The 115,343-nt window shown below is 72.1% G+C and carries 88 protein-coding genes, 1 tRNA gene and 1 pseudogene (2 of these 90 only partly in view); 39 read left to right on the forward strand and 51 right to left on the reverse strand.

Features of this window, described 5'->3' with window-relative positions; genetic code table 11:
* A protein-coding gene (locus OG462_RS16605) for an FHA domain-containing protein (RefSeq protein ID WP_406058305.1) crosses the window boundary here: on the forward strand, nt 1-1,054 show its 3' portion. The gene continues 383 nt to the left of window position 1, outside the view; 1,054 of the gene's 1,437 nt are visible here — the last part of the coding sequence; its start codon lies off the left edge, out of view; the stop codon is at nt 1,052-1,054.
* On the opposite strand, the gene OG462_RS16610 is transcribed toward OG462_RS16605, so the two are convergent.
* Entirely contained in the window at nt 1,055-2,059 is a 1,005-nt protein-coding gene (locus OG462_RS16610) for a methyltransferase domain-containing protein (protein WP_406058306.1), read from the reverse strand.
* Between the two features lie 85 nt (nt 2,060-2,144).
* Between OG462_RS16610 and OG462_RS16615 the strand changes: the two genes are divergently transcribed.
* From OG462_RS16615 to OG462_RS16635, 5 genes are all read left to right on the forward strand, one after another.
* Nucleotides 2,145-2,549, forward strand: coding sequence for a globin (locus OG462_RS16615; RefSeq protein WP_406058308.1), 405 nt, complete (start codon nt 2,145-2,147; stop codon nt 2,547-2,549).
* A 231-nt stretch (nt 2,550-2,780) separates the two neighbouring features.
* Nucleotides 2,781-6,137, forward strand: coding sequence for an FtsX-like permease family protein (locus OG462_RS16620; protein WP_406058309.1), 3,357 nt, complete (start codon nt 2,781-2,783; stop codon nt 6,135-6,137).
* Between the two features lie 41 nt (nt 6,138-6,178).
* A complete protein-coding gene (locus tag OG462_RS16625; RefSeq protein ID WP_406066576.1) occupies nt 6,179-8,986 on the forward strand; it encodes an FtsX-like permease family protein in 2,808 nt (935 codons plus the stop codon).
* Nucleotides 8,983-9,969: an ABC transporter ATP-binding protein gene (locus OG462_RS16630; RefSeq protein WP_406058311.1), complete on the forward strand. Its 987-nt coding sequence runs from the start codon at nt 8,983-8,985 to the stop codon at nt 9,967-9,969. Before OG462_RS16625 ends, OG462_RS16630 begins: the two co-directional genes overlap by 4 nt.
* A 48-nt stretch (nt 9,970-10,017) precedes the next feature.
* On the forward strand, nt 10,018-10,662 hold the full coding sequence (locus OG462_RS16635; protein WP_406058313.1) for a hypothetical protein: 645 nt from the start codon (nt 10,018-10,020) through the stop codon (nt 10,660-10,662).
* A 79-nt stretch (nt 10,663-10,741) separates the two neighbouring features.
* On the opposite strand, the gene OG462_RS16640 is transcribed toward OG462_RS16635, so the two are convergent.
* The 7 genes from OG462_RS16640 to OG462_RS16670 form a co-directional block, all read right to left on the reverse strand.
* Nucleotides 10,742-11,416, reverse strand: coding sequence for a hypothetical protein (locus tag OG462_RS16640; protein WP_406058314.1), 675 nt, complete (start codon nt 11,414-11,416; stop codon nt 10,742-10,744).
* Nucleotides 11,413-11,835: an acyl-CoA thioesterase gene (locus OG462_RS16645; protein WP_406058316.1), complete on the reverse strand. Its 423-nt coding sequence runs from the start codon at nt 11,833-11,835 to the stop codon at nt 11,413-11,415. Before OG462_RS16645 ends, OG462_RS16640 begins: the two co-directional genes overlap by 4 nt.
* A gap of 2 nt (nt 11,836-11,837) precedes the next feature.
* On the reverse strand, nt 11,838-13,502 hold the full coding sequence (gene ettA, locus OG462_RS16650) for an energy-dependent translational throttle protein EttA (RefSeq protein ID WP_406058318.1): 1,665 nt from the start codon (nt 13,500-13,502) through the stop codon (nt 11,838-11,840).
* A 303-nt stretch (nt 13,503-13,805) separates the two neighbouring features.
* On the reverse strand, nt 13,806-15,245 hold the full coding sequence (locus OG462_RS16655) for an LAETG motif-containing sortase-dependent surface protein (protein ID WP_406058320.1): 1,440 nt from the start codon (nt 15,243-15,245) through the stop codon (nt 13,806-13,808).
* Nucleotides 15,246-15,470: 225 nt separating this feature from the next.
* Nucleotides 15,471-15,941 (reverse strand): single-stranded DNA-binding protein, encoded by a 471-nt coding sequence (locus OG462_RS16660; RefSeq protein ID WP_406058322.1) that lies wholly within the window; start codon nt 15,939-15,941, stop codon nt 15,471-15,473.
* 212 nt (nt 15,942-16,153) lie between these two features.
* Entirely contained in the window at nt 16,154-17,983 is a 1,830-nt protein-coding gene (locus tag OG462_RS16665) for a GTPase (protein WP_406058324.1), read from the reverse strand.
* A 1-nt stretch (nt 17,984) separates the two neighbouring features.
* The gene (locus OG462_RS16670; protein WP_406058326.1) at nt 17,985-19,595 is read right to left on the reverse strand and encodes a dynamin family protein; all 1,611 of its coding nucleotides are present in this window, start codon (nt 19,593-19,595) and stop codon (nt 17,985-17,987) included.
* Between the two features lie 302 nt (nt 19,596-19,897).
* Here OG462_RS16670 and OG462_RS16675 point away from each other — a divergent pair.
* Nucleotides 19,898-19,970: transfer RNA gene (locus tag OG462_RS16675), tRNA-Arg, on the forward strand.
* 165 nt (nt 19,971-20,135) lie between these two features.
* Here OG462_RS16675 and OG462_RS16680 read toward each other — a convergent pair.
* The 4 genes from OG462_RS16680 to OG462_RS16695 form a co-directional block, all read right to left on the reverse strand.
* Nucleotides 20,136-20,915 (reverse strand): DUF1214 domain-containing protein, encoded by a 780-nt coding sequence (locus OG462_RS16680; RefSeq protein WP_406058327.1) that lies wholly within the window; start codon nt 20,913-20,915, stop codon nt 20,136-20,138.
* 87 nt (nt 20,916-21,002) lie between these two features.
* Nucleotides 21,003-22,340: an esterase-like activity of phytase family protein gene (locus OG462_RS16685; protein WP_406058329.1), complete on the reverse strand. Its 1,338-nt coding sequence runs from the start codon at nt 22,338-22,340 to the stop codon at nt 21,003-21,005.
* 135 nt (nt 22,341-22,475) lie between these two features.
* Nucleotides 22,476-23,378 (reverse strand): hypothetical protein, encoded by a 903-nt coding sequence (locus OG462_RS16690; protein WP_406058331.1) that lies wholly within the window; start codon nt 23,376-23,378, stop codon nt 22,476-22,478.
* Nucleotides 23,379-23,562: 184 nt separating this feature from the next.
* Nucleotides 23,563-25,245: a DUF2079 domain-containing protein gene (locus OG462_RS16695; protein WP_406058333.1), complete on the reverse strand. Its 1,683-nt coding sequence runs from the start codon at nt 25,243-25,245 to the stop codon at nt 23,563-23,565.
* Between the two features lie 188 nt (nt 25,246-25,433).
* On the opposite strand from OG462_RS16695, the gene OG462_RS16700 reads away from it, so the two are divergent.
* Complete coding sequence (locus OG462_RS16700; RefSeq protein WP_406058335.1) at nt 25,434-26,585, forward strand: winged helix DNA-binding domain-containing protein; 1,152 nt, start codon at nt 25,434-25,436, stop codon at nt 26,583-26,585.
* Between the two features lie 10 nt (nt 26,586-26,595).
* On the opposite strand, the gene OG462_RS16705 is transcribed toward OG462_RS16700, so the two are convergent.
* From OG462_RS16705 to OG462_RS16725, 5 genes are read right to left on the reverse strand one after another with little or no spacing between them, the layout of a single operon-like run.
* A complete protein-coding gene (locus OG462_RS16705) occupies nt 26,596-27,270 on the reverse strand; it encodes a potassium-transporting ATPase subunit C (protein ID WP_406058337.1) in 675 nt (224 codons plus the stop codon).
* A gap of 5 nt (nt 27,271-27,275) precedes the next feature.
* The gene (gene kdpB, locus OG462_RS16710; RefSeq protein WP_406058339.1) at nt 27,276-29,393 is read right to left on the reverse strand and encodes a potassium-transporting ATPase subunit KdpB; all 2,118 of its coding nucleotides are present in this window, start codon (nt 29,391-29,393) and stop codon (nt 27,276-27,278) included.
* Nucleotides 29,390-31,054 (reverse strand): potassium-transporting ATPase subunit KdpA, encoded by a 1,665-nt coding sequence (gene kdpA / locus OG462_RS16715; protein ID WP_406058341.1) that lies wholly within the window; start codon nt 31,052-31,054, stop codon nt 29,390-29,392. Before kdpA ends, kdpB begins: the two co-directional genes overlap by 4 nt.
* Before the next feature lie 8 nt (nt 31,055-31,062).
* Nucleotides 31,063-31,152, reverse strand: coding sequence for a K(+)-transporting ATPase subunit F (gene kdpF, locus OG462_RS16720; RefSeq protein WP_033204243.1), 90 nt, complete (start codon nt 31,150-31,152; stop codon nt 31,063-31,065).
* Nucleotides 31,149-31,400, reverse strand: coding sequence for a hypothetical protein (locus tag OG462_RS16725; RefSeq protein ID WP_406058343.1), 252 nt, complete (start codon nt 31,398-31,400; stop codon nt 31,149-31,151). Before OG462_RS16725 ends, kdpF begins: the two co-directional genes overlap by 4 nt.
* Nucleotides 31,401-31,585: 185 nt before the next feature.
* Between OG462_RS16725 and pucL the strand changes: the two genes are divergently transcribed.
* Complete coding sequence (pucL, locus tag OG462_RS16730; protein WP_406058345.1) at nt 31,586-32,503, forward strand: factor-independent urate hydroxylase; 918 nt, start codon at nt 31,586-31,588, stop codon at nt 32,501-32,503.
* Nucleotides 32,504-32,512: 9 nt separating this feature from the next.
* On the opposite strand, the gene crcB (OG462_RS16735) is transcribed toward pucL, so the two are convergent.
* Together crcB (OG462_RS16735) and crcB (OG462_RS16740) are read right to left on the reverse strand one after the other, a co-directional pair.
* Nucleotides 32,513-32,866 carry a fluoride efflux transporter CrcB gene (gene crcB / locus OG462_RS16735; protein ID WP_406058347.1) on the reverse strand — a complete coding sequence of 118 codons (354 nt, stop codon included), beginning with the start codon at nt 32,864-32,866 and terminating at the stop codon, nt 32,513-32,515.
* Complete coding sequence (crcB, locus tag OG462_RS16740) at nt 32,863-33,306, reverse strand: fluoride efflux transporter CrcB (protein ID WP_406058348.1); 444 nt, start codon at nt 33,304-33,306, stop codon at nt 32,863-32,865. Before crcB (OG462_RS16740) ends, crcB (OG462_RS16735) begins: the two co-directional genes overlap by 4 nt.
* Before the next feature lie 363 nt (nt 33,307-33,669).
* On the opposite strand from crcB (OG462_RS16740), the gene OG462_RS16745 reads away from it, so the two are divergent.
* Nucleotides 33,670-34,932, forward strand: coding sequence for an IS701 family transposase (locus tag OG462_RS16745; protein ID WP_406058350.1), 1,263 nt, complete (start codon nt 33,670-33,672; stop codon nt 34,930-34,932).
* A 94-nt stretch (nt 34,933-35,026) separates the two neighbouring features.
* Here OG462_RS16745 and OG462_RS16750 read toward each other — a convergent pair whose 3' ends face one another.
* The 4 genes from OG462_RS16750 to OG462_RS16765 form a co-directional block, all read right to left on the reverse strand.
* The gene (locus OG462_RS16750) at nt 35,027-37,090 is read right to left on the reverse strand and encodes a helix-turn-helix domain-containing protein (protein WP_406058351.1); all 2,064 of its coding nucleotides are present in this window, start codon (nt 37,088-37,090) and stop codon (nt 35,027-35,029) included.
* Between the two features lie 225 nt (nt 37,091-37,315).
* Complete coding sequence (locus tag OG462_RS16755; protein ID WP_406058353.1) at nt 37,316-38,197, reverse strand: BTAD domain-containing putative transcriptional regulator; 882 nt, start codon at nt 38,195-38,197, stop codon at nt 37,316-37,318.
* 318 nt (nt 38,198-38,515) lie between these two features.
* Nucleotides 38,516-38,983 (reverse strand): DUF1772 domain-containing protein, encoded by a 468-nt coding sequence (locus OG462_RS16760; protein ID WP_406058355.1) that lies wholly within the window; start codon nt 38,981-38,983, stop codon nt 38,516-38,518.
* Nucleotides 38,984-39,102: 119 nt separating this feature from the next.
* Entirely contained in the window at nt 39,103-40,728 is a 1,626-nt protein-coding gene (locus tag OG462_RS16765) for a vWA domain-containing protein (RefSeq protein ID WP_406058357.1), read from the reverse strand.
* Nucleotides 40,729-40,943: 215 nt separating this feature from the next.
* Here OG462_RS16765 and OG462_RS16770 point away from each other — a divergent pair, with 215 nt between their 5' ends.
* On the forward strand, nt 40,944-41,663 hold the full coding sequence (locus tag OG462_RS16770; protein ID WP_406058358.1) for a DNA-binding response regulator: 720 nt from the start codon (nt 40,944-40,946) through the stop codon (nt 41,661-41,663).
* A gap of 51 nt (nt 41,664-41,714) precedes the next feature.
* Here the strand turns inward: OG462_RS16770 and OG462_RS16775 are convergent, their stop codons facing one another.
* The 6 genes from OG462_RS16775 to iolC form a co-directional block, all read right to left on the reverse strand.
* The gene (locus OG462_RS16775; RefSeq protein ID WP_406058360.1) at nt 41,715-42,593 is read right to left on the reverse strand and encodes an ABC transporter permease; all 879 of its coding nucleotides are present in this window, start codon (nt 42,591-42,593) and stop codon (nt 41,715-41,717) included.
* Nucleotides 42,590-45,337: a CocE/NonD family hydrolase gene (locus OG462_RS16780; protein WP_406058362.1), complete on the reverse strand. Its 2,748-nt coding sequence runs from the start codon at nt 45,335-45,337 to the stop codon at nt 42,590-42,592. Before OG462_RS16780 ends, OG462_RS16775 begins: the two co-directional genes overlap by 4 nt.
* Before the next feature lie 231 nt (nt 45,338-45,568).
* On the reverse strand, nt 45,569-47,080 hold the full coding sequence (gene mmsA, locus OG462_RS16785) for a CoA-acylating methylmalonate-semialdehyde dehydrogenase (protein WP_406058364.1): 1,512 nt from the start codon (nt 47,078-47,080) through the stop codon (nt 45,569-45,571).
* Nucleotides 47,081-47,094: 14 nt separating this feature from the next.
* On the reverse strand, nt 47,095-48,972 hold the full coding sequence (gene iolD, locus OG462_RS16790; protein ID WP_406058366.1) for a 3D-(3,5/4)-trihydroxycyclohexane-1,2-dione acylhydrolase (decyclizing): 1,878 nt from the start codon (nt 48,970-48,972) through the stop codon (nt 47,095-47,097).
* Nucleotides 48,969-49,817 (reverse strand): 5-deoxy-glucuronate isomerase, encoded by an 849-nt coding sequence (iolB, locus tag OG462_RS16795; protein ID WP_406058368.1) that lies wholly within the window; start codon nt 49,815-49,817, stop codon nt 48,969-48,971. The genes iolD and iolB overlap by 4 nt, the downstream gene beginning before the upstream one ends.
* Nucleotides 49,818-49,826: 9 nt before the next feature.
* Nucleotides 49,827-50,813, reverse strand: a complete 987-nt coding sequence (gene iolC, locus OG462_RS16800; RefSeq protein WP_406058370.1) for a 5-dehydro-2-deoxygluconokinase — start codon at nt 50,811-50,813, stop codon at nt 49,827-49,829.
* A gap of 252 nt (nt 50,814-51,065) precedes the next feature.
* On the opposite strand from iolC, the gene OG462_RS16805 reads away from it, so the two are divergent.
* Together OG462_RS16805 and OG462_RS16810 are read left to right on the forward strand one after the other, a co-directional pair.
* On the forward strand, nt 51,066-52,001 hold the full coding sequence (locus OG462_RS16805; protein WP_406058371.1) for a sugar phosphate isomerase/epimerase family protein: 936 nt from the start codon (nt 51,066-51,068) through the stop codon (nt 51,999-52,001).
* 262 nt (nt 52,002-52,263) lie between these two features.
* Nucleotides 52,264-52,461: a helix-turn-helix transcriptional regulator gene (locus tag OG462_RS16810; protein ID WP_406058373.1), complete on the forward strand. Its 198-nt coding sequence runs from the start codon at nt 52,264-52,266 to the stop codon at nt 52,459-52,461.
* A 96-nt stretch (nt 52,462-52,557) separates the two neighbouring features.
* Here the strand turns inward: OG462_RS16810 and OG462_RS16815 are convergent, their stop codons facing one another.
* The 3 genes from OG462_RS16815 to OG462_RS16825 form a co-directional block, all read right to left on the reverse strand.
* Nucleotides 52,558-53,895 (reverse strand): hypothetical protein, encoded by a 1,338-nt coding sequence (locus OG462_RS16815; protein WP_406058375.1) that lies wholly within the window; start codon nt 53,893-53,895, stop codon nt 52,558-52,560.
* A 105-nt stretch (nt 53,896-54,000) separates the two neighbouring features.
* Entirely contained in the window at nt 54,001-55,341 is a 1,341-nt protein-coding gene (locus OG462_RS16820; protein ID WP_406058376.1) for a hypothetical protein, read from the reverse strand.
* 29 nt (nt 55,342-55,370) lie between these two features.
* The gene (locus OG462_RS16825; protein ID WP_406058378.1) at nt 55,371-57,659 is read right to left on the reverse strand and encodes an MMPL family transporter; all 2,289 of its coding nucleotides are present in this window, start codon (nt 57,657-57,659) and stop codon (nt 55,371-55,373) included.
* 163 nt (nt 57,660-57,822) lie between these two features.
* Here OG462_RS16825 and OG462_RS16830 point away from each other — a divergent pair, with 163 nt between their 5' ends.
* On the forward strand, nt 57,823-58,470 hold the full coding sequence (locus OG462_RS16830; protein ID WP_406058380.1) for a TetR/AcrR family transcriptional regulator: 648 nt from the start codon (nt 57,823-57,825) through the stop codon (nt 58,468-58,470).
* On the opposite strand, the gene OG462_RS16835 is transcribed toward OG462_RS16830, so the two are convergent.
* Nucleotides 58,448-59,656, reverse strand: a complete 1,209-nt coding sequence (locus OG462_RS16835) for a cation:proton antiporter (RefSeq protein ID WP_406058382.1) — start codon at nt 59,654-59,656, stop codon at nt 58,448-58,450. The genes OG462_RS16830 and OG462_RS16835 overlap by 23 nt on opposite strands.
* Nucleotides 59,657-59,886: 230 nt before the next feature.
* Here OG462_RS16835 and OG462_RS16840 point away from each other — a divergent pair.
* The 3 genes and pseudogenes from OG462_RS16840 to OG462_RS16850 all read left to right on the forward strand — a co-directional run.
* Nucleotides 59,887-60,390 (forward strand): annotated as a pseudogene (locus OG462_RS16840) (PrsW family glutamic-type intramembrane protease); the annotation flags it as partial.
* Nucleotides 60,391-60,457: 67 nt separating this feature from the next.
* Nucleotides 60,458-60,682: a heavy-metal-associated domain-containing protein gene (locus OG462_RS16845; RefSeq protein ID WP_406058384.1), complete on the forward strand. Its 225-nt coding sequence runs from the start codon at nt 60,458-60,460 to the stop codon at nt 60,680-60,682.
* Nucleotides 60,683-60,753: 71 nt separating this feature from the next.
* Entirely contained in the window at nt 60,754-63,003 is a 2,250-nt protein-coding gene (locus OG462_RS16850) for a heavy metal translocating P-type ATPase (RefSeq protein WP_406058386.1), read from the forward strand.
* Nucleotides 63,004-63,398: 395 nt separating this feature from the next.
* On the opposite strand, the gene OG462_RS16855 is transcribed toward OG462_RS16850, so the two are convergent.
* Nucleotides 63,399-64,688, reverse strand: coding sequence for a citrate synthase (locus OG462_RS16855; RefSeq protein WP_406058388.1), 1,290 nt, complete (start codon nt 64,686-64,688; stop codon nt 63,399-63,401).
* Between the two features lie 179 nt (nt 64,689-64,867).
* Nucleotides 64,868-67,099, reverse strand: a complete 2,232-nt coding sequence (locus OG462_RS16860; protein ID WP_406058389.1) for an ATP-dependent RecD-like DNA helicase — start codon at nt 67,097-67,099, stop codon at nt 64,868-64,870.
* 318 nt (nt 67,100-67,417) lie between these two features.
* On the opposite strand from OG462_RS16860, the gene OG462_RS16865 reads away from it, so the two are divergent.
* On the forward strand, nt 67,418-67,891 hold the full coding sequence (locus tag OG462_RS16865) for a DUF937 domain-containing protein (protein WP_406058391.1): 474 nt from the start codon (nt 67,418-67,420) through the stop codon (nt 67,889-67,891).
* A 123-nt stretch (nt 67,892-68,014) separates the two neighbouring features.
* On the opposite strand, the gene OG462_RS16870 is transcribed toward OG462_RS16865, so the two are convergent.
* From OG462_RS16870 to OG462_RS16880, 3 genes are read right to left on the reverse strand one after another with little or no spacing between them, the layout of a single operon-like run.
* A complete protein-coding gene (locus OG462_RS16870; RefSeq protein ID WP_406058393.1) occupies nt 68,015-68,818 on the reverse strand; it encodes a sugar phosphate isomerase/epimerase family protein in 804 nt (267 codons plus the stop codon).
* Nucleotides 68,815-69,984 (reverse strand): dihydrodipicolinate synthase family protein, encoded by a 1,170-nt coding sequence (locus tag OG462_RS16875; protein WP_406058395.1) that lies wholly within the window; start codon nt 69,982-69,984, stop codon nt 68,815-68,817. The genes OG462_RS16870 and OG462_RS16875 overlap by 4 nt, the downstream gene beginning before the upstream one ends.
* Nucleotides 69,981-71,132, reverse strand: a complete 1,152-nt coding sequence (locus OG462_RS16880; RefSeq protein WP_406058397.1) for a Gfo/Idh/MocA family protein — start codon at nt 71,130-71,132, stop codon at nt 69,981-69,983. The genes OG462_RS16875 and OG462_RS16880 overlap by 4 nt, the downstream gene beginning before the upstream one ends.
* A 111-nt stretch (nt 71,133-71,243) precedes the next feature.
* Between OG462_RS16880 and OG462_RS16885 the strand changes: the two genes are divergently transcribed.
* The 3 genes from OG462_RS16885 to OG462_RS16895 all read left to right on the forward strand — a co-directional run bounded on the left by OG462_RS16885 (nt 71,244) and on the right by OG462_RS16895 (nt 75,761).
* A complete protein-coding gene (locus tag OG462_RS16885; protein WP_406058399.1) occupies nt 71,244-72,290 on the forward strand; it encodes a LacI family DNA-binding transcriptional regulator in 1,047 nt (348 codons plus the stop codon).
* A gap of 448 nt (nt 72,291-72,738) precedes the next feature.
* Nucleotides 72,739-73,410: a DUF4097 family beta strand repeat-containing protein gene (locus OG462_RS16890; protein ID WP_406058401.1), complete on the forward strand. Its 672-nt coding sequence runs from the start codon at nt 72,739-72,741 to the stop codon at nt 73,408-73,410.
* 65 nt (nt 73,411-73,475) lie between these two features.
* Nucleotides 73,476-75,761 carry a DPP IV N-terminal domain-containing protein gene (locus OG462_RS16895; RefSeq protein WP_406058403.1) on the forward strand — a complete coding sequence of 762 codons (2,286 nt, stop codon included), beginning with the start codon at nt 73,476-73,478 and terminating at the stop codon, nt 75,759-75,761.
* Between the two features lie 59 nt (nt 75,762-75,820).
* On the opposite strand, the gene OG462_RS16900 is transcribed toward OG462_RS16895, so the two are convergent.
* Both OG462_RS16900 and OG462_RS16905 read right to left on the reverse strand, forming a co-directional pair.
* Complete coding sequence (locus tag OG462_RS16900) at nt 75,821-76,381, reverse strand: AAA family ATPase (RefSeq protein WP_406058405.1); 561 nt, start codon at nt 76,379-76,381, stop codon at nt 75,821-75,823.
* A complete protein-coding gene (locus OG462_RS16905) occupies nt 76,378-77,340 on the reverse strand; it encodes an EamA family transporter (protein WP_406066577.1) in 963 nt (320 codons plus the stop codon). Before OG462_RS16905 ends, OG462_RS16900 begins: the two co-directional genes overlap by 4 nt.
* Nucleotides 77,341-77,447: 107 nt before the next feature.
* Between OG462_RS16905 and OG462_RS16910 the strand changes: the two genes are divergently transcribed.
* Nucleotides 77,448-78,377: a LysR substrate-binding domain-containing protein gene (locus OG462_RS16910; RefSeq protein ID WP_406058407.1), complete on the forward strand. Its 930-nt coding sequence runs from the start codon at nt 77,448-77,450 to the stop codon at nt 78,375-78,377.
* 112 nt (nt 78,378-78,489) lie between these two features.
* Nucleotides 78,490-80,316, forward strand: a complete 1,827-nt coding sequence (locus tag OG462_RS16915; protein ID WP_406058409.1) for a glycoside hydrolase family 3 protein — start codon at nt 78,490-78,492, stop codon at nt 80,314-80,316.
* A gap of 66 nt (nt 80,317-80,382) precedes the next feature.
* Here OG462_RS16915 and OG462_RS16920 read toward each other — a convergent pair whose 3' ends face one another.
* The 7 genes from OG462_RS16920 to OG462_RS16950 all read right to left on the reverse strand — a co-directional run bounded on the left by OG462_RS16920 (nt 80,383) and on the right by OG462_RS16950 (nt 91,195).
* The gene (locus tag OG462_RS16920; protein WP_406058411.1) at nt 80,383-81,828 is read right to left on the reverse strand and encodes an aminopeptidase; all 1,446 of its coding nucleotides are present in this window, start codon (nt 81,826-81,828) and stop codon (nt 80,383-80,385) included.
* A 99-nt stretch (nt 81,829-81,927) separates the two neighbouring features.
* Complete coding sequence (locus tag OG462_RS16925; protein WP_406058413.1) at nt 81,928-82,353, reverse strand: hypothetical protein; 426 nt, start codon at nt 82,351-82,353, stop codon at nt 81,928-81,930.
* Between the two features lie 109 nt (nt 82,354-82,462).
* Nucleotides 82,463-82,816, reverse strand: coding sequence for a hypothetical protein (locus OG462_RS16930; protein ID WP_406058415.1), 354 nt, complete (start codon nt 82,814-82,816; stop codon nt 82,463-82,465).
* Between the two features lie 95 nt (nt 82,817-82,911).
* On the reverse strand, nt 82,912-86,655 hold the full coding sequence (locus OG462_RS16935) for an ABC transporter ATP-binding protein (protein WP_406058417.1): 3,744 nt from the start codon (nt 86,653-86,655) through the stop codon (nt 82,912-82,914).
* A gap of 203 nt (nt 86,656-86,858) precedes the next feature.
* Complete coding sequence (locus OG462_RS16940; protein ID WP_406058419.1) at nt 86,859-88,541, reverse strand: thiamine pyrophosphate-binding protein; 1,683 nt, start codon at nt 88,539-88,541, stop codon at nt 86,859-86,861.
* Between the two features lie 114 nt (nt 88,542-88,655).
* A complete protein-coding gene (gene speB / locus OG462_RS16945) occupies nt 88,656-89,639 on the reverse strand; it encodes an agmatinase (RefSeq protein WP_406058421.1) in 984 nt (327 codons plus the stop codon).
* A gap of 80 nt (nt 89,640-89,719) precedes the next feature.
* Nucleotides 89,720-91,195, reverse strand: coding sequence for a sodium:solute symporter (locus tag OG462_RS16950; RefSeq protein ID WP_406058423.1), 1,476 nt, complete (start codon nt 91,193-91,195; stop codon nt 89,720-89,722).
* 160 nt (nt 91,196-91,355) lie between these two features.
* Here OG462_RS16950 and OG462_RS16955 point away from each other — a divergent pair, with 160 nt between their 5' ends.
* A complete protein-coding gene (locus tag OG462_RS16955; protein ID WP_406058425.1) occupies nt 91,356-92,852 on the forward strand; it encodes a PucR family transcriptional regulator in 1,497 nt (498 codons plus the stop codon).
* 123 nt (nt 92,853-92,975) lie between these two features.
* Here OG462_RS16955 and OG462_RS16960 read toward each other — a convergent pair whose 3' ends face one another.
* Together OG462_RS16960 and OG462_RS16965 are read right to left on the reverse strand one after the other, a co-directional pair.
* Nucleotides 92,976-94,016: a hypothetical protein gene (locus tag OG462_RS16960; RefSeq protein WP_406058427.1), complete on the reverse strand. Its 1,041-nt coding sequence runs from the start codon at nt 94,014-94,016 to the stop codon at nt 92,976-92,978.
* A 196-nt stretch (nt 94,017-94,212) separates the two neighbouring features.
* Nucleotides 94,213-94,821: a hypothetical protein gene (locus OG462_RS16965; protein WP_406058429.1), complete on the reverse strand. Its 609-nt coding sequence runs from the start codon at nt 94,819-94,821 to the stop codon at nt 94,213-94,215.
* Between the two features lie 163 nt (nt 94,822-94,984).
* Between OG462_RS16965 and OG462_RS16970 the strand changes: the two genes are divergently transcribed.
* From OG462_RS16970 to OG462_RS16985, 4 genes are all read left to right on the forward strand, one after another.
* Complete coding sequence (locus tag OG462_RS16970; protein ID WP_406058430.1) at nt 94,985-96,103, forward strand: helix-turn-helix domain-containing protein; 1,119 nt, start codon at nt 94,985-94,987, stop codon at nt 96,101-96,103.
* A 76-nt stretch (nt 96,104-96,179) separates the two neighbouring features.
* Complete coding sequence (locus tag OG462_RS16975; RefSeq protein ID WP_406058431.1) at nt 96,180-97,337, forward strand: acyl-CoA dehydrogenase family protein; 1,158 nt, start codon at nt 96,180-96,182, stop codon at nt 97,335-97,337.
* A 6-nt stretch (nt 97,338-97,343) separates the two neighbouring features.
* Entirely contained in the window at nt 97,344-98,213 is an 870-nt protein-coding gene (tesB, locus tag OG462_RS16980) for an acyl-CoA thioesterase II (RefSeq protein ID WP_406058433.1), read from the forward strand.
* 23 nt (nt 98,214-98,236) lie between these two features.
* Nucleotides 98,237-99,181: a cation diffusion facilitator family transporter gene (locus OG462_RS16985; RefSeq protein WP_406058435.1), complete on the forward strand. Its 945-nt coding sequence runs from the start codon at nt 98,237-98,239 to the stop codon at nt 99,179-99,181.
* Between the two features lie 35 nt (nt 99,182-99,216).
* Here the strand turns inward: OG462_RS16985 and OG462_RS16990 are convergent, their stop codons facing one another.
* Nucleotides 99,217-99,990, reverse strand: coding sequence for a phosphatase (locus tag OG462_RS16990; protein WP_406058436.1), 774 nt, complete (start codon nt 99,988-99,990; stop codon nt 99,217-99,219).
* A 66-nt stretch (nt 99,991-100,056) separates the two neighbouring features.
* Nucleotides 100,057-100,653 (reverse strand): TetR/AcrR family transcriptional regulator, encoded by a 597-nt coding sequence (locus OG462_RS16995; RefSeq protein ID WP_406058438.1) that lies wholly within the window; start codon nt 100,651-100,653, stop codon nt 100,057-100,059.
* Between the two features lie 87 nt (nt 100,654-100,740).
* On the opposite strand from OG462_RS16995, the gene OG462_RS17000 reads away from it, so the two are divergent.
* The 11 genes from OG462_RS17000 to OG462_RS17050 all read left to right on the forward strand — a co-directional run.
* Nucleotides 100,741-102,348: a carboxyl transferase domain-containing protein gene (locus OG462_RS17000; protein WP_406058440.1), complete on the forward strand. Its 1,608-nt coding sequence runs from the start codon at nt 100,741-100,743 to the stop codon at nt 102,346-102,348.
* A gap of 16 nt (nt 102,349-102,364) precedes the next feature.
* Nucleotides 102,365-104,284: an acetyl/propionyl/methylcrotonyl-CoA carboxylase subunit alpha gene (locus OG462_RS17005; protein WP_406058442.1), complete on the forward strand. Its 1,920-nt coding sequence runs from the start codon at nt 102,365-102,367 to the stop codon at nt 104,282-104,284.
* Nucleotides 104,285-104,301: 17 nt separating this feature from the next.
* Entirely contained in the window at nt 104,302-105,219 is a 918-nt protein-coding gene (locus OG462_RS17010; protein WP_406066579.1) for a hydroxymethylglutaryl-CoA lyase, read from the forward strand.
* A gap of 8 nt (nt 105,220-105,227) precedes the next feature.
* Complete coding sequence (locus OG462_RS17015; protein ID WP_406058443.1) at nt 105,228-106,388, forward strand: acyl-CoA dehydrogenase family protein; 1,161 nt, start codon at nt 105,228-105,230, stop codon at nt 106,386-106,388.
* Nucleotides 106,389-106,519: 131 nt separating this feature from the next.
* Complete coding sequence (locus tag OG462_RS17020) at nt 106,520-107,371, forward strand: siderophore-interacting protein (RefSeq protein ID WP_406058444.1); 852 nt, start codon at nt 106,520-106,522, stop codon at nt 107,369-107,371.
* A 189-nt stretch (nt 107,372-107,560) separates the two neighbouring features.
* Nucleotides 107,561-109,033, forward strand: a complete 1,473-nt coding sequence (locus OG462_RS17025) for a pyridoxal phosphate-dependent decarboxylase family protein (RefSeq protein WP_406058446.1) — start codon at nt 107,561-107,563, stop codon at nt 109,031-109,033.
* Entirely contained in the window at nt 109,020-110,303 is a 1,284-nt protein-coding gene (locus tag OG462_RS17030) for a lysine N(6)-hydroxylase/L-ornithine N(5)-oxygenase family protein (protein WP_406058448.1), read from the forward strand. The genes OG462_RS17025 and OG462_RS17030 overlap by 14 nt, the downstream gene beginning before the upstream one ends.
* Nucleotides 110,300-110,830: a GNAT family N-acetyltransferase gene (locus tag OG462_RS17035; RefSeq protein ID WP_406058450.1), complete on the forward strand. Its 531-nt coding sequence runs from the start codon at nt 110,300-110,302 to the stop codon at nt 110,828-110,830. The genes OG462_RS17030 and OG462_RS17035 overlap by 4 nt, the downstream gene beginning before the upstream one ends.
* The gene (locus OG462_RS17040) at nt 110,827-112,617 is read left to right on the forward strand and encodes an IucA/IucC family protein (protein ID WP_406058452.1); all 1,791 of its coding nucleotides are present in this window, start codon (nt 110,827-110,829) and stop codon (nt 112,615-112,617) included. Before OG462_RS17035 ends, OG462_RS17040 begins: the two co-directional genes overlap by 4 nt.
* 190 nt (nt 112,618-112,807) lie before the next feature.
* Nucleotides 112,808-113,239, forward strand: a complete 432-nt coding sequence (locus OG462_RS17045) for a hypothetical protein (protein WP_406058454.1) — start codon at nt 112,808-112,810, stop codon at nt 113,237-113,239.
* Between the two features lie 15 nt (nt 113,240-113,254).
* A protein-coding gene (locus OG462_RS17050; protein WP_406058455.1) for a hypothetical protein crosses the window boundary here: on the forward strand, nt 113,255-115,343 show its 5' portion. Its footprint extends 209 nt past the window's final position; the window shows 2,089 of its 2,298 coding nt (coding positions 1-2,089); the start codon lies at nt 113,255-113,257; its stop codon lies off the right edge, out of view.

The following is a 115,343-nucleotide window of genomic DNA, read 5'->3' on the forward strand; positions in this document are numbered from 1 at the left end:
GTACACGCCGGTGGCCCCGCAGAACGTCCCGTCCGCGCAGCGCCAGCCGGGCCCGCCGCCCGGTCTGAACCTGCCGCCGGGCTTCCAGTCCACGCCGCCGCCCCCGCAGGGACAGCAGCCGCCGCAGGGACCGCACGGACAGCCGGGACCGCAGCCGGGGCAGGACCCGTTCGGTTACCAGGGTTCGCGGCCCTCGCAGGTGAACCGCCCTGCCGAGCCGCTGGGCGGCGACCCCACGCACCACCAGGCCCCGCCGCAGCGTCCGCCGGCGCAGCAGCCTCCCGGTCCGGCCGCTCCGGGCGACCCCTTCGGTCCTCCCGGTCAGCAGCCGCCCGCGCCCCCGGCGTACCTCCAGGCTCCGGCCGCTCCGCCGGTCGCGCCGGTCCAGGCCCCCGCGCCGCCGCAGCCGCGCGCGGACGACGACTGGGTGCTTTCGCCGCCGTCGCAGCACCAGGCACCGCCGCAGCCCCCGCTGCACCAGGCACCGCCGCAGCATCAGGCGCCCCCGCAGCCTCCGCAGCACCAGGGGCCCCCGCCGCACATGGCGCCGCCGCACCAGGGGCAGTACGAGGGGCAGCACCAGGCCCCGCCGTCGCCGCCCCAGCATCACGCGCCCCCGCAGCAGCAGTTCCAGCCGCCGCGGCAGCCGTTGTCCTGGACCGCGGTCATCGGCCCGGACCGCGACTACTTCATGGCGATGATGCAGCGCAGCGGCCCGGAGGCCGGCGGCCTGAACCTGCCCGCGTACTCGCCGGACAAGCACCTGCCGCTCCAGGGCAACCAGATCTCCATCGGCCGCCGCCGGCACTCCACCGGCGAGTCCCCGGACATCGACCTCGCGGTGCCGCCGGAGGACCCGGGCGTCTCGCACCAGCACGCCGTGCTCGTGCAGCAGCCGGACGGTTCGTGGGCGGTGGTGGACCAGAACTCCACCAACGGCACCACGATCAACGGCGGCGAGGAGCCGATCCAGCCCTACGTCCCCGTCCAGCTCCAGGACGGCGACCGGGTGCACGTCGGCGCCTGGACGACGATCACGATCCGCGTGGGCTGATCACGGCCCTGCCGAGGGCCGGGGCGGGAGCCGTCCCGGCCCGGCCTCTCGGCCGGCCCGGAGCAGGGGCCAGGCGTACGGCCCTCCGGGGTCGTCCAGCCAGGCCCACTGCCGCTCGCCGCTGACCGTCACACCGAAGCGCTCCCGTTCCGGCCGCCCCTCGCGCAGCCAGAGCGAGAGCGCTTCGTTCCTGTCCAGGGCCTGGTCGACCAGGCCCCAGAAGAAGCGGAAGCGCTCGTCCCCTGCGGGGCCGTGGCGCGGGATGCGGCCGGCGACGCCCCGGAGCGCCACGAAGTACGCCGAGGTGGCGAGGAACCGTCCCTCCGCGTGGGTGACGTCGTGCACCCGCAGCAGCAGGAGCCCGGTGGAGAGCGGGGCGAGCACGAGGGCGCCGGGCCTGCACTGGGCGAGCCAGGGGTACGGGACCGAGGGCATCGCGCAGGTCGCCACGATCCGGTCGAAGGGGGCGCGCTCGGGGCAGCCGCGGGCGCCGTCGGCGGCGACCACGGTGGGCCGGTACCCGGCGGCGGCCAGATGGGTCCGGGCGGACTCGGCGATCTCCTCGTCCAGGTCGACGGTGGTGACGTGCTCCGCGCCGAGGCGGTGGCAGAGCAGGGCGGCGTGGTAGCCGGTCCCGGCGCCGATCTCCAGGACGTCATCGCCTTCGCGTACGTCGAGGGCGTGCAGCATCAGGGCCATCAGGGAGGGCTGGCTGGCGGAGGAGAGCAGTTCCCCGTCCCGCACCCGGGTGGCGATCGCGGTGTCCGCGTAGGCCCCGCTCAGCCAGCGGTCGCGCCGGGCGGGCTCGGGGTCACCGGACCAGAGCCGCTCGTAGCCGCCGGTGCCGGGGACGTAGTAGTAGGGCACGAAGAGATGGCGCGGGACCTCGGCGAAGGCATCCCGCCAGCCGGCATCGGTCAGCGTGCCCTCGGCCTCGATCTCCCGCACGAGCGCCCGTCGCGCCCGCCCGCCGGCCTCGGCGAACTCGTCCCGCCGCTCACCCATGCCTCCACTCTCCCGCCGCCCGGGGGCCCCGGCGAGCGGTCCTGGACCTCAAGTCCTAGGGCGGGTCATCTGAGACGATGGAAAGGTGAACGAGATTCCCGGGGAAACAGTGCAGGAGCAGACCTTCTACGAGCAGGTCGGCGGCGAGGAGACGTTCCGCCGTCTGGTCCGCCGCTTCTACGAGGGCGTCGCGGGGGACCCGCTGCTCCGCCCGATGTACCCCGAGGAGGACCTCGGTCCGGCGGAGGAGCGCCTCGCGCTCTTCCTGATGCAGTACTGGGGCGGGCCCCGCACCTACAGCGACCACCGCGGCCACCCGCGGCTCCGTATGCGCCACGCTCCGTTCACCGTGGACCAGGCGGCCCACGACGCCTGGCTCCGTCATATGCGCGCGGCCCTGGACGACCTCGCCCTCGCCCCCGAGCACGAGGCCGAACTGTGGCGCTACCTGACATACGCGGCGGGGTCGATGGTGAACACGGCCGGCTGACGGCCCCTCAGCCACCCGCGCCCCGCCCTTCGCACCCCCACATCGCCCCGCCGGGGCACGGACGGACACATTCCGGAGTCGGAACGCCGAATAACGGTCACGATCGGATCAAGGTGGGGCCGCAAGCGGTTTCCAGCGGCACATGCACTCTGAAAGCATCCGAGAGAAGTTTCGGGAGCGTTCGGCACATGTTCGACGTGCGCACCGTGATCAGGGTGGCCAGGGGGATGGGTGACGGGGTTCGTATTTCTGCGTGTCAGGGCGCACCGGCTGCTGCTTGCCGCGGCACTGCTCGCCGTGCTCCTGACGACCTCGGTGCTCGCCACCCTCGCCTCGTTCTCCGGGGCGATCGGGGACGCCGCGCTCCAGGCGGGGCTGCGGGGGCGTTCCGCGGCGGCCGCCTCGCTCCTGGTGAGCGGGCAGGTGCCCGCCGCCAAGCGGGCAGGAGCCGAGGAGGCCGTCCAGGAGGGCATGCGGAAGACCTTCGACGGGCTGCCCGTGACCGTGCGGCGGCTCGAACGCTCGGGGCCGTACGCGCTGCCCCGGAGCCTCCAGCCGCCCGCCGCCCGTAAGGGCGACCCCGACCTCACCCACTTCGCCGCGCTCGACCGCTCGCGGCTCTCCCTCGTCAAGGGTGCCTGGCCCTCGGCGGCCCGGACGGCCGGTGTCGTCGAGACGGCGCTGCCCGAGGAGGCCGCGCGGCGGCTGCGGGTCGCTCCCGGGGCCGTACTCGACCTGACCGACCGGCTCGACGACCACCGGGTGAAGGCCCGGGTCACGGGCGTCTACCGGCCCGTCGACACCGCGGACCTGTACTGGCAGCTGGATCCGGCCGGGGGCCGCGGTGTGCGGACGGTCGCGTTCACGACATACGGACCGCTGCTCGTCGAACCCGCCGTCCTCGCCTCGGGGGCGCTGAGCTCCGGCGAGACGTCCTGGCTGGGCTCCGCCGACTTCACCGGCTTCACCACCGACCGCATCGACGCCCTGCGCGCCACCTCGGCCGAGGGCCCGAAGGCGCTGGCCGGTGCCACCGACCGGTTCGGTACGACGATCTCCGCGTCCACCGCGCTCCCGACCGTCCTGGAGCAGACCCAGCGGTCCCTGCTCGTCTCCCGCTCGACCCTGCTGATCGTCGCCGTCCAGCTGATCCTCCTCGCCGCGTACGCGCTGCTGCTCGTCGCCCGGCTGCTCAGCACCGAGCGCTCCGGTGAGACCGCGCTGCTGCGGGCCCGTGGCGGTTCGCGGCGCCGGATCGCCGGACTCGCTGCCGCCGAGGCGCTGCTGCTCGCCCTGCCGGCCGCGGTCGCCGCCCCGCTCCTGTCCGGACCGCTGACCCGGCTCTTCGCCGAGCGGTCCGCGCTCTCCTCCCTCGGCGTACAGCTCGACACGACCCCGTCGCTCCAGGTGTGGCTGGTCGCCGCCGCCGTCGCCCTGTGCTGCGCCGCGGCCGTCGTCGCACCCGCGCTCGCCGCCGGGGACGGCTCCGTCGTCTCGCTGCGCAAGGCCCGCTCGGCCTCCCTGCCCGGTCCCGTGCGGGCCGGCGCGGACCTCGGTCTGCTCGCCGTCGCCGCCGTCGCCTACTGGCAGCTGCAGCGGCCGGCCGCCGCGGGCGGCACCCTCGGCGCGGACGGGGACGGCGGAGGCTCCGTCGACCCGGTCCTGGTCGCCGCGCCCGCCCTCGCCCTGCTCGCCGGCACCGTCCTGACGCTGCGTCTGCTGCCGCCCGCCGCCAAGCTGGCCGAGCGGCGCGCGGCGGGCGGGCGCGGTCTCTCCGCCGCCCTCGCCGGCTGGCAGTTCAGCCGCCGGCCGCTGCGCGGCGCGGGCCCGGTCCTGCTTCTCGTCCTCGCCGTGGCGATGGGCATGCTGGCCATCGGACAGAGCGGCTCCTGGGAGCGCTCGCAGCGCGACCAGGCCGATTTCCGGGTCGGCGCGGCCGTCCGTGTCCTCAGTGCCGGGCCCGGCGAGCCCACCCAGACCGAGCAGCTGGGCGCCGTCCCCGGCGTCCGCGCCGTGGCCCCGGTGCACCGGGCCACCATGGACGTGGCCGGGAAGAACGCGACCGTCCTGGCCGTGGACACCCGCAACGCCGCCGGTGGTCTGCTGCTCCGCCCCGACCTCGCCGACGTCCCCGTCCGCTCGCTCCTCTCCCCGCTCGCCCCCAAGGCCACCACCCGCCCCGGCCTCCCACTGCCCGCCGGCACCCGGACGCTCACCGCCGACCTGCGGCTCGCCGAACCGAAGAGCACCGCCCGGGTCACTGCGGTCCTGGAGGACCCGAACGGCGTCCCGTACCGGCAGGCCATGGGGCCGCTGCCCGCGGACGGCCGGACGCACCGGCTGACCCTCGACATCGGCGCCCTGACCGCGGGCCCCGGCAGCACCGGGGCAGACCGTGGCTCCGCCGGGCTGCTCACCCTCATCGGCCTGGAGTTCGCCGGTGAGATCGCCGACGGCGCGAAGGGCGCGCAGACCCTCCACGTCGAGCGGTTCGGCGTCGTCGGCGCGGACGGCGGCGAGAAGGTCCACGCCCCCGGGAAGATCCTCGGCTCCTGGACGCACGCCTTCGAGCAGACCAAGCTGGGCGACGCCCAGAAGCCCGTCCCCACCTCCGGCGTGCCCGGCGCCGCGGGACCCGGCGGCCGCCCCTCCCCGTACGCCCTCACGTTCACCGTCGCCGGGCAGCCCGCCGGAGACCCGTTCTGGGGCATGGAGGAGTTCACGGTGCGAATGAACGCCCCCGGGCCCAAGGCGCCCAGCCGGCTGACCGCCGTGGCCACCCGGACCTTCATGTCGGCGGCCGGCGCCCGGCCCGGCGATCTGATCGAGGTCGACCTCGGCGGTCGCCGCGTCAACGTCGTCGTCGACAGTGTCGTCGAGGAACTGCCCACCACCGGCCCGGGCGCCCAGGTGGCCTCCGCGACCAGCCCGGTCACCGTCCCCGAGGACGGCGGAACGATCCTCCTCGACCTGGCCTCCGTCAACCAGTTCCTGTCCACCGGCGAGACCTCGACCGTGTCGGCCACCGAATGGTGGCTGACCGTCGCACCCGGCCGGGCCGACGAGGTCGCCGCGGCCCTGCGTGCCCGCCCCAACGCCGACCCCGCCCAGGTTCTCGTACGCGACGAGGTCGCCGCCGAACTGCTCGGCGACCCGCTCGGCGCCGGCCCCAACGCCGCGCTCATGGCCGTCGCGGCCGCCGCCGCGGCGCTCGCCGCCGTCGGCTTCGCGGTCGGCTCGGCCGGCGCCATGCGGGAACGGTCCGCCGAGTTCGGCGTCCTGCGGGCGCTCGGCGCACCACGCCGCCGCCTCGCCCGGCTGATCGCCGCCGAACAGGGGCTCCTCATCGGCATCGGCCTGCTCATCGGCATCGGACTCGGCACCGTGCTGGCCCGGGCCGTCGTCCCCCTCGTCGTCCTCACCGGCCAGGCCGCCCGGCCCGTGCCCCCGGTCCTGGTCGAACTGCCCCTCGGCCAGGTGGCCCTGCTGCTCGCCGGCGTCGCCGCGCTGCCGCTCGCCATGGTCGCCGCGATCGCCCTGCGCCGCACCGACCCGGCCGTGACGCTGCGCCACCAGGGGGAGAACTGATGCCGCCTACCGCCCCGTACAGCGACGACGACGGCACCGCCATGCGCGCCGCACGCAGGAAGGCCCCCGACATGCCCCGGTCCGACAAACCCGCCCGCGCGGTGGCGCCCTGGGTGCGGACCCGGCTGCGGACCGCGCCCGGGGCCGCCGCCTCCCTCGCCCTGCTGGTCCTGGTCACCGCGTACCTCGCGGCCGCGCTGCCGCGCGCCGTCGACCGGTACGAGACGGAGGGCCTGCGGCACGACATCCAGAACGCCGCGCCGCGCAACGCCGTCCTCGAACTGACCGCCCCGCTCGCCCGGTCGACGCCCGGGGCGAGTCTGGCCCCCGCCGCCCTCCAGGCGCAGCGCGACGACGTGCGGGACCTGCTGCCCGAGCCGCTGCTGACCGACCCCGGGCAGAGCGTCCACGGTGTCCGTACGGTCAAGCGCGTCCAGGGAACCGACCCGTGGCTGCCCCGGCCCGACGGGATCTCCCCCGAGTTCGTGCTGTCCTCCCCGTCCGCCCTCACCGAGCACGCCACGCTGCGGAAGGGCCGGCTCGCCGCGGGCACGGCCGACGCGCCGGAAGCGGTCGTCACCACGAAGACCGCAGAGTCCCTGCACCTGAAGCCCGGTTCCGTCGTGCACGTGCCGGCCGTCACCGTGGACCCGGTCGCCGTGACGATCACCGGGATCGTGGAGCCGCGCAGCCCCGAGTCCCCGTACTGGGTCGTGGAGCCGCTGCTGCGCACCCCCGCGCTCGCCCCGCTGGTCGGCGACGAGGTGAAGTACTACTGGCAGGCGGCGCTGCTCCTCTCCCCCGCCTCGGGGCCCGCCGTGCTCTCCACCACCGGTGAGCCGGAGGTCTTCTTCCGGTTCATGCCGACGGCCGGCCACCTCACCGGGCGGGACACCGACCGGCTCGACGCCGCACTGGACTCCGCGGCCGGTGGCCCCGACCTGGTGAAGCTGCGCAAGGCCGTGGGAGGCAATGCCGCCCTCACCACCGAGCTCGACGCGATCGTCGACTCGTACCGCTCGATGCGCGAGGCGATCAATCCGGTCGTGGCCGTCGCCGTCTTCGGCATCGGCGCTGTCGCAGCGGTCGTCCTCGCGATGACCGGCGGCCTCTTCGTCGCCCGCCGCGACAGCGAGCTCTCGCTGATCCGCTCCCGCGGCGCCTCGCTCACCGGCATCGGGCTGCGGCTGCTCGGTGAGACCTCGGCCGTCGCCGTCCCGGCCGCCGCGCTCGCCCTCGGCCTCGCGGTGGTGACCGTCCGGCCGCCCGACGGCGGGTCCGGCGGGATCCCCCTCGGCCCCTCCCTCCTCGCCGTCGTGTCCGTCGCCCTGATCTCGACACTCGTCCTGCCCGTGCGGGCGGTCGTCGCGCACCGGCGCCCGCGCTTGCACGGCGGACGCGACGACCTGCTCACCGCGCGCCCCTCCCGGCGCCGTACGGTCCTCGAACTCACCCTGCTCGTCCTGGCCGTGGGCGCGGTCGCCTCGCTGCGGCTCCGTGGCACCGGCGACTCCGGTGACCATCTGGTGAGCGCCGCCCCGGTGCTCGTCGGACTGATCGCCGCCATGCTCCTCGTACGGATCTATCCGCTGCCGCTGCGGTGGGCGGCCCGCCCGGCCCGCCGGCTGCGCGGAGCCGTCGGCCCGCTGGCCCTGGCCCGCGCCGGACGCTCCTCGTCGGCGGGCACCCTTCCCCTGCTGGCGCTCGTCCTCGCGCTGACCACCGCGGCCTTCGGCGGCTCGGTCCTGGCCGGCGTCGCCGACGCCCGCGACCGGGCCGCGCTCCTGGCGACCGGCGCGGACGCCCGGATCGACGGCTCGGTCGAGTGGACCCCGCTGCCGGCCGGCCTCACCGAGGCGGTGCGGGGTACGGCGGGGGTGCGGGACGTGGCCTCGGCACAGATCGAGTACGGGGTGTCGCTGCCGTCCTACCAGGGCACCTCCGCCCCGCCGATGAGCTCGGTGCTCGTGGGCGTCGAACCGGGCTCGTACACCCGGCTCGCGCAGCGGACCGGCTTCGGCCCGTTCCCGGCGGCGCTGCTCGCGTCGACGGGGAAGGGCGGCGAGGAGGTCACGGCGGACACGGAGCGGGTGCTGCCCGCCATCGCGTCGCCGTCGGTCGCCGCGCGGCTCGGCACCGCGCCGCAGGAGGTCGTGTCGGCGGCCGGGGTCTTCCGGGTGAAGGTCGTCGCGGTCCGGCCGACCACCCCCGCCCTGCAGGGCGCCGACTTCCTCCTCGTCAACGCCGCCGACCTCACCCACCGGGCGCCCACGACGCTGCTCGTCACGGGACCGACGGACGGCACCGCGCTGCGGGCCATGGTGAAGGCGAAGTCCCAGGCCCTCCTGGTCTCGCTGCGGACCGAGAAGCGGACCGGCTATGTGGACTCGCCGCTCCAGTCGGGCGCCGAGCGGATGTACCTGGGCGCGATCGGCGCGGGCGCCGGATTCGCCGTGGTGGCCGTGCTGCTCTCCCTGATGCAGAACGCCCCGGAGCGGACCACGCTCCTCGCGCGACTGCGGACGATGGGCCTGACCCGCAAGCAGGGTCGGCGGCTGCTCGGGCTGGAAGCGCTGCCGCAGGCGGTCCTCGCGGCGCTCGGCGGCACGCTGGTCGGCTGGGCGACGGTGCCGCTGCTGGCCCCGGGCATCGACCTGTTCCGGCTCGCGCTCGCGACGACACCGGGGTTCGCCCCGCTGGACAGCGCGCCGCTGCGGGCGGACCCGTGGTCGCTGGTGGTACCCGCGGTCGCGGTCGTCCTGATCACGGCGGTGGCGGCGGCCGGACAGGCATGGTGGGCGGGACGCAGGGGCTCGATCAAGGAACTCAGGGCAGGAGACGCACGATGACGAAGACCGACACGTCGAGCCGGGCCGGTGCGGCCGGGTCCGCTGCGGACACCACCACCCTGGAGGAGCTGGAGCGGAAGGCGACCGCGCGGCGCGACCGGCCCTCGTACGGTCATGACGCACTCATCGCCTGCGACCGTCTCGTCCGGATCTTCACCACGGACGGGGTGGAGGTACAGGCCCTCCAGGGACTCGATCTCCTCGTGAAGGAGGGCGAGTTGATGGCCCTGGTCGGCGCCTCGGGCTCCGGCAAGTCGACGCTCATGAACATCCTGGCCGGCCTGGACGTGCCGACCGCCGGCGCGGCCCGGGTCGCCGGGGCCGACCTGCTCGCGATGGACGGCAAGGCGCGGCTGCGCTACCGCCGCGAGGTCGTCGGCTTCGTCTGGCAGCAGACCGCCCGCAACCTGCTCCCGTACCTGACGGCAGCTCAGAACGTGGTGCTCCCGATGCAGTTGAAGGGCCGCGCCAAGCACAAGGCGGAACGGGCCGAGGAACTCCTCGCCATGCTGGGCATCGCGGACGTCCGCGACCGGCGGCCGAACCAGCTCTCCGGCGGCCAGCAGCAGCGGGTGGCCATCGCCGTCGCCCTGGCCAACAACCCGGCCGTACTCCTCGCCGACGAGCCGACGGGCGAGCTGGACTCGGCCACCGGCGAGCAGGTCTTCGCGGCCTTCCGCCGCGCCAACGAGGAACTGGGCACGACGATCGTGATCGTCACCCACGACCAGGCGGTCGCCTCCGAGGTCCGCCGCACGGTCGCCATCCGCGACGGCCGCACCTCCTCGGAGGTACTGCGCCGCACGGAGGTCGACGAACAGGGCAAGGAGTCCCTGGTGGCACGGGAGTACGCGATGCTCGACCGCGCGGGCCGGCTCCAGCTCCCGGCGGAGTACACGCACGCGCTGGGCATGGAGCACCGGGTGGCCCTGGAGCTGGAGCAGGACCACATCGGGGTGTGGCCGGACGACGCGGAGGGCTGAGCAACCGGGAGGCGCGTCGGGACGTCCCACCCTGAGGGGGTGATGTCCATGTCATCTAGGGCTACGGGAAGCACGGGGAGTCCCGCGGGTACGGGGAGTCCCGCGGGCGCGGGGAGCTGGACGGCCACGGTCCTGCCCGCGTTCTGCGCGGTGGCCGTCTACGCCTGGTCGGCCTGGTCCTTCGGGGCCGCGTCGGCGCCGTCCACCACGGTCGCCGTCTCCGTCGGCGGGGCGGCGATCCTCGCCTCGGCGGTGGCGTACTACCTGCTCGTCGACGGGATCATGGGCCTCTGGGGCGCGCTGGCGCTGGTCGGCGCCCTGCTCCTCACGGTGGCCACCGCCGATCAGTGGGCCTCGCGCGGGGCGGTCGCGGACTGTGTCGTCGTGAAGGTCCACGAGGAACGGGACGTCTCGGTCGGCGAGGGCGGCGGCGAGAGGACCGTGTACCGCCACACCCTGCGCTGCCCGGGCGGCTACCCCTCGGCCCTGTCGGAGGACCGCCGGGTCGCCCCGGACGGCGGGGAGGTCCGGATCGCCTACGACCCGCGGCAGCGGGTGGCACCGGCGCTGGAGGGCTCCGCCCCGCCCTGGGGCCAGGCGTTCCTCGCCGTACTGCTGCTCGCGGCCGCGACGGCGGGCGCGCGGCGGTTCAGCCGAGCGGGTCGACGAGGCCGAGAGGACCGACCAGGCTGATCGGCCCGACCGGGCCGAGAAGGCCGACCGGGCCGAGGGGCTCGCTAAGGGACATGAGTCCGGCGGCCGCCGGGTACGGTCACCCGGAGATCCCGGGGGTCACGGTCAGCGACATGGAGCCCGTGCGGAGGGCGATCGAGCCGTACGGGGTACGGAGCCGCAGCCAGGGCCCGGAGGCGAACAGGGCGACCGGGGCATCCGGGTCCGCCGGCGGCAGGAAACCCAGCGACTGCGCGGCGTGCACGCCCCGCAGCGGCAGTCCGGTGGACCCGAGGGTCCGGGACCAGATCACGCGGCCGATCCGGTCGCGCTCGGCCCTGGTGCGCCGCTCCTCGGGCAACTCCTCGTCCCGCGCCCGGAATTCGGCGACGGCCGCGGCGACCGCGCCCCGCATCTCGGCGGCGCCCGGCAGTCCGGCGACCGGCTGCCAGCCGGCGCGCGGCGGGAGGACGCCGGTCCACGGGGGCCCGGTCACGGAGTCCGGGACGACCGCCTTGCCCGCCGACTCCTCGATGCCTTCGAGGAGTTCACCGGCGGAGACGGTGACGTCGAGCTCGACGGCGTCGACGAGCCGGGCCGTACGGATCGCGAGCACCTCGAAGGACGGCGGCCGGCCGAAGACGGCCAGCGCCCCGCCGCCCCCCTGGAGGCGGACGGCGGCGGCCCGGTCGTAGTGGACCAACCGGGTCAGGAAGGCGGCGAGGGCAGCCGCCTCCCTGGCGTCGGCGAAGTGCAGCGGCGCGAGCACGGTCATGCTGCGGACGTCATCCCGTCGTCGACGTACACCTGGAGGAACTCGCGCTCCTCGGCGGTGATCCGGCGCGGCCGCTGCGCCTCCAGGTTGAAGGGCACGACGACCGTGGACGCCCGTACGTACGTGACGTCGGGGTCCTTGATCTCGTACGCGATCGTCAGCGACGCCGCGCCTATCTTCGTCACCCAGGACTCGATGGTCACCGGCTCGTGCCGGTGGACCAGCGGTCGCACGTAGTCGATCTCGTGCCGGGCCACGACGGACCCGCCGGAGAACGAGGGGGAACCGTCCCCCGGCGCGAGCCGGAACATGAAGTCGATCCGCGCCTCTTCCAGGTACCGCAGGAAGACGACGTTGTTGACGTGCCCGAAGGCATCCATGTCCGACCAGCGCAGGGGACAGCTGTAGATGTGGCGCACGCTCAGCCTCGGGTCAGCTTCTTGTACGTGGCACGGTGCGGGCGGGCCGCGTCCGGGCCGAGACGCTCGACCTTGTTCTTCTCGTACGACTCGAAGTTGCCCTCGAACCAGTACCACTTCGACTCGCCCTCGTACGCGAGGATGTGCGTCGCCACCCGGTCCAGGAACCAGCGGTCGTGGGAGATGACCACGGCCGCACCGGGGAACTCGAGCAGCGCGTTCTCGAGCGAGGAGAGGGTCTCGACGTCGAGGTCGTTGGTGGGCTCGTCGAGGAGCAGCAGGTTGCCGCCCTCCTTGAGCGTGAGCGCCAGGTTCAGGCGGTTGCGCTCACCACCGGAGAGGACACCGGCGGGCTTCTGCTGGTCCGGGCCCTTGAAGCCGAAGGCGCTGACGTACGCGCGCGACGGCATCTCGACGTGGCCGACGTTGATGTAGTCCAGCTCGTCCGACACGACGGCCCAGAGGGTCTTCTTGGGGTCGATGTTGGAACGGGTCTGGTCGACGTAGCTGATCTTGACCGTGTCGCCGATCTTGACCGAGCCCGAGTCCGGGGCCTCAAGGCCCTGGATCATCTTGAACAGCGTGGTCTTGCCGGCGCCGTTCGGGCCGATGATGCCGACGATGCCGTTACGGGGCAGGGTGAAGGACAGGTCGTCGACGAGGACCTTGTCGCCGAACGCCTTCGAGAGGTTGTTGACCTCGACGACGATGGAGCCCAGACGCGGGCCCGGCGGGATCTGGATCTCCTCGAAGTCCAGCTTCCGCATCTTGTCGGCCTCGGCAGCCATCTCCTCGTAGCGGGCGAGGCGCGCCTTGGACTTGGTCTGCCGGCCCTTGGCGTTGGAGCGGACCCACTCCAGCTCTTCCTTGAGGCGCTTGGCGCGCTTCTCGTCCTTGCGGCCCTCGACCTTGAGACGGGTGGCCTTCTTCTCCAGGTACGTGGAGTAGTTGCCCTCGTACGGGATCGCGCGGCCGCGGTCGAGCTCGAGGATCCACTCGGCGACGTTGTTCAGGAAGTACCGGTCGTGCGTGACGGCGACGACGGCGCCCGCGTACTTCGAGAGGTGCTGCTCCAGCCAGTTCACCGACTCGGCGTCGAGGTGGTTGGTGGGCTCGTCGAGGAGGAGCAGGTCCGGGGCCTCGATCAGCAGCTTGCAGAGCGCCACGCGGCGCTTCTCGCCACCGGAGAGGTTGGTGACCGGCCAGTCGCCGGGCGGGCAGCCCAGCGCGTCCATGGCCTGCTCCAGCTGCGCGTCGAGGTCCCAGGCGTTGGCGTGGTCCAGGTCCTCCTGGAGCTTGCCCATCTCGTCCATCAGCGCGTCCGAGTAGTCGGTCGCCATGAGCTCGGCGACCTCGTTGAAGCGCTTGAGCTTCCCCATGATCTCGGCGGCGCCGTCCTGGACGTTCTCCAGAACCGTCTTGGCCTCGTCCAGCTTCGGCTCCTGCATGAGGATGCCGACGCTGAAGCCCGGCGACAGGAACGCGTCACCGTTGGACGGCTGCTCAAGGCCGGCCATGATCTTGAGAACGGTGGACTTACCGGCACCGTTCGGGCCGACCACACCGATCTTCGCACCCGGCAGGAAGCTCAGCGTCACGTCATCGAGGATGACCTTGTCGCCGTGCGCCTTGCGCGTCTTGCGCATCGTGTAGATGTACTCAGCCAAGAGAAACCGTCCGGCTAGGAGTGAGTGGGCAGATACACCCCATCTTGCCTGACCGCCACCCCCCGGGGCGAACCAGTAGAGGGGGGCGGCGGGCCCGGAGGGGCTCGTACCGGGGCCTCGGTGGAGCCGTACCGGGCGGTAGGGGGCGGAAACGGAGCCCGGACGTGCGACGACCCCGGGCGCTGGAGCGCTCCGGGGTCGTGCGGGGGTCACAAGGCGATCCCGATGTGACGCGGATCACTTCATGAGGTCAGGCGCCTTCCCGGTGCCGGCGGGGCCGGCACCGGGGGCCTGGGCCTGGGATCAGGCGCCGGCGGCCTTCTTCTTGCGGAGGAAGAACACCGCGCCGCCGCCGACCACGACGAGCGCGGCAGCGATGCCGGCGATCATCGGAGTGGCGCTGGAGCCACCGGTCTCGGCGAGGTCGCCGCCACCGGTCGTGGTGCCGGTCGTACCCGTGGTGCCGCCCGTGGTGTCACCGGTCGAGGGAGCGGTGGTCGACGGGGAGGGCTCGGTCGAGGGCTCCGTGGTGGGGGTCTCGGACGGCTTCGGGCCGGGGGTGGCCGTCTTGCAGTCCAGGACGCCCTCGAAGGTCTCCTCGAAGCCGTTCGGGCCGGTGATCGTGAACTTGTACGCCTCGTCCTCGGCGAGCGGGACCGGGATGGTCTTCGTCTCACCGGCGGCGACCGTGTACGAGGTGCCCTTCAGGTCGAAGGTCCAGGGCTCGTCGCCCTTGTTGGAGGCGATGACCTCCAGGCCGCCCTTGGCGCAGTCCTTGGCGACCGTGACGGCCGGGACAGCACCCTTCTTCGCCCACGTGGCCGAGGCCGCCGCGGTGACGGTCGACTCGCTGGAGCCGGCCAGGATCAGGGTCTGCGAGGGGCCGTCGATGGAGACGAAGGCGCGGCCCAGGGAGACCTTGGTGGAGGCCTCGGCGGTCAGACCGGCCGTGCCGTCGGCGGTGCCGGCGGGAACGTCGAAGAAGACCTCGTCGCCGTTCTTGGCCTCGGTGACGGGCTTGCCGTCCTTGTCCACGACCTTGACGCCGTCCGGGGTCCCCGGGGCGGTCGCCAGCTTGGCGATCTGGGCGTTGGTGGAGACGGTGATCGGGCCGAGCCGGTCACCGGCCTTGCCCGCGACCGAGGACGGGGAGAGCGAGAGGGAGGCCTTCGGCTCCTCGAGCTTGACCGCGTCCTTCAGGAGCTGCTCGGTGAGCTTGCGGGCGTCGGGGCTCTTCGGGGTCGCCGTCACGTCGTCGGACAGCGTCCAGATGGCGGCCTGCGTCGCCGCGGCGGCCTCGTCCTTCGACAGGTCGACGTCGAGCTTCGCACCGAGGGTCTCGGCGGAGAGCTTCGGGTAGCCGTTCTCCAGGATCCAGAGGATCTTTCCGGCGTTCTCGTTGTTGTGCAGGGAGGACTGGTCCCAGCCGACTTCCTTGTAGTCGAAGTCGTGCTTGGCCGGCGTCCGGAGGTCGATGCAGTAGGTCTGGAGAGTTCCCCCACCCTCGACCTGCATCTTGAAGAGGCCGCCCTTGACGCCCCACTTCGAACCGTCCTTCTCGGCGATCACGACGTCGTCCCGGTCGGTCATCCCGCCGAGCTTCGCCGTCACGCCTCCGGTGCCCGGGGCACCGTCGTCGGCCAGTGCCGGACCGGCGGCCGCTATCGCTCCGGCCATGACAAGGCCGGAGACGAGGGCGGCGGCGGCGAGGCGGGCAGCGCCTCGGCCACGTACTGAATACATTGCTTTCCCCTCCGGGCGAGCCGCTCCGCGAACAATGGTTGATTCGCGTGGGGGGAGCGCACGCCAGCAGATCACAGACCCGATGAGCTCATGTGCCACATGAGTACCCGGGAATCCTAGGGATGCGGAACCCCCCGGTGCCCGGCCATACGGTCAGATAACCATTCCGAATCGGAATCGTTATCGCGCAGGGCGAGTTGGTCGACAAATCCCCACAACTCAAGGTCAGGGGACGGTCACCAAGCGAGTTGCCGACTCCGCCGCGGCGTCCGCCGCCGCCTCCGCCCACGGGTCCCGCTCCGGCGCCGGCACCATTTCGGGCCCGGGCTTCGGTTCCGTCCGCGCCGCACGCCGGAAGGCCGCCGTCCCCCGGCTCAGATCGTGCCCCACGGCCAGCGCCGCCACGTCCACGAAGGTCTTGCGCTGCCCGTCCCGCTCATCCTCACGCACCCTCAGCCGGCCGTGCACCACGAGTGGTTCCCCGACGGATACGGAGGCCGCCAGATTGGCCCCGAGCGAGCGCCAGGCCGACACCGTGTAGAAGCTGGTGGGGCCGTCGGACCAGAGTCCCTTCTCGCGGTCCCAGCGACGCGCGGTCACCGCGAAACGGAACCTGGCGATCCCGCCCGTCGCCGTCTCCCGGTACTCCACCGCCGTCGCCACGTTGCCGACGAGCGTCACGGTCGTGTCGTTCATGCTCCGGTCCCCCACCCTGCGTTCACGCTGCTGTCTCTTCTCCGGTCGGCACCCATCGTGGGGCCGCGGAGAGGATCCCGCCGGGTGCTGTGCACAGTCACAGGAATGTGGACAACTCCCCCACCCGGGAGGGTGAACCGGGGGATTCCGGGCTCCCAGGGGTCCGTCACCGGGGGCGGCCCAGGCGCCCGAGGTCGGTCACCCGGAGGCTCCTACCTCCCCCGTACCCCCGCCCGTGTGGCCCCGAGCCGGCCCGTACCGCCGCGGATTCCGCCCACGATCCGTGCCGACGGACGCGTCCCCACCACCGTCGCGTACTGCTCGCGCACCTCCCGGTAGCGCATCAGCTCCGCCGCCACCGGGTCGAGCACCCGGGCCCGGCCGCAGGCCGCGGCCGCCTCGCGCAGGCGGCGTTCGGCCTCCTGCCCGTACCGCCGGGCCGGGCCCTTGACGGCCCCCTCGCAGGCCCATTCGACGAGCGGTCCGCCGACGATGCCACCGAGCATCACGAGGACCGGCGGGAGCAACCCCGGTTCCACGACGCCGACGATCTGCCCCACCAGCCACAGCGCGCCGAAGATCTGCAGGAGCGTCATCACGGCCTGGGCGAGGACGGCGGCGGGCCACCAGGCGGGGCGGGGCGGCCGGGCCGCCGCGTCGCCGATGGTGACGGTCAGTTCGTCCAGGGCCTCGGGCAGCCCCTCGGCTCCGCGCGCCGCCGCCTCGCGTACCGCCTGCGCCCAGGGTGTCGGGAGCCCGCGCGAGGCCTCGTCGGCGACGATCCGTACCGCCTGCTCCACGCGTTGGCGTGCCGTCAGTTCGTCCTCGACCGGGGTGGCGAGGTGCGGGTCGGTGGAGCCGTGCTCGCGGATCCGCTCGTACCAGCGGTAGAGGCGCAGCCAGGGGGTGCCGCAGGCGCGGATGGCGCCTCGGCGCCAGACCCGTTCGGCGGCCTCGCCCGCGGCCTGGGCGCCGACGGCGACGCCGAGCCGGTCGGTGAAGGCGTCGCGGGCCCGCTCGTCGAGGCCGGGCCTGCCGTCGCCGAGATAGGCGGGGCGCAGCCGGGCGGCGGCGGCGTCGACGTCGGCGGCGAGCCGGCGTTCGGGGGCGGTACGTTCCTGGACGAATCCGGCGACCATGTCCCGCAGTTCGGGGACGCCCTCGCCGGTCAGGGCGGAGACGGCGAGGACGGTGGCGCCGGGTTCGCCGTGCTCGCCGAGCGCGACTCCGTCCTCGTCGAGGAGGCGGCGCAGGTCGTCGAGGACGAGGTCGGCGGCCTCCGTACCGAGCCGGTCGATCTGGTTGAGGACGACGAAGGTGACCTCGGCGTGCCCGGCGAGCGGCCGGAGGTAGCGCTCGTGGAGGGCGGCATCGGCGTACTTCTCGGGGTCGACGACCCAGATGACGCCGTCGACGAGGCCGAGGACCCGGTCGACCTGGTCGCGGTGGGCGGTGACCGCCGAGTCGTGGTCGGGCAGGTCGATGAGGACGAGCCCCTGGAGCCCGGTGTCGGCGGCGCCGCCCGCGAGGGGCCGGCGGCGCAGCCGGCTGGGGACGGCGAGCCGGTCGAGCAGCCCGGCGGCGCCCTCGGACCAGCTGAGGGCGATGGGCGCGGAGGTGGTGGGTCGGCGCAGGCCGGTCTCGGAGACGGGAACGCCGGCGAGGGCGTTGAAGAGCGTGGACTTGCCGCTGCCGGTGGCGCCGGCGATCGCGATCACGGTGTGCCGGGAGGAGAGCCGCTGCCGGGCGGCGGCCTCGTCGAGCACCCGCCCGGCCTCGGCGAGGGCCTCGCTCTCGACCCGCGTACGGGAGAGCCCGACGAGTTCGTGGAGGGCGTCGAGCCGGCTGCGGAGGAGCCCGCCGTAGTTCCCGCCGAGGGGCGGCAGGGTGTCCGGCCCCTCCGGGTCCTCGTCGCCGGTCGGCGCGTCGGCGACGGCGGCGACGCCCCGCTCGGCCGCGCGGCGCGCGATCAGCCCGTCGTCCCAGCGGGTCCGGCCCTGCTCGCGTCCACCCTCATCGGCTCGGAACTCGTCGTCCACCACGTCACTTCTCCTTCTGCAGTACGGAGAGCGCGGCGATCAGCTCCGCCTGCGGCTCGGGGGTCACGTCGAGCGCTTCGAGGGGCGCGAGGCGCCGGTCGCGTTCGGCGTGCAGGACTCGGTCGACGTACGAGAGGACGAGTGCGCCGCCCTTGTCGCGCAGGCGGAGGGCGGCCTGGGCGCCGAGGAGTTCGGCGAGGCGTTCGCCCGCGGCGCGGGTGCGGCGGCCGCCGAGGAGGGAGGCGGCGAGGAGGGCGGCGACGGTGTCGGCCTCGGGGGTGGCCGTACGGGAGGTGGAGGGGCGTTCCACGGTCCGCACCTCGTCCTCGGCGACTTCTTCGAGGACGCGGCGCCAGCGTCGTACCTCCACGCCGATCCGCTCGGCCGTGTCGCGGTCGCCGCCGGTCCGGACGGGGCCGAGGGCGTCGGCGGCGGGTTCGCGGCGCCAGGCGTCGCGGACGCGTTCCTCGGCGGCGGAGACCGCGCAGTGGAGGAGGGCGGCGAGTGACTCGGCGAGGGCGTCGAGCAGCTCGTCGGCGGTGCTGTCGCGGGGGTAGGCGCGCCAGCGGGTGCGGGCGTCGCCGGCGAGGACGGCGCCGCGGCCGAGCTGTTCCCGTACCCGCTTGGCCTGTTCGCCGTACGCGGTCCCGACGGCGCCGCCGAGGCGGACGGCGGCGGCGTACTGCGCGGCGACCGCGCCGGCCAGCTCGGGGAGCCGGGCGTCGAGGGAGTCGATGACGCCGGTGGCGGTCCGGTCGGCGGCCTGCTGGCGGGCGGCGGGGTCCTCGGCACGGTGGGCGAGCCAGCCGCGCAGGGCGGCGACGGCGGAGTCGGGGAGCAGCCCGCTGCCGCCGTCGGCGGACTCGGGGAGCTCGGGGATGGTGAAGCGGGGCACGTCGCCGAGACCGGCCTTGTCGAGCAGGGCCTCGTACTGGCGGGAGACCTCGCCGATGACCTGGTGGGGGACGCGGTCGAGGACGGTGACGAGGGTGGCGTCGTACTCCTTGGCGGTACGGAGCAGATGCCAGGGGACGGCATCGGCGTACCGCGAGGCGGTGGTGACCATCACCCAGATGTCGGCGGCGCAGATCAACTCGGCGGCGAGGAGCCGGTTCTCGACGACGAGGGAGTCGATGTCGGGCGCGTCGAGGAGGGCGAGGCCGCGGGGCATGGAGGCGGCCGTCTCGACGCGGAGGGCGTTCTCCTCGGGGGGTGCGTCGTCGGCGGGGTGGTCCTCGTCGGCCTGGGGCAGCCAGACGCGGGTGAGCTGCGGGAGGACGCGCATGCCGGCGAACCAGTGGTGGTCCTCCGGGTGGCACACGAGCACGGGCGTGCGGGTCGTGGGCCTGAGGACACCCGACTCGCTGACGCGCCGCCCGACAAGGGAGTTGACGAGCGTGGACTTGCCGGCCCCGGTGGATCCGCCGACGACGGCGAGAAGCGGGGCGTCGGGGTCCTTGAGCCGGGGCACCAGATAGTCGTCGAGCTGAGCGAGCAACTCGGCCCGGGTCTGCCGGGCTCGTGGTGTGTCGGGGAGGGGGAGGGGGAGACGCACGGCGGCGACACGGTCGCGCAGGGCGGAGAGTGCGTCGATCAGCTGAGGCCGTTCGTCCAAGGTCACCACATGCGAAGAATGCCCAATTTATGAGTGTTTTTGAAGCCTATTGCGGCCCTGCGCGCCGAAGAGAAGAGTGGCGACCGGAAGCTCAGGCATAACGAGTGCACAACACCCGCCCCGAGTGGCGCGAAAAGCGCTGCGCGAATCGCACCTGCCTGCGATTATCGTTCCGCTTCACCGAACCTCCACATCGTGCCACGCAGGTGAAGCAACCGGGCCAAGGTGATCGGAGCCCTATCCTTGTCCCGGCAGGCCACACCCCACCCACAAGGGGCTCCTGGCCACACGGCCACCACCCGGCCCCCGTAGCTCAGTGGATAGAGCAGGTGCCTTCTAAGCACTTGGCCGCAGGTTCGAGTCCTGCCGGGGGCGCTCCGCGATCGACCCTCCTTCGGGAGGGTCTTTTTGCTGGTCGGGGCGGTTCAGTGATGGCCGCAGTGCCGATGTTTCGTTCCGTGGCCACGGTCCTCCGTTTCACACCCGCGAACGGGCCGCGTGTTCACGGATCGCCCGAATGCCGCGCTGCGGCGGGGAGGCTCAGTCGGCCGGGTTGATGGGCGGCACCGTGAAGGTGCCGTCGAAGACCCCGGCGCGGGGTTCGTACATGCGCAGGATGGGGCGGAAGGGTCCGGGTGGGGTGGGGAGCCAGTTGGCGCGGTGGGCCGGATCGGCGGGCGCCTGGGGCTGGAGGTAGAGGGTCAGGGAGCCGTCGTCGGCGTAGACGAGGCCGGGTGTGCGGTCGCCGATCGAATAGCGGTCGATCGAGTTGGCGACCAGGTAGTAGTCCGGCAGCGAGTACATCGTGATGGACCAGAACGCGTCGACGGGCGGCATGGCCTCGAAGCGCAGGGCGTACGCACGCGTGCCGTCCAGCTGCTCTCCGTCGCCGTCGACCCAGGTCATGGCGTACGCGGCCTCGTACCCGTGATTGCCCCACAGGCCGGCCCGGGCCGCCCCGGCACGTGCCGTCCGGGCCTCGGAGCGGTCCGCCAGGACCCAGCGCGGGTCCCGCTCGGTGCCGATGCCGAAGAAGTCGAGGTTGTAGTCGAAGGCGTGGTACGTCAGGCGCCAGCCGTTCTGCTCGGGCGAACCGCCGTGCGTGGTGAACCGCTCGACCTCGCTCCCATCGAAGACGCCCCGCTCACCGAGTGGGCCGTCATCCTGCGCGACGTCGGACCCGCCCCGCACGGACGGGCGTTCGTCGAGACCGCACGCGAGCTCGGGGCGCGCCGGGTCGACGGTGGAGCAGGCGACGGTGGAGCAACCGATGCCGGATCGGGTGACGGTGAAGCAACCGACGCTGGAGCGGGCTCGCACGGAACGTGAGGGCCTGCCTCAGCAGAGGAATCCCCTCGGCGGACCCATTGGGCGCCGAGGGGACGAGGTCGTGCGGGGGAGGGGAGGTCAGCGGACCGGTCGGGTGAGCCTCACGCGGACCAGAGTGGTGTCCACGTCGCTGTCGACCAGGCGGCCGTTCGCGTCGAAGGCTTCGGGCCCGTCCGTCATGCCGAAGTCGTTGTCGTTGAGGAGGACCAGGGTCGAGGAGCCCTCCACCGCGATGCCCTCGATCTTGCCGGGGACGCCCTCGACCGTGTTCAGGTCGACCACCAGGCGCTTGGCGAGGAACGGGGCGTCGGCCGCCGCCTCGTCGTCGAGCTGCTCCAGGGTCGGGGCGGCCGTCGTGTCCCAGGCGGAGCCGAGGATGTCGGCGCTGCGGCGGAGGCGTACCTCGTAGACGCGGGACGACTTGTCGGTGCGCTCCTGGACGAGGACGCGGTCGCCGCCCAGCGCCACGATGGAGGAGATCTTCAGCTCCGCCGTCTTCGTCTGGCCCGGCTCGACGACGCCGACCGGGTCGAAGCGGTACGCGTACTCCGCCGTGACGCGGTTCTTACGGGTCGAGAAGCGCAGCAGCCGGGTGTTGCGGGAGTCCTCGCCCGACGCCTTGTCGGGGTTGAGCAGCGGGCTCTGCAGCGCCATGACCAGGTCGCCGTCGGGCAGAAGCGCGAGGCCCTCGAAGCCGCGGTTGATCTTGCGCTTGAGGAAGATCGACGGGAGCGACTCGATCACCGGGTAGTCGGCGCCGGTCAGGCCGAGGCCCTTGGGGACGTGGCGGGCGAGGACCCGGCCCTTGGCGGAGACGTGCACGAGCGACGGGCCGTACTCGTCCACCAGCCAGAAGCTGCCGTCCCGGTCCCGTACGAGACCCTCGGTGTCGAGGCCGTTCGCGTTGTACGGGAGCGGGGTCGTGGCGTTGTAGTTGTACGGGGCCTCGTCGCGGCCCGGCTGGTTGGGCAGGCCCGTGACGGGCGCGCCGGAGGCCGTGATGAGCGGGATGGACTTCAGGACCTGGATCCTGCCGCCGACCGCGCGGACCTTCACGATCGCCGGGTCGAAGCCGGGCACGGGGAACGTGCGCCGCTTGTCCTTGCCGACCGCTATCTGGCCGTTGGGGCCCCGGTCGGTGACCGTCCAGTATTCGCCGCGCCGCTCGGCCGGGTACAGGTCGCTGCCGATGCCGCCCAGGTTCACGTCCCGGTCGTCGTCGACGCTGCCGGGCAGCAGGCCGTTGCTGAAGTCGGCCAGCGGGATGTCCGGCAGGGTCGAGGTGGAGACGACCCGGGCGGCGGAGCCGTGCCGCGCCGGCTCCGCCTCGGCCGTACCCATGACCACCGAGAGCGCGAGCACGGTGGACAGGGGCAGGACCACGACGGCAGGCCGGCGCAGGAGGCGCGGATTCATCTGAACTCCCTTTGAACACGTGGATGTCGCCCGTGGAGGCGCCTCATGGTCCAATTCCGGCCACAACGGCGAGCGTCGAGTGCGCGACATCGGGGCGAGTCCTGGGTGAACGCGCGGCTCCGGCCCGCACCGGGCTCAGTAGCGGTCGAGGATCAGCTGCGTCTTGAGGATGTCCCCGTGGAACAGCCAGCCGTTGGCCTCGGCGACGGCGATGGCGTCGTCGTGCAGGTCGGCCGCGTCGGCGTAGGAGTCGGTCTTGAACGACAGCTCGACCACGTACTCCGTGCCCGTCCCGCCGGCCCCGACGACCGGCAGCACCTCGATGCTCGCGTCGTCCGAGGCGCCCCACGCGCCGCCGTACACCTTCGCCGTCACCGGGCCGTGCGCGCGGGAGGCCTGAACGGTGGTCTTGCCCCAGGCGGCGCTGCGCCAGTCCTCCAGCTTGCCGGGGATGTCGTTGACCAGCCAGGTGCGGCCGGTCGTGCTCGTCGGCATCGCCGTGCCCGAGTAGCCCGAGGCGCTGTGGCTCTTCTCGGTGCTGAAGCTGAGCGTCTGCTTCGCGTAGCCCCAGTCGACCTCGGCGTCGTAGTTGGTGTCGCCGCTGTCGAAGCCGGCGGCGTCGGCCGTGGTGAGCGCGGCGTCGATGTCGCCGTTCGCGACGGGGAACCGCTTCTTGTACGTCTCCTCGAACGAGGACCCGGACTTGTGACGGAGCCGGACGCTCCACCCCTCGGCGTCGAGCTCCAGGGCGTCGGTGTCGTAGTAGCTGTACGAACGGGCCTTGGCCGAACCGGTGATCCCGAAGGCCGACTTGACCGCCGAGGTCGGGGCGTGGGACGCGTCGAGCGCCGCCACGGTGAGGTTGATCTTCACCTCGTACGTCGGTACGGCGTTGCTCGCGGCGTACGCCGGGGAGGTCGGGGCGAGGAGCGCGACGGCGACGGCGAGAGCGACGGCGGAACCGGCGGCGGCCGGACGCGCGGCCCGGGCGGTGACCGTGCGGGGGGACGTACGGCGGAACGTGCGGGTGAAGGTCATGCGGCGATGGTCACGAGGGAGAGTGAGGACCGGGTGTCCCCCGGGCGTGAGTTCGGTGAACCGACGCCATCCAGAGCCCCCTCCGCCCATCCGGCCGTCCGTCCGTCCGCCCGTCCCCCGCCCATCCGGCCGGCCGTCCGTTCGTCCGCCTGTCCGCCGTCCGCCGTTCCGCACGCGCGCGTCGCTAACGCAGGAACAGATTCGTGCCCACGTCCGCCGGTACGGCCTCCCGGATCGGGGTGCTGTCCGGGCCCGGGCGGTGCATGCCGGGGATGGGGAGGGCGGTGGTGCGGTGGAGGAGAACCGTTCCGTCGTGGCTCCAGACCTCCGTGTAGCCGTGGGCCAGGAGGAGTTCGACCCGCTGTCGCTGTTCCTCGGTGGAGGCGAAGGGGAAGGTCCGGTCCTTCACGCGGAGGAGGACCCAGTCGGCGCCGCGTGGGGTCCCGTCGGCGATGACCACGTGCATACGGGTGGTCAGGCGGGGCGCGATGGTGTTGTCCGCCTCCACCGTCGCGCCGTCCGGAATGAGTGCGGCCGCCGTGGCGAGGGGGCGTTTGTCCGGGGACGGCCGCCAGAAGTCCGGGCGGACGAGGAGGCCGAGGCCGAGGATGACGGCGGCCGCCGAGGAGAGGGCGATCGCGGTGATCGCCCAGCGGCGGGCGAGTACCCGCCGCTCGCGCAGCCGCCCCAGTGTCTCCAGTGCCGCCGTGAGCAGGATCGGCCACAGGAAGGCGTCGTAGTGGTTGATCACCGGCCAGTGGTTCGGGTTGTCCGAGAGGACCCGTTCGGCGAGGAGCGGTAAGGCCAGGAGGAAGGTCGGTGAGCCCAGCGGGAGCAGGGCCAGGGTGCCCAGGATCCAGGCCACCATGCCGACCTTCACCGCCGGGGTGGCGGCGACCTGGAGCAGCACCCACGGCTCGGTGAGGACACGGTCCAGGGCGGCGCCCGGGTCGGCGCCGAGGCTGCCGTACGACCAGTAGTAGCCCTCGGGGCCGCCCATCGCCGGCAGGAACCAGCCGATCACGACGGCACACACCAGCAGCCCGGCCAGCGCCAGCGCGACCCCGGTGGTCCTGCCGCCGCGGTGGCCCGCGCGATGGGCCCGTACCGCCAGGACCAGGCCGAAGGCGCCGACGACGAGGCCCATGTCCTCCTTCGCCGTGCACAGCAGCGCCGCCCAGCAGGCCGCCGCGCCGTACCGGTGGGCGAGGCCCCGTTCCAGCATGAGGAGGGTGAACGGGACGGCGAACGCCACCTCGTGGAAGCCGTTGCACGCGGAGTTCAGGAGCGGCCACCCGAGCGCGTACACCAGCCCGCCGAGGTCCGCAGCCCTCCGTACGGTGAGCGGGGCGGCGCCCGCGAAGCTGTGCCGGGCGATCCGCCGGACCACCGGCACGCCCACCGCGAACAGCGCGGCCTGCGCGAGGACCAGGACCCGTGGGTCGTCCCACACCCAGTACAGGGGCGCGAGGAGCGCGAGCGCCGGCGTGAAGTGGTCGCCGAGGAGCGAGAAGCCGGGCGGGAACTCGTGGTGCACGTTCTTGATCGGCGACCTCGGCAGCTCGAAGTGCGCGTACGCGCGGACCGCCTGGTCGAAGATGCCGAGGTCGAAGCCGGTCAGCTTCATCGCCGTCCAGGACTGCAGCCCGAGGCCGCAGCAGACGAGGAAGCAGAGTGCGGTGAGGGCGATCCCGCGCCGGCGTGACGCGGCGCCCGTACCGCCTCCCCCGCCGCCTCTGCTACCCGCGGCACCTCGTAGGACGACCGGTATCGCCCCGGCGACCGCAGCACGCGCGCGTGGCAGCGCCCTTGTGCCCGTCTCCTCCGCCTGCGGCCGTGCGGATGTGAACGTCGACGTCTCCCCCATGGCCACGACCCTACGGTGCGTATCCATCACCCACCCCGGGAAGCCCGTGCGCCCCGGGAAGCCCATGAGTCCTGCGAAGCCTGTGAGCCCTGCGAAGCCCATGAGCCCATGAGCCCGGGAACCCGTGAGGCCCAGAGAGCCGAAGCCCCAGGAAGCCCCCACGGGCCGCCGGCAGGCAGAATCGCGCCATGGCCATCACCGCGCGCGCCCTCAACCGCTCCACCCTCGCCCGGCAGTTGCTGCTCGAACGGGTGTCGATCGGCGTCGAGGACGCCGTACGGCAGGTGGTGGCGCTGCAGGCGCAGCAACCGGGTTCGCCCTACGTCGCGTTGTGGAACCGCGTCGCCGGCTTCGACCCCGCGCGGCTCGACAAGGCCGTGGAGGGTTTCGAGCTGGTCAGGTCGACCCTGATGCGGCTCACGCTGCACCTGGTGCACGCCGGGGACTACCGGGCCTTCCGGGAGGGCATGGAGCCGACGCTGCGCGGCTCGCGGCTCCACGACCCCCGGTTCAAGGCGGCGGGGTTCACGGCCGCCGACGCGGACGCCCTGCTGCCCGCTCTCCTCGAGTACGCCGGGGAGGCGCGTACCGGGGCCGAGATGCGGGAGCGCCTGGAGGCGGCGCGGGGCGGGCCGGTGGAGGCCGTGGTGTGGCGGATGATGCGGCAGTACGCGCCGCTGTGGCACGCGCCGACGGGTCCGCCGTGGTCGTTCGGGGCGGCGCAGTCGTTCGTGACGGCGAGCGCGCCGCTGCCGGTGCTCGGTGATCCGGAGGCGGCGACGGCGGGGCTCGCCGTCCTGATCCGGCGCTACCTGGAGGGCTTCGGGCCGGCGTCCGTACCCGACATGGCGCAGTTCACGCTGGCGCCGCGGGGGAAGGTGCGCGAGGCGGTACGGCTGCTCGAAGGCGAGCTCGAGCAGGTGGAGGGGCCCGGCGGGGCGGTGCTCCACGACGTACCCGGGGCGCCTCGGCCCGACGAGGACGTCCCGGCGCCGCCCCGGCTGATGGCGATGTGGGACAGCATCCTGCTGGCCTACGCGGACCGCAGCCGCGTGATCCCGGCCGAGTACCGCAAGCACGTGATCCGCGTGAACGGCGACACGCTGCCGACGCTGCTCGTCGACGGGTACGTGGCCGGGGTCTGGCGCCCCGTCGAGCGAGGCATCGAGGCCTCGGCCTTCCACCCGCTGCCCGCCCGGGTCTGGGCGGAACTCGCGAAGGAGGCCGAGGCGCTCGACGGCTTCCTGGCCGCCCGTGACCGCCGGGTCTACAGCCGCTACGACCATTGGTGGGTCAAGGGACTTCCCATGGTCGAGACCCGGGTGCTGCCGGGCGCCTGACGGGCGCGGCTCAGCCCCGGGCCGCCACCAGCGCCTTCAGCGCGATGTTGAGCTGGAGGACGTTGACGCGGGGCTCGCCGATGAATCCGAGGATGCGGTCGTCGGTGTGGTCGGCGACGAGCCTGTCGACCGCCGCGACGTCGAGGTTGTTCTTCTCGGCGATGCGGTGGACCTGGAGCGTCGCGTACTCCGGGGAGATGTGCGGGTCCAGGCCGGAGCCGGAGGAGGTGACCGCGTCGGCGGGGACGTCCGACGCCTTCACCGTGTACGAAGCGGTGGAGTTGTCCTTGATGACGGCAGCCTTGGCGTCCTTGACCCACTGGATCAGGTCCTCGTTGTCGCCGGAGCGGTTGGTGGCGCCGGAGAGGATGATCGAGTACTGGGTGTTGACGCTGTTGGAGCCGAGGCCGTTCGACGGGCGCGGCTGGAACCAGCGCAGGTCCGGGGCCGCCGTCTCCTCGCCCTCCTTGAGCGGCAGGTTGTAGGTCTGGCCGATCAGTTCCGAGCCGACGGCCTTGCCGCTCACGTCGGTGACCTCGGATCCGTTCGCCTTGCCGGGGAAGGCCACTTGGGCGATACCGGTGACGGCGAGCGGGTAGAGGACGCCGGTGATCACGGTCAGGACGAGGAGGGCGCGGAGGCCCGCCCAGAGCAGACGTCCTGTGCTTCCTACGGAAGTGTTCATGTCGATCAGCCGATTCCGGGGATGAGAGAAAGAAGGACGTCGATGATCTTGATGCCGATGAACGGGGCGATCAGGCCACCCAGGCCGTAGATCCCCAGATTCCGCCGCAGCATGGAGTCGGCGCTGCTCGGCCGGTAGCGGACGCCCTTGAGGGCGAGCGGTACGAGCGCCACGATGATCAGCGCGTTGAAGATGACCGCGGAGAGGATCGCGGACTCGGGCGAGGCCAGGCCCATGATGTTGAGCTTGTCGAGCGACGGGTAGGCGACCGCGAACATCGCGGGGATGATCGCGAAGTACTTCGCCACGTCGTTGGCGATCGAGAAGGTCGTCAACGCGCCTCGGGTGATGAGGAGTTGCTTGCCGATCTCGACGATCTCGATGAGCTTGGTCGGGTTGGAGTCGAGGTCGACCATGTTGCCGGCCTCCTTCGCGGCCGACGTGCCCGTGTTCATCGCCACGCCGACGTCCGCCTGCGCGAGCGCGGGTGCGTCGTTCGTACCGTCACCGGTCATCGCGACCAGCTTCCCGCCCGCCTGCTCCCGCTTGATCAGCGCCATCTTGTCCTCGGGCGTCGCCTCGGCGAGGAAGTCGTCGACGCCCGCCTCCTCGGCGATCGCCTTCGCGGTCAGCGGGTTGTCGCCCGTGATCATGACCGTACGGATGCCCATCCGGCGCAGCTCGTCGAACCGCTCCCGCATGCCCTCCTTCACGACGTCCTTCAGGTGGATGACACCCAGGACCCGCGCGCCCTTGCCGTCCTCCAGAGCCACCAGCAGCGGCGTGCCACCAGCCTGGGAAATCCGGTCCGTGAGCGCCTGCGCGTCCTCGGAGACACTGCCGCCCCGCTCCTTCACCCATGCCACGACCGAACCGGTCGCGCCCTTACGCACCTTCCGCCCGGCCCCGTTCTCGACGAGGTCCACACCCGACATCCGGGTCTGGGCGGTGAACTCGATCCACTCGGCGCCGGCGAGCTCGCCCTGGTGGCGCTCCCGCAGCCCGTACTTCTCCTTCGCCAGGACCACGATCGAGCGGCCCTCGGGCGTCTCGTCCGCGAGCGACGACAGCTGGGCCGCGTCGGCGAGTTCGGCCTCCGTCGTCCCGGCGACCGGGGCGAACTCCGATGCCTGGCGGTTGCCGAGCGTGATCGTGCCCGTCTTGTCGAGCAGCAGCGTCGACACGTCACCCGCGGCCTCGACCGCACGCCCCGACATCGCGAGGACGTTGCGCTGCACGAGCCGGTCCATGCCGGCGATGCCGATCGCCGAGAGCAGCGCGCCGATCGTCGTCGGGATCAGGCAGACAAGGAGTGCCGTGAGGACGATGAGCGAGGTCTGCTTGTCGGCGCCCGCGTAGATCGCGAACGGCTTCAGCGTCACGACCGCGAGCAGGAAGACGATGGTCAGCGAGGCGAGCAGGATGTTGAGCGCGATCTCGTTGGGGGTCTTCTGCCGCGCGGCGCCCTCGACCAGGGCGATCATCCGGTCGATGAAGGTCTCGCCGGGCTTCGTCGTGATCTTGACGACGATCCGGTCGGAGAGGACCTTCGTACCGCCCGTGACGGCGCAGCGGTCGCCGCCGGACTCGCGGATGACCGGAGCCGACTCGCCGGTGATGGCGGACTCGTCGACGCTGGCCACGCCCTCGACGACGTCACCGTCCCCGGGGATGATGTCGCCGGCCTCGCAGACCACCAGGTCACCGATGCGGAGCTCCGTTCCCGGGACCCGCTCCTCGCTCTTGCCGATGATCCGGCGGGCGACCGTGTCCGTCTTGGCCTTCCGCAGGGTGTCGGCCTGCGCCTTGCCCCGTCCCTCGGCCACCGCCTCCGCCAGGTTGGCGAAGATCGTGGTCAGCCACAGCCAGGCCGTGATCGCCCAGCCGAACCAGTCCCCCGGGTTCTTGACCGCGAGCGCGGTGGTCACGACCGAACCGATCAACACCACGAACATGACCGGGGACTTGACCATGACCCGCGGGTCGAGCTTCCTGATCGCGTCCGGGAAGGACGTGACCAGCTGCTTGGGGTCGAACAGTCCGCTGCCGACGCGTCCGGCCTCGGCCGGCCGGCCGCTGGGCGCCCCCGACTGCGGGGGCCGGGTAGGAGTGATGGTGCTCATGCTGCGAGCCCTTCGGCGAGCGGTCCCAGCGCGAGGGCGGGGAAGTAGGTGAGACCGGTGATGATGAGGATCGTGCCGACGAGGAGGCCGGTGAACAGCGGCTTCTCGGTCCGCAGGGTGCCCGCCGTCTCCGGTACGGGCGTCTGCTCGGCCAGCGAGCCGGCCAGCGCGAGGACGAACACCATGGGCAGGAACCGGCCGAGCAGCATCGCGATGCCGATCGTCGAGTTGAACCACTGCGTGTCCGCGTTCAGACCGGCGAAGGCGGAGCCGTTGTTGTTGGCGCCCGAGGTGTAGGCGTAGAGGATCTCGGAGAATCCGTGCGCGCCGGAGTTCGTCATCGAGTTCGACGGCGTGTCCAGCGCCATGGCGACGGCGGTGAAGCCGAGGACGAGCGCCGGGGTGACGAGGATGTAGCAGGCCGCGAACTTGATCTCGCGGGTGCCGATCTTCTTGCCCAGGTACTCCGGGGTCCGGCCGACCATCAGCCCGGCGATGAACACCGCGATGATCGCCATGATGAGCATGCCGTAGAGGCCGGAGCCGACGCCGCCGGGCGCGATCTCGCCGAGCTGCATGCCCAGGAGGTTGATCCCGCCGCCGAAGCCGGTGTTCGAGGAATGGAAGGAGTTCACCGCGCCGGTCGAGGTCAGTGTGGTGGCGACCGAGAAGATCGCCGACGCGCTGATGCCGAAGCGGGTCTCCTTGCCCTCCATCGCACCGCCGGCCAGTTCGAACGCCGGGCCCTTGCCGGCGAACTCGGTCCACAGCATCAGACCGGTGAAGACGAGCCAGATCGTCGCCATCGTGCCGAGGATCGCGTACCCCTGCTTGAGCGAGCCGACCATGCGGCCGAAGGTGCGGGTGAGCGCGAAGGGGATGACGAGGATCAGGTAGATCTCGAAGAGGTTGGAGAGCCCGTTGGGGTTCTCGAAGGGGTGGGCCGAGTTGGCGTTGAAGTAACCGCCGCCGTTCGTGCCCAGCTCCTTGATGACCTCCTGCGAGGCCACCGCCCCGCCGTTCCACTGCTGGCTGCCCCCCATGAACTGGCCGACCTCGTGGATGCCGGCGAAGTTCTGGATCGCGCCACAGGCGACGAGCACCAGGGCGCCGATCACCGAGATCGGGAGCAGGATGCGGACCGTGCCGCGGACCAGGTCGGACCAGAAGTTGCCCAGCTCACCGGTACGGGACCGGGCGAAGCCGCGGACGAGGGCGACCGCGACCGCGATGCCCACCGCCGCCGAGACGAAGTTCTGCACCGCCAGGCCGCCGGTCTGCACGACGTGGCCCATGGCCTGCTCGCCGTAGTACGACTGCCAGTTGGTGTTCGCCACGAACGAGGCGGCCGTGTTGAACGCCTGATCCGGGTCGATCGACACGAAGCCCAGCGAGCCGGGCAGCGAACCCTGCACCCGCTGGAGCAGGTAGAGGAAGAGGACGCTCACGGCGGAGAAGGCGAGGACACCGCGCAGATAGGCGGGCCAGCGCATCTCCACCGACGGGTTGGCGCCGATGCCCTTGTAGATCCACTTCTCCACCCGCAGGTGCTTGTCGGAGGAGTAGACCCGCGCCATGTAGTCACCCAGCGGCCGGTACGACAGACCGAGCGCGACGATCAGCGCGAGGAGCTGGAGAACCCCAGCAAGAACAGGACTCATATCCGTACTCAGAACCTCTCGGGCTTGACGAGGGCGAGGACGAGATAGCCCAGCAGGGCGGCCGCGACGAGCAGACCGACGATGTTCTCGGCACTCACAGCTTGGCCACCCCCTTGGCGATGAAGGCCACCAGCGCGAAGATCGCGACCGTGGTGACGACGAAGGCCACGTCGGCCATCGTGAGCTCCCGGATGCAGGAAGAAGGAAGAACGGATTCTCGGACGAGAAGCGGATTCTCGGACGAGATGAGGAAACCTCTCCTCAGGCCGCTCGCCGCCTCCGTTGACGTGCCCCTAACGCCGCTAATGCCCGTCTTGACGCTTCCCCTACGCGAAGCCCTCCCCATTGCCAGTGGCCGGAAGGGGCCATATCTTCGAGCGAAACCTACGGACCGGGATGCTCGTCAGTCCCGGGGCGGCCCGCCGTTCACGGGTCGGACGGCGGGGAGCGGGACCCTCAGGGACGACGGGGGGCGCTGGACGCCGGGCGTACGGGATATCCGTATCCACGTACCCGCAGGAGCTGAGCAGCATGAGCAAGCACGTCCTGGCGCAGAACCAGTACGGCAAGGCCGAGAACCGCATCGTCACGGTCACCCGCAAGGGCAACGACGGCGCCTGGCACGAGATCCGCGACCTGAACGTGTCGGTGGCGCTGCGCGGCGAGTACCGCGACGTCCATCTGACCGGCGACAACGGCAACTGCCTGCCGACCGACACCACCAAGAACACGGTCTACGCCTTCGCCAAGGAGCACGGCGTGGCCTCCCCCGAGGCCTTCGGCATCCTCCTGGCCAAGCACTTCGTGAGCTCGCAGCCGGTGATCCACGGGGCGCAGATCCGGGTGGAGGAGTACGCCTGGGAGCGGATCTCCGTCCCCACCCGCAAGGAGCAGCACTCCTTCGTCCGCCAGGGTCAGGAGGTCCGCACCGCGCAGATCACCTACTCGGAGAACACCGGTCTCCAGGTCCTCTCGGGCCTCAAGGACCTCACGGTCATGAACTCCACCAACTCCGAGTTCCACGGCTTCATCAAGGACAGGTACACGACGCTCCAGGAGGCGTACGACCGGATCCTCGCCACCAAGGTCACCGCCCGCTGGGCGAACTCGGCCCCGGCGGCGGCGGACGAGGAGCACGACTGGGACCGCTCGTACCAGAAGGTGCGCCGTCACATGCTGGAGGCGTTCGCGGAGACGTACAGCTACTCGCTCCAGCAGACGCTGCACGCGATGGCCGACCGGGTCCTGGACAACGTCTCCACGGTCAACGAGGTCCGGCTCAACCTGCCGAACAAGCACCACTTCCTGGTGGACCTGGAGCCCTTCGGCCTGAAGAACGACAACGAGGTGTACTTCGCGGCGGACCGGATGTACGGCCTCATCGAGGGCACCATCCACCGTGACGGAGTCCAGCCGGTGATCGCGACCAGCGACTGGATCACCGCCTGAGGCCCCTGCCTAGACCAGCCCGGCCGTCCGGACTCCCAGCCATACGGCTCCGAGTCCGGCGGCCAGGCTCCCGGCCACGTTGAGCACCGCGTGCGCCTTCGCCCCGTCCTCGTACAGCTTCAGCGTCTCGTACGAGAAGGTCGAGTACGTCGTCAACGCCCCGCACAGACCCGTGCCGAGCAGCAGATGGACGTGGGTCGACGCCACCCCGGTGAGCAGCCCGAGCACGAACGAGCCGACGGTGTTCACCGTGAACGTGCCCCAGGGGAAGCCGGGGCCGAACCGGGCCCGCGCCGCGCGGTCCGCGAGGTAGCGCAGGGGCGCGCCGACGGCGGCTCCGGCGACGACGAGCAGCCAGTTCACGCGCGCCCCACCCGTCCCCGCCCCGCCCTCCTGCGTACGGCCCTGGTGCCGGCGACCCCGGCCCAGACGGCGGCGAGCGCGGTGACCAGGGTCCCGGCCAGGTAGAGCAGACCGCGCGCCGGATCGCCGGCGCTCAGCAGCCGCTCCGTCTGGAGGCTGTACGTCGAGAAGGTGGTGAACCCGCCGCAGAATCCGGTGCCGAGGAAGGGGCGGAGGAGCGGGTGCGGGGCCTCGGTCGACCACTCGGCCGACCGCTCCGTGAGCAGGACCATCAGCACGCCGAGCACACCGCAGCCGATCACGTTGACCGTGAACGTCGTCCAGGGGAAGGCGCCTTCGGGCGTCGGCCGGAGCAGCTCCGCGCCGTAGCGGGCGGATGCGCCGAGGGCGCCACCGGCGGCCACCACTCCGACGACCGGCAGTTCTGCGCGCAGTCCCATGGCCGCAAGCGTACGAGGGACGGATCAAGGCGAGGCGCACAGGCACGGCCCCCGGCCTGGGGCATTAACCGGGGTCCGGCCCGTGCAGCCTCGCTCTGCGATGGTCCGGCCACGCCGTGCGACGGGTCAAAGCCGGTTCGGCGAGTCTGTCAGATCCCCCGCGGGGTATTCCGGAGGAGCGTGACGAGGGCCCGTAGAAGATGCGTGGAGACGGCTGTGACCTGCGACGACACGTCGGGAGGTGGTCCGGCCACCATCCGGCGGCCGATTCGGGTGCCGGGTACACCTCGTCCCCGGGGGCGGTGACGGGCGACGGTGGTGGTGCAGCGGGAGGGAGCTGCGCAACCTTCGGGCAGGAGTGTCGTGAGTACATCCGTCGCAATCAAGCGCAAGGCCGTCACCGGGGCTGTTCCTCCGGCCGCTCCCCTGGGCGTCGTCAGGTCCGTCGGTGCGGCCGACTCGCGCGAGGACGTCTACGCCGAGCTGTGTGCCGCGCTGTTCTCCGGCTTCCCGCGCCGTGACCAGCGTCTGAAGGCCGAGCAGTATCTGCACGGCCTGCTCACCGCGCAGGGCCGCAAGTCCATCCGTAACATCGCCGCACAGATAGGCGGTCCCGCAGCCGAGCAGAGCCTGCACCACTTCGTGTCCAGCTCCACCTGGGACTGGCAGCCGATGCGGGCGGCGCTCGCCCGGTACCTGGAGCGGAACAGCTGCCCGCAGGCCTGGGTGGTGCGTCCGATGCCGATCCCGAAGGCCGGCGAGCACTCGGTGGGCGTGGACCGGCGCTTCGACCCGGAGCGCGGGCAGGTCTTCCACGGCCAGCAGGCGTTCGGGGTGTGGTTCGCGAGCGACGAGCTGAGCGTCCCCGTCAACTGGCGTCTGTTCCTGCCGGACCCCTGGGTGAACGACCGCACGCGGCGCGACCGCGCGGAGGTTCCCCAGGAGGCCGGCGAGGAGACCCTGGAGGAGTGCGCGGTGGCGGCGGCGCTCGACACCGCCCGCTGGTCCGACGTGACCCGCAAGCCGGTGCTGCTCGACATCCGGGGCGGCGCGGGACGGGCGGCCCTCACCCGGCTCGCCGGGGCCGGGGTGCCGGTCGTGGCCCGGATCGGTCCGGGTTCCCGGCTCGCGATCGCCGACCGTTCGCTGCCCGGATTCGGGGCCGGACCGCTGTCCGCCATGCAGATCCTGGAGTCGCTCAAGGGCCTGCGCAGGCCGGTGAGCTGGGTGGACACGGTGGCCGGCGCGCGGACCTCGCGTACCTCCCTTGCCACGGCGGTCCGGGTGGCGCTGCCCACGCCGGGCGGTGAGCGGATGCGTCCGCTGGTGCTGCTCGGCGAGTGGGACGACCCGCGCCGGGCTCCGGCCCGGGTGTGGATCAGCGATCTGACCGGTTCGCCGGTCGGCTCGCTGCTGCGACTGACGAAGCTGGCCCGCCGGGTGGAGCGGGACTTCGTGGAGGTCGGCGAGGGGGCGGGGCTGCGGGACTTCGTGGGCCGCTCGTTCCGCGGCTGGCACCGGCACATCACGCTGGCGTCGGCGGCCCACGCGGCGACGGTCATGGCGTCCACCGACTGGGAGGCGTCCTACGGCTCCGGCTACGGCTCGGGCCGTACGGCGAGCTGACCCACGCGGCGATCAGCCGGGGCGCACGGCGATCGGCCGGTGCGCTCCGGCGATCAGTGTGTGCGGCTCGGCGATCAGCGTGTGCGCACGGCGATCAGCCGGTGCGCTCCGGCGGACCCGGCAGCTGTCGGCCCGGGTCCGTCGTGGCACGGGCCCTGGCCAGGACCTCCCGGGTGCGCTGGAGGCGCAGCGCCAGCTGGACCTCCAGGACCTGGCCCGGCTTCTGCCACTCGGGGCCGAGGAGTTCACCGATCCGTTCCAGGCGGCGCGAGACCGTGTTGGGGTGGACGTGGAGCGCCTCGGCCGCGTTCGTCGGGCTGCCCCCGGAGGCGAAGTACGCCTCCAGGGTGTGGGTGAGGTCGGTGAACCGCTCGGCGTCGTAGTCGAGTACGGGTCCGATCGCCGCCTCGACGAAGCCGTCGACGTCGTTGTCGTCGGAGAGCAGCAGCCCGAGGAAGCCCAGGTCCTGCACGGACGCCGCCGAGCCGGTGCCGCCGAGCGCGCTCATCGCGTCCAGGCAGCGGCCGGCCTCCTGGTGCAGCCGGGCGACGCCGTCCGGGCTCCAGCCGGGTCCGGCGGCGGCGACGGAGACGGGGTGGCCGAGCAGCGGGGACAGTTCCGCGGCGACGGCCCTGGCGGCGGCCGAGGCGTCGATGCCCGGGAGCAGCAGCACGATGCAGCCGCCCTGCACGGTCTTCAGACCACTGAGGCGGTACGCGTACGAGGACGCCCACACCACGGCCCTGCCCTGTTCGCCGCCCTCCGGCCGGGCGAGCACGAGGACGTGCGGTTTGCGCAGGTCGACGCCGAGGCGGCGGGCGCGCTGGGCGATCTGCTGGGGTGCGTGCGGCGGGTCGGCGATGAGGTCGTCGAGGAGTTCGTCGCGTACGGGTCCTTCGGCGACGGCGGTGGAGCGCCGCATGAGGAGGAGGAAGGCGACGGACTGGGCGGCGAGTTCGAGGAGCCGCTCGTCCTCTCCGGTGAGGCCGCCGGCGGCGCGGATGACGAGGCCGCCGAGGTCCTCGGAGCCGGCGATGACGGGGGCGACCCAGGTGTCGTCGTCGGCGAGGACCGGGCGGCGGCGGGCGTGCGCGTCGAGCGAGGCCTTGGCGACGGCCTCCTCGTCGAGGCCGGGCAGGTCGCCGGCGATGGCGAGGGACTGGCCGCCCTGGTCGCGGATCATCACGGTCGCGTCGAGGGCGTCGGCGGCGGCTTTGGCCACGCTGCCCAGGTCGCCGCCCGCGAGGACGAGGTTCATGATGCGGCCGTGGGCCTCGCTGACGTGCCGCATCCGGGTGAGGCTGGTGCGGACCCGGGAGCTGTCCCGTTCGAGTTCGGACACCTCGGCCCGGGTGCGGTCGAGGAGTCCGGCCTTCTCGACCGCGAGCGCGGCGAGGTCGGCGAGCGCGGTGAGGAGTGCGATCTCCTCGGAGGTGTGGTCGCGGACCCGCCGGTCGGCGCCGTGCAGGGCGCCGATCACGGTGTCGCCGCTGCGCAGCGGCGCGGCCATGATCGCGTGCAGGTCCTCGGCGCGCAGGGCCGCTTCGGCGGCCTCGTCGAAGGCGGGTGCGTGGACGCCCGCGTCGAGGGAGCCGGAGGGGGCGAAGCGCTCGTCGGCGAGGTAGTCGGCGGTCCAGACGGCTTCGCCGTGCAGCTGGACGGCGCCGCCGAGTCCGTACCCCTCGGCGATCCTGAGCCCGGGGGCGAGTCGCGGTCCGCCGGCCTGTCCGGGGCGGGAGCCCTCGGTGGTGTGGACGTAGCAGGCTCCGTGCGGGCCGCGCAGCGTCACATACGCGAGGTCGAGGCCGAGGAGCCGGCGGGCGCGGCGGGTGATCACGCGCAGCAGGCTGTCGAGGTCGTACGAGAGGGTCAGGTCGCGGGCGGTGTCGATGAGCGTGGCGAGCCCGTCCTCGCGGCGCGCGTCCTGCTCGCGCTCGCGGCGCACGTCCTGCTCGCGTCCGGCGTGGACCTCACCGGCGAGTGCGACGGCCCGTTCGAGGCGGTCGAGTTCCGCTCCGGCGAGGCCGGTGAGACGGGCCTCGTCGAGGAGGGTGTCGAAGCGGGCGGGCGGGGCCTGCCGGGCGAGCAGTTCGAGGACCGTGAGCAGCGCGTCGGTGCCATCGGCTCCGTCCGCGCCGTCCGCGCCGTGCAAGGTCATGGCCCTGTCCCCCGTTGTCGAGCGAAATCGGGCACCTGGGAGGAAACCCGTACTGCTCGCCGAAATTAGTTCGGCTTCGGGAGTCGGTCAACGGTGAGTTGCCGCACTTCATTCCCGGTGAAGGCCCCTGGGAGGTGTCCGGCTGGTCGGGCCGGCCGCCCTGGGCCGCGTCGGACGGTCGGCCGGTCGCCCTCGGACGGGCGGGCCGGCGGCCGCGTCTGACGGTCAGCCGACGGAACCGGCCGGTACGAGCCGGGCCCGGGGCGGGCTGAACTGGGCCGGGATGCGGGGCGCGTACAGGGGGCGGACCGCGGTGTTCCGTACGGCGAGGACCGAGCGCTGGAGGCGGCGCAGGCGCGCAGAGGGCTCCATGCCGCTCTCTCCCTTGAGGGCCACGCGCAGCCGCTCGTACACGGTGAGGGCCTCGTCGTGCTGGCCGCAGCGCAGCAGGGCCACCATGTAGTGGGCGTGGAGGGGCTCGTTGGTGCGGTAGCGGGCGACGAGACCGGAGAGTTCGGAGACGAGTTCGGCGTGCCGGCCGAGGCCCAGCTGTGCTTCCACCCACTGGTCGAGGACGCTCAGCCGGGAGGTTTCGAGGCGCTCGACCTCTCTGCGGAGCCGGGGTCCCGCGGCGACGCCCGCATAGGGTTCGCCGCGCCAGAGGGCGAGTGCCTCGCCGAGGCGGAGGGCGGCGCGCGCGAGGTCGCCGGCCTCCATGGCGCGGTAGCCGGCGCCGGCCGCGCGCTCGAACTGCCGGACGTCGTTGGTGCCGCCGCCGGTGTCGAGCCGGTAGCCGCCGGGCTGGGAGACGAGGATCGCGTCGGCGGAGCGCCGGTCGGACCAGCCGGGCCCGGGTTCCGCCGGAGCGGCGCCGCGCAGCGCACCCGCGATGAGGGTGCGCAACTCGGTTATGTGGGCCTGGAGTTCGGTGCGGGCGCCACGAGGGGCGCCGGACGGCCACAGTTCCTCGGTGAGCACCGTCACGGGGACGACTTGGTCGGCGCTGGCGGTGAGCAGGGCGAGGAGCTGCCGAGGCGCGGCGGCTGTCGGCGTGATCGACACCCCGTGCTCACGTACCGACAGTCCCCCCAGAATCCGGACGTCCACCTTGCCCCCTCAGTGTCTGTGCGGTGTCAGCGCGTGGGATGACTCTCGATGATTAGAAAAGACCCCCGTAGGCATGTCAATAAGAAACCGGAGGGTACGGAAACCCAACCCGGGATATCGGGGTGATTCACCCCCTTTGCGGGGGTATAAGGCCGTAAGATTTTCGTCACTGGCGCAGACCAACGCATGCCGGAAGGCTGTTTCCGGACTCAGGGGTACGCTTTCGCAGGGCTCTTGCGGATCGCGAAGGGTCCGACACGCACGAGATCACGCCAGAAACCGTCCGCAGGGTACGGTTCCAGAGCGGTTCCGGCGGTTCTAGAGCACCGCCGCGGCCGTCAGCAGGCCGAACGCGACGACGATCAGCGGCGTGCGGACACGGTGGAAACCGTTCCAGCGCCTCTCGAAGGCGGCCCGGACGGCCGACGGCTCGTCACCCGTGGCCTCCGAGGCGGCCAGCGCGTTGTTGAGCGGGATGTTGCCGCCGACGGTGACCACGTGATTGAGGGCCGCGCACACGAGCCCCGCGAGGACGAGCCACTTCTGGGTGTCCGTCCGCCCGTCGACGGGGACGAAGAACGCGGCGGCAGGGAAGGCGACCACCCCGAGGAAGACGACCAGGAACACGCCCCTCGGGACGGCTTCGTTGATCCGGCGCATCGCCACGACGAACTCGGCGTCCGTCAGACGGGCGAGCGCGGGCATGATCCCGGTCTGGAAGATCAGCATGAAACCGGCGTACAGGCCGGTGCATCCGACGGCGAGGGCGAGCAACAGGGAGGCCATGCGGCCATTCTGGACCGCGAGCGGCCGTTGTGACCCGCAAGCGGCCGATCCGACCCGCTGCCCGCCGCGCGCCGTCGCTTGCCTGCCACCCGACCGCCGTCCCCTGCCCGCCGCGCCCGTCAGCTGTACGGGTCGCCCGACCGCAGCTCACCCTCGCGAGTGGCCCCACCCTCCGGCGTCCGGTCCGGCCCCACGGCCCGCCCGAACAGCACGTCGGCCTGGCGTACGGCGTCGGCCAGCTCCCGGACCACGGCCGAACCCGACCGTCCGGCGATCGCGTCGGCGCTGCCCGCGAGCGCCCGGAACCCCGGGGCGCCCGGCAGGCCCCCGCCCCGCAGGGCGTCCGCGAAGTAGGCGGTGATCGCCGTCAGCTGCAGACTGTCGTGGCCGCCGCCCCAGATGTCGGCGGTGAGGCCGGCCGTGCCGACCGAGCCGGAACGCTCGTGGGGCGCGCGCGTGGCCGGGTCGAGCCAGCGGACGGTGGCGGTGGCGACCGGGCCGGTCGCCCCGGCCCTGGTCCTGACCGCGTACAGCGCGGTGACGGTGTGACCGGCGCCGATCTCGCCGCCGTCGACGTGGTCGTTCCGGAAGTCCTCGTCGGCGACCTCCCGGTTCTCGTAGCCGATCAGCCGGAACTTCTCGACGGTCCGCCGGTCGAAGGAGACCTGTGCCTTGGCGTCACGCGCGCGCAGCTCGACATGGGCGGGCAGCTGGTCGACGAAGACCTTGCGGGCCTGCGCGGAGTTGGAGACGTACGTGGTCTGGCCGTCGCCCCGGTCGGCGAGCTGCTCCATGAACGCGTCGCCGTAGTCGCTGCCCACCCCGACGCCGAAGAGGGTGATCCCGTACTGCTTCCGCTCCTCCTCGATGCGCCCGAGGATCGTCCCCGCCTCGGTGGCACCGGTGTTGGCCAGCGCGTCGGAGAGCAGTACGACCCGGTTGGTGGCGCCCTTGCGGTGACCGTCGACGGCGACGTCGTAGCCGGCGCGGACGCCTGCCTCGACATTGGTGGAGGAGCTCGTGGTGAGGGAGTCCACCACCTCGCGGATCCGGCCGCGGGCATCGCCCACCCGGGTCATGGGCAACCGGGTCTCGGCCGCGTCGCTGAAGGTGACCAGACCGATCGAGTCGTCGTCGCGGAGCTCGTCGGCGAGCAGCCCGAGCGACTCCTTGACCAGGTCGAGCCGGCCCGGCTCGGCCATCGAGCCGGAGACGTCGACGACGAAGGTGAGGGCGGCGGGCGGGCGTTCGCCCCTCTTGTCCGCCGCGCGGGTGGCGAGTCCGACCCGGACCAGGGACCAGCCGTCCTGCCCGGCGCGGGCCCCGTCGAGGGTCACGCTGAAGCCGTTGTCCGAGGGGCGCGGGTAGTCGGGGCGGAAGCTGTTGACGAACTCCTCGGGGCGTACGGTCGCCGGGTCGGGCAGCCGGCCCTCGGCGAGGGTACGGCGGGCGTAGCCGTACGAGGCGGTGTCCACGTCCAGGGCGAAGGTGGACAGGTAGTCGGGGGCGGGCGCCGCGGAGGGCCGGCCGCCGTCCTCCCGCACGCCCTCCGGGTTCGCGGTGCCCGCTCCGTCGGGGGCCGCCGGGGCGGTGCGGCCGGCCTCGCGGTTCGACCGGTCGGCGCTGGTTCGTTCGCCGTTCGCGCCGCAGCCTCCGATCGCGAGTCCGGCCGCGAGCAGACCCGCGACCGTGGCCGAGAACCGGCCACGGCGACGCCCGGCCGCCGCCGTGATGTGTCGTTCCATGTCATCTCCCCCTCTTGGTAGGGCACTTGCGAATGTGACGAACGGGAGGCCCGCTGGGAGCAGTCGAAGGAGTTGCGGATGCATCTCGATGCGGCAACGGCGACCGGGGTGACCACGGGTGGCATGGATTCGCCATCCTTTTCAACAGGGGTTGTCACCGTGTGCAGTCGCGTGCGTACATGGAGTGGACATCGATCGGGCGGGGGTGGTCAGCGGTGGCAGAGAGCGCGGGCTCCGTGATGCTCGCCCGTTCGGCGATGAACCGGGCCGCGACCGAGGGACAGCGGCCCGCGGGGCGCCCGGTCCGGGGTGCGCGGCGCATCAGCGCGGCGCTCGCCGGGCTGGCCGCTTCCACGCGGTACGAGCTGCTGACCTTCGACGACCCGGTCGCGTCGGCGGGCTGCGCGATCCCCGAGCCGTTCCTGGAGCTGGCGGCGGCGTGCATGCGGGCGGCGGCGGAGCGGGCCGGCGAGGTCAGACGGATCGTGCCGCGGCATGCTCTGCCACGCCTTGAGAGCGGGCTCCGGATTCCGGGCCGGGCCCGCCTTGCGGAGGCCATCCCGTTCAAGATGATCGTGGTCGACCGGACGGTGGCCGCGGTCCCGCTCGACCTGGAACTGCTCTACAACGGGCTGCTGCTGATCCGCGACCCGGTGGTGGTGCAGGCCCTCGCCCGGGCCCATCACGCCTGCTGGGCGACGGCCGAGGAGCTCACGTTCGCGCCGCCGCCCCCGCGGCCGCCCAGCGATCTCCCGCCGCAGCTGCGTCCGGTGCTCGACGCCCTCCTGTCGGGGCTCACGGACGAGACGGCGGCGGCCCGCCTCGGCATGTCCGCGCGGACGTACAGCCGGCGGGTCGGCGAGCTGATGGCGGCCCTCGGCACGACGAGCCGCTTCCGCGCGGGTGCGGAAGCGGCTCGAAGGGGGTGGCTGTGAGAAGAAGACCGTAGGGCCCTGCGCAGGAATGCTGCTCAGGGCCCACGACACCTACGACACGATGTCCTTGCGGGCGAAGCCGCGGAAGGCGAGCGCGAAGAGGACGAGGGCGTACGTCAGGGAGATCGCCGTGCCCTTCACCATCCCGCCCCACTCCAGCTGCGGCTGGAGCGCGTCGATCCAGGCGAACTGCCAGTGCGCGGGCAGGTACTCGCGCCAGTCGCCGAGCGCCGTGACGGCGTCCAGGACGTTGCCGACGATGGTCAGGCCGACGGCTCCGCCGACCGCGCCGAGCGGGGCGTCGGTGCGGGTGGAGAGCCAGAAGGCGAGGCCCGCGGTGACCAGTTGGGAGGCGAAGACGAAGGCGACGGCGATACCGATGCGGAGCACCGCGTCCCCGGCGGGCACCGCACCGCCGGTGGGCAGCTGGAGTGGCCCCCAGCCGTAGGCGACCGTACCCACGGCCAGGGCCACGAGCGGCAGGAGGACCATCGCGGCCGCGCTGTAGGCGAGGGCGACCGTCAGCTTGGAGGCGAGGAGGCGGGACCGGGGCACGGGCGCGGCCAGGAGGTACCGCAGGGAGGACCAGCTCGCCTCGGAGGCGACGGTGTCCCCGCAGAACAGCGCCACCGGGATGACGAGGAGGAAGCCGGCCGAGACGAAGAGGCAGGTCGCGGCGAAGTTGGCGCCGGAGGCGGTCGCCGTGTCCATCAGGGTGATGCGGCCGTTGCCGCCGCCGTCCTGGTCGCCGCCGATCGCGAAGGCGATCAGCAGAACGAACGGCAGGGCGACCAGGATGCCGACCATGATCAGGGTGCGGCGGCGCTTCCACTGGCGCAGGGCCTCGACGCGCAGCGGCAGAGTGCGTCCGGCTCGGTAGCCGGGGGCGGAATCCACCGGAGCCGTGGGGGTGTCGAGCAGCGGGCTCATGCGGCTCCTCCTCCGATCAGGGTCAGGAACGCGTCTTCGAGGCGCCGGTGCGGTCCGATGCCGGTCAGCGGCACGTCGAGGCCGACGAGTTCGCCGATGAGGGCGGTCGGGGCGAGGGTGTCGAGGCGGACGAGGATCCCGCCGTCGGTCCGGGTCGCCGTGGCGACGCCCGGGAGGGCGTCGATCTTCTCCACGAGGGCGTCGGGGACGGGTGCCCCGAGCGTCACGAGCAGCGTGTCGCCGGAGCCGGTGATCTCCGCGACCGGCCCGGCCTGCACGAGCTGTCCCCGGTCCATGACGACGAGGTGGGTGCAGGACTGCTCGACCTCCGCGAGGAGGTGGCTGGAGACGATGACCGTACGGCCGCCGGCCGCGTACCGGATCATCACCTCGCGCATCTCGCGGATCTGCGGCGGGTCGAGTCCGTTGGTGGGCTCGTCCAGGATCAGCAGGTCCGGCAGGCCGAGCATGGCCTGGGCGAGGGCGAGGCGCTGCCGCATGCCCTGCGAGTAGGTGCGGACGGCGCGGTCGAGGGCGCTGCCCAGGTTCGCGATGCGCAGGGCCTCGTCGGCATGGGCGTCCTCGGCGGGCCGGCCGGTGGCCTTCCAGTACAGGTCCAGGTTCTCCCGGCCGTTGAGGTGCGGCAGGAAGCCGGCGCCCTCGACGAAGGACCCGACGCGGGAGAGGACCGGGGCGCCGGGCCGGATGGCCTGGCCGAAGACCCGGATCTCGCCCTCGTCGGGGGTGATCAGGCCCATCAGCATGCGCAGGGTGGTGGTCTTCCCGGCGCCGTTGGGCCCGAGGAGGCCGAGGACCTGGCCCTGCTCGACGCGGAAGGACAGGTCGCGGACGCTGTACCGGTCGCCGCCCTTGTACTTCTTGGAGAGCCCGGTGATCTGGAGCGGTACGGCGGCCAGTTCGGGGTCGGGCGCGGGAGCGGTCGTGCGGCGGCGGGCGGTGAGCAGCAGCGCGCCGGCGGCGGCGAGGCCGAGGAGCGGCAGGCCCCAGACCCACCAGGGCAGGGCGGCGGCCTGGGTGTCGAGGCCGGGCGCGGTGGGGACGGTGAGCGGGCTCTCGACGGCGACGGTGTAGTCGGCGGGGACGGTCGGGGAGGCGTAGCCGAGGTCGGTGGCGGCGACGACGAGCCGGAGCCGGTGCCCGGCCTCCACCCCGTGGTCGACGGCGGGCAGGGTGAGCGTGACGCTCTTCCCGGCCTCGGCGCCGTCGACGCGGACGGGGGCGACGAGTTGGGCGGGCAGCACCTGCTGCCGGCCGTCGGGCCCGACGTCGTACACCTTGGCGAAGAGGACGGCGGAACCGTCGGTGGCGGTGGAGGTGACCTTGACGCGGACGGTCGGCGTGCCGGTGATCCGGAGCGGCTCGGCCTGCGGCTTCGCGTCGAACCGGGCGTGCTGGCCGGGGAAGTCGAGGGAGAGGCCGACGCCGAGGGAGGAGAGTCCGGCGACTCCGCCGCCGAGGCCGGGGACGGCCGAGACGGCGGGCGGTGCGGCGCCGGCGGGGTTGGCGAAGGTCTGCGCCGGTCCGGCGAGCGGGACGCTCGTGGCGCCGGCGGTGAGTCCCGGGTAGCGGTCGGCGGTCGCGGCGCGCAGGGTGGCCCGGCCGTCGGTGGAGTCGACGCCGCCGGTACGGCTGACGCGGAACGCGGGGCCGGTGTCGACGGAGGTGTCGCGCTTCAGCCAGCGGTCGAACCAGGTGCTGATCCGCCGCTCGACGCGCTCGGTCTCGCGGTCGCCGCCGTCGTGGCCACCGGAGATCCAGTCGACGGCGACGGGGGCGCCGTTGGCGGTGAGGGTACGGGCCATGGCGTCGGACTGGGCGAGGGTGAAGAGGGAGTCGGACTGGCCCTGGACGAGCAGGGCGGGCACCTTGACCTTGGCCCCTACGGCGGAGGGGCTGCGGGCTTCGAGGAGTGCGCGGGCGGCGGCGTCGGGCTTGCCGGAGACGGCGACGCGCTCGTAGAGGGAGCAGAGTTCGGCGGTGAAACGCCCGCAGGCGACGGACTTCCCGGACGCGGTCTTCCCTGACGCGGACTTACCGGACGCGGGCTGCCCCGTCCCGGCCTGTCCCGTCCCCGTCCGGCCCGGCTCCGTCCGGCCCGTCCCCGCCCCGGTCGGGGCGCCCGGCTGGTTTCCTGCGGAGAAGAAGATCCCGGCCCAGAGCTTCTTGAAGACGTCGTCCGGGAAGAGCGCGTCGGCGAGGTTCCAGTAGGTGATCTGCGGGGCGATGGCGTCGACGCGCGGGTCGTGCCCGGCGGCGAGCAGGGAGATCGCGCCGCCGTACGAGGCGCCGGTGACGCCGACGCGCGGGTCGCCGGGCTTGTCGAGGAGGACCTCGGGCCGGGCGGCGAGCCAGTCGATCAGCTTCCGGGCGTCCTTGACCTCGCGGTCGGGGTCGTTGAGACCGATCTCCCCGGTGGAGGCGCCGAAGCCGCGCGCGGACCAGGTGAGAACGGCGTAGCCGTCACGGGCGAGTTGCTCGGCCTGGGCGCGGACGTCGTCCTTGGAGCCGCCGAAGCCGTGGCCGAGGAGGACGGCCGGCCGGCGGCCGTCTCCGTCGCCGGTGAAGTACGAGGTGTCGAGTCGGGCCCCGTCGAGGTCGAGCATCCGGTCCGCCCGGTGCACGGGCGGCGGATCGTCCGAGGCGACGGCGGTCCAGGTGCCGGCACCCGCGAGAACGGCGAGGACGGCGGTGACCGCGGCCCACCGGGGAAGTCGGAGTCGCATGATGTCGAGCCTAAGCGGGCTCGCCGCGGACCTCGGCTGTCCCGGGGCGGAGGTGCCCGCCCTCCTGGAGTCGTACGGCGCGGGCCGCTCGTACCACGGGCGCGGTATCCACCGGCCCTCCGTACCACCGGGCGCGGTATCCACCGCCCATGGCGACGGCCCCCGGGGTGCGGTGGGTCCGCACCCCGGGGGCCGTCATGCCCTACGGCGTGTCACGTGGCCTACGGCGTGTCAGTGGTTGCGCGGGAAGCCCAGGTCCACGCCCGCCGGGGCGTCGGACGGGTCCGGCCAGCGGGTGGTGACGACCTTGCCGCGGGTGTAGAAGTGCACGCCGTCGTTGCCGTAGATGTGGTGGTCGCCGAAGAGCGAGTCCTTCCAGCCACCGAAGGAGTGGTATCCGACCGGCACCGGGATCGGCACGTTCACGCCGACCATGCCGGCCTCGACCTCCATCTGGAAGCGGCGGGCCGCGCCGCCGTCGCGGGTGAAGATCGCGGTGCCGTTGCCGAAGCGCGAGCCGTTGATGAGGGCGAGGCCCTCCTCGTACGTCTCGGTGCGCAGCACGCAGAGCACCGGGCCGAAGATCTCGTCCTGGTACGCCTTGGCCGTGGTCGGCACGTGGTCCAGGAGGGAGAGGCCGATCCAGTGGCCGTTCTCGTGGCCCTCGACGGTGTAGCCGGTGCCGTCGAGGACGACCTCGCAGCCCTCGGCCGCCGCGCCGGTGACGTAGGAGGCGACCTTGTCGCGGTGGACGGCCGTGATGAGCGGGCCCATCTCGGAGGTGGGGTCGTTGCCGGGGCCGATCTTGATCTTCTCGGCGCGCTCGCGGATCTTGTCGACGAGCTGGTCGCCGATGGAGCCGACGGCCACGACCGCCGAGATGGCCATGCAGCGCTCGCCGGCGGAGCCGTACGCCGCCGAGACGGCCGCGTCGGCGGCCGCGTCGAGGTCGGCGTCCGGGAGGACCAGCATGTGGTTCTTCGCGCCGCCGAGCGCCTGGACGCGCTTGCCGTTGGCGGAGGCGGTGGTGTGGATGTGCCGGGCGATCGGCGTCGAGCCGACGAAGGAGATCGCGGAGACGTCCGGGTGCTCCAGGAGCCGGTCCACGGCCACCTTGTCACCGTGCAGGACGTTGAAGACACCGTCCGGGAGGCCCGCCTCGGCGAGCAGCTCGGCGATCTTCAGGGACGGCGACGGGTCCTTCTCGCTCGGCTTGAGGATGAAGGTGTTGCCGGTCGCGATGGCGATCGGGAACATCCACATCGGCACCATGGCCGGGAAGTTGAAGGGCGTGATGCCGGCGACGACGCCGACGGGCTGGCGGATCGACGCCACGTCCACGCGGTTCGACACCTGGGTGGAGAGCTCGCCCTTGAGCTGGACGGTGATGCCGCAGGCCAGGTCGACGATCTCCAGGCCGCGGGCGACCTCGCCGAGGGCGTCGGAGTGGACCTTGCCGTGCTCGGCGGTGATCAGTTCGGCGATGGCGTCGCGGTTGGCGTCGAGGAGCGCGCGGAACTTGAAGAGGATGGTGGTGCGCTGGGCGAGGGAGGAGGTCCCCCAGGTCGCGAAGGCGTCCTTGGCGGCGGCGACGGCGGCGTCCACCTCCTCGACGGAGGCGAGCGCGACCTGGGTGGTGACGGCGCCGGTGGCCGGGTCGGTGACCGGGCCCCAGTTGCCCGACGTGCCCTCGACGGTCTTGCCACCGATCCAGTGGCTGACAGTCTTGACGGTGTTCGTCATGACGAAATGCTCCTTCAGAGATGGCGGCGTCGGGCGGTGACGTGCCGGTCGTACTCCTCGCGGGCCTTGACCGCCGACGGGCGGGTCGAGGTCTCGGCCACGGGCACATCCCACCACGCCTGGGCCGGGGGCGGGCCCGACACAGTGTCTGCCGTTTCGGTCTCGACGTAGACACATGTGGGAACCGTCGCGGTCCGCGCGTCCGCGAGGGCTTCCCGCAGGTCACGCACGGTATGGGGGCGCAGCACCCGCATGCCGAGGGAGGCGGCGTTGGCGCCGAGGTCGACGGGGAGCGGCGGGCCGGTGAAGCCGCCGAAGGCGTCCCGGTGGCGGTAGTCGGTGCCGTACCGCTCGGCGCCGACCGCCTCCGAGAGGCCGCCGATCGAGGCGTAGCCGTGGTTCTGGAGGACGATCAGCCGGAGGGGGAGGCGTTCCTGCACGGCGGTGACGATTTCGGTGGGGTTCATCAGATACGTGCCGTCGCCGACGAGGGCCCAGACGGGCCGGTCGGGAGCGGCGAGCAGGACTCCGAGGGCGGCGGGGATCTCGTAGCCCATGCAGGAGTAGCCGTACTCGACGTGGTACTGGTCGGGCGAGCGGGTCCGCCACAGCTTGTGGAGGTCGCCGGGGAGCGATCCGGCGGCGTTGATCAGGATGTCGCTGTCGTCGACCAGAGTGTCGAGTACGCCGAGGACCTGGGCCTGGGTGGGGCGGGCGTCCTCGTCGGGGACGGCGTAGGCGGCGTCGACCTGCTCCTGCCAGTCCGCCTTGGAGAGCATCCATTCGGCCGTGGTTCCGTCGTGGTCGCCGAGCTCCTCGGTGAGCGCGGTCAGCCCCTCCCGGGCGTCGGCGACGAGCGGGAGCGCGCCCAGTTTGTGGGCGTCGAAGCCGGCGATGTTGAGGTTGACGAAGCGGACGCCCTCGGGGAAGAGGGTGCCGGATGCGGTGGTGAAGTCGGTGTAGCGGGTGCCGACGCCGAGGATCAGATCGCCGGTCGCGGCGAGGGCGTTCGCGGTGGAGCTGCCGGTGTGGCCGATGCCGCCGGTCTCGCAGGGATGGTCGTACGGCAGGGCGCCCTTGCCGGCCTGCGTGGTGGCGACGGGGATGCCGGTCCTCTCGGCGAAGGCCCGCAGGGCGTCCTCGGCGCCGCTGTACCTGACGCCGCCGCCCGCGACGATCAGCGGGCGCTTCGCCGCCCGGATCGCCCGTACGGCGGCGTCGAGTTCGGCCGTGTCGGGGCGGGGACGGCGGACCCGCCAGATCCGCTCGGCGAAGAACTCCTCCGGCCAGTCGTACGCCTCCGCCTGCACGTCCTGCGGCAGCGCGAGCGTCACCGCGCCGGTGTCCACGGGGTCGGCGAGGACCCGCATCGCGGCGAGCGCGGCCGGGATCAGCGCCTCGGGGCGCCCGACCCGGTCGAAGTACTTCGAGACGGGGCGCAGACAGTCGTTGACCGACACGTCGCCCGCGTACGGGACTTCGAGCTGCTGGAGTACGGGGTCGGCGGGGCGGCCCGCGAAGGTGTCGCCGGGCAGGAGCAGGACCGGCAGGTGGTTGACGGTGGCGAGGGCGGCGCCGGTGACGAGGTTGGTGGCGCCGGGGCCGATGGAGGTGGTGACGGCGTGCGCGGAGAGCCGGTGGGACTGGCGGGCGTAGCCGACGGCGGCGTGCACCATGGCCTGTTCGTTGCGGCCCTGGTGGAAGGGCATGAGTGCGGGGTCCTCGACGAGGGCCTGGCCGATTCCGGCGACGTTCCCGTGGCCGAAGATGCCCCAGGTGGCGGCGATCAGCCGCTGCCGGGCCCCGTCGCGCTCGGTGTACTGGGCGGCGAGGAAGCGGACGAGCGCCTGGGCGACGGTCAGCCGGATGCTCGTACGGCTCGTACCGCTCATGCGTATCCCTCCGTGTGGTCCGGGTGGAAACAGATCTTCCACTCCCGCTCGGGTCCGGGACCCGCCATGACGTTGAGGTAGTAGAGAGCGTGACCCGGCTGGGCGATCGACGGGCCGTGCCAGCCGTCGGGGACGAGGACGGCGTCGCCGTCCGCGACCTCGGCGAGGAGTTCCGCACCGCCGGGCCGGGAGGGCGAGATCCGCTGGTAGGCGAGGCCGTGCGGGCCCTCGATCTCGTAGTAGTAGATCTCCTCCAGGACGGACTCGGTGCCGGGGCGGTGCTCGTCGTGCTTGTGCGGCGGGTAGGAGGACCAGTTGCCGCCGGGTGTGACGACCTCGACGGCGATGAGCCGGTCGCAGTCGAAGCCGTATCGATCATCGCCTTCGGCGGTGGCGGCCGAGGCGAAGTTCCGTACCTGGCGGGCGCGGTTGCCGCTGCCCCTGATCTCGACGGGAACCTCCGGCGCGGGGCCGTAGCGGGCGGGGAGTCGTCGCTCGCACTTCGCTCCTGCCAAAGCGAAGCGGCCTCCCGCACCGGAGGCGATCTGGGCGTGGGCGTCGCGCGGTACATAGGCGAAGTCGGTCACTCCGTCGAACACGCTCGCGCGGCCCAGGAGTTCGAGGATCTCGCCGTCGACGCGCACGCTACAGGCACCGGAGAGGGGAAGCACGACCCATTCGGAATCCCCGCTCTCGAAGGAGTGGATCCCGCCCGGTCCGAGGGTGAGGATCCGGAGGGCGGAGTACGTCCAGCCGGCCCGCTCGGGGTCGATGTCGAGGGCGTACGGGCCACGCGCGGTGGTCCCGGCGGGCAGGTGGAGGGACGGGGGGTGATCGGTGCTCATGGCAGACCCCTACCCCTTTTCCGCCAGGGTTCCGCTGCCGCCGGCGAGCGCCTCTTCGATCTCGGCGGCGTACGGCATCGCGGACGAGCACGCGAGGCGGCCCGCGACGATCGCGCCGGCGGCGTTGGCCCTGCGCAGGGTCGTGTCGAGGTCGGCGCCGGCGAGCAGTCCGTGGACGAGTGCCCCGCCGAACGCGTCGCCCGCGCCGAGGCCGTTGACCACGTCCACCGGCAGCGGCGGCACCTCGGCGCTCGTCCCGTCGGCGGCGAGCGCGAGGACGCCCTCCGGGCCCTGCTTGACGACGACGAGCCGCAGCCCGCTGTCCCTTCCGGCGTCGAGGAGGGCGCGGGCGGCCGCGTACGGCTCGCGCTCCCCCGTGGCCACCTCGCACTCGTCGAGGTTGCCGACGGCGACGGTCGCGTGCCGCAGTGCCTCGGCGTAGTACGGGCGGGCCGCCGCCGGGTCCGCCCAGAACATCGGCCGCCAGTCCAGGTCGAGGACCGTCTCCCCCCGCCCGGACCTGGCCCGCAGCGCCTCCAGGGTCGCGGCGCGACTCGGCTCGGCGCACAGGCCGGTGCCGGTCGCCCAGAAGACCCGGGCGGCGCGGATCGCGTCGAGGTCCAGCTCGTGCGGGTGGATCTCCAGGTCGGGGGCCTTGGGGCGGCGGTAGAAGGTGAGCGGGAAGTCGTCGGGCGGGAAGAGGGCGCAGAACGTGACGGGGGTGAGGTACTCCTCGACCTCGGTCACCCAGCGGTCGTCCACCCCGAAGCCCTTCAGCTCGCGGCGCAGATAGGTCCCGAAGGGGTCGGCGCCGGTGCGGGAGACGAGTGCGGTGCGGCGGCCGAGCCGGGCGGCGGCGACGGCCACGTTCGCCGGGGAGCCGCCGAGGAACTTGGCGAAGGTGTCGACCCGGTCGAGCCCGACACCGGCCTGGAGCGGGTACAGGTCCACGCCGAGGCGCCCCATGGTGATCAGGTCGTACGGCTCCGACTCCACCCGCGCCACCTCTCGCGTCCGGCTTCCGCGCCCGGGTCCCGCCGCGCTCAGGTTCCGCCGCGCCCGGGTCCCTGCGCGCTCGGTCCCTCCGCACCCAGGTCTAGTCGTCCGCCCGGAGGCGTGTCAACGATATGTCCGGACATTCGGACGACCGGACCGGACCCGTCGGACATTCGGGCGACCGGACCGGACCCGGGCGGGCCGGAGCGGCGTCCTTGACGCTGCTCTCGCGCCCCGGTCAAGGTGGCAGGCATGACGAAGCCGTCAGCGCAGCCTCCCTCGCCCTCGTCTCCCTCCCCGTCACGGATCCGGATCGGCTCCGCCCCGGACTCCTGGGGGGTGTGGTTCCCCGACGATCCCCGGCAGGTGCCCTGGCAGCGCTTCCTCGACGAGGTGTCCGGCGCGGGATACGAGTGGATCGAGCTCGGCCCGTACGGCTATCTGCCCACCGATCCGGCCGTCCTGACGGAGGAGACCGCGCGGCGCGGCCTCCGCGTCTCGGCGGGGACGGTCTTCACCGGCCTCCACCACGGCCCGGACGTCTGGGACCGGACCTGGGCGCACGTCGCCGAGAACGCGGCCCTCGCGCAGGCCGTGGGCGCGGGCCATCTCGTCGTCATCCCGTCCTTCTGGCGGGACGACCGCACGGGCGAGGTGCTGGAGGACCGGACGCTCACCGCAGGGCAGTGGCGGGACCTGACGCGGCTCACCGAGCGGCTCGGACGGGAGGTGCGCGAGCGGTACGGGCTGCGGCTCGTCGTCCATCCGCATGCCGACACCCATCTGGACGGCGAGGAGAGCGTGACGCGGTTCCTCGACGCGACCGACCCGGAGGCGGTCTCGCTCTGTCTGGACACCGGGCACTACGCGTACGCCGGCGGGGACAGCGTCAAGCTGATCGAGACGTACGGCGAGCGGATCGGCTACCTGCACCTCAAGCAGGTCGACCCGGAGATCCTGGCCGGGGTGGTGGCCGATGAGGTGCCGTTCGGGCCGGCGGTGGCGCGGGGCGTGATGTGCGAGCCGCCGTCCGGGGTGCCCTCGCTCGAACCGGTGCTCGCCGCCGCGTCGGCCCTGGACGTGGACCTGTTCGCGATCGTCGAGCAGGACATGTACCCGTGCGAGCCCGACGTCCCGTACCCGATCGCGCTGCGCACCCGGCGCTTCCTCCGCTCCTGCGGCGTGTGACCGGCGCATATCTCTCTGACCAGGGGTGACGCACGCGGACACGCCGATGTCCCGATGCCTCACTTTCGTCACGCACGTCCCTTCGGCGTCACGCATATCTCCGTTACGCGGGTTTTCCGTCACAGGCGCTCGACAGGCCCTCTCCTCCTGTCTGGAGGGGGCGTTGCAGGGGGCAATGGCTCAGTGATCGCCATCGCACGCCCGCAGCGCCCCCGAACGGCACCCCCGCCGCCGCTGCGCGGCGCGCAGGGAGGTACCAGGCATGACGGACAGAAGGCTCTGGTCGTACAAGGACATCGCCGCACACATCCGGGTGCAGCCCGACACGGTCCGCTCCTACCGGAAGCACGGACTGCTGCCTGCCCCCGACCACGTGGAGTCGGGCAAGCCCTACTGGTACGCGGACACGATCCGCGTCTGGGTCGCCGGCCGCCCCGGCAACCGGGGCCGCCGCGACTGACCTGCCGCCGCACGCCTGACGAGGACGCCGGGCCCCGGAACACTCCGGGACCCGGCGTCCTGCCGTCTCAAGGGCTTGGCGGCGTTGGTGGAGCCGTCAGAAGACGAGGGTGTACGTGTCCCAGCCCCAGCCGACCTGGGTCCGGTTCGAGGCCGGCACCTCGCTGCCGTTCTTCGTGGCGGGCCCGTAGAGCCAGAGCTTGCCCGCCGTGTCACGGGCGAGGAGGTCGAGCTTCCCGTCGCCCGAGACGTCCACGGTGCTCACGAACGCGGAGTAGGTGTTCCACCCGGCACCCACCTTCACGCGCGGCGCGAACGGCTTCCAGTCCGGAGCGGCGGTGGCGCCGTCGTACTTCCACAGCACCCCGCTCGTGTCCCGGGCGACCGCTCCCCGGCCGTACCGCGTCACGGCGTTGTACGTGTTCCAGCCGCCGCCCACCTTGACGCGTCCCGCGAGCTTGTACGTGGACCCGGCCGCCCTGTTGTAGTTCCAGAGGACGCCGTCCCTGTCCCGGGCGACGATCTCGCCGTCGGCGGGACCGGCGGCGATCGAGGTGTAGATGTTCCAGCCGGCGCCGACGCGGAGTCGCGGGGCGAACGGCTTGGCGGGGTTGCCGGTTCCCTTGTGGTACCAGAGGACACCGTCCTTGTCCCGGGCCATGAGGCCGCCGTGCCCGCTCGCGCGGGTGTCCTCGACCTGGACGACGGCGGTGTAGACGCCCCAGCCGGCTTCGATCTCCCTGCGGGCCGACAGGGGGGCGCCGGGCTTGCCGGTGCCCTCGTAGCGGTAGAGCCACCCGTTCTTGCCGACCGCGTGCACCGCGCCCACGGCGTACGACTCCGACGTGCCCTGGACGACGTCGAGTCCGGCCGTGCCCTGGGCCACCAGGGCCCCGCTCGCGTCCTTCAGCTCGATGGGCGCGTCGAGGGAGCCGATCCAGGCGAGCTCGTACGGCAGGTCGATCGTGACGGCGTGGTCGATGGTCGCCGAGGCTTCCACGGCGGGCAGGTCGAGCACGATCCGGTACGGGCCGGGGTCGTCGGTGAAGCTCGTCCCCTGCCAGGCGCAGGCCTCGAACGCTCCGCCGCCGACCGAGCACGTGGACCCCATCCGGGCCGCCGTGCGGTGGTCGGTCCAGCCGCCGGGCGGCCAGTTGGTGATGGGAAGGGTGACGCGGGCCTTCACCGGACCGGTGACCCCGGCCGGCAGGGTCGCCTTGAACCGCAGCGTCACCGGACCTTCGGTGCCCGCCGGAACCGTCAGCCGGCCGCCCTCCTGGACGACCGTCCCCGGCTCCACCGTCGAGGCCGCCCCCACGGCCGGGACGGACTCGGCGCCGGGGGCGGCGACGGCCGCCGCTCCCCCGAGCACCACCGGCGCCACACCCGCGACGAGAGCCGTCGCCAGCACCAGAGCCGCACGCATACGTGCCACGATGTTCCCCCTGTGTGTCTGTTCATCAGCGCGGGAAGTGAACTCGCTTCACTTCCCTGACGCTTGTTCGACACCCGGGTCACGCCGATGGTTGTACGGCCGTCCTCAGAAGATCAAGTCGTACATGTTCCAGCCGGGGCCGACCGGCGTGCGGGTCGGTCCCGGCACCAGCCTGCCGTTCTTGATGACGCCCTGGTACAGCCAGAGCTGACCCGCCTTGTCCCGGGCGACGACGTCGGCGTAGTCGCGCCGGCCGAGGTCGCCGGTCCCCACGACGGCCGTGTAGGCGTTCCAGCCGGCGCCGACCCGCACGGGCCTGCGGAAGGGATAGCCCTCGGGGTCGCCCATGCTGCCGGTCTCCTCGTACCTCCACAGCACCCCGCCGGTGTCACGGGCCAGCGGCCCGCCGGCCCAGCCCACGAGGGTGTTGTAGATGTTCCAGCCGGCGCCGACCTTGATCCGCGGGATGAACGGGGCGGAGGTGCCGTAGTTCCGCTCGTAGTTCCACAGGACGCCGTTCTTGTCGCGGGCGACCAGGGTGCCGTTGGGGCGGCCGGCGAAGGCGGTGTAGATGTTCCAGCCGGCGCCGACCCTGGTGCGCGGCGCGAAGGGGGCGGCCGGGTTGCCGGTGCCCTTGTAGTACCAGAGGACACCGGCCTTGTCCCGGGCCACGAGGTCGCCGGTGCCGTTCGACATGGGGGTGGAGACCGGGACGACCGCGGTGTAGATGTTCCAGCCGCCGCCCACCTTCCTGCGCGGCTTGAGCGGCTTCTCGATCCGGCTCGTGCCCTCGTACCGCCAGAGCACCCCGTCCTTGTCGCGGGCGTGCACGGCGCCCAGGCGGTTCGGCTCGGACGTGCCGAGGACGAAGTCGAGTCCGGCCACGCCCTTCGCCACCACGGCGCCCGTGGAGTCGTTCAGCTCCACGGGCGCGTCGAGGGAGCCGACCCAGGCCTGGTCCGATGAGGTGTCGATGGTGACCGCGTAGGTGAGCGTGGTCGCGGCCTCCGTCACCGGCAGCTTGAGCCGTACCGGGTGCGGGTAGTCCTCGTCGTCGATCCACGGCGAGTCCCAGGCGCAGGCCGCGAGCGGCCCGCCGTTGACCGAACAGGTGGAGCCGAGCGCCGCGGCCAGCCGGAGCGGGCTGGGGCCGGCCGGCGGGAACGCCTCGACGGGGAGCCCGATGTGGGCCCGCACCGGGCCGGTGACCCCGGCCGGCAGGGTGACCTTGAGCCGCAGTGTCACCGGCGCGTCCGCGCCCGCCGGTACCGTCAGCCGGCCCCCCTCCTGGACGACCGTGCCCACCTCGGCCGCCGAGGCGGCCGAAGCGGTCCGGGCGGCCGGGCGGGACCCGGCCCCGGGGGCGGCGAAGGCCGCCGCTCCCCCGAGCGCCATCGGGGCGACACCTGCGACGAGAGCCGTCGCCATGACCAGAGCCGTACGCATGTGTGCCACGAATCCCCCAGGAATTCTTCTCAGCCGCGCAGTGAAGTGGTTTCTCGCCACTTCTGGGACATCTCTTCGACACCCGGGTCCGCCGAAAGGTTGTGCCCGTCCGACTCACTGATGCCGAACCGGTCGTGGAGACGGCGCAGGGGTCCCGGGGCCCACCAGGTGAGGCGGCCGGTCAGCTTCATCACGGAGGGGACGAGGAGGCTGCGGACCACCATGGCGTCCATGAGGACGGCGAGGGCGACGCCGAGGCCGAGCATCTTGGTGTTGGTGACGCGGGAGGTGCCGATGGCGACCATGACGACGGCGAGGATCACGGCGGCCGCGGTGATGAGTCCGCCGGTGTGGCGCAGGCCGAAGCGGACGGAGTGCTCGTGGTCGCCGGTGGCGTCGTACTCCTCCTTGATCCGGGAGAGCAGGAACACCCCGTAGTCCATGGAGAGTCCGAAGGCCACGCAGAACATGAGCACGGGCAGGGTGGTCTCGATGTCTCCGGTGGGGGTGAAGCCGAGGAGTCCCGCGAGGTGCCCGTCCTGGAAGACCCAGACCACCGCGCCGAACATCGCCGTGAGGCTGAGGGCGTTGAGGACGACGGCCTGGACGGGGATGAGGACGCTGCCGGTGAGCAGGAAGACCAGGAGCAGTGTGGTGAGGACGACGATGGCCGCCGCCCAGGGCAGCCGCTCGGCGAGGGCGTCCTTGGAGTCGACGAGGACGGCGGCCTGTCCGGTGACGGAGGTCTCGAACGGGGCGGGTGCGGCGCGCAGTTCGGCCACGGCCCGCTGGGCCTCGGCGCCGACGGTCTCGCCCTCGGGCACGACGGTGAAGTACGCGTGGCCGCCGGCTGCGGTCACCGGCCCGTCGGCCCGGACGACACCGTCGAGGGTGGCGATCCGCTCGCGGTAGTCCGCGTACTGCGCGGGGGTGGCCTCTCCTTCGGCGAGGACGGTGATCCCGCCGCCGGGGTCGCCGGGGAAGCCGTCCCGCAGCTCGTCCTGGACGACCCGGGAGGAGGCGGTGACGGGGAGCTGGCGGTCGTCGGCGGTGCCGAACTTCACGCCGAGGAAGGGGAGTCCGAGGAGGACGAGTCCGGCGGTGGTGAGGACGGCGAAGACCGGCGCCCTGCGCATCACGAGCGCGGCGGCGCGTGCCCAGCCCGCGCCGGCGCTGTCCTGGCCGGGCGCCCGGCCGCGCCGGAGGAGGCGCCGCATGTCGAGCGCGTTGACGCGGTCGCCGAGCAGCACGAGGGCCGCCGGGAGCAGGGTGAGGGCGGCGGTCGCGGCGAGCAGGACCACGGCGATTCCGGCGTACGCGAAGGAGCGCAGGAAGTACTGCGGGAAGACCAGCATCGCGGCGAGCGAGACGGCGACGGTCAGGGCGGAGAAGAGCACGGTCCGCCCGGCGGTGCGCAGGGTGGCGCGGACGGCGGTGTACGTGTCGGCCCCGGCGGCGAGCTCCTCGCGGTAGCGGCGGACGACGAACAGGGCGTAGTCGATGGCGAGTCCGAGCCCGAGGGCCGTCGTCAGGTTCTGTGCGAAGACGGAGACGTCGGTGAACTCGGTGATGCCGCGCAGGACGGCGTTGGTACCGAGGATGGCGACGATGCCGACGCCGAGCGGCAGCAGGGCGGCGACGGCGCTGCCGAAGACCATGACGAGCAGCACGAGGGTGAGGGGCAGGGCGATGAGCTCGGCCCGCAGCAGGTCCTCCTGGATGACCGTCTGCATCTCGTGGCGCACGGCGAGACCGCCGCCGAGGGAGACCTCGACGGGGCCGTGCGTGCCCCGGTACGTGGGGGCGATCCGGTCGAGGACGGCGGCGGCGTCCTTCTCCTCGCCGGCGATGCGGGCGGCGATCACGGCCTTCCGGCCGTCCTCGGAGCGGAGGGCGGGCGAGCCGGTGGACCAGTAGGAGCCGACGCCGTCGACGCCCGGCTCGGCGTCGAGCCGCTCGGCGAGCCGCCGCGCCTCGGCGGCGACCGCCGGCGCGTCGGTCCCGGCCGCTCCGGCGTCGACGAGCAGGAGGAGATTGGGCTGGGAGCCGGGGAACCGGTGCCCCAGGGCCTCGGTCGCGTACGTGGATTCGGCCGCCGGGTCCTCCCAGCCGCCGCTGCCCATCCGGTCGGCGACCCCGCCGCCGGCCAGGACGGCGAGGGCGGTGAGGACGAGGGCCACGAGCAGGGTGAGGCGCGGCCGGGCGGTCACGAACCGCGTCCAGCCGCCTGTCCGGTCCCCCTTCGGGGATCCGCCGCCGCTCTTCGGGGACCCACTGGATCCACCCCCGCCGGGCGCTGATTTCTTGACTTCGGCCATGACGAGGTGTCCCCTTCACCTGACCCCTGTGCTCGCTTCCCGGCAGGTCACATGGGTCGCCCGTTGCCATAGACTGGCAAACACGAGTGGTCACTCGCGTTTCTCAAGAATGCGAGCGACCTCTCGTGTTTGTCAAACGCGTTGAGGAGAGCTGGGGACAGTCATGTCCGAAGACAGGTCCGAAGAGCCGAAGCCGCCCCGCCGCCAGGCGCGCGGCGAGCGCCGTATCACGCAGCTGCTCCAGGCGGCCGCGAGCGTCTTCTGCGCGAACGGCTACACGGCGTCCAGCACCAACGCGATCGCCCGCGAGGCCCACGTCTCGCCGGGCACGCTCTACCAGTACTTCCCGAACAAGGAAGCCATCGCGATAGAGCTGGGTGAGCGCCTGATGCACGAGATGCGGGAGGCCCACGGCCAGGCGTTCGTCCCCGAGAACCTCGCCCTGCCGCTGCCCGAGCTGCTCGACGCCGTGGTCGACCCGATGATCGAGTTCAACTGCGAGAACCCCGTCTTCCTCGCCCTCATGCACGGCTCCGAGGTCCCCGGCCGGATCGCGGAGGAGCACGACGCCCTGCACGCCTCGCTCCTCGCGCGCGTGCAGGAGGTGATCGCCCACTTCGCCCCCGCGATGCCCGCCCCGGAGCGCGCCCGGGTGGCCGACATGACCTTCGCGACCTTCAAGGGCGGTCTGGCCCTCGTCCTTGCCGCACCCGAGGGACCCGAGCGGGACGCGACCATCAACGAGTTGAAGACGCTGCTCCTGCGCTACCTCACCCCGCTCACCGACGTCACCACGACTCCGAGCCACTGACCTGCTCGGACGGGAGGGCCTTCGCCCCCGACCGCGACTTCAGCGCGATCAGCGGGAAGACGAGCACGGAGACCATGCCGGCCCCGACGAGCGCCGCCGCCTCACCGGCCGTCATCGCCTTGTCGTCCACGCCGATGGTCGTGATCGCGACGACGAGCGGCAGCGCGGTGGAGCCGTACAGCACGAGCCCGCCCCGGTCCTTCCGGCCGAGGTCGCGCGGGGCGAGGAACCAGATCGGCCCGCCGCGCACCGCCAGGAACAGCAGCAGGAAGACCGGCAGCAGGAGCAGGGTGCGGCCGCCGTCGAGGAGCGAGGCCAGGTCGAACTCGATCCCGGTGACGACGAAGAAGACCGGGACGAGGAAGCCGAAGCCGACGCCCTCGATCTTCTCCAGGATCTGCGGCCCCGACTCGGGCGCCGCCCCGGTCAGCACCAGCCGGGTGATGAGTCCGGCCGCGAAGGCGCCGAGCAGGATGTCGAGCCCGAGGGCCTGCGAGGCGCCGAGCATCAGGGCGAGCAGCAGGAAGACGAACCGGACCGCGAACTGACCGCTGGTGTGCAGGGTCTTGACGACGATCCGGGAGAACCACGGCGGGCGCGGCCGCAGCGCCCAGAACACGGCCCCGGCGGTGAGCGCCGCGAAGACCGCGAGGAGCACGGTCGACTCGGCCGCGCCGCGCCCGCTGAGCAGCAGCGCCATCGCAATGATCGGGCCGAACTCGCCGACCGCGCCGAAGGCCATGACCACGGAGCCGAACCGCCCGTGGAGGTCACCCGCGTCCCGGAGCACGGGCAGGACGGTGCCGAGCGCGGTGCTGGTGAGCGCCACGCCGATGAAGACGCCCTTGGTGTATCCGCCGCCGAGGAGGACGCCGGTGGCGAGTCCGAGGGCGAGGGCGATCAGCCAGGCCCGGACGGAGCGGCGGAGGGTGTCGCCGCGGACCTTGCCGAACTCGATCTCGTACCCCGCGAGGAAGATCAGCATGGTGAGGCCGAGTTCCGAGAGTCCGTCGATCAGCGCGTCGGGGTGGGCCCAGCCCAGGACGTCGGGGCCGATGAGGATGCCGAGCAGGATCTCGAAGATGACGAGGGGCACGGGAAGCCTGCGTCCGACCGCGTAGGCGAGCAGCGGCGCCAGGACGGCGATCGTCATGATCAGGATGAGCGTGGTCCCCGAATGCGGCATATCGGGTGTTTACCATAGGCTCCGGCCAGATGCCGTCAGATCCCTTCGGGGGTCGGCTCCCGTCAGATGACCTGTCGGCAGAGGGACTTGGAGGTCTTCGCGTGCACGAGTACCCGCCCACCACCCGGACACCCTCACCGCCACCCTCGCCCGAGGCGGCCCCGCCGGACCCGCGCCCGCGCCCCGGCCTCTGGAAGCGCTGCCCGGGGGGGTCTCGCGCTGTGGGTACACGGCTGCGCGGGGTCCGCGCGGGACTGGTGCCCGGCGGCACGGTCGGCTTCGGCTTCGCCGCCTTCGAGAGCCCCGGGTACGCCTTCAACGCCGCCGTCACCATGGACGGCATCGACCTGCGCTCGCTCCTGGAGACCGAGACCCTGCGCGGCGTGCTCGCCCCCTTCGGGCACGGCCTGTGGACGGCGATCGCCGGCGCGGTCCTGCTCGCCTTCCGCCGCCCCGACGGCCGCTTCCGCTTCGCGGGACCCGTCATCGGCACGTACCTCGGGGTCGCGGTGCTGCACGCGCCCTGGGACTCGATGCACGGGATCGCGCTCTGGCTGGTGCTCCGGGTGACCTCGACCGGCCTGGACCGTTCACTCTTCACGCAGGGATACATCCCGCAGCCCACCTCCCAGCAGGAGCACCTCTTCACCCTCTTCTCGGTGGGCGGGCTCGTGCTGGTGACCGCCGCCGGGCTCCTCTGGCTGAGATCGCTGGCGCGGCGCGACCGCACCTGACTGGAATTCATACCCCCTAGGGGTATAATCTGGTGGTGTACGGCCCTGAACCCACGAGGAGAACGCCATGACCGCAGAGACGAAGACCGACCTCACCACCGTCTACCAGGTCAAGGGCATGACCTGCGGCCACTGCGAGGGTGCGGTCTCCAGCGAGATCTCCGAACTGCCGGGCGTCTCCTCGGTCACGGCCGTCGCCTCCACCGGCCGGGTGACCGTCGTCTCCGCCGCCCCGCTCGACGAGGAGGCCGTCCGCGCCGCCGTCGACGAGGCCGGCTACGAGCTGGTCTGACCGCTCCCCCGCACCGTGACGCAGGGCCGTACCGTTACCGGGTACGGCCCTGCTCCCCTTTGGAACCGCACATGACCTCCAGCACCACCGCACCCCCCGTCGATGTCGCGGTCACCGAGCTGACGATCGGCGGGATGACCTGCGCCTCCTGCGCGGCCCGCGTCGAGAAGAAGCTCAACCGCATGGACGGGGTGACCGCGACCGTCAACTACGCCACGGAGAAGGCGCGGATCGAGCACCCCCCGGAGGTCGGGGTCGACGCGCTGATCGCCACCGTCGTCAAGACCGGCTACACCGCCGAGGAACCCCCGCCGCCGGAGCCGGAGCCCTCGGCCGAGGCTCCGGAGCAGGGCAAGGACCGCGCACGGAACCCCTCGCAGGACCCCGAGCTCGCCTCCCTCCGGCAACGGCTCACCGTCTCCGCGCTGCTCGCCGCACCCGTCGTGCTGCTCGCCATGGTCCCGAGCCTCCAGTTCGACAACTGGCAGTGGCTCTCGCTCACCCTCGCCGCCCCCGTCGTCGTCTGGGGCGGGCTGCCCTTCCACCGGGCCGCCTGGACCAACCTCCGGCACGGCGCCGCCACCATGGACACCCTCGTCTCGGTCGGCACCCTCGCCGCCTTCGGCTGGTCGCTCTGGGCCCTCTTCCTCGGCGACGCGGGCATGCCCGGCATGCGGCACGGCTTCGACCTGACCGTGGACCGCTCCGAGGCCGCCTCCGCGATCTATCTGGAGGTCGCTGCCGGGGTCGTCACCTTCATCCTGCTCGGCCGCTACCTGGAGGCCCGCGCCAAGCGGAAGGCCGGCGCGGCGCTCCGCGCCCTGATGGAACTCGGCGCCAAGGACGTGGCCGTACTGCGCCGGGGAACGGAGGTACGGGTGCCGGTCTCCTCACTGCGGGCCGGCGACCTCTTCGTCGTACGGCCCGGCGAGAAGATCGCCAACGACGGCACCGTCACCGAGGGCACGTCGGCCGTCGACGCCTCGCTGCTCACCGGCGAGTCGCTGCCGCTCGACGTCACGGAGGGCAGCACGGTCACCGGCGGCTGCGTCAACGTCTCGGGCCGGCTCGTCGTCCGGGCCACCAGGGTCGGCGCCGACACCCAGCTCGCCCGGATGGCGAAGCTCGTCGAGGACGCCCAGAACGGCAAGGCCGAGGTGCAGCGGCTCGCCGACCGGATCTCCGCCGTCTTCGTGCCCGTGGTGCTGCTCATCGCGCTCGGCACCCTCGTCACCTGGCTGCTGACGACCGACGACCCGACGGCCTCCTTCACGGCCGCCGTCGCCGTCCTGATCATCGCCTGCCCCTGCGCCCTGGGCCTCGCGACCCCGACCTCGCTCATGGTCGGCACCGGCCGGGGCGCCCAGCTCGGCATCCTGATCAAGGGCCCCGAGGTCCTGGAGTCCACCCGCCGCATCGACACGATCGTCCTCGACAAGACGGGAACGGTCACCACGGGCCGGATGTCGCTGCGCACGGTGTCCCCGTACGAGGGTGTCGACGAGCTCCGGCTGCTGCGGCTCGCGGGGGCCCTGGAGCACAACTCCGAGCACCCGGTGGCCCGCGCGGTCGCGGCCGGCGCGGTCGAGCGCTGCGGGGAGCTCCCCGTACCGAAGACCTTCGAGAACGTCCCCGGGCTCGGCGTGCGCGGCTCGGTCGACGGCCATCTGGTCCTCGTCGGCCGCGCCGCCCTGCTCACGGCGGAGGGCGTCGAGGTCTCGGCGACGGCGGAGCCCGGCGCCGTCCACATCGCCTGGGACGGGCTCGCCCGGGGCACCCTGACCGTCGCGGACACCGTCAAGGACACCAGCGCCGAGGCGGTCGCCCGGCTGCGCGGCCTCGGGCTGCACCCGGTCCTCCTCACCGGGGACCACCGGGCGGCGGCGGAGGCCGTGGCGGCCGAGGTGGGCATCGACGAGGTGATCGCGGAGGTCCTGCCCGAGGAGAAGGCCGAGGTGGTCCGGCGGCTCCAGGCGGAGGGACGGACGGTCGCGATGGTGGGCGACGGGGTGAACGACGCGGCGGCACTCGCCACGGCGGACCTCGGTCTGGCGATGGGAACGGGCACGGACGCGGCGATCGAGGCGAGCGATCTGACCCTGGTCCGGGGCGACCTGCGGGTCGCGGCGGACGCGATCCGCCTCTCCCGCCGCACCCTGGCGACGATCAAGGGCAACCTCGGCTGGGCCTTCGGCTACAACGTGGCGGCCCTGCCGCTCGCGGCGGCCGGACTTCTGAACCCGATGATCGCGGGCCTCGCGATGGCGTTTTCGTCCGTATTCGTCGTATCCAACAGCCTGCGACTGCGTCGCTTCACGTGAATTCACCCACGTGTGACGCACAGGACCTTCACAAAGAGATCTAGATCACAGATATTGTGGGGTAACCATCTGGGCTGTTCGCGAGTCTAAATGGGCGATGCCGAGAACGTCTTGGGGGACGTTCATGGAATGTCTTGGGGGACGTTCCAGGCAAGCGTTGGCCGGGGCACGTGCACCGGGGAGCTTTGAGCGGCCCTCCCGTACGTTCCCCGGCAGACCGCGTCGCGCCCGACCCGCGTAGCTTCTGCTGACACCCGCAGACGCCCGGCCCGGATCCCGTGGGGGGAATCCGCACCGGGACATGGGAAGCGCCCCGTTCGTCGACCCGTGGGGGGATCGACGGCGCGGGGCGCTTCCTCTTTTTCAGGTGTTCCGGGCTCGGGTCCTGTGTAGGACTAGCGCCCCTCGACCGGGACGAAGTCGCGGAGGATCTCACCCGTGTAGATCTGGCGCGGGCGGCCGATGCGGGAGCCGGGCTCCTTGATCATCTCGTGCCACTGGGCGATCCAGCCGGGAAGGCGGCCGAGCGCGAAGAGCACGGTGAACATCTCGGTCGGGAAGCCCATCGCGCGGTAGATGAGGCCCGTGTAGAAGTCCACGTTGGGGTAGAGGTTGCGCGAGACGAAGTACTCGTCGGAGAGCGCGTGCTCCTCCAGCTTGAGCGCGATGTCCAGCAGCTCGTCGGACTTGCCGAGGGCCGAGAGGACGTCGTGCGCCGCCGCCTTGATGATCTTGGCGCGCGGGTCGAAGGACTTGTACACCCGGTGGCCGAAGCCCATCAGGCGGACGCCGTCCTCCTTGTTCTTCACCTTGCGGATGAAGGAGTCGACATCGCCACCGTTGGCCTTGATGCCTTCCAGCATCTCCAGGACCGACTGGTTGGCGCCACCGTGCAGGGGGCCCCACAGGGCCGAGATGCCGGCGGAGATCGAGGCGAACATGTTCGCCTGCGAGGAGCCGACCAGACGCACGGTGGAGGTCGAGCAGTTCTGCTCGTGGTCCGCGTGCAGGATCAGCAGCTTGTCGAGCGCGGAGACGACGACCGGGTCCAGGTCGTACTCCTGCGCCGGGACCGAGAAGGTCATGCGCAGGAAGTTCTCGACGTACCCGAGGTCGTTGCGCGGGTAGACGAAGGGGTGCCCGATCGACTTCTTGTACGCGTACGCCGCGATCGTCGGCAGCTTCGCGAGCAGCCGGATCGTGGAGAGGTGGCGCTGCTCCTCGTCGAACGGGTTGTGGCTGTCCTGGTAGAAGGTGGACAGCGCGGAGACCACCGAGGACAGCATCGCCATCGGGTGCGCGTCCCGCGGGAAGCCACGGAAGAAGTTCTTGACGTCCTCGTGGACCAGCGTGTGCTGCGTGATCTCGTTCTTGAAGGTCGACAGCTCGTCGACCTTGGGCAGCTCACCGTTGATCAGCAGGTACGCCACCTCAAGGAAGGTGGAGCGCTCGGCCAGCTGCTCGATGGGGTAACCGCGGTACCGCAGAATCCCCTGCTCACCGTCGAGGTAGGTGATCGCGGATTTATAGGCGGCGGTGTTGCCGTATCCGCTGTCCAGGGTGACCAGACCGGTCTGGGCTCGGAGTTTCCCGATGTCGAAGCCCTTGTCGCCGACGGTGCTCTCGACCACCGGGTAGGTGTATTCACCGTCCGCGTACCGCAGTACTACAGAGTTGTCGCTCACGTCATCCCTCACCGACGTAGTGCCTCTTCTTCGAGGTGCCCTGACTGTCTCTACCATCCCCCATTTGGCTCAGGAGAGTGCACTCGGGGTCGACCATTGGGCCAATCGGCGGCACTCAGTGCCGCCAACCTTCATATCCTGCCCCCTTCGCCCCGGTTCCGGTAGTCCTCCGTGATCTTTCACACGAGGGCGCCGCCTGTGAGCCGAAACGCGAGTGCGGTAAAGCGTCTGCCCGCGGAGACCGTACGGACCGCCTGGGCGATCGCCCGGCGGGAGCCGACGAGGACCACGAGCTTCTTGGCCCGGGTCACGGCCGTGTAGAGCAGGTTCCGCTGAAGCATCATCCAGGCGCTCATGGTGACCGGGATCACGACGGCCGGATACTCACTGCCCTGCGAACGGTGGATGGTGACCGCGTACGCGTGGGCTAGTTCGTCCAGCTCGTCGAAGTCGTACGGCACCTCCTCGTCCTCGTCGGTCCGTACGGTCAGCCGCTGTTCGACGGTGTCCAGCTGCGTCACGACGCCGACCGTGCCGTTGAAGACGCCGTTGGCTCCCTTGTCGTAGTTGTTTCTGATCTGGGTGACCTTGTCACCGACACGGAAGACCCGGCCGCCGAACCGCTTCTCCGGGAGATCGGGGCGGGCCGGGGTGATGACCTGCTGCAGCAGGCCGTTGAGCGAGCCCGCGCCGGCCGGGCCCCGGTGCATCGGGGCGAGGACCTGCACGTCGCGGCGCGGGTCGAGACCGAATTTGGCCGGAATCCGGCGGGCCGCGACGTCCACGGCGACCCGGGCGGCGTCCTCGGTCTCCTCCTCGACGAAGAGGAAGAAGTCCGGCAGGCCTTCGGTCCTGGGCGGGGTGCCGGCGTTGATCCGGTGCGCGTTGGTGACGACGCCGGACTCCTGGGCCTGCCGGAAGATCCGGGTCAGCCGGACCGCCGGTACGGGGCTTCCCGGGGCGAGCAGATCACCGAGGACCTCGCCCGCGCCGACCGACGGGAGCTGGTCCACATCGCCCACGAGCAGCAGATGGGCCCCGGGCGCCACCGCCTTCACCAGCTTGTTCGCCAGGAGCAGGTCGAGCATGGAGGCCTCGTCGACCACGACGAGGTCGGCGTCGAGGGGCCGGTCCCGGTCGTAGGCCGCGTCGCCGCCGGGCTTGAGTTCGAGGAGCCGGTGGACGGTGGAGGCCTCGGCGCCGGTCAGCTCGGCAAGCCGCTTGGCCGCCCGGCCCGTGGGGGCGGCGAGGACGACCTTGGCCTTCTTGGCGCGGGCCAGCTCCACGATGGAGCGGACCGTGAACGACTTGCCGCAGCCGGGCCCGCCGGTGAGCACGGCGACCTTCCGGGTGAGCGCGAGCCGTACGGCCTCCTCCTGCTCGGGCGCGAGCGAGGCCCCCGTCCGGTCCGCGAGCCAGGCGAGGGCCTTGTCCCAGGCGACGTCCCGGAAGGCGGGCATCCGGTCCTCGTCGGTCCTCAGGAGCCGCCGGAGCTGTCCGGCGAGCGACAGCTCGGCCCGGTGGAAGGGGATCAGGTACACGGCGGTGACGGGCGTCCCCTCGGGCCCGGGCACGGTCTCCCGTACGACCCCCTCGGGGTCCTCGGCCAGCTCGGCGAGGCACTCGATGACAAGCCCGGTGTCGACCTGGAGGAGCTTCACCGCGTCGGCGATCAGCCGCTCCTCGGGCAGGAAGCAGTGCCCCTGGTCGCTGGACTGCGACAGGGCGTACTGGAGGCCGGCCTTCACGCGGTCGGGGCTGTCGTGGGGTATCCCGACGGCCTGGGCGATCTTGTCGGCGGTGAGGAAGCCGATTCCCCAGACGTCGGTGGCGAGCCGGTAGGGCTGGTTCCGCACGACGGAGATCGAGGCGTCCCCGTACTTCTTGTAGATCCGGACCGCGATGGAGGTGGAGACGCCGACCCCCTGGAGGAAGACCATCACCTCCTTGATCGCCTTCTGTTCCTCCCAGGCGGCCATGATGTTCTTGGTGCGCTTGGGGCCGAGCCCCGGAACCTCGATCAGGCGCGCGGGGGCCTCGTCGAGGATGTCGAGGGTGTCCAGACCGAAGTGCTGGGTGATGCGGTCGGCGAAGACGGGGCCGATGCCCTTGACCAGGCCGGAGCCGAGATAGCGGCGGATGCCCTGGATCGTCGCGGGCAGCAGGGTCGTGTAGTTGTCGACGGTGAACTGCTTGCCGTACTGCGGATGGGATCCCCAACGGCCCTCCATCCGCAGCGACTCCCCCGGCTGCGCCCCGAGCAGCGACCCGACCACCGTGAGCAGGTCCCCGGCCCCGCGCCCGGTGTCGACCCGCGCGACCGTGTACCCACTCTCCTCGTTGGCATAGGTGATCCGCTCAAGGACCCCTTCGACCACGGCCGGACCCGGCCCACGACCCTCGTTGGACATGCCCCGACGGTAGCGAACCGGTCGGACACCCCGCCGGGCGCTGTGGACAACTCCCCTTTCGGGGCGCCGGGCTCAGCCTCCCGGTCCCCTTCCTTCTGTTCCACGCTGTGGTGCTCCACGGGCCGGTCCGTCCCCAGCCGCGCCCAGATCAGAAACCCGCCGACACCCAGCCCGATCATCCCGGCCGGGATCAAGACCACGAACAGCCAGTCCGGCACACCCGCCCCCCCCGTCCCAGGACGCCCCGCGCGGGCGGGAGGGTTCCCCCGCGGCGCTCTCGGCGTGCCGACGAAGGGGGCAGGTCGTAGCGTTTCCGGCATGAGTGAATCCTTCGAGGACGACGTCCTGAACGAGCTGGGCGACGACAGGCTCCAGGAGATCGCCGGACTGCTCGGCACGGACGCCGCAGGGGCGCAGGAGCTCGTGGGCAGCTCGGTGTCCGAGCTCTCCGGCGAGCTGCGCATGGCGGCGGCCGAACCGTCCAGCGCGGACGAGGTCCGCGCCGCCGTCGACGAGGTGACCACGGCCGAGCCCCCGCTGCAGGGCGTCGCCTCCTTCGGCGGCCTGGCGGCCGGCGGCCTCATGGCCGGTGTCCTCGGCAAGCTGGCCCGCCCGGCGGCGAACGCGATCGCGAAGAGGACCGGCATCCCGGCGGCCACGGTGACCCGGGCGGTCGACATCCTGGTCCCCGTGGTCCTCGCGGTCATGACGAAGCGCGCGGCGACGAAGAAGGGCGGGGGCGCCGCGGCCGGCGGACTGGGAGACATCCTGGGCGGCGGGCCCAGGAAGTAACCCGCGCCCGACCGGGGCGACTCGGCACCGCGGAAGCGGCCCGCGCCCCGCGACCTCCCACGCCCCGCTGACCTCCCGCGCCACGCTGACCTCCCGCGCCGCGCTCCCGCCCGCCCCCGTCGGTCACACCCCCAGGAACCGCTCCAGCGTCTCCTCCAGGACCTCCACGCCGTCCCTCGACCACAGGTCGTCGTTGAAGATCTCGACCTCCACCGGGCCCGTCCAGCCCGCCTTCTCGACCAGGTCGGCCCAGGCCCGGAGGTCGATCGCGCCGTCGCCCAGCTGACCCCGGCCGGTCAGGACGCCCGCCGGGAGCGGGGTGGTCCAGTCGGCGAGCTGGAAGGAGTGGATACGGCCGCCCGCACCCGCGCGTTCCACCGCCGCCGGGGCCCGGTCGTCCCACCAGAGGTGGTACGTGTCGACCACCACGCCCACCTGCTCGGCCGGGAAGTGCTCCGCGATGTCCAGCGCCTGGTCCAGGGTGGAGACCGCGCAACGGTCGGCGGCGTACATCGGGTGGAGGGGTTCGACGGCGAGGCGGATGCCGCGCTCCCCCGCGTACGGGGCGAGTTCGCCGATCGCCTCGGTGATGCGCGCGCGGGCCGAGGCCAGGTCCGGGAAGGCGGGGGTGAGGCCGCCGGAGACCAGGACGACGGTGTCGGTGCCGAGGGTCACGGCCTCGTCGATCGCCGCACGGTTCTCCGCGAGCCAGCCGTCCGTCGTGAAGAAGCCGCCCCGGCAGAGGGTGGTGACGGTGAGGCCCGCGTCCCGTACGAGGTCGGCCGCCGCCTCGACCCCGTACTCCTGGACCGGTTCGCGCCACAGGCCCACGCCCGTGATGCCGAGGCGGACGCAGTGGGTGACCAGCTCGGGCAGGGCGAGCTGCTTGACGGTCATCTGGTTGACGCTGAAGCGGTCGAGGTTCATCGCAGTCCTCCGTGGACCGTGAGCAGGGACCTCATCCGGTCCTCCGCGAGCGCCGGGTCCGGGAACAGGCCCAGGCCGTCGGCCAGTTCGTAGGCGCGCGCGAGGTGCGGGAGCGAGCGGGCGGACTGCAGGCCGCCGACCATCGTGAAGTGGTCCTGGTGGCCGGCCAGCCAGGCCAGGAGGACGACTCCCGTCTTGTAGAAGCGGGTCGGGGCCTGGAAGAGGTGGCGGGAGAGGGCGACCGTCGGGTCGAGGGTGGCACGGAAACCGTTTACATCCCCCGTGTCGAGGGTCCGTACCGCCTCCGCCGCCAGCGGTGCCAGCGGGTCGAAGATGCCCAGCAGGGCGTGGCTGAAGCCCTGTTCGTCGCCCGCGATCAGCTCCGGGTAGTGGAAGTCGTCGCCCGTGTAGCAGCGCACGCCCTCCGGGAGGCGGCGGCGGAGTTCGACCTCGCGCCGGGCGTCCAGGAGGGAGACCTTGATGCCGTCCACCTTGTCGGGGTGTGCGGCGATGACCTCCAGGAAGGTCTCGGTCGCGGTGTCGAGGTCGGCCGATCCCCAGTACCCGTCGAGTGCCGGGTCGAACATCGGGCCGAGCCAGTGCAGGATCACCGGCTCGCTCGCCTGGCGGAGGAGATGGCCGTACAGGTCGAGGTAGTCGTCCGGGCCCGCCGCCGCGGCGGCGAGGGCGCGGGAGGCCATGAGGATGGCCTGGGAGCCGGTCTCCTCGACGAGCGCCAGCTGCTCCTCGTACGCCTTGCGGACCGCTGCCAGCCCGGCGGGGCCGGTCGGTCGGTCCGCGCCGGTCAGTTGGTCCGTGCCGACGCCGCAGGCGATCTGCCCCCCGACGGCCTTCGCCTCGGCCGCCGAGCGGCGGATCAGTTCGGCGGCGCCGGTCCAGTCGAGGCCCATCCCGCGCTGGGCGGTGTCCATGGCCTCGGCGACCCCGAGGCCGTGGGACCAGAGGTGGCGGCGGAAGGCGAGGGTGGCGTCCCAGTCGACGGCGGCGGCCGAGTCGGGGGTGGTGTCGGCGTACGGGTCGGCGACGACATGGGCGGCAGAGAACACCGTACGGGAGGTGAGGGTGCCGCTCCCGCCCAGGTTCAGCGGCTCGGTGCGGGGCGCGTACTCGCGTACGCCGCCGCCGATGGCGGGCAGGCGGATCACAGGCTCACCTCCGGGACGTCGAGGCGGCGGCCCTCGGCGGCGGACTGCAGGCCGAGTTCGGCGAGCTGGACGCCGCGGGCGCCGGCGAGGAGGTCCCAGTGGTACGGCTCGCCGAGGGTGACGTGCCGCAGGAACAGCTCCCACTGGGCTTTGAAGCCGTTGTCGAACTCGGCGTTGTCGGGGATCTCCTGCCACTGGTCGCGGAAGGGCTCGGTCGCCGGGATGTCCGGGTTCCAGACCGGCTTGGGGGTGGCCGAGCGGTGCTGGACCCGGCAGTTGCGCAGTCCGGCGACGGCGGAGCCGTGGGTGCCGTCGACCTGGAACTCGACGAGCTCGTCGCGGTTGACCCGGACGGTCCAGGAGGAGTTGATCTGGGCGATGGCGCCGCCCTCCAGCTGGAAGATGCCGTACGCGGCGTCGTCGGCGGTGGCCTCGTACGGCTTGCCCTGCTCGTCCCAGCGCTGCGGGATGTGCGTGGCGACGTGCGCGGAGACGCTGGTGACCCGGCCGAAGAGCTCGTGGAGCACGTACTCCCAGTGCGGGAACATGTCGACGACGATGCCGCCGCCGTCCTCGCTGCGGTAGTTCCAGCTGGGGCGCTGGGCGTCCTGCCAGTCGCCCTCGAAGACCCAGTAGCCGAACTCGCCGCGTACGGACAGGATCTCGCCGAAGAAGCCGCCGTCGATGAGGCGCTTCAGCTTGAGCAGGCCCGGCAGGAAGAGCTTGTCCTGGACGACGCCGTGCTTGACGCCCTTCTCGGTGGCGAGCCGGGCGAGTTCCAGGGCGCCGGCGAGGTCCGCCGCCGTCGGCTTCTCGGTGTAGACGTGCTTGCCGGCCTGGATGGCCTTGGTGATCGCCTCCGCGCGGGCGGAGGTGACCTGGGCGTCGAAGTAGATGTCGATGGTGTCGTCGGCGAGGACGGCGTCGAGGTCGGTCGACCACTCGGTGAGGCCGTGGCGCTCGGCGAGCGCGCGCAGGGCGGGCTCGCGGCGGCCGACGAGGACCGGCTCGGGCCAGAGGGTCTCGCCGTTGCCGAGGTCGAGGCCGCCCTGTTCGCGCAGGGCGAGGATCGAGCGGACGAGGTGCTGGCGGTGTCCCATGCGTCCGGTGACGCCGTTCATGGCGATGCGGACTGTCCTGCGTGTCACGAAAGGTTCCTCTCCCCGGTGTTCCGCGCCTCGATAGAAAGCGCTTTCCATCGACGATGACGCTAGCCTGCCGACATCGCCGTCGACAAGGGCCCTGGAGGTACGCACACGATGACCGTCACCCTGGCGGACGTGGCAGCTCGCGCACGGGTCTCGCCCGCCACCGTCTCCCGCGTCCTCAACGGCAACTACCCGGTCGCCGCGTCGACCCGCGAGCGGGTCCTGCGGGCCGTGGACGAGCTGGACTACGTCCTCAACGGGCCCGCGAGCTCACTCGCCGCCGCCACCTCCGACCTCGTCGGCGTCCTCGTCAACGACATCGCCGACCCCTTCTTCGGGATCATGGCGAGCGCGGCACAGACCGCCATCGGGGAGAGCGGATCGGGTCGCGGCGGCGGCGAGAAGCTCGCCGTCGTCTGCAACACGGGCGGCTCCCCCGAACGCGAGCTGACCTACCTCACCCTGCTCCAGCGGCAACGGGCCGCCGCCGTGATCCTCATGGGCGGCTCACTGGAGGACCCCGAGCACCTGGCCGCGACGACCGCCAAGCTGGCCAAGCTGGCGGAGGCGGGGACCCGGGTCGTGCTGTGCGGACGACCGCCGGCCGTCGGCGACGCGAACGCGGCGGCGCTCGTCTTCGACAACCGCGCCGGCGCCCGCCGCCTCACCGAGCACCTGCTCGAACTCGGCCACCGGCGCATCGGTTACGCGGCCGGCCCGGCCGACCGGACGACGACCCGGCACCGCCTGGAGGGCCACCGGGCGGCGCTCGCAGCGGCGGGGATCACGGAGGGGCCGACGGTCCACGGCGCGTACGACCGGAAGGCCGGCTACGAGGCCACGGCCGAACTCCTCGCCCGCGACCCGGATCTCACGGCGGTCGTCGCCGCCAACGACACCGTGGCCCTCGGCGTCTGCGCGGCCCTGCGGGAACGGGGCCTGGACATCCCGGGCGACGTGTCCGTGGCGGGCTTCGACGATCTCCCCTTCTCGGTGGACGCGGTCCCGTCCCTGACGACGGTCCACCTCCCCCTGCACGAGGCGGGGGCACGGGCGGGCCGCCTGGCGATGGGCACGGAGGAGCCCCCGGCCGGCGGCCTGGCGCGGGTCCCGGCGGAGCTGGTGGTACGGGGGTCCACGGGGCGGCCTCGGAAGTAACGGGGCGCGAGGCGCCCTCGGAAGCAGGTGGTCGCGGGGCGGCCTCGGAGCAGGTGGTCGCGGGGCGACCTCGGAAGCAGGTGGTCGCGGGGCGGCCTCGGGGTCGCGCCCTACCTGCGACCTCCGGGTCGCGCCCGCTCGCGGCCTCGGGTACCCCCCGTCCGCGGCCCCTGAGGCACACCCCGCCCGCCGCCTCCGGGGCGCGCCCTGCCCGCGGCGGCGGACGCACCGCCCCCCGCATAGCGTTCACCTTCACTCCATTGCAACGCAACGGCGTTCGGTCATTGCGTTAGCCTCGAAACCGTTGCAACGAAATCCTGGCATCTACCTGCACGAATGCCGATTTGGCGCAACGAGTGCGTTGCCAGACTCATGAACGCAACGTAGCTTTTCCTTCATCGGAAACGGCGGGCCCGAGAGTGGGCCCGCCCCAAGAAGGAGAAGAACCTTGCAGAAGTTCGCCACCACCGCCGCGATCTCCACCGTCCTCGACATCCCCGCCGGCCGCATCCAGCTCATCGCCGCCGACCGGGCCGACGCCACCGTCGACGTCCGCCCCGCGAACGCCGCCAAGGGCGCCGACGTGAAGGCCGCCGAGCAGATCACCGTCGAGTACGCCGACGGCGTCCTGCGGATCACCGCCGCCCCGGCGAAGAACCGGATCCTGGGCGACTCCGGATCGGTCGAGGTGACCGTCCAGCTGCCCGCCGGCTCCCGAGTCGAGGCCAAGACCGCCGCCGCCGAACTCCGCGGCGTCGGACGCCTCGGCGACGTCACCATCGAGGGCGCACAGGGCACGGTCAACCTCGACGAGACCGCCACCGCCCGCCTCACCCTCCAGGCCGGCGACATCACGGTCGGCCGCCTCGGCGGCCCCGCCGAGATCAGCACCCAGAAGGGCGACCTCCGCATCACCGAAGCCGTCAGCGGCACGGTCACCCTGACCACCCAGTCCGGCGAGATCACCGTCGGCGCCGCCCGCGGCGTCTCCGCCACCCTCGACGCCGGCACCGCCTACGGCCGCATCCACAACGCCCTCACCCACACCGACGGCGCCACCGCAGGCCTCAACATCCACGCCACCACCTCCTACGGCGACATCACCGCCCGCAGCCTCTGAACCGCTACAGTGGCGCGACTCTGATCAAGATCAACATCGACCGACAACGGGGACGGACAAGAAGAATGAGCACTACTCAGAACTACCAGGCCGCCGAGCAGCTTCTCCGCCGTCCCGCCCGCCCGGGCGAGCTCGTCGTCGGTGACAAGGTCAGGCCGCAGTGGATCGACGGCGGCGCACGGTTCTGGTACGCGGTGAGCAACGGGGTCGGCAGGCGGTTCGTGCTGGTCGACCCGGCGGCGGGCACCCGTGAGCCGGTCTTCGACCACGCCCGGCTGGCCGCCGCGCTGGCCACCGCCTCCGAGCAGCAGGTCGACCCCGAGGCCCTGCCGTTCATAGGCATCGAACTGACCGCGGACGACGTCAAGTTCGTCGCGTTCGGCGCGTACTGGCGCTGCGACCTGGACAGTTACGTCTGCGAGCCGGCCGAGTTCTCCGTCCCGGGCAATCCGCTGGACGTGACGTCGCCCGACGGGAAGTCGGCGGTGTCCCAGCGGGGGCACGACCTGTGGGCGCGGTCGCTGTCCGACGGCCGCGAGTGGCCGCTGACCACCGACGGCGCCCCCGATCACGCGTACGGTCCGGGCCCTGCCGCGACCGGCAACGCCACCCTGCTGCGCAAGCTCGGCGTGCCCTATCTGCCGCCCGCGGTGGCCTGGTCGCCGGACTCGACGAAGGTCCTCGCCCACCGGACCGACGAGCGCGAGGTCCGAGAGACCCAGCTCGTGGAGGCCAGGCCCGCCGACGGCGGTGCGCCCCGCCTGCACACCCAGCGGTTCGCGTACGCCGGGGACGAGCACCTGCCGCAGGCCGAGCTGGTCGTCCTCGACGTCGCCGAGGGCACGGTGGTCCGTGCCCAGACCGAGCCGCTGACCATGACCCACGTGTCGCCGATCACCGTCAAGTGGGCGTGGTGGGCGGCGGACGGCTCGGCCGTGTACTTCCTCGCCCGGCCCCGTGACCAGCATTCCCTCACCCTGAACCGCCTCGACCCCGGCACGGGTGAGGTCACCACCGTGGTCAGCGAGTCCGGGGCGACCCGGGTGGAGCCCAACCAGTGGATGACCGAGCCGCCGATCGTGCGCGTGCTCGCCGACGAGGTGCTGTGGTACTCGCAGCGGGACGGCTGGGGCCACCTCTACCGCTACGACCTGCACACCGGCGCCCTGCTCGGCCAGGTCACCTCCGGGCCGTGGCTGGTGCGGCAGATCCTGCGCGTCGACGAGACCGAGCGGGTCGTGTACTTCACCGCCTCCGGGCTCGTCGACGAGGACCCCTACCGTCGTACGGTGTGCCGCGTCGGCCTGGACGGCTCCGGCTTCGCCAAGCTCACCGACGACACGCTCGACCACATCGCCACACTGCCGGAAAGCCCGTACGACCGGGAGTACTTCATCGACTCCGCGTCCACGGTCGACACGGCACCGGTCATCACGGTCCGCGACTGGACCGGGCGGGTGCTGGTCGAGCTGGAGCGCGCCGACATCGCCAAGCTCACCGCCACCGGCTGGACCGCGCCGGAACGCTTCCGCGTCAAGGCGGCCGACGGAGAGACCGACATCTACGGTGTGCTCTACCGGCCGCGGGGCTTCGACCCCACCCAGTGCTACCCGGTGGTGGACAACCTCTACCCCGGCCCGCAGGTCAACCGGGTCGCCCCGTGCTTCGACCCCGGCGGCATGGGCATGGACGCCGAACCCCTCGCCGCACTCGGCTTCGTGGTCATCGCGCTCGACGGGCGGGGCACCCCGGGACGGAGCAAGGCCTTCCACGACGCCTCCTTCGGCCACCTGGCCGACGCCGGCTGCCTGGCCGACCACGCCGCGGCCCTGAGCCAACTGGCCGAGACCCGGCCGTGGATGGACCTGGAGCGGGTCGGTGTCTTCGGCCACTCCGGAGGCGGGTTCGCCGCGGCGCGGGCGATGCTGGACTTCCCCGAGGTGTACAAGGTCGGGGCCGCCCTCTCCGGCTCCCACGACGCCCGCTCCTTCAACGCCGGCTTCGTCGAGTCCTACGACGGCGCGGACAACACCGAGGCCTGGGACCGGACCTCCAGCCTGGACCTCGCCGACCGCCTCGCGGGCAAGCTGCTGCTCATCCACGGCGACATGGACGACCAGGTCCACCCGCACCAGACCCTGCGGCTCGCCGACCGGCTCCTCGCCGCCGGCAAGGACTTCGAACTGCACATCGTGCCCGGTGCCGAGCACACCTTCATCGACTGCATCGCCCACGTCCGCACCCGCTGCTGGGACTTCCTGGTCCGCGAGCTGATGGGCACGCTGCCGCCCGCCTACCGGCCCGCCCCCATCGTCATCGGCCCCGAGCTCCTCGCCGACATGTTCGCCTGACCGCGAAGCCGATGAAGTCGTAGCCCGTCGGGTCCCCACCTCGGTGGGGACCCGACGGGCTACTTCTGCGGCGTCAGGCCCGTCGCCGCCAGGACCGCGTCCACCGTCTCCGCCACCGTCAGGTCCGCGTTGTCGATCCAGACGCCCTCGCCCGAGAGCTCCGCGCGCATCGCCTCGTCCAGGAACGTCCAGTCGGTCGTCAGGCGCTTGTCGCGGGCGTTGTTGCGTTCCCAGGCCTTGGCCGGGCCCGGGGCCAGGAAGATCTGGTGCAGGGGGCCCGTCGCCCGGGCGCGGTAGAAGTCCAGGTGGGAGCGGCGTACGACCACGTCGTCGACGACCGGGAGGAAGCCGGCCGTGGTGAAGCTGTCCGCGAGCAGGCAGGCGTTGCGGGCGCGCAGCAGGATCTGGCGGTCCGCCTCCGGGTCGCCGTCCGGGGTCGGCCAGTGGCAGCCGCTCACGATGAGGGACTGGAGCGCGTCGACCTCGATGTGCGCCGCCCGGGCGAAGCGGGCCGCGAGGGCCGCCGCGACCGTCGACTTGCCGCTGCCGGGGATGCCGCTCAGGAGGACGGTGCCGGGGGCGGGTTCGGGTGCGTCGACGGTGATGTGCTCGAAGGTCATGCGGGCCTTTCCTGGCTGGTCGTGCGCCGTTCCTCGCCGAGGGGACGGCCGGTCGACGATACGGCCACGGGGTGCGCGGTCGCCACGGAATTCTTCGCGGCCCGGCGGCGCGGGGCGAACGACGTCAGCGCCACTCCCCCGACAAGGAGCGCCGCCGCGCACCAGCGGGCCGGGCTCACCCCTTCGCCCAGGACGAGCGCCGCGGAGGACATGCCGAAGACGGGGACGAGGAGGGAGAAGGGGGCGACGGACGAGGCCGGGTAGCGGCGCAGCAGCCAGCCCCAGGCGCCGAAGCCGAAGACGGTCGTGATCCACGCGGCGTAGACGATGACGCCGACACCGGTCCAGTCGAGGCTGCGCAGGGCGGCGAGGTCGCGTTCCGGGCCCTCCAGGAGGAGGGACAGGCCGAGCAGTGGCAGGACGGGCACGGTGCTGACCCACACCATGAAGTTGAGCGCGTCGGGCGGGGAGGCCTTGCGGGTCAGGACGTTGGAGACGCCCCAGCAGACCGCCGCGCCGATCACCAGGACGAAGCCCGTGAGGGATCCGGCCCCGCCCTCGTCGACCGCGGCCACGCCGATGCCCACCAGGGCGACCCCCATGCCCGCCGTCTTGAGGCGGCCGGGGCGTTCGCCGAGTGCGGCGAAGGCGAAGAGGGCGGTGAAGACGGCCTGGACCTGGAGGACGAGGGAGGAGAGTCCGGCGGGGGCGCCGAGGTCCATGCCGGTGAAGAGCAGCCCGAACTTGGCGACGCCGAGGACGAGTCCGACCGACAGGATCCACTTCCAGGCCACGGTGGGCCGGCCCACGAGGAACACGGCCGGCAGGTCGGCGGCGAGGAAGCGGAGGGCGGAGAAGAGCAGCGGCGGGAAGTGGTCGAGGCCGATCTCGATGACGACGAAGTTGACTCCCCAGACGGCGGCGACCAGGGCGGCGAGGGCGAGGTGGGCGGGGCGCATGACGTTGAGCATGGTCGCCGCGACTGTGTAGCACCAGCACGGGTTCCTTCATGGTGGGATGTAGCAACGCTTCATCCATGTCACGCCGACCACCCGGAGGACGCACCGTGCTGGATCTCGGCCGTCTGCGCGCCCTGCACGCCGTCGCCGTCCACGGCAGTGTCGGCGCCGCCGCCACCGCCCTCGGCTACACGCCGTCCGCGGTCTCCCAGCAGATCGCGAAGCTGGAGCGGGAGACCCGTACGACCCTGCTCGAACGCAGCGGCCGGGGCATCCGGCTGACCGATGACGCCCATCAACTCGCCTCCACAGCACGCGAGTTGCTCGCCCTCGTGGAGGAGGCGGAGGTACGGCTCGAAGAGCGGCGCGGCCGGCCCGCCGGACGGCTGGCGATCGGCTGTTTCGCGAGCGCGGCGCGCGGCCTGATGCCCCGGGTGCTCGCGGAGCTGGCCCGGGCCCATCCCGATGTCGACGCCCGTCTCTCGGAGGTGGACCCGCACGTCTCGATCGATCTGGTGGCGCGGGGGGTGATCGATCTGGCGGTGGCGCACGACTGGGACATCGCCCCGCTGCCGGTGCCGCCGGGGGTCGAGCAGGCGGTGATCGGCGACGATCTGTGCGACATCCTCGTCCACCGGGACCATCCGCTCGCGGCGCGGGACTCGGTGCGCCGGGAGGAGCTGGCGGCGGAGCGGTGGATCTCGCAGCCGCCGGGGACGGTCTGCCACGACTGGCTGACACGGACGCTGCGGGAGACGGGCTTCGAGCCGCTGATCGTGCACCAGGCGGAGGAGAACCACACGCAGGTGGCGCTGGTCGCGGCCGGTCTGGGGATCGCGCTCGTGCCGCGCCTCGGGCGCGGCACGCTGCCGCCTGAGGTGACGCCGGTGCGGCTCGACCCGATGCCGACGCGCCGCCTGCACGCCATGTGGCGGACCGGGGCGGCGCGGCGCCCGGCGATCCGGGAGACGGTCCGTACGCTCCAGGAACTCTGGCCCGGGATCGCCGCCGTGGGTGATTCGTGCGCGGGTCCTTGACCTGGCAGTTACTTTCGGGCTATCCGTGACCCTTGGAAGTTTCCTTCAGAGGTGGCTTCCGGGGATTCCCGACACGGGTTCCTTCAACCTCGCACGGCCGGAAGGAGCATCAGTGCACCACCGCGCCCCCGCCCCCTCCCGACGCACCCTCCTCACGGTGACCGCCGCCGCGGCAGCGGCCGCCGTCACCGGGGTGAGCACCCCCGCCCACGCCGGGCAGGACCGGCACGACGACCGGAAGCTCCGGCGGATCATCGACCGCATGTCCCTCGAGGAGAAGGTCGGCCAGCTCTTCGTGATGCGGGTGTACGGCCACTCGGCGACCGCACCCGACCAGGCCGACATCGACGCCAACCTCCTGGAGATCGGCGTCCGTACGGCCGCCGAACTGGTCGAGCGCTACCACGTGGGCGGCGTCATCTACTTCTCCTGGGCCCACAACACCCGGGACCCGCAGCAGATCGCCGCGCTCTCCAACGGCATCCAGCAGGCCGCTCTCGCACAGCCCACGCCGGTCCCCGCGCTCATCTCCACCGACCAGGAGCACGGCATCGTCTGCCGGGTCGGCGAGCCCGCCACCCTGGTGCCCGGCGCGATGGCCCTCGGCGCCGGGGGCTCGCACGCGGACGCCCGCAAGGCGGCGCAGATCGCGGGCGAGGAGCTCGCGGCCGTCGGCATCCGGCAGAACTACGCCCCGGTCGCGGACGTCAACGTCAACCCGGCCAACCCGGTCATCGGCGTCCGCTCCTTCGGCTCGGACCCGGCGGCGGTCGCCGGTCTGGTCGCCGCGCAGGTCAAGGGCTACCAGCGGGCCGGGGTCGCGGCGACCTCCAAGCACTTCCCGGGGCACGGCGACACCGCCGTCGACAGCCACTACGGGCTGCCGACGATCACCCACACCCGGGCGCAGTGGAGCGAGCTCGACGCCCCGCCGTTCCGGTCCGCGATCGCGGCCGGGATCGACTCGATCATGACCGCGCACATCGTGGTCCCGGCGCTCGACCCCAGCGAGGACCCGGCGACGCTGTCCCGGCCGATCCTCACCGGCATCCTGCGCGAGCAGCTCGGCTACGACGGCGTGGTGGTCACCGACTCGCTCGGCATGGAGGGGGTGCGCACCAAGTACGGCGACGAGCGCGTCCCGGTCCTGGCTCTGAAGGCCGGTGTGGACCAGCTGCTCAACCCGCCGAAGCTGGACGTGGCCTGGAACGCGGTCCTGAAGGCCGTCAGGGACGGCGAGCTGACGGAGGACCGGCTCGACGAATCGATCCTGCGGATTCTGCGGCTCAAGGCGAAGCTGGGCCTGTTCCGGAACGCGTACGTCACCCGGGCCGGCGTCGAGCGGGTGGTCGGCACCGCCGCCCACCTCGCCCAGGCCGACCGGATCGCCGAGGCCACCACGACCCTGCTGCTCAACGAGGGCGGCTTCCTGCCCCTGAGCCCGGCCCGTCACGGCTCGGTCCTCGTCGTCGGTGCCGACCCGGCCTCCCCTTCCGGTACGACGGGTCCGCCGACCACCACGCTCGCGACCGCCCTGACGGAGCTGGGCTTCACCGCGACGGCGCTCTCCACCGGGATCACCCCGACGGCCGCGAAGATCGAGGAGGCGGTGGCGGCGGCCGCGGGCAAGGACGTGGTCGTCGTCGGGACGTACAACGTCACCGCGACCAGCCCGCAGCGCACGCTCGTGGCGCGGCTCGTCGCGACCGGGGTGCCCGTCGTGACGATCGCGATCCGCAACCCGTACGACATCGCCCGGCTCGGTGGGCAGCGGGCGACGCTCGCCGCCTACTCCTGGACCGATGTCGAACTCCGGGCCGCCGTACGGGTCCTGGCCGGCCGGGCCCGGCCACGGGGCCGCCTCCCGGTCCCCGTGCAGAGCGCGGACGACCCGACGAAGGTGCTCCACCCGGTGGGGTACGGCCTGTCGTACCGCTGACGGGACCGGTACGACGGAGGGGGTGGGGTGCGCCGCCGGACGCACCCCACCCCCTCCCGGGAACCATTACGGCCGCAGGCCGTGCTCCCGCGTCGTGTCCTCGTCGACCGGCTTGTCGAGGCGCGCGTCGAAGCGGGCCAGCGGCTGCGCCGCCTGGACGGCCGGGGCGGGGACGCCGGCCCAGGCGAGGATGCGGGCGGTGGCGTTGTCCCGCTCGGCCTCGACGAGCCCGGCGACGTTCGCACCGTGGTTGGCGCCCGGCGCCACGTACACGTAGCTGTCGCGCGCGCCCTTGCCGAGGCGGAACTTCTCCGAGCCCCACGGGTCGTTGCCGCCGTAGACGAAGAGCATCTTGTCCGCGTTGTTGCGGACCCAGCTGTCGACGTCACGCATGGCGTGCTGCTTGAACTTCATCGGGATCTCGCGCGGCACGAAGTTGCTCGCGGGCTGGTAGCCGTAGCGGCTCAGGCCCTTGAGGTGCGGCTGCTTGATGGTGGGCGAGCCGAGCTCGGTCGCCGCCTGGTAGTAGTACGGGGTGTACGGCTCCAGGCCCTGGTCGGTGTAGGCGGCCCAGCCGGAGAAGGCGTCGATCGTGCCGTACACCTCGTCGTCGGTGGCGGTCTTCGCCACCGGGATCTGGTCGCAGACGTCCTCGCCGTAGTACTGCCAGAAGCCCCACACGAAGTCGAGGACGACGGCCTCGTAGGCCTTGTCGAGCGTGCCGACCGTGTTGAAGGTGACGCCCTCCGACTCGGCCCACGCCTTGTACTTGGCCTCAAGGGGGGCGCGGCGGACCAGGGCCTCGCGCTGCAGGTTGTTGAGGCGGTCGCGGCACTCCTTGGTGCCGACGGTCTCGAAGAACCGGTCGTAGGCCGAGTCCTCCTTGTTGACCACGTCGTTCGGGGCGACGTAGGCGACGACACCGTCCATGTCACGCGGGTAGAAGCGCTCGAAGTAGGTGGCGGTCATACCGCCCTTGGAGGCGCCGGTGGAGAGCCACTTCTGGCCGTAGATCTTCTTCAGCGCGGTGAAGATCCGGTGCTGGTCGCTGGCCGCCTGCCAGATGTCGAGCTTCGACCAGTCGGCGGGCTGCGGACGGGACGGCGTGAAGAAGCGGTACTCCATGGAGACCTGGTTGCCGTCGATGATCCTGGTCGGCTCGGCGCGGCTCGGTGTCGTACTCAGCGAGTAGCCGCTGGTACGGAAGACGGTCGGGCGGCTCGTGTCCTTGTGGAGGACGGAGATCCGCTGGTCGAACGTGCCGGCCCACGGGCGCCGGTGGTCGATCGGCTGCTTGTAGTTCAGGACGAAGAAGCGGTAGCCGGCGTACGGCTTCTCCTCGATCAGGCTCATCCCGGGGATCGCCAGGATGCGGTCCTTGATGTCCGTGCTCTGCGAGTCGACGACGGCCGTGCTGCCCGTGTCCGTGTCCGCGGCGGTAGCCACGCCGGTCGGTGCCACGGTGCCTATGAGCACCGAAAGCGACAGCGCCCATCTCAGCGACTTGCGCATTCACCCTCCCCTTGGTTCACAACGGTGTCGCGAACCTAGCGGGGGGAACGTGTGGACCGCCAGCCCCAGTTGGTCCTTACCCTTGGACTTTCCTGCACATCAGCACAGGATCCAGCCGGTGGACGCGCCCTGACCGGCCACCGAACCGTTCGCCCGGACGCAGCGGTTGAGGGCGTGGACGGTGACGGGCCCGGCCTGTCGGCCGAAGCGTCCGGACTGGACGGCGGGCCGGCCGCCGCGCGGCTGGAGGGAGACGGCCATCGCGCGCGCGGCACCGGGGCGCTTGGCGACGGTGACGGCGCAGGCGTAGTGGCGGGTCCGGTAGAGGCGCAGCTCGCCGGTGGCGAAGGCGATCGTCCGGGCGGGGCGGCCCTGGCAGACGGAGGCGGCCTCGGCGGTGGTGGCACCGGCGCCGGGGACGAGGGTGGCCGGGGTCATGATCAGCGCGAGGGCGGTGAGGAGCGGCGCGAGGACACGGGCGAGCAGCCGTCGGTCACGTCGGGCGTTCTTCGTGTCCGTGGGCATGCGTTTCCCCTCCCGAGTGGATCACCGTACGGGTGTACGGACGTACGGGCATACGACGCAGCCGCCTCCGGAATGGTTGCCTCCGGCGTGGGTTCCTACGAGTGGGTCCCTAGGAGAACGCGGTCAGGAGGAAGAGCAGGAAGACGCCCTCGGCGCCGAGCTGGGTCCAGAACGCCGCCCGGCGGACGTCGGCGCGGGAGGTGCTCTGCACGGTCACCAGGGCCGCGAGGCCGATCACCAGGCTCGCGAGGTAGAAGGACCCGGGGGTGCCGTCGCAGGCCCTCCCGTAGGCGAGGCAGCGGGCGGTGTTCTCCCGGGTGAGAACCAGGATGCCGGCGAGCAGGCTCGCGGGCAGGAACAGCCCGGCCCCGATCATGGACCGCTTCCGCAGGCGCGCGCCCTCGACGTCCGGCGGGGTGATGGGGACGGGCGAGGCGGCGCGGGTGCGGGGCTGGTGGCTCATGCCCCGATCCAAGCCGCCGGGGCGGTGGTCCGGAATCCGCCCGGATACTCATCCCGCCGGGCGGCCCGTACTCAGTCACGGCCTGGCGGCCCGCCTCACACCCGCTCCGGCTCCTCCTCGTCCACGGACTCGCCGATGAACGTCCGCCACAGCTCCGCGTACCGGCCGTCCAGGGCGAGGAGCTCCTCGTGGGTACCGTCCTCCGCGACCCGGCCGTGGTCCATGACGACCACCCGGTCGGCGCGGGCGGCGGTGGTCAGCCGGTGGGCGACGACCAGCGTCGTACGGCGTCCGGCGAGGCGGTCGGTGGCCTGGTTGACCTGGGCCTCGGTGGCCAGGTCCAGGGCCGCCGTGGCCTCGTCGAGGAGCAGGATGTCCGGGTCGACGAGTTCGGCCCGGGCGAGCGCGATGAGCTGGCGCTGACCGGCCGAGAGGTTACGGCCCCGCTCGGCGACCTCGTGGAGGTAGCCGCCGTCGAGGGTCGCGATCATGTCGTGGGCGCCGACCGCGCGGGCCGCCGCCTCCACCTCGGCGTCGGTCGCCTCCGGACGGCCGTACGCGACGGCGTCACGGATCGTCCCGGCGAAGAGGTACGCCTCCTGCGGAACGACGCCGAGCCGGTGGCGGTACGCCGTGAGGTCGAGGTCCCGCAGATCGGTGCCGTCGGCTGTGACCCGGCCGCCCGTCGGGTCGTAGAACCGGGCGACCAGCTTGACCAGGGTGGACTTGCCCGCGCCGGTCTCGCCGACGAACGCGACGGTCTGGCCGGCCGGGATGCGCAGGTCGATGCCGGTGAGGGCGGTCTCGTCCTTCGGGGCGCCGTCCTCTCCCCCGTACGCGAAGGAGACGTCCTCGAAGGCGATCTCGCCGCGCAGGGACAGCACGTCCAGGGGCGCGGGCGCGGCGGCCGTCGACGTCGGCTCCTGGAGGAGTTCCTGCATCCGCTTCAGCGAGACGGCGGCCTGCTGGTAGCCGTCGAAGACCTGCGAGAGCTGCTGCACGGGGGCGAAGAACAGGTCGATGTAGAGCAGGTAGGCGACGAGCGCGCCGGTGGTGAGCGAGCCGGCCTCGATCCGGTTCGCGCCGACGATCATGACGGCCGCGGCGGCCGCCGAGGACAGCAGCGTGACGAACGGGAAGTAGATGGAAATCAGCCACTGGCCCCGGACGCGCGCCTCGCGGTAGGAGTCGCTGCGCTCGGCGAACCGGGCCGCGCCGGACTGCTCGCGGCGGAAGGCCTGCACGATCCGGAGCCCGGAGACGGACTCCTGCAGGTCGGCGTTGACGACGCTGATCCGCTCGCGCGCAAGCTCGTACGCCTTCACGCTGGAGCGGCGGAAGTAGTACGTGGCGACGGCGAGGACCGGCAGGGTCGCGAAGACCACCAGGGCGAGCTGGAGGTCGAGCACCAGCAGTGCGACCATGATCCCGAAGAAGGTCACGACGGAGACGAAGGCGGTGACCAGGCCCGTCTGCAGGAAGGTGGACAGGGCGTCCACGTCCGTGGTCATCCGGGTCATGATCCGACCGGTGAGCTCGCGCTCGTAGTAGTCGAGACCGAGCCGCTGGAGCTGGGCGAAGATCTTCAGACGCAGCGCGTAGAGGACCCGCTCGCCGGTACGGCCGGTCATCCGGGTCTCGGCGGTCTGCGCGACCCACTGCACCAGCACGGTGACCAGGGCGAGCGCGGACGCCGCCCAGACCGCGCCGATCGCGAGCCGGTTCACGCCCTCGTCGATGCCGTGCCGGATCAGGACCGGAAGCAGCAGTCCGGCACCCGCGTCGAGGGCGACCAGACCGAGGCTGATGAGCAGCGGGACGCCGAAGCCGCGCAGGAGCCGGCGCAGACCGTAGGCGTCCTCGGGCGACACGGCGCGGGCCTCGTCGATGCCGGGGGTGTCGTCGGCGGGCGGCAGGGCCTCGACGGCGGCGAGCAGCTCGGGGGTGGCCCCGGGCGCCTCGCTCTCCCGGTCGGCGGTCTCGTCCCGTACCCACAGGGTGGGGGTGATGCCCCGCTCGGCGTCGAACTCGGCGTCCAGTTCGGCCCGCAGGGTGCGGTCCTCGGGGACCTCGGCCGGGGTGACGCGGCCGGGCGAGACGGCGCCCAGCTCGTCGGGGTCGGTGAGCAGCCGCCGGAAGAGCGGGGAGCGCTCCTCCAGCTCGGCGTGGGTGCCGATGTCGGCGAGCCGGCCGTCCTCCAGGACGGCGATGCGGTCGGCGAGGCCGAGGGTGGAGCGGCGGTGCGCGATGAGCAGGGTCGTACGGCCCGCCATCACCGACTTCAGGGCCTCGTGGATCTCGTGCTCGACCTTGGCGTCGACGGCGGAGGTGGCGTCGTCGAGGAGGAGGAGCCGGGGGTCGGTGAGGATCGCGCGGGCGAGCGCGACGCGCTGGCGCTGACCGCCGGAGAGGGTCAGGCCGTGCTCGCCGACCTTGGTGTCGTACCCCTCGGGCAGCTCGGCGATGAACCGCTCGGCCTGGGCGGCGCGGGCGGCGGTCTCGATCTGCTCCTGGGTGGCCTCCGGGAGGCCGTACGCGATGTTGGCGCGGACGGTGTCGGAGAAGAGGAAGGAGTCCTCGGGGACGAGGCCGATCGCGGCACGCAGCGAGTCGAGGGTGAGCTCGCGGACGTCGTGGCCGCCGACGAGGACGGCGCCGTGGGTGACGTCGTAGAAGCGGGGCAGGAGCAGCGAGACGGTCGACTTGCCGGAACCGGAGGCGCCGACGACGGCGACGGTCTCACCGGCCCGGATCTCCAGCGAGAACCCGTCGAGGACGGGACGCCCGTCCTGGTACGCGAACGAGACGTCGTCGAACTCGACGGTGGCGGGCTCGTCGGCGGGCAGCTCCTTGGTCCCGTCCTTGATGACCGGCTCGGTGTCGACGAGGTCGAGGACCCGTTCCACGCCGGCGCGGGCCTGCTGGCCGACGGTGAGGACCATCGCGAGCATGCGGACCGGGCCGACGAGGGAGGCCAGGTAGGCGGAGAAGGCGACGAAGGTGCCGAGGGTGATCTGGCCCCGGTAGGCGAGCCAGCCGCCGAGGGCGAGGACGGCGACCTGGCCGAGGGCGGGGACGGCCTGGAGGGCCGGGGTGTACCTCGAGTTCAGCCGGATCGTCCGCAGCCGGCCGGCGAACAGCTTCCGCCCGGCCTCGCGGATCTTGCCGGTCTCCTGGTCCTCCTGGCCGAAGCCCTTCACGACCCGGACGCCGGTCACGGCCCCGTCGACGACCCCGGCGACCACGGCGGCCTGCTGCTGCGCGTGCCAGGTGGCGGGGTGGAGGCGGGTACGGCTGCGCTTGGCGATGAACCAGAGGGCGGGGGCGACGGCGAGGGCGACGAGGGTCAGCGGAAGGGACAGCCAGGCCATGACGCCCAGCGAGATGAGGAAGAGCAGAACGTTCCCGATGGTCATCGGGAGCATGAAGAGCAGGCCCTGGATCAGCTGGAGATCGCTGGTGGCCCGCCCGATGACCTGCCCGGTCGACAGCTCGTCCTGCCGCCGCCCGTCGAGCCGGGTGATGGTGGCGTACATGTCGGTACGCAGGTCGTGCTGGACGTCGAGGGCGAGGCGGCCGCCGTAGTAGCGGCGGACGTAGGTGAGGGCGTAGACGAGGACGGCGGCGGCTATGAGGAGGCCGGTCCAGACGCCGAGGTCCCGGGTCTTCGTCCCGATGACATCGTCGATGATCACCTTGGTGACCAGCGGCACGAGAGCGAGCACGGCCATGCCGACCAGCGAGGATCCGAGCGCGAGCAGAGTGTTCGCCTTGTACCGCCACGCGTACCCGGCGAGCCTGCGCGCCCAGCCCCGCTGTTCTTCCCCGACCGCCGCCACGAGTGGCCTCCCGTTCGTCCTGCTCTACCGGAAGGCCCAACACGGGTGGGCTGCGATTTCATCCCGCTGCAACAAATCGGGGGCGATGTCCGGTCGAAGGTCCCGGCGGGTCCGGCCGGGAGTCCTAGGAGCCCGGCCGGGCTTCGGGCGGGTCCGGCCGGGCTTCGGGCGGGTCCGGCCGGGCCGGACCCCGGGCGGCGCGCTCACAGGTGCGTCGGTTCGAACATCCTCAGGAGGGCCGGGAGGACCACGACCGACGGGCCCGGGGTGGCGAGGGACTTCGCGAGGTCCGTCGTCAGGGTCTCCGGGGTCGTCAGGGTCGCCGGGACGCCGAAGGACTCCGACAGGGCCACGAAGTCCGGGCGGGACAGTTCCGTGCCCGTGGCCTCGCCGAACGCGCCCGTCATGTACTCGCGCAGGATGCCGTAGCCGCCGTCGTCGACGATCAGCCACGTCACGTCGAGGTCGTACTGCCTCGCCGTCGCCAGCTCCGCGATCGAGTACATCGCGCCGCCGTCGCCGGACACCGCGAGGACCGGCCGGCTCGGGTCCGCCGCCGCCGCGCCGAGCGCCGCGGGGAAGCCGTAGCCGAGGCCGCCGGCGCCCTGGGCGGAGTGCATGGTGTTCGGGTGCTTCGCGTCGAAGGCAGACCACGCCCAGTACGCCAGGATCGTCATGTCCCAGAAGCTCGGGGACCGGTCCGGGAGCGCCTCCCGTACGGCCGCGACGATCCGCTGCTCCAGGCCCAGGTCCTGGGCCGCGATCCGGTCCCTGACCTTCGTCAGAACGGCCGAGACCCGCTCCGGGGCGGTCGGGTCCCGGCGCTCCGGGACCGTCTCCAGGAGCGCCTGGAGGGCCAGGCGGGCGTCCGCGTGGATGCCGAGCGCCGGGTGGTTGGACTCCAGCTTCCCTGCGTCCGCCTCGATCTGGATCACCCGGCCGCGCGGCGCGAACGTGTGGTAGTTCGACGACAGCTCGCCGAGGCCCGAGCCGACGACGAGGAGGACGTCGGCGTCCTCCAGGAAGTCGGTGGTGTGCCGGTCCTCCAGCCAGGACTGCAGCGACAGCGGGTGCTCCCAGGGGAAGGCGCCCTTGCCGCCGAAGGTGGTGACGACGGGGATGTCCAGGCGCTCCGCGAGCGCGAGGAGCTTGCCGGAGGCGTCGGAGCGGACCACTCCGCCGCCGGCGATGATCGCCGGACGCTCGGCGTTCGCCAGGAGGTGGGCCGCGACCGCGGTCAGCTCGGGGCGCGGAACGACCTCCTCGGGCGTCGCGTCCATCGCGGTCACGACGGGCAGGGTGGTCTCCGCGAGGAGGACGTCCTGCGGGATCTCCACCCAGACCGGCCCGTGCGGGGCGGTGAGCGCCGACTCCCAGGCCGCCGCGATGGCGGACGGGATCTGGGACTGCGTACGGACCGTGTGGACGGACTTCACGACGTCCCGGAACGAGGCCTGCTGGTCGCGCAGCTCGTGGAGGTAGCCGTGCCGGCCGCCGCCGAGCCCGGCGACGGGGATCTGGCTGCCGATCGCGAGGACGGGGGCGGAGGCGGCGGCCGCCTCCTGGAGCGCGGCGAGCGACATGAGCGCGCCGGGGCCGGTGGAGAGCAGCAGCGGGGCCGCCTCGCCGGTGATCCGGCCGTACGCGTCGGCGGCGAAGCCCGCGTTGTTCTCGACGCGGAGGCCGACGTACCGGAGGGCGGAGCGGCGCAGGGCGTCGAACATGCCGAGCGCGTGCTGGCCGGGGAGGCCGAAGACGGTGGTGGCGCCGAGGCCGGTGAGGGTCTCGACGACGAGGTCGCCGCCGTTGCGCCCTGCGGGCGGGTTGAGCGCGGCGGTCGTCTGCGCCTCCGTGGGGCGCAGCACCAGGTCGTGGTCGTGGGTCATGGAGGGTGTCCCTTCAGGTCGTGGGCAGGCGTTCCGCAGGGCGGAACGGGTGGGCACGACCCGACCACCGGGCCGCACCCCACCCCGCACCTGAGCCCGCTACCGCCCCGGAGGTTACTTCGCGCCGGAGGCGCGGCTCGCCGCGATCTGGCGGGACATGATCGTCGTCAGTTCGTACGCGGTGTGGGAGGCGGCGACCGCGGTGATCTCGGCGTGGTCGTAGGCCGGGGCGACCTCGACGACGTCCGCCGACACCAGGTTGCAGGAGGAGAGGCCGCGGAGGATCTCCAGGAGCTCGCGGGAGGTCATGCCGCCCGCCTCCGGGGTGCCGGTGCCGGGCGCGTGGGCCGGGTCGAGGCAGTCGATGTCGATCGAGATGTACAGCGGGCGGTCGCCGATGCGCTGGCGCAGCTGGTCGGCGACCTCGTCGGCGCCGCGGCGGTAGATGTCCGCCGAGGTGACGATGCCGAAGCCCATCTTCTCGTCGTCGGTGAGGTCCTGCTTGCCGTACAGCGGGCCGCGCGTACCGACGTGGGAGAGCGCCTCGGTGTCGAGGATGCCCTCCTCGACGGCGCGGCGGAACGGGGTGCCGTGGGTGTACTCGGCGCCGAAGTACGTGTCCCAGGTGTCGAGGTGCGCGTCGAAGTGGAGCAGGGCGACGGGGCCGTGCTTCTTGGCGACGGAGCGGAGCAGCGGCAGCGCGATGGTGTGGTCGCCGCCGAGGGTCATCATGCGGGCGCCGGAGTTCAGCAGGTCGTCCGCCGCGGCCTCGATCGTCTCGACGGCCTCGTTGATGTTGAACGGGTTGGCGGCGATGTCACCGGCGTCCGCGACCTGGGCGAGGGCGAACGGGGAGGCGTCCTGCGCCGGGTTGTACGGGCGGAGCAGGCGGGAGGCCTCGCGGATGGCGTTGCCGCCGAAGCGGGCGCCGGGGCGGTAGGAGACACCGCTGTCGAAGGGGACGCCGACCACGGCGATGTCGGCGGTGCCGACCTCGTCGAGTCGCGGCAGCCGGGCGAACGTCGCGGGACCGGCGTACCGCGGGATGCGGGACGAGTCGATCGGGCCGCGCGGGGTGTTCTGGTCGCTGCTGCTCATGGTCGGGTCCTCCTGGGGTGTATCGGTGGTCCGGTCGGGGGCCCCGGGTCTCGGGGCCCCGGCCGGGAGTCTTGGTGCGGTCAGCCGGTCACGGCGGCCGGCACGGTCTCCGGCGTCGGGTCGGCTTCGGGGGTCTCCCGGCCCGCGAGGCGGGCGCGCCAGTGCGCGAGCACGGCGGCGTCCGTCGGGCGGGTCGCCAGGGAAACGATCACATATGCGGCGAGCGAGGCCAACAAACCATAGTAAACAGGCTCATTTGCAAGGATTCCGTAAGCCCACATCAGGCCAATGACGGTCAGGCCTCCGACGGTGACCGCGGCGAGGGCGCCCTGGACCGTGCCACGGCGCCAGAGCAGCCCGCCGAGGATCGGCACGAGGAGCCCGCCGACCAGCAGGTTGTAGGCGACGGTGAGGGCCTGGACGACGTCGTTGAGGGCGATGGCGATGAGGATGACGGCGATGCCCATGATCAGGATGAAGAGGCGGTTGCCCTTCACCTCGTCGTGGTCGTCGCCGTTCTTCGCGGTCAGCCCCCGCAGCTTCGACCAGATGTCGTTGTTGGCGACGGTGGCGCAGGCGATGAGGGCGCCCGAGGAGGTGGACATGACGGCGGCGAGCGCGGCGGCGAGGACCAGGCCCCGGACACCCATCGGCAGCTCGTCCTTGACGATGGTCGCGAAGGCGTCGTCGGCGCTGGGCAGCTTCGGGTAGAGCACCTTCGCCGCCGTACCGATGACGGCTCCGGCCAGGGCGTACGCGAGACAGTAGGTGCCGGCGACGGTGCCGCCCCACTTGGCGACCTTGTCGGTGCGGGCGGTGAAGACCCGCTGCCAGATGTCCTGGCCGATGAGCATGCCGAAGGTGTAGATCAGCACGTACGTGAAGATCGTCTCGCCGCCGATGCCGAGGGGCTCGAAGTACGAGGTGGGCAGCGCGGCCTTCATCTCGGCGAAGCCGCCCGCCTTGACGACGGCGATCGGCAGCAGCAGGAGCAGCACGCCGACGGTCTTCACCACGAACTGCACCATGTCGGTGATGGTGATGGACCACATGCCGCCGAGCGTCGAGTAGGCGACGACGATGGTGCCGCCGAGGACGATCGCGACGGTCCGGGGCAGGTCGAAGAGGACGTCGAAGATCGTGGCGTACGCGATGGTCGAGGTGACCGCGAGCATCAGCGTGTACGCCCACATGACGACGCCCGAGATGACGCCGGCCCTGCCGCCGTAGCGCAGGTCGAGCATCTCGGAGACGGTGTAGACCTTCAGCCGGGCGATGCGGGCGGAGAAGAAGACGCTCAGCGCGAGCAGGCCGAGGCCGATGGCGAAGACCATCCAGGCGCCGGAGAGGCCGTACTTGTAGCCGAGGCCGACGCCGCCGATGGTGGAGGCGCCGCCGAGGACGATGGCGGCCATCGTCCCGGAGTACATCCAGGGGCCGAGGCGACGTCCGGCGACCAGGAACTCGCTCTTGGACTTGGCGCGGCGCATGCCCCACCAGCCCATCGCGAGCATGCCGGCCAAGTACAGGACGATCACTGTGTAGTCGACGGCCATGGGCCCTCCTTCGTTCACCTCGGTGGCGTGTCGTGCAGGGGAGTGACCAGATGCTGATCGCGGGGACATCCGCCCGTACCCGCGGCCTCTGGATGCCATGACAGTAGGTGGCCGGAAAGCGACGTAGAAGTGTACGTTTCCTCCACTGTCCGGGCGGGGGATGTACGAAGGGTCCATGACCATGACCTCCGCCGAGCCCGCCTCCACTCCTCCCGCACCACCCGTCTCCCTGGCCGCGCTGCTCGCCCGCCGGGACCTCGGGCTGCGGCTGCTCGCCGGGCCCGAGGACGTCTCGATCCACTGGGTGCACACCTCGGAGATGGCCGACCCGTATCCGTACCTCCTCGGCGGTGAGCTCCTCATGACGGCGGGCGTGCTGCTCACCGATCCGGCGCACTACGTGGAGCGGGTGGTGGAGGCGGGGGCGGCGGCACTCGCCTTCGGGGTGACGCCGGTGTACGACACGGTCCCGGCGGAGCTCGTCGAGGCCTGCGCCCGGCACGGGCTTCCGCTGGTCGAGGTGCCGCCGAAAACCCCGTTCACGGCGGTGGCGCGGGCGCTGTGGCGGCTGATGGCGGAAGCGCGGCTGCACGAGCTGCGCCGGGTCACGGAGGCGCAGCAGTCCCTGGCGGCGGCCGCGGCCAGGCCGGCCCCGGTCCCGGCGGTGCTCGGCGCCCTCGCCTCGCGGCTCGCGGGGCGGGCGGTGCTCTTCGGGACGGACGGTACGGAGTCGGTGGCGGCCGGCCGGGAGGTGCCGGCGGAGGCGGCGCGGGCACTGCGCGAGCTCGCGGGGGTCCTCGGCCCGCGCCCGGGCGGCCCGGCCTCGGCGAGCGGGGACGGCGGCGGACTCCGGCTCGCCGCGTACGCGCTCGGCGGCGGGGACGGGCTGACGCTCGGGGTGGCGACGGAACGGCGCGGCCCCGGGGACCACACGATCGCGGGTGTCGCGGTCGTCCTGCTCTCCCTGCTGACGGCCCCGCACCGGGGCGCGGACGTGACCGTACGGGACGGGGCCCTGGTCCGGCTGCTGCTCGGCGCGGCCCCGGCCGAGGTCGCGAGCACCCTGGGCCCGGGCCCGTGGACGGTGGTCCACGCCACGGGCGGCGACGGCACGCCGTTCGCGGCGGCGAGCCTGGCGGCGGCGCTGGGGACGCCGCTGGTGGACGCGGGTGCGCACGCGGACGCGGGTGCGGGTACGGGCGCGGGCGGAGACGCCGACCCCGGAACCGTACGTCTGCTCGTGCCGTCCTCCGCCGCCGTCACCTCCCAGGAAGGCTGGACGCTCGGCGCGAGCGCCCCCGCCGAGGCGGCGGAACTCGCCGCCGCCGACGCGCAGGCGGCGCGGGCCCTGCGCCGGGCGGAGGCCACCCGGACACCCCTGGTCCGGCACCGCCCGGGAGGGATCGCCGCACTGGTGGACCCGGACGAGGCGGCCGCCCACGCCCGCGCACTGCTCGCCCCGCTGACGGAACCCCTCGGGGAGACCCTGCGCACCTGGCTGTCCCTGCACGGCAGCTGGGACCGGACGGCGGCGGCGATGGACATCCACCGCAACACCGTCCGGCAGCGGATCGCCCGCTGTGCCCGGCTCCTTGACCGGGACCTGGACGACCCGGACGTCCGGATGGAGCTGTGGTTCGCGCTCAAGTCCCGGTGAGGGGCGAGGCCGAGGGGTCGTTCACCCGACCGAGGCTGTCAGGCGCGGGCCATGCCCTCGGCCGAACCCTCCGCCGCCGGTGCCGTGACGTCGAAGAAGTCGTCCTCGACGAAGAGCACCGGGTCAGTGGACGCCCGCGGCCTGGGCGGCGGCCAGCTCCTCGACCCGGCTGCGGTACGCCTCGGCCAGGTCGCCGCCGTTCGCACCGGGAACGCCCTCAGGACCGGCCCCGAGCGACTCCAGGACCGCGTCGGCCCGGGCCTGACGGTCCGCCAACGCGCCCATGGTGTGCGGGTACAGCAGGTCGAGCCCGCGCTTGTCGCCGTCCGACAGGCTCTGCCCGTTACCGGTCGGCGCGCAGCTGCTGGGGGTGGACTTGTAGAAGAACGTCGGGAACCGGTACAGCATCACGGACTTCGTGTCGAAGGGCCCGGCGACGAGATCCGGGGAATCCACGGTGCGCAGGTTGTGATCCACCTTCGCGCGCGGCCACTTGTTCGGCTCACCCGCGAGGAAGGTGTAGATGCCGGGGCGCCGGCCCTGGGCGTCCGCCACGAAGACACCGGACGGGTCCTGCGTGGGGACGTACCCGACCTCGTCCTCCCAGCGGAACTCGCCCTCGCAGGTGCCGCGCATGTTCTGGTGGGAGTGGTGGAACCCCAGTGCGTGCAGGAACTCGTGCCGCACGGTGCCCTCCCACTGGGCGGGCCTGTTCGACACGAACCGTCCGAGGTTCAGGCTGCGCTGGCCGGGGTTGCCGCCGACCTCGCCACCTCCCGCGCCGATGGCACTGTCCGTGCTGTCGGTGCCCACCAGGGAGAAGAAGCCCGGCAGGTCGAAGCTGACCCTGATCTCGGCGGCGAGGGCGGTATCGGCCTCGGTCCATCGCCGGAACGTTCCACCCCCGCCGTTCTGCCCGAAGTCGAGTGTCAGGTTGCAGGTGTCGGTGATCTGCTTCGTCGCTCCGGCGATGTCCGCGTGCAGCTGGTCGTTCCCGTCGAGGAACGCGACCCGCACCGTCTTGCCCAGGGGCCACTTCCCGATGTCGGTGATGAGGAACTCCAGGCCACCGGCGGCCGTTGCACGCCTCCAGCGGTCCCGTACCTCGATCTGGGCGACGACCTCATCGGGCAGGGATTCGAGAGGGAGGGATTCGAGTTCCATGACGCGTCCTTTCGCATCACATACGAAACGGTCCCCCCGACCGGTACCGGTCTGATGACGGATGGGCAGCTCGGCTCGACCCACGAGCGTGCCGACGTCGGAAGCTCAGCTCACCTCCCAGTATCGCCCGAAGGGAGGTATTCAGCGACTTGACTGTCACTCTGAGTAGTTCGGCATCCGCCAGGATGACGCTGCGTCAGGACCAGAGCTTGTTCGCGGCGGTACGGGTCGTCGCCTTGAAGGCCGTCAGCGGTGCGTCCTTCAGGTCGCCCATCTGACCCCACCGGACGTACGTGACGGTCCGGCCGTCACGGCCCACCGAGAAGAGGTGGATGTCGGTGTTGCCGACCTCCGGGTCGGCGGTGTCCAGGCTGTAGACCCAGGCGCCCTCCTCGACGGCGACCTTGCCGTGGGAGGCGCTGACGGCGTGCAGGCCCGGGTTCTGCCGCTCCAGCAGGGGCCCGCAGCCGGCGAGGGCCTTGCGGAGGGTGTCGACCAGCTTCACGGCGTCGGCCTCGGTGCGGGCGACGGTGGTGATCTGGACGCCGTTGGTGTCGAGCTCGGTGCTGAACTCGCGGTAGCGGGTGTTCTGCGCCGGGATCTTGTACGGGGCGCAGAGGGCGCCGCCGTTCTCCGGAATGCCGGTGAAGACCTGGGTGGCGGTCCACGGCGTCGACGACGGCGGCATCTGGGAGGCGGCGAGGAAGGCGGGCTGGGCAGCGGCCTGCGCCGGGGCCGTGGCGAGGGCCGCGAGGCCCAGGGCGGCAGCGGCGGCGGTGGCGAGTGCGGTACGGAGCTTGTTCATGGTGGTGGATCCCCCGTCGGGTCGTTCGGTCAGTGCTCGACCAGCGTCGGGCCGGCGCCCGCCGCCTGCAACGGTGACGCGCCCACCGTCCGTCCCGGAACCATTCCACCCCCGCTGACGTGCAAGGACGTGAAGGGTGGGACGCAGGGGCGAGGGGGATGGAATGCCGAAGGACGCCGCCGTCGAGGAGTTCGCGCGACTCGTGCGCGCGCTGAAGGCGCGGGACGGGAGGAGTTACGAGGCGCTGGGCCGGCGCCTGAGCGTCAGCGCGTCCACCCTCCACCGCTACTGCTCCGGCGCGACCGTCCCGGAGGAGTTCGCCGTGGTGGACCGCCTCGCCCTGCTGTGCGGGGCGGACGAGGAGGAGCGGCGGGCCCTGGAGGTGGCCTGGACCCGCGCGGACGGGGCCCGCCGCCCTCCGGCGCCCGAGCCCGGCCCGGAGCCCGCGCCGGCCCCGGAGGCGGCGCCCGAGCCCGAGCCGGAACCCGTGCACACGCGCGTGCCGGGCCTCCCGCCCGAGCGGCGGAGGCGCCGGTGGGGGTGGGTGAGCGTGGTCTGCGGGGCGCTGGCGGTCGCGGGGACGGTGACGCTCGGAGCCGTACTCCTGCCCGGGAAGACCCGGGAGCGGGCCGCCGAACCACCGGCGCCGCTGACGTGGACGGTCGCCTCGGACATCTGGAAGAACGGATGCGGGCACACCTACCTCGTGGAGCGGACGCCCCCTCCCCCGCCGGAGGCGGCCGACGCGCGGAGCTGGGCGGCGGCGCAGGGGGCCGTGGACGGCAGGGAGACGCTGGTGCGGGTGTCGGTACAGGGGAAGAGCGCGGCGGCGGTGGTGCTCCAGGCGCTGCACGTGCGGGTGGTGGACCGGGGCGCGCCGCTGCCGTGGGCGGCGTACCGAATGGACGACGGGTGCGGTGGGGCGGTGACGCCGCGCCGTTTCGAGGTGGACCTGGACCGGCCGCGGCCGGTGGCGCGGGCGCTGGACGGGTACGACGCCTCCGGGCAGGAGGGCCGGACGCTCCCGGCGGTCTCCTTCCCGTACGCGGTCAGCGCCGCCGAGCCGGAGGAGCTGCTGGTCTCGGCGGGGGCGGCGGGGTGCGACTGCCGCTGGTACCTGGAGCTGGAGTGGAGCTCGGAGGGGCGCCGGGGCACGGTCCGGATCGGGGACGAGGACGGCGCACCCTTTCGGACGAGCGGGGCGAAGGGGCGGCCCGTGTACGTGTACGACTCCGCGGGGCGGGCCTGGATCACAGGCGAGAAGTCTGGACAGGGTGGGTGACTGCTGGGTAACTTCGTTGACGAAAGACTGAGCAAGCGCTTAGACAACTGGGCCCGCACATCGGAGGAGCCGCACCGTGCGCCGTACCGTATTCAACGAGGACCACGAGGCGTTCCGGGAGACCATCCGCGCCTTCATCGAGGCCGAGGTCGTCCCGGTCTACGACGAGTGGTTCGCGGCCGGCCAGGCGCCGCGCGAGTTCTACGACAAGCTCGGCGAGCTGGGCATCTTCGGCATCAACGTGCCCGAGGAGTTCGGCGGTGCGGGCCTGGACACCCACAAGTTCGAGGCCGTCCTCTACGAGGAGACCTCGCGCGCGGGTGTGCAGTTCGGCGGCTCCGGCGTCCACGTGCTGCTCGCCCTGCCGTACATCAAGATGCTCGCCACCGGCGACCAGAAGAAGCGCTACCTGCCGAAGTTCGTCACCGGCGAGGAGATGTGGGCCCTCGCGATGACCGAGCCGGGCACCGGCTCCGACGTCGCGGGCATGAAGACCACCGCCAAGCTCTCCGAGGACGGCACGCACTACGTCCTCAACGGCTCCAAGACCTTCATCACCGGTGGCGTCCACGCCGACCGCGTGATCGTCTGCGCCCGCACCTCCGCCCCGACGGCCGAGGACCGCCGCTTCGGCATCTCCCTCTTCGCCGTGGACACGAAGTCCGAGGGCTACTCCATCGGCCGCAAGCTGGACAAGCTGGGCCTGCGCACCTCCGACACGGCCGAGCTGGCCTTCGTCGACGTCAAGGTGCCCGTCGAGGACCTCCTCGGCGAGGAGGGCAAGGGCTTCTCCTACCTCGGCCACAACCTGGCCTCCGAGCGCTGGGGCATCGCCTTCGGCGCCTACGCCCAGGCCAAGGCCGCCGTCCGGTTCGCCAAGGAGTACGTGCAGGACCGCACCGTCTTCGGCAAGCCGGTCGCGCACTTCCAGAACACCAAGTTCGAGCTGGCCGCCTGCCAGGCCGAGGTCGACGCCGCCGAGGCCGTCGCCGACCGCGCCCTGGAGGCCCTGGACGCGGGCGAGCTGTCCCCGGCCGAGGCCGCGAGCGCCAAGCTCTTCACCACCGAGGTCGCGCACCGCGTCATCGACCGCTGCCTCCAGCTGCACGGCGGCTACGGCTACATGAACGAGTACCCGATCGCGCGCCTGTACGCCGACAACCGCGTCAACCGCATCTACGGCGGCACCAGCGAGATCATGAAGTCGATCATCGCCAAGTCGATGGGCCTGTAGGTCCAGGTGCCCGAAGCGCACAGCGCCCTGGATGGCCTGCTCGATCTGCTCGACCTGGAGCGGATCGAGCGGGACATCTTCCGGGGCGAGTCCCGCTCCGCGCTCGTCCCCCGCGTCTTCGGCGGCCAGGTGGCCGCCCAGGCGCTGGTGGCGGCGGGCCGGACGGTACCGGAAGACCGTCTCGCGCACTCCCTGCACGCGTACTTCCTGCGCCCCGGGGACCCGGGCGCGCCGATCGTCTACACGGTCGACCGCATCCGCGACGGACGCTCCTTCACCACCCGCCGGGTCGTCGCCGTCCAGCACGGCCAGCCGATATTCCACCTCTCCGCCTCCTTCCAGGCGTACGAGGAGGGGCTCGACCACCAGTCGGACATGCCCCCGGCCCCCGACCCGGAATCACTCCCCTCACCGGCCGAGATGCTGCCCCGCCACCTCCCCCGCGAGGTCGCGGACCGGCTGATCGAGGCCCGCGCGGCGGTGGACCTGCGGTACGCCGAGGTACCGCCCTGGGGCTCGGTCGGGCAGCCGCGCGAGCCGCGCTCCCAGGTCTGGTTCCGTACCAACGGCAAGCTCGCCGACGACCCCCTGCTGCACGTCGTCCTCGCCACGTACGTCTCCGACATGACGCTGCTCGACTCCGTGCTGCTCGCGCACGGGCGGGGCGGCTGGGCCGTCGGGGACGTGGTCGGGGCCTCCCTCGACCACGCGATGTGGTTCCACCGGCCGTTCCGGGCCGACGAATGGCTGCTGTACGACCAGGAGTCGCCGTCCGCCGCAGGCGGGCGCGGCCTCGGCCAGGCCAGGATCTGGACCCAGGACGGCAAGCTGGCGATCTCGGTGATCCAGGAGGGTGTCGTTCGCGTTCCGCGCTGATGATCGGACATACCGTCCGATGCATGGCGGAACAGGGCGAGAGTACGTTCACGGTGATCGTGGCGGCGGTGGCGAATCTGGGGATCGCCGCCGCCAAGGCCGTCGCCGGTGTCATCAGCGGATCCAGCGCGATGCTGTCGGAGGCCGCCCACTCGGTCGCCGACACCGTCACCGAGGTCATGCTGCTCACCGCGCTCAAGCGGAGCGACAAGCCGGCCGACGAGGACCACCCCGTCGGATACGCGGGCGAGCGCTACGTCTGGGCCCTGCTCGCGGCCGTCGCCACCTTCGTCGGCGGCGCGGTCTTCTCCGTCTACGACGGCATCCACACCCTCACCCACGGCGAGGAACTGGGCGACCCGCTCGTCTCGTACATCGTCCTCGGCGTCGCCTTCGTCCTGGAGGGCTACTCCCTGCGGACCGGCGTCAGACAGGTCCAGGCCGAGGCGGAACGGGCCCGGACCCCGTTCGCCCGCTATCTGCGGCTCACCCCGGACACCACCGTCAAGGCGGTGGTCATGGAGGACTCCGCCGCCCTCTGCGGACTCATGCTGGCGGCGGGCGGCCTCCTCGGCGTCCAGATCACCGGCTCCGCCGTCTGGGACGGCGTCGCCTCGATCCTCATCGGCGTGCTGCTCGTGTACGTGGCCTGGGTGCTGGGCCGCTCCAACGCCGAACTCCTCATCGGCCGGCCGCTGCCGAAGCACGTGCGGGCCGAGGTCCGCGAGGAGCTGCTCTCCGTCCCGCACATCGTGGACGTCCTCGATCTCACCACGCTCATCCAGGGACCCGGCGAGGTCCTGATCGCCGCGAAGGTCGACTTCCGGGACGTCTCCTCGGCGGAGCAGGTGGAGTGGGCCTGCGAGGACGCCGAGGACCAACTCCGCGAACGCTTCCCATCGATCCGCCGCGTCTACCTGGACCCGACGCCGGGCGTGGAGCAGCGGCGGAACAGGACGCCGGACTAGGGGTGTCCTGTCGATCGGGCCGGGCCCCGGGCTTGTCAGGCGAGGCCCGCCGCGTCCAGCGTGTACGCCGTCATCGGCTCGTAGAAGCGCGGGTCGATGACGTGGTCGTCGAGCGGGATCGTGACCTGCATCGTGCCCTCGGCCTCACCGATGAAGAGGGCGGGGTCGTTGCAGTCCGCGTAGCCGACGGAGTCGATCCCGCGCTGGCCCGCGCGCCCGGCCCAGCCGTGGTCCGCGATCACCAGATCGGGGCGGCCGTCCTCGCCGAGCGCGTCCAGGATGGCGTTCATCGGCTCCGGGGAGTGGGTGTGCCAGAGGCTCGCGCCGCGCTCGAAGACGGCGACGTCCGCGAACTGCACGACGTACCCCTCGTCGGCCACGAGACCCCCGGGAATCCTGACGATGTCGCAGCCCTGCGCGCGCAGCGCGGCGGCGACCCGGCTGTGCACGTCGATCAGCGCACCGGGGTGACCGGTCGCGAAGAGGACCCGCTCCTTGCCGGCGGCGGCCTTGCGCAGCCGGGCGGCCATCCGCTCCAGGCCGTCCACGGTGAGCTCGGGGTCGATGGTGTCCTGGCCGACGCGGTGGGCGGGATCGTCGATGACACCGCAACGCTCGGCCATCACGGCGAGCACGTCCTGCTCGTCGGTCCAGCGGTCACCGAGCTCAAGTCCGAGCCAGTAGTGCCGGTCGCCGTTGGCGAGCTTGCGGTAGTGGGAGAGGTTGTTGTCGCGCGGGGTGGCGACGTCTCCCGCGATCCGGGCGCGGACGAGGTGCTCGACAAGGGCGGGGCGACTGAGTATCGGCATGGGGTTCATTCTGGAGGAAGCCCCGCTGTTCTGGGCAATCGTTCCGTCCCGTGGACCCGCCCCGTTCTAGCCTTCGAGCGCCCCGAAGGCCCCGTGGGCGAGCCGTCGCAGCAGGTCTTCCATCGGGCCGCGACCGAGCGCGGCCAGGTGCGGCGTCGAGTTCAGCAGTCCGAACACCGCGTGGACGGCCGTCCGCACCTCGCTCTCGGACGCGTCCGGGTACCGCTCCCGCACCACCGTCACCCACAGCTCCACGTACTGCCGCTGAAGCTGCCGTACCCGCTTGCGGTCCTCGTCCTTGAGCCGGTCCAGTTCCCGGTCGTGCAGGGTGATCAGCGGCCGGTCGTCGAGGGCGAAGTCGATGTGCCCGTCGATGAGCGCGCCGAGCAGGGCCTCGGGGTCGCCGGTGGTTTCGCCGACCCGCAGGCGACCGCCGTCGAGGAGCCGCTCGCTGATGCCGACGAGGAGCTCGGCGAGCATCGCGTCCTTGCCGGGGAAGTGGCGGTAGAGGCCGGGGCCGCTGATGCCGACGGCGGCCCCTATCTCGTCCACGCCCACGCCGTGGAAGCCGCGCTCGGCGAAGAGGCGGGCGGCCTCCTTGAGGATCTGCTCGCGCCGCGTCGGGGCATCGGTCCTGCTGGTGGCGGTCGGGGTCGTGGTCATGGATTCGATTCTAGACAACCCGGTTAGCGGTCGTTAACCTGAACGGCATACGTTAACGCTCATTAACCGAGCAAGGGAGCTCGAGGGATGCAGCAGGCACCTGTGCTGGCGAGTGCGGCGGATCCCGCCTCGCCGGCCTGGCAGGCGAACGAGGCGGCACACCACGAGCTGGCCGCGACCCTGCGCGCCAAGCTCGCCGCCGCCGCGCTCGGCGGCGGCGAGAGGGCGCGCGACCGGCACACCGCGCGCGGGAAGCTGCTGCCGAGGGACCGGGTGGACACCCTGCTCGACCCCGGCTCACCCTTCCTGGAGCTGGCCCCGCTCGCGGCGCACGGCATGTACGGCGACGCGGCACCGGCGGCCGGGGTCATCGCGGGCATCGGCCGGGTCTCGGGCCGCGAGTGCGTGATCGTCGCCAACGACGCGACGGTCAAGGGCGGCACGTACTACCCGATGACGGTGAAGAAGCACCTCCGCGCCCAGGAGGTGGCGCTGGAGAACCGTCTCCCCTGCCTCTACCTGGTCGACTCGGGCGGCGCCTTCCTGCCGATGCAGGACGAGGTCTTCCCCGACCGGGAGCACTTCGGCCGGATCTTCTACAACCAGGCCCGGATGTCCGGCGCGGGCATCCCGCAGATCGCGGCGGTCCTCGGTTCGTGCACGGCCGGTGGCGCGTACGTGCCGGCGATGAGCGACGAGGCCGTGATCGTACGGAACCAGGGCACGATCTTCCTCGGCGGTCCGCCGCTGGTGAAGGCCGCGACCGGTGAGGTCGTCACGGCGGAGGAGCTCGGCGGCGGCGAGGTCCACTCCCGGATCTCCGGCGTCACCGACCATCTCGCCGAGGACGACGCGCACGCCCTGCGCATCGTCCGGAACATCGTCGCGACGCTCCCCGAGCGCGGTGCGCTCCCCTGGTCGGTCGAGCCGGCCGAGGAGCCGAAGGTGGACCCGGCCGGGCTGTACGGCGCGGTGCCGGTGGACTCCCGTACCCCCTACGACGTGCGCGAGGTCATCGCCCGGGTCGTGGACGGCTCCCGCTTCCAGGAGTTCAAGTCCGAGTACGGGCAGACGCTGATCACCGGCTTCGCCCGGATCCACGGCCACCCGGTCGGGATCGTCGCCAACAACGGCATCCTGTTCGCCGAGTCCGCCCAGAAGGGCGCGCACTTCATCGAACTGTGCGACCAGCGCGGCATTCCGCTGGTCTTCCTGCAGAACATCACCGGCTTCATGGTCGGCAAGGCGTACGAACACGGTGGCATCGCCAAGCACGGCGCCAAGATGGTCACGGCCGTCGCCACCACCCGGGTCCCGAAGCTGACGGTCGTCGTCGGCGGTTCGTACGGCGCGGGCAACTACTCGATGTGCGGCCGGGCGTACTCCCCGCGCTTCCTGTGGATGTGGCCGAACGCCAAGATCTCGGTCATGGGCGGCGAGCAGGCCGCGTCCGTCCTCGCGACCGTCAAGCGCGACCAGCTCGGCGACGGGTGGAGCGCGGACGAGGAAGAGGCCTTCAAGGCCCCGATCCGCGAGCAGTACGACAGCCAGGGCAACGCCTACTACGCGACCGCCCGGCTCTGGGACGACGGGGTCATCGACCCGATGGAGACCCGGCAGGTCCTCGGACTCGCCCTGACCGCCTGTGCCAACGCGCCCCTGGGAGACCCCCAGTTCGGCGTCTTCCGGATGTGAGGGTGTGAGGACGTCCATGTTCGACACAGTGCTCGTCGCGAATCGCGGCGAGATCGCGGTCCGGGTCATCCGCACGCTGCGGGCGCTCGGTGTGCGTTCGGTGGCGGTGTACAGCGACGCCGACGCCGACGCCCGGCACGTACGGGAGGCGGACACGGCGGTACGGATCGGCCCGCCGCCGGCCTCCGAGTCGTACCTGTCGGTGGAGGCGCTCCTCGACGCGGCGCGCCGGACGGGTGCGCAGGCGGTCCACCCCGGCTACGGGTTCCTCGCGGAGAACGCGGGCTTCGCGCGGGCGTGCGCCGACGCGGGCCTGGCGTTCATCGGCCCGCCGGCCTCCGCGATCTCCCTGATGGGCGACAAGATCCGGGCGAAGGAGACGGTGAAGGCGGCGGGTGTCCCGGTCGTCCCGGGCGCCGCCGACCCCGACCTCGAGGCGGCCGCCCGCGAGCTGGGCGCACCCGTGCTCCTCAAGCCGAGCGCGGGCGGCGGCGGCAAGGGCATGCGGCTGGTGCGCGACCTGTCGACGCTGACGGACGAGATCGCGTCCGCCCGTCGCGAGGCGCGCTCCTCCTTCGGCGACGACACGCTGCTCGTGGAGCGGTGGATCGACCGCCCGCGGCACATCGAGATCCAGGTCCTGGCGGACGCCCACGGCAACGTGATCCACCTGGGCGAGCGCGAGTGCTCGCTCCAGCGCCGCCACCAGAAGATCATCGAGGAGGCGCCGAGCGTCCTGCTGACCCCGGAGATCCGGGCATCGATGGGTGCGGCGGCGGTCGAGGCGGCGCGGTCCTGCGGATACGTGGGCGCGGGCACGGTCGAGTTCATCGTCCCCGGCGGCGACCCCTCCTCGTACTACTTCATGGAGATGAACACCCGCCTCCAGGTCGAGCACCCGGTGACCGAGCTGATCACCGGCGTGGACCTGGTGGAGTGGCAGCTGAGGGTGGCGGCGGGCGAGCCGCTCCCCTTCACCCAGGAGGACATCACCCTCACGGGCTGGGCGATCGAGGCGCGCATCTGCGCGGAAGACCCCTCCCGGGGCTTCCTGCCCTCGGGCGGCACGGTCCTGGCCCTGAACGAGCCTTCCGGCGCCGGGGTCCGCACGGACTCGGGCCTGTCGGAGGGTACGGAGGTCTCGTCCCTCTACGACCCGATGCTGTCGAAGGTCATCGTCCACGCCCCGGACCGCCCGACGGCCCTCCGCCGCCTCCGCGCGGCCCTGGCGGACACGGTGACCCTGGGAGTCCCGACGAACGCGGGCTTCCTGCGCCGCCTCCTGGCCCACCCTGACGTCGTCTCCGGCGCCCTGGACACGGGCCTGGTGGAACGGGACGCGGAGAGCCTGATCCCCGAGGGCGTCCCGGAGGAGGTGTACGCGGCGGCCGCGGCCGTACGGCTCGCGGAGCTGGCCCCGGCACCCCGGGACGGCTGGACCGACCCGTTCTCGGTGCCGAGCGGCTGGCGCCTGGGCGGCAGCCCTGCCCCGCTCCCCTTCCCCGTACGGGTGGCGGGACTGGAACCCGTCATGGTCGAGGCGCCGGCCTCCGCCCGCGTCACCGGCACGTCGGTGACGGTCACGGTGGACGGCATCGCCCATCACTTCCACCGCGCCGGCAACTGGCTGGGCCGTGACGGGGACTCCTGGCACGTCATGGACCACGACCCCGTCGAGGCCGCGCTCAGCGGGGCGAAGCACGGTGGCGCCGACACGCTCGCCGCTCCCATGCCCGGGACCGTGACCGTCGTCAAGGTGGCCGTCGGGGACGAGGTCGAGGCCGGGCAGAGTCTGCTCGTCGTCGAGGCGATGAAGATGGAGCACGTCATCTCCGCCCCGCACGCCGGCACCGTCACCGAGCTGGACGTCACGCCCGGTAGCACCGTCGCCATGGACCAGATCCTGGCCGTCGTCGCCCCCCGGGAGGAAGCGTGACCGCCGCAGGACTGCCCATGGTCGTCCCCGATCCCGCGCTGCCCGCCCGCGTCCGGATCCACGAGGTCGGCGCCCGCGACGGGCTGCAGAACGAGAAGGGCGCCGTCCCGACCGACGTCAAGGCGGAGTTCATCCGGCGGCTGGCCGCCGCCGGGCTCTCCACCGTCGAGGCGACCAGTTTCGTGCACCCCAAGTGGGTGCCCCAACTGGCCGACGCGGAGGACCTGTTCCCGCTCGTCCGCGACCTGCCCGTCCGTCTCCCCGTCCTCGTGCCGAACGAGCGCGGTCTCGACCGCGCCCTCGCCCTCGGCGCCCGCGAGATCGCCGTCTTCGCCTCGGCCACCGAGTCCTTCGCGAAGGCCAATCTCAACCGGACCGTCGACGAGGCCCTCGCGCTCTTCGCCCCGACGGTCACCCGCGCCATAGAGGCCGGGCTGAAGGTCCGCGGCTATCTGTCCATGTGCTTCGGCGACCCCTGGGAGGGCGCCGTCCCGATCGAGCAGGTCGTCCGGGTCACCAAGGCCCTGGCCGAGATGGGCTGCGACGAGCTGAGCCTCGGGGACACGATCGGCGTCGCCACCCCCGGGCACGTCGAAGCACTGCTGACCGCGCTCAACGGCGCCGGCGTCCCCACCCACCGTCTCGCCGTGCACTTCCACGACACCTACGGCCAGGCCCTCTCCAACACCCTCGCCGCCCTCCGCCACGGTGTGACCACCGTCGACGCCTCGGCAGGCGGCCTCGGTGGCTGCCCGTACGCGAAGAGCGCGACGGGCAATCTCGCCACCGAGGATCTCGTGTGGATGCTCGACGGCCTCGGCATCGAGACCGGGGTCGATCTGGCCGACCTCACCGCCACGAGCGCGTGGATGGCCGAACAGCTGGGTAGGCCCAGCCCCTCCCGTACCGTCCGTGCCCTCTCCCACAAGGAGTGACGATTCCCATGTCCCTCGACCACCGGCTCTCCACAGAGCACGAGGAACTCCGCCGTACCGTCGAGGCGTTCGCGCACGATGTCGTGGCGCCGAAGATCGGCGACTACTACGAGCGGCACGAGTTCCCGTACGAGATCGTCCGTGAGATGGGCCGCATGGGCCTGTTCGGGCTGCCGTTCCCCGAGGAGTACGGCGGCATGGGCGGCGACTACCTGGCGCTCGGCATCGCCCTGGAGGAGCTGGCCCGGGTCGACTCGTCCGTCGCGATCACCCTGGAGGCGGGGGTGTCGCTCGGCGCGATGCCCCTGCACCTCTTCGGCACCGAGGAGCAGAAGCGGGAGTGGCTCCCCCGGATGTGCTCGGGCGAGATCCTGGGCGCCTTCGGGCTGACCGAGCCCGGCGCGGGCAGTGACGCCGGCGGCACCCGCACCACCGCCGTCCGCGACGGCGACGACTGGGTCATCAACGGTTCGAAGTGCTTCATCACCAACTCCGGTACGGACATCACGGGTCTGGTGACGGTCACGGCGGTCACCGGCCGCAAGCCCGACGGCCGCCCGCTGATCTCCTCGATCATCGTCCCCTCCGGCACCCCGGGCTTCACCGTCGCCGCGCCGTACTCCAAGGTCGGCTGGAACGCCTCGGACACACGTGAGCTGTCCTTCACCGACGTCCGGGTGCCCGCCGCGAACCTGGTCGGCGAAGAGGGCCGTGGCTACGCCCAGTTCCTGCGGATCCTCGACGAGGGCCGGGTCGCGATCTCGGCCCTGGCGACCGGGCTCGCGCAGGGCTGTGTGGACGAGTCGGTGAAGTACGCGAAGGAACGTCACGCCTTCGGCCGGCCGATCGGCGACAACCAGGCCATCCAGTTCAAGATCGCCGACATGGAGATGCGGGCGCACATGGCCCGCATCGGCTGGCGGGACGCTGCCTCGCGGCTGGTGCTCGGTGAGCCGTTCAAGAAGGAGGCGGCGATCGCGAAGCTGTACTCCTCCACGGTGGCCGTGGACAACGCCCGCGAGGCGACCCAGATCCACGGCGGCTACGGCTTCATGAACGAGTACCCGGTGGCCCGCATGTGGCGCGACTCGAAGATCCTGGAGATCGGCGAGGGCACGAGCGAGGTCCAGCGGATGCTGATCGCGCGGGAGTTGGGTCTGCAGGCCTGACCCGACCGACCCGGACGACTTGACTGAGCCGGCCGACCTGGCCGACCCGGCCGACCCGGTGAAGAGGGCCCGCCACCCCCGAGGGGTGGCGGGCCCTCCCGCTTTATGAGGTTAGGCTAACCTATGTTTTTATGACGAACCCCGAGACCGCCCCCTTCCAGTTCTTCCACCTCCAGGTGGACCGGACCCGGCGGCTCGGCCCGTCCCTGGTCCGCGTCACCTTCACCGGGGACGAGCTGAAGAACTTCGCCGCCGGCGGCCGCGACCAGTCGCTCTCCCTCTTCCTGCCGCACCCCGGCCAGGAGGCACCCGCCATGCCTCCCCTCGACAACCCGGACATGTACGCGATCCTCGGCGCCTGGCGCGCGATGCCCGACGACGTACGGGCCGTGATGCGCTCGTACACCGTCCGCGAGCAGCGCACCGAGCCGGTGAACGAGGTCGACATCGACTTCGCGATCCACGAGGACGGCGGCCCCGCCTGCCGTTGGGCCTCGCGCGCCACCCCCGGCGACCGGGTGGTCGTCCTCGGCCCGGCGATCGCCGAGAACACCGGTGTCCGCTTCCAGTTGCCCGGCGACGCCGACTCCGTCCTGATCTGGGCGGACGAGACGGCCCTTCCGGCCGCCTCGGCGATCCTGGAGTGGCTGCCGGCCGAGACCCGCGCCCAGGTGTTCCTTGAGGTGCCGTACTCGGGCGACCGTACGGAGCTCGCGACGCAGGCCGACGCGACCGTCACCTGGCTCGTACGCGAGGAGGGGGCGCCGTCCGCCGTGGACGCGGTGCGCGGGGTCGAGCTGCCCGGGGAGGCCCCGTACGTCTGGATCGCGGGCGAGTCCGGCGCGGTGAAGGCGCTGCGCCGGCACTTCGTGCGGGACCGTGAACTCGACCGCCGCCGGGTGACGTTCGTCGGCTACTGGCGCAAGGGCCTGTCCGAGGACGCGCTGCGCGAGGTCCCGGACGAGACGCAGGAAGACGCGTAAGCCCAGGGCACACCCCGCCAAAAGCGGACAGTCCGGTCGATGGCGACCGCCAACTGCCGTGACACGTGAGGGGCGAGGGATCGCTGCCGTGAAAAGTTAGGTTAGGCTAACCTTGTTTTCACCGCGTCGCCCCTCGCCCCTTTCCTGTCCGGAGGGCGCGACCGAGCCCCGTACCGGGAGGCCCCCCACATGCGCTCTCACCTGCTCAACGACGCCACGGCGGAGAGCTACCGGCGCTCCGTCATCGAAGGAGTCGAGCGGGTGGCGGACAAACTCGCCACGACGCGAGGTCCGTTCACCGGAGTGACCCCCGCCGAGCTCGCGCCCGTCATCGACGCCGTCGACCTCGACAAGCCGCTCGGTGACTCCTCCGCCGCGCTCGACGAGCTGGAGAGCGTCTACCTCCGCGACGCCGTCTACTTCCACCACCCCCGCTACCTGGGCCACCTCAACTGCCCGGTGGTCATCCCGGCCGTCCTCGGCGAGGCCGTCCTCTCGGCGGTCAACTCCTCGCTCGACACCTGGGACCAGAGCGCGGGCGCCACCCTCATCGAGCGCAAGCTCGTCGACTGGACCAACGGCCGCATCGGCTTCGGCCCCGCCGCCGACGGCGTGTTCACCAGCGGCGGCTCGCAGTCCAACCTCCAGGCGCTGCTCCTCGCCCGCGAGGAGGCCAAGACGGACGACCTGTCGAGGCTCCGGATCTTCTCCTCCGACTGCAGCCACTTCAGCGTCCAGAAGTCGGCCGCCCTCCTCGGCCTCGGCCGGGACGCCGTCATCTCCATCCCGGTCGACCGGAACAAGCGGATGCAGTCCGTCGTCCTCGCCGCCGAGCTGGAGGCCTGCCGCGCCGAGGGCCTCGTCCCGATGGCGGTCGTCGCCACCGCCGGCACCACCGACTTCGGCTCCATCGACCCGCTGTCCGAGATCGCCGCCCTGGCCGACGAGTACGGCGCCTGGATGCACGTGGACGCCGCCTACGGCTGCGGACTGCTCGCCTCCCCGACCCGCCGCCACCTCCTGGACGGCATCGAGCGGGCCGACTCGGTCACCGTCGACTTCCACAAGTCCTTCTTCCAGCCGGTGAGTTCCTCGGCGATCCTGGTCCGCGACGGGGCGACCCTGCGGCACGCGACCTACCACGCGGACTACCTGAACCCGCGTCAGACCGGGGACATGGGGGCACCTCCCACGTCCGAAGGACTGTGGGGGAAGATTCCCAACCAGGTCGACAAGTCCCTCCAGACCACCCGCCGCTTCGACGCGCTCAAGCTGTGGATGACCCTGCGCGTGATGGGCGCCGACGGTGTCGGCGGCCTCTTCGACGAGGTCTGCGACCTGGCCGCCGAGGGCTTCGCGCTGCTCGCCGCCGACCCGCGCTACGACGTCGTGGTCGAGCCGCAGCTCTCCACCCTCGTCTACCGCTACATCCCGGAGGCCGTCACCTCCCCCGCCGACATCGACCGCGCCAACCTGTACGCCCGCAAGGCCCTGTTCGCCTCGGGCGAGGCCGTCGTCGCCGGTACGAAGGTCGACGGCCGCCAGTACCTCAAGTTCACCCTGCTCAACCCCGAGACCACCGCGGCCGACATCGCCGCCGTCCTCGATCTGATCGCCGGCCACGCCGAGCAGTACCTGGGAGAGACCCTTGTCCACGCCTGAGACGACTGAGATCCACGACTTCATCGGCATCGGGCTCGGTCCGTTCAACCTCGGACTCGCCTGCCTGACCGAGCCGATCGACGAGCTGAACGGCCTCTTCCTGGAGTCGAAGCCCGACTTCGAGTGGCACTCGGGGATGTTCCTCGAAGGCGCCCACCTCCAGACCCCGTTCATGTCGGACCTGGTCACGATGGCCGACCCGACCTCGCCGTACTCCTTCCTCAGCTACCTGAAGGACAAGGGCCGGCTGTACTCGTTCTACATCCGCGAGAACTTCTACCCGCTGCGGACCGAGTACAACGACTACTGCCGCTGGGCCGCCGGAAGGCTCTCCTCGATCCGCTTCTCGACCACCGTCGCGAACGTGACGTTCGACGAGGCCGCCGAGGTGTACGTGGTGGCCACCGAGGCCGGAGAAACGTTCCGCTCGCGTCGTCTCGTCCTGGGCACCGGAACCCCGGCGTACGTCCCCGAGACCTGCCGGGGCCTCGGCGGCGACCTGATCCACAACTCGCGCTACCTCCCGAACAAGGAGGAGCTGCAGAAGAAGAAGTCGATCACCCTGGTCGGCAGCGGCCAGAGCGCCGCCGAGATCTACTACGACCTCCTGAGCGAGATCGACGTCCACGGGTACAAGCTGAACTGGGTGACCCGCTCCCCCCGCTTCTTCCCCCTCGAATACACCAAGCTCACCCTGGAGATGACCTCCCCGGAGTACGTGGACTACTTCCACGCGCTGCCCGAGCAGACCCGCTACCGCCTGGAGACCCAGCAGAAGGGCCTCTTCAAGGGCATCGACGGCGAGCTGATCGACGCCATCTTCGACCTGCTCTACCAGAAGAACCTCGACGGCCCCGTGCCCACCCGGCTCCTCACCAACTCCGCGCTGCACGCCGCCGCGTACGACGACACCAGCGGCACGTACACCCTCGGCTTCCGCCAGGAGGAGCAGGAGAAGGACTTCACCCTGGACACCGAGGGCCTGATCCTCGCCACCGGGTACAGGTACGCCGTCCCCGCCTTCCTGGAGCCGGTCCGCGACCGGCTCGTCTGGGACGGCCAGGGCCGCTTCGATGTGGCCCGCAACTACGCGGTCGACACGACGGGCCGCGGGGTCTTCGTGCAGAACGCCTCCGTGCACACCCACTCGATCACCTCGCCCGACCTCGGCATGGGGGCGTACCGCAACGCGTACATCATCGGGGCGATGCTGGGCTACGAGTACTACCCCGTCGAGAAGACCATCGCTTTCCAGGAGTTCGCCGCATGACCGTCCGCTTCCGCCCTCTCGATCCCCTCAAGGACGCGGAGCTGCTCCACGCCTGGGTCACCCACCCCAAGGCCGCCTTCTGGATGATGCAGGACGCGACCCCGGAGGACGTCGTGCGCGAGTACACGGCGTTCGCCGCGCACCCGCACCACGAGGCGTTCATCGGCCTGGTCGACGGGACGCCCGCGATCCTCATGGAGCGCTACGACCCCGCCCACCTGGAGCTGGTCGGGCTCTACGAGCCGCAGCCGGGTGACGTCGGCATGCACTTCCTCGTCGCCCCGACCGAGACCCCCGTGCACGGCTTCACCCGCAGGGTGATCACCGAGGTGATGCGCGAGCTGTTCGCCGACCCGGCGACCGCGCGCGTGGTCGTCGAGCCCGACGTGTCCAACAAGGCCGTCCACGCGCTCAACGAGGCCGTCGGCTTTGTACCCGAACGGGAGATCCAGAAGCCGGAGAAGAAGGCCCTGCTGAGCTTCTGCACCCGGGAGCAGTTCGAGGCCGCCGTGGGAGTCGCCGCGTGAGCACCACACTTCAGGGCGTCGACCCCGTCGCCCACCTCACCCCCGAGCGCTGGGCCGACGCCAACCGCGCGCTGATCCGCAAGGGCCTCGCCGAGTTCGCCCACGAGCGTCTCCTCGACCCGCGGGAACTGGGCGAGAGCCGCTACAAGGTCCTCTCGGACGACGGCGCCACCGAGTACCGCTTCACCGCGGACCGGTACGCGCTCGACCACTGGCAGGTCTACCCCGAGTCGATCAGCCGCCACCGCGGCGACGAGCAGCTCCCGCTCGACGCGCTCCAGTTCATCACCGAGCTGCGCGGCGCCCTCGGTCTGAGCGACGAGGTCCTCCCGGTCTACCTGGAGGAGATCTCCTCCACTCTCGCCGGTACGGCCTACAAGGCCACCAAGGAGCCCGTCACCTCCGCCGAGCTCGCCCACGGCGGTTTCCAGGCGATCGAGACCGGGATGACCGAGGGCCACCCCTGCTTCGTCGCCAACAACGGCCGGCTCGGCTTCGGCGTCGACGAGTTCCGCGCGTACGCCCCCGAGGCGGCGAGCGAGATCCACCTGATCTGGCTGGCGGCGCGGCGCGACCGCACCACCTTCACGGCCGGCGCGGGCATCGACTACGAGGCCTTCGTCCGCGCCGAGCTCGGCGACGCGGCGGTGGACGGCTTCGCGGCGACCCTGGCGGCGCGCGGCCTCGACCTGGCCGACTACCTCCTCATGCCCGTCCACCCCTGGCAGTGGTGGAACAAGCTGTCCGTCACCTTCGCCGCCGAGGTCGCGCAGCAGCGCCTGGTGTACCTGGGCGAGGGCGACGACACGTACCTGGCGCAGCAGTCGATCCGTACCTTCTTCAACACCTCGGACCCGGCCAAGCACTACGTCAAGACGGCGCTGTCGGTCCTCAACATGGGCTTCATGCGGGGCCTCTCGGCCGCGTACATGGAGGCGACTCCGGCGATCAACGACTGGCTGCACACCCTGATCGAGTCGGACTCGACCTTCCGCTCGGCCCGTTTCTCGATCATCCGCGAGCGGGCGGCCGTCGGCTACCGGCACCTGGAGTACGAGGCCGCGACCGACCGCTACTCGCCGTACCGCAAGATGCTGGCCGCGCTCTGGCGCGAGTCGCCGGTACCGTCCCTCGCCGAGGGCGAGCGGCTGGCGACGATGGCCTCCCTCCTCCACGTGGACCACGCGGGCGCGTCGTTCGCGGGCGCGCTGATCAAGGAGTCGGGTCTGGAGGCGTCGGTCTGGCTGCGCCAGTACCTCGACGCGTACCTCCTGCCGGTCCTGCACAGCTTCTACGCGTACGACCTGGCGTTCATGCCGCACGGCGAGAACGTGATCCTGGTCCTCGACGAGCGCGGCGCGGTCGCCCGGGCGATCTTCAAGGACATCGCCGAGGAGATCGTCGTCATGGACCCGGCGGCGGTCCTGCCGCCGGCGGTGGAGCGGGTCCGCGCCGAGATCCCGGAGGACATGAAACTCCTCTCGGTCTTCACGGACGTCTTCGACTGCTTCCTCCGCTTCCTGGCGGCGACGCTCGCGACGGAGGGCGTCCTCGACGAGGACGGCTTCTGGCGGACGGTCGCGGAGTGCGTGCGCGGCTACGAGCAGTCGAAGCCGGAACTGTCGGACCGGTTCGCCCAGTACGACATGTTCGCGGAGACCTTCGCCCTGTCGGCCCTCAACCGCCTCCAGCTCCGCAACAACAAGCAGATGGTCGACCTCTCCGACCCGTCGGCGGCGCTCCAGCTGGTCGGCGACCTGGTGAACCCGATCGCCCGCTTCGCGTAACCCCCCGTACCGGTGCGAGCCCCGGCGGAGTACGGTCCTCCGCCGGGGCTCGCATCTCATCCCCGCCGTACGGAGGCGCAGTTGCGGCCGAGGCCGAAACCGTCCTGCCGCGTGCGGTCCCGAGCGTTCGTCGGACTAGGATCGCTCCCCGGCAGCACCTGCCGGGGACCGAGGTGGGGGGAGACGCGGCATGTCGTTCGAAGAGGACTGGGCGGCCGAGAAGGTCGCCGCGGCAGACAGCACCCGGATGCGACTCAATCAGGTGGCCCCGTCAGCCGGGGGCTCGGGTGGGGCCGGTAACGCCGACCTGAGCGTGTCGAGGGACGAGCTCGGCGCCATCGGCGGTGACGCCTACGTCCTGCGTGAACGGCTCGCGAAGGACGGGGACCACGCACGACCGGGGACCTTCGACGCGGCGATCGCGCTGACGAACAGCGACTTCGCCAGCGGCTCGGCGCTGCTCACCGTTCACGACCGCTGGAACACCCAGCTGCGCACCCTTCTCGACGCCTGCGCGCACATCTCCAACCACCTCGACTACTCGGCCGCCTCCCATGCCAGGGAAGAGCAGGACATCGCCGCATCGCTGTCCGTGGCCACCGTCAGCGGGCACTTCTCCTAGAGGCGGAGCCGAACCATGACGGAACCACGATTCGACGACGTCTACCACGCGCCGATGGACAAGCTGAAGACCGCCGTGGACGCCTGGTCGGAGATGACGGGCAAGCTGGACAAGCTGGCCGAGGACGCACGTACGGGCATGCGGACCAAGGCGCACAAGGCCGACTGGCGCGGTGTCAACGCCGAGGTCACCAAGCCCTTCATCGACAAGACCGCGAAGGAGTTCGCGGACGCCGCCGCAGCGGCGAAGGGCATGCACCAGATCCTCTCCGACGGGTACACCACCATCAAGGCGGTGCGCGACGCGCTCAGGCGGATCGTCGAGGAGGAAGCTCCCGCTGCCGGACTGCGGGTCGACAGCGAGGGCAAGGTCAGTGCAGCCGACCCGCTGGCGAACCACTACCGCGAGTGGCACAACGACCCCGACTACGAGGGTGCCGTTCAGCGCGAGAAGGCCAAGATCGTGGCCATGCAGCAGCGCGTCGACAGACTCGTGGAGGACGCGGCGGACGCCGACGACTCGCTCGCGCGGGCGCTGCGGGCCAACAACCCCGACGAGCACGACTTCCGTGCCCCGAAGTACCGGACGCTCGACCAGGAGCAGGCCGACCGGGCCGCCACCCTGATGAAGCAGGTCACCGGCGACGGCGGGACCGCGCGCAATGTGGAAGCCCTGCGCGAGCTGGAGGAAGTGCTCGACGACAACCGCAACGATCCCGAGTTCGCGGTGTCGTTCTACCGGGGAATCGGCCCGGAGGGCACTCTGCAGTCGTACGCGAGGCTGTCCCTCGACTCGACCGGACTCGGCCCCGCGGGACAGGACCGGGCCGCCCTCGTCGCCGGCATCCAGGGCGACATGGGGAACATCCTCGGCCTGGCCACCCAGAAGAGCACTCCCGGGCACCTCGACGCGGCATGGACCGCCGACCTGATGCGGGCGGGCCGCAAGGAGATGGACGTCACCGGCGTCTCCGGTGTCACCTCGCGGGTGTACGGCTACCAGGCACTGGGTGCGCTGCTGCGCGAGGGCACCTACGACACGGAGTTCCTGACCGGCGTCGGCCGGGACATGGTCGCGATGGACCGTAAGGACCCCAAGGCCTGGGAATGGGGTCTGCCGCACAACATGGAGCAGAGGCTCAACCTCGGTGAGGAGGGCGGCAAGGGCTTCTACCCGCTCACCGGCCTGATGGAGGCGCTGAGCAACAACCCGGAGGCGGCCACGGCCTTCTTCAACGAGCCCGTGCGTCAGGACAGCGACGGGGACGGCATCGTCACCAAGGCCGACGACACCGTCGACGGCCAGCAGGGTAAGCCGCAGGGCATGGTCGACTACATGCTCGACCAGAAGCCGGCCGTCGACTGGTACGACGCGCAGTCCCCGGGCGGGGGTGAGGGGGCCCAGGCCGCGGTGGGCGACGCCCTGGAGACCGCCGTCACCCACCGGCCCCCGGGCGACCTCGACGAGACGCCGGTGAAGCACACCCCTGCGATGGCCGACGTCCTGGAGCGGGTCGTGGCCAAGATCGGTGAGAACCCGGAGCTGGTCGTGGAGAAGCCCGGCGACGACCCCGCTCCGCTGCGGGAGCTGTCCGGCCACTTCGGCCGGATGGCGGCCGAGTACATGCCGGACTTCCAGGCGTCGGCGGAGAACGGGGCCGACATGATCAAGCCGTTCGGCGCGGCGGCCGAACTCGACAAGTCCCAGATGGCCCGCTTCCTCGGCGCGGTGGGCCAGGACCCGAGCGCCTACGGCGCGATCACCAGCGCGCAGCAGGCGTACACGACGGCCTTGGTCCACGACGTCCTGACACACCGCTCCGAGCACAGCGAGCTGGACGCGGCCATCAGGAACGCCGTGCACCCGGGCGGCGAGATCGCGGGCATCATGTCGGAGGCACGGGCCCAGGCCGTGCACGAGAACCAGCTCCACGAGGACGAGGAGTTCAACAAGGCCGCGGCGGAGGAGGCGAAGTGGGTCAACCGCGTGATCTCCGCGGCCGGAGCCAAGTACCTGGAGATGCTTCCGCTGGCGGGCGACGTGGTGGGCTGGATCCAGGAGGACGTGACGGCGTCGGTTCTGGAGACGGGTGAGCAGGACAAGG

Source organism: Streptomyces sp. NBC_01077 (genome assembly GCF_045162855.1).
Taxonomy (GTDB): Bacteria; Actinomycetota; Actinomycetes; order Streptomycetales; family Streptomycetaceae; genus Streptomyces.

What these genes read in the sequence shown, in the direction of transcription:
- OG462_RS16610 (WP_406058306.1), bottom strand. Translation starts at nt 2,059, where the DNA reads ATGGGTGAGCGGCGGGACGAGTTCGCCGAGGCCGGCGGGCGGGCGCGA.
- OG462_RS16625 (WP_406066576.1), top strand. Translation starts at nt 6,179, where the DNA reads ATGCGCGCCGCACGCAGGAAGGCCCCCGACATGCCCCGGTCCGACAAA.
- OG462_RS16630 (WP_406058311.1), top strand. Translation starts at nt 8,983, where the DNA reads ATGACGAAGACCGACACGTCGAGCCGGGCCGGTGCGGCCGGGTCCGCT.
- OG462_RS16635 (WP_406058313.1), top strand. Translation starts at nt 10,018, where the DNA reads ATGTCATCTAGGGCTACGGGAAGCACGGGGAGTCCCGCGGGTACGGGG.
- OG462_RS16640 (WP_406058314.1), bottom strand. Translation starts at nt 11,416, where the DNA reads ATGACCGTGCTCGCGCCGCTGCACTTCGCCGACGCCAGGGAGGCGGCT.
- OG462_RS16655 (WP_406058320.1), bottom strand. Translation starts at nt 15,245, where the DNA reads ATGTATTCAGTACGTGGCCGAGGCGCTGCCCGCCTCGCCGCCGCCGCC.
- OG462_RS16660 (WP_406058322.1), bottom strand. Translation starts at nt 15,941, where the DNA reads ATGAACGACACGACCGTGACGCTCGTCGGCAACGTGGCGACGGCGGTG.
- OG462_RS16685 (WP_406058329.1), bottom strand. Translation starts at nt 22,340, where the DNA reads ATGAATCCGCGCCTCCTGCGCCGGCCTGCCGTCGTGGTCCTGCCCCTG.
- OG462_RS16690 (WP_406058331.1), bottom strand. Translation starts at nt 23,378, where the DNA reads ATGACCTTCACCCGCACGTTCCGCCGTACGTCCCCCCGCACGGTCACC.
- OG462_RS16695 (WP_406058333.1), bottom strand. Translation starts at nt 25,245, where the DNA reads ATGGGGGAGACGTCGACGTTCACATCCGCACGGCCGCAGGCGGAGGAG.
- OG462_RS16700 (WP_406058335.1), top strand. Translation starts at nt 25,434, where the DNA reads ATGGCCATCACCGCGCGCGCCCTCAACCGCTCCACCCTCGCCCGGCAG.
- OG462_RS16705 (WP_406058337.1), bottom strand. Translation starts at nt 27,270, where the DNA reads ATGAACACTTCCGTAGGAAGCACAGGACGTCTGCTCTGGGCGGGCCTC.
- kdpB (WP_406058339.1), bottom strand. Translation starts at nt 29,393, where the DNA reads ATGAGCACCATCACTCCTACCCGGCCCCCGCAGTCGGGGGCGCCCAGC.
- kdpA (WP_406058341.1), bottom strand. Translation starts at nt 31,054, where the DNA reads ATGAGTCCTGTTCTTGCTGGGGTTCTCCAGCTCCTCGCGCTGATCGTC.
- OG462_RS16725 (WP_406058343.1), bottom strand. Translation starts at nt 31,400, where the DNA reads ATGGGGAGGGCTTCGCGTAGGGGAAGCGTCAAGACGGGCATTAGCGGC.
- pucL (WP_406058345.1), top strand. Translation starts at nt 31,586, where the DNA reads ATGAGCAAGCACGTCCTGGCGCAGAACCAGTACGGCAAGGCCGAGAAC.
- crcB (WP_406058348.1), bottom strand. Translation starts at nt 33,306, where the DNA reads ATGGGACTGCGCGCAGAACTGCCGGTCGTCGGAGTGGTGGCCGCCGGT.
- OG462_RS16750 (WP_406058351.1), bottom strand. Translation starts at nt 37,090, where the DNA reads ATGACCTTGCACGGCGCGGACGGCGCGGACGGAGCCGATGGCACCGAC.
- OG462_RS16760 (WP_406058355.1), bottom strand. Translation starts at nt 38,983, where the DNA reads ATGGCCTCCCTGTTGCTCGCCCTCGCCGTCGGATGCACCGGCCTGTAC.
- OG462_RS16765 (WP_406058357.1), bottom strand. Translation starts at nt 40,728, where the DNA reads ATGGAACGACACATCACGGCGGCGGCCGGGCGTCGCCGTGGCCGGTTC.
- OG462_RS16775 (WP_406058360.1), bottom strand. Translation starts at nt 42,593, where the DNA reads ATGAGCCCGCTGCTCGACACCCCCACGGCTCCGGTGGATTCCGCCCCC.
- OG462_RS16780 (WP_406058362.1), bottom strand. Translation starts at nt 45,337, where the DNA reads ATGCGACTCCGACTTCCCCGGTGGGCCGCGGTCACCGCCGTCCTCGCC.
- mmsA (WP_406058364.1), bottom strand. Translation starts at nt 47,080, where the DNA reads ATGACGAACACCGTCAAGACTGTCAGCCACTGGATCGGTGGCAAGACC.
- iolD (WP_406058366.1), bottom strand. Translation starts at nt 48,972, where the DNA reads ATGAGCGGTACGAGCCGTACGAGCATCCGGCTGACCGTCGCCCAGGCG.
- iolB (WP_406058368.1), bottom strand. Translation starts at nt 49,817, where the DNA reads ATGAGCACCGATCACCCCCCGTCCCTCCACCTGCCCGCCGGGACCACC.
- OG462_RS16805 (WP_406058371.1), top strand. Translation starts at nt 51,066, where the DNA reads ATGACGAAGCCGTCAGCGCAGCCTCCCTCGCCCTCGTCTCCCTCCCCG.
- OG462_RS16810 (WP_406058373.1), top strand. Translation starts at nt 52,264, where the DNA reads ATGACGGACAGAAGGCTCTGGTCGTACAAGGACATCGCCGCACACATC.
- OG462_RS16820 (WP_406058376.1), bottom strand. Translation starts at nt 55,341, where the DNA reads ATGCGTACGGCTCTGGTCATGGCGACGGCTCTCGTCGCAGGTGTCGCC.
- OG462_RS16825 (WP_406058378.1), bottom strand. Translation starts at nt 57,659, where the DNA reads ATGGCCGAAGTCAAGAAATCAGCGCCCGGCGGGGGTGGATCCAGTGGG.
- OG462_RS16830 (WP_406058380.1), top strand. Translation starts at nt 57,823, where the DNA reads ATGTCCGAAGACAGGTCCGAAGAGCCGAAGCCGCCCCGCCGCCAGGCG.
- OG462_RS16835 (WP_406058382.1), bottom strand. Translation starts at nt 59,656, where the DNA reads ATGCCGCATTCGGGGACCACGCTCATCCTGATCATGACGATCGCCGTC.
- OG462_RS16845 (WP_406058384.1), top strand. Translation starts at nt 60,458, where the DNA reads ATGACCGCAGAGACGAAGACCGACCTCACCACCGTCTACCAGGTCAAG.
- OG462_RS16850 (WP_406058386.1), top strand. Translation starts at nt 60,754, where the DNA reads ATGACCTCCAGCACCACCGCACCCCCCGTCGATGTCGCGGTCACCGAG.
- OG462_RS16860 (WP_406058389.1), bottom strand. Translation starts at nt 67,099, where the DNA reads ATGTCCAACGAGGGTCGTGGGCCGGGTCCGGCCGTGGTCGAAGGGGTC.
- OG462_RS16865 (WP_406058391.1), top strand. Translation starts at nt 67,418, where the DNA reads ATGAGTGAATCCTTCGAGGACGACGTCCTGAACGAGCTGGGCGACGAC.
- OG462_RS16870 (WP_406058393.1), bottom strand. Translation starts at nt 68,818, where the DNA reads ATGAACCTCGACCGCTTCAGCGTCAACCAGATGACCGTCAAGCAGCTC.
- OG462_RS16885 (WP_406058399.1), top strand. Translation starts at nt 71,244, where the DNA reads ATGACCGTCACCCTGGCGGACGTGGCAGCTCGCGCACGGGTCTCGCCC.
- OG462_RS16895 (WP_406058403.1), top strand. Translation starts at nt 73,476, where the DNA reads ATGAGCACTACTCAGAACTACCAGGCCGCCGAGCAGCTTCTCCGCCGT.
- OG462_RS16900 (WP_406058405.1), bottom strand. Translation starts at nt 76,381, where the DNA reads ATGACCTTCGAGCACATCACCGTCGACGCACCCGAACCCGCCCCCGGC.
- OG462_RS16905 (WP_406066577.1), bottom strand. Translation starts at nt 77,340, where the DNA reads ATGCGCCCCGCCCACCTCGCCCTCGCCGCCCTGGTCGCCGCCGTCTGG.
- OG462_RS16920 (WP_406058411.1), bottom strand. Translation starts at nt 81,828, where the DNA reads ATGCGCAAGTCGCTGAGATGGGCGCTGTCGCTTTCGGTGCTCATAGGC.
- OG462_RS16925 (WP_406058413.1), bottom strand. Translation starts at nt 82,353, where the DNA reads ATGCCCACGGACACGAAGAACGCCCGACGTGACCGACGGCTGCTCGCC.
- OG462_RS16930 (WP_406058415.1), bottom strand. Translation starts at nt 82,816, where the DNA reads ATGAGCCACCAGCCCCGCACCCGCGCCGCCTCGCCCGTCCCCATCACC.
- OG462_RS16940 (WP_406058419.1), bottom strand. Translation starts at nt 88,541, where the DNA reads ATGACCCACGACCACGACCTGGTGCTGCGCCCCACGGAGGCGCAGACG.
- speB (WP_406058421.1), bottom strand. Translation starts at nt 89,639, where the DNA reads ATGAGCAGCAGCGACCAGAACACCCCGCGCGGCCCGATCGACTCGTCC.
- OG462_RS16950 (WP_406058423.1), bottom strand. Translation starts at nt 91,195, where the DNA reads ATGGCCGTCGACTACACAGTGATCGTCCTGTACTTGGCCGGCATGCTC.
- OG462_RS16955 (WP_406058425.1), top strand. Translation starts at nt 91,356, where the DNA reads ATGTACGAAGGGTCCATGACCATGACCTCCGCCGAGCCCGCCTCCACT.
- OG462_RS16960 (WP_406058427.1), bottom strand. Translation starts at nt 94,016, where the DNA reads ATGGAACTCGAATCCCTCCCTCTCGAATCCCTGCCCGATGAGGTCGTC.
- OG462_RS16965 (WP_406058429.1), bottom strand. Translation starts at nt 94,821, where the DNA reads ATGAACAAGCTCCGTACCGCACTCGCCACCGCCGCCGCTGCCGCCCTG.
- OG462_RS16970 (WP_406058430.1), top strand. Translation starts at nt 94,985, where the DNA reads ATGCCGAAGGACGCCGCCGTCGAGGAGTTCGCGCGACTCGTGCGCGCG.
- OG462_RS16985 (WP_406058435.1), top strand. Translation starts at nt 98,237, where the DNA reads ATGGCGGAACAGGGCGAGAGTACGTTCACGGTGATCGTGGCGGCGGTG.
- OG462_RS16990 (WP_406058436.1), bottom strand. Translation starts at nt 99,990, where the DNA reads ATGCCGATACTCAGTCGCCCCGCCCTTGTCGAGCACCTCGTCCGCGCC.
- OG462_RS16995 (WP_406058438.1), bottom strand. Translation starts at nt 100,653, where the DNA reads ATGACCACGACCCCGACCGCCACCAGCAGGACCGATGCCCCGACGCGG.
- OG462_RS17000 (WP_406058440.1), top strand. Translation starts at nt 100,741, where the DNA reads ATGCAGCAGGCACCTGTGCTGGCGAGTGCGGCGGATCCCGCCTCGCCG.
- OG462_RS17005 (WP_406058442.1), top strand. Translation starts at nt 102,365, where the DNA reads ATGTTCGACACAGTGCTCGTCGCGAATCGCGGCGAGATCGCGGTCCGG.
- OG462_RS17010 (WP_406066579.1), top strand. Translation starts at nt 104,302, where the DNA reads ATGGTCGTCCCCGATCCCGCGCTGCCCGCCCGCGTCCGGATCCACGAG.
- OG462_RS17015 (WP_406058443.1), top strand. Translation starts at nt 105,228, where the DNA reads ATGTCCCTCGACCACCGGCTCTCCACAGAGCACGAGGAACTCCGCCGT.
- OG462_RS17020 (WP_406058444.1), top strand. Translation starts at nt 106,520, where the DNA reads ATGACGAACCCCGAGACCGCCCCCTTCCAGTTCTTCCACCTCCAGGTG.
- OG462_RS17025 (WP_406058446.1), top strand. Translation starts at nt 107,561, where the DNA reads ATGCGCTCTCACCTGCTCAACGACGCCACGGCGGAGAGCTACCGGCGC.
- OG462_RS17035 (WP_406058450.1), top strand. Translation starts at nt 110,300, where the DNA reads ATGACCGTCCGCTTCCGCCCTCTCGATCCCCTCAAGGACGCGGAGCTG.
- OG462_RS17045 (WP_406058454.1), top strand. Translation starts at nt 112,808, where the DNA reads ATGTCGTTCGAAGAGGACTGGGCGGCCGAGAAGGTCGCCGCGGCAGAC.